At 70.5% G+C, this 114,103-nt stretch carries 96 protein-coding genes (2 of these 96 only partly in view); 59 read left to right on the top strand and 37 right to left on the bottom strand.

Annotation, left to right across the window (positions count from 1 at the left end; translation table 11 throughout):
- From KYK13_RS27600 to KYK13_RS27590, 3 genes are all read right to left on the bottom strand, one after another.
- Window positions 1-5,499, bottom strand: partial view of a MupA/Atu3671 family FMN-dependent luciferase-like monooxygenase gene (locus KYK13_RS27600; protein WP_223635446.1) — the 5' portion only. It extends 948 nt beyond the left edge of the window; only the first 5,499 of its 6,447 coding nucleotides appear in the window; its start codon is at window positions 5,497-5,499; its stop codon lies off the left edge, out of view.
- Between the two features lie 145 nt (window positions 5,500-5,644).
- Window positions 5,645-6,697 carry an LLM class flavin-dependent oxidoreductase gene (locus KYK13_RS27595; RefSeq protein ID WP_223635444.1) on the bottom strand — a complete coding sequence of 351 codons (1,053 nt, stop codon included), beginning with the start codon at window positions 6,695-6,697 and terminating at the stop codon, window positions 5,645-5,647.
- Between the two features lie 170 nt (window positions 6,698-6,867).
- A complete protein-coding gene (locus tag KYK13_RS27590) occupies window positions 6,868-8,337 on the bottom strand; it encodes a hypothetical protein (RefSeq protein WP_223635442.1) in 1,470 nt (489 codons plus the stop codon).
- A gap of 142 nt (window positions 8,338-8,479) precedes the next feature.
- On the opposite strand from KYK13_RS27590, the gene KYK13_RS27585 reads away from it, so the two are divergent.
- The 5 genes from KYK13_RS27585 to KYK13_RS27565 all read left to right on the top strand — a co-directional run bounded on the left by KYK13_RS27585 (window position 8,480) and on the right by KYK13_RS27565 (window position 13,557).
- Window positions 8,480-9,163 carry a glutathione S-transferase family protein gene (locus KYK13_RS27585; RefSeq protein WP_223635440.1) on the top strand — a complete coding sequence of 228 codons (684 nt, stop codon included), beginning with the start codon at window positions 8,480-8,482 and terminating at the stop codon, window positions 9,161-9,163.
- Window positions 9,164-9,198: 35 nt separating this feature from the next.
- Entirely contained in the window at window positions 9,199-10,251 is a 1,053-nt protein-coding gene (locus tag KYK13_RS27580) for a hypothetical protein (protein ID WP_223635438.1), read from the top strand.
- Window positions 10,252-10,347: 96 nt separating this feature from the next.
- Window positions 10,348-11,985, top strand: a complete 1,638-nt coding sequence (locus tag KYK13_RS27575) for a cyclic peptide export ABC transporter (RefSeq protein WP_223635436.1) — start codon at window positions 10,348-10,350, stop codon at window positions 11,983-11,985.
- A gap of 31 nt (window positions 11,986-12,016) precedes the next feature.
- The gene (locus KYK13_RS27570) at window positions 12,017-13,162 is read left to right on the top strand and encodes a CCA tRNA nucleotidyltransferase (protein WP_223635433.1); all 1,146 of its coding nucleotides are present in this window, start codon (window positions 12,017-12,019) and stop codon (window positions 13,160-13,162) included.
- Between the two features lie 86 nt (window positions 13,163-13,248).
- Window positions 13,249-13,557, top strand: a complete 309-nt coding sequence (locus KYK13_RS27565) for a hypothetical protein (RefSeq protein WP_223635430.1) — start codon at window positions 13,249-13,251, stop codon at window positions 13,555-13,557.
- Between the two features lie 18 nt (window positions 13,558-13,575).
- On the opposite strand, the gene KYK13_RS27560 is transcribed toward KYK13_RS27565, so the two are convergent.
- Window positions 13,576-13,950 (bottom strand): DUF423 domain-containing protein, encoded by a 375-nt coding sequence (locus KYK13_RS27560; RefSeq protein ID WP_223635427.1) that lies wholly within the window; start codon window positions 13,948-13,950, stop codon window positions 13,576-13,578.
- A 103-nt stretch (window positions 13,951-14,053) separates the two neighbouring features.
- Between KYK13_RS27560 and KYK13_RS27555 the strand changes: the two genes are divergently transcribed.
- A complete protein-coding gene (locus KYK13_RS27555) occupies window positions 14,054-14,737 on the top strand; it encodes an SET domain-containing protein (RefSeq protein WP_223635424.1) in 684 nt (227 codons plus the stop codon).
- Between the two features lie 52 nt (window positions 14,738-14,789).
- Window positions 14,790-15,725, top strand: coding sequence for an acyl-CoA dehydrogenase family protein (locus KYK13_RS27550; RefSeq protein WP_223635421.1), 936 nt, complete (start codon window positions 14,790-14,792; stop codon window positions 15,723-15,725).
- 126 nt (window positions 15,726-15,851) lie between these two features.
- Here the strand turns inward: KYK13_RS27550 and KYK13_RS27545 are convergent, their stop codons facing one another.
- On the bottom strand, window positions 15,852-16,559 hold the full coding sequence (locus tag KYK13_RS27545) for a hypothetical protein (protein ID WP_223635419.1): 708 nt from the start codon (window positions 16,557-16,559) through the stop codon (window positions 15,852-15,854).
- Window positions 16,560-16,666: 107 nt separating this feature from the next.
- On the opposite strand from KYK13_RS27545, the gene KYK13_RS27540 reads away from it, so the two are divergent.
- Entirely contained in the window at window positions 16,667-17,512 is an 846-nt protein-coding gene (locus tag KYK13_RS27540) for a hypothetical protein (RefSeq protein WP_223646798.1), read from the top strand.
- A 12-nt stretch (window positions 17,513-17,524) separates the two neighbouring features.
- Window positions 17,525-18,835: a M18 family aminopeptidase gene (locus KYK13_RS27535; RefSeq protein WP_223635417.1), complete on the top strand. Its 1,311-nt coding sequence runs from the start codon at window positions 17,525-17,527 to the stop codon at window positions 18,833-18,835.
- A gap of 89 nt (window positions 18,836-18,924) precedes the next feature.
- On the opposite strand, the gene KYK13_RS27530 is transcribed toward KYK13_RS27535, so the two are convergent.
- The gene (locus tag KYK13_RS27530) at window positions 18,925-21,057 is read right to left on the bottom strand and encodes a M4 family metallopeptidase (protein ID WP_223635415.1); all 2,133 of its coding nucleotides are present in this window, start codon (window positions 21,055-21,057) and stop codon (window positions 18,925-18,927) included.
- A gap of 371 nt (window positions 21,058-21,428) precedes the next feature.
- On the opposite strand from KYK13_RS27530, the gene KYK13_RS27525 reads away from it, so the two are divergent.
- Window positions 21,429-22,013 (top strand): DUF2378 family protein, encoded by a 585-nt coding sequence (locus KYK13_RS27525; protein ID WP_223635413.1) that lies wholly within the window; start codon window positions 21,429-21,431, stop codon window positions 22,011-22,013.
- A gap of 23 nt (window positions 22,014-22,036) precedes the next feature.
- Here the strand turns inward: KYK13_RS27525 and KYK13_RS27520 are convergent, their stop codons facing one another.
- Window positions 22,037-23,047 (bottom strand): serine protease, encoded by a 1,011-nt coding sequence (locus KYK13_RS27520; protein ID WP_223635411.1) that lies wholly within the window; start codon window positions 23,045-23,047, stop codon window positions 22,037-22,039.
- 169 nt (window positions 23,048-23,216) lie between these two features.
- On the opposite strand from KYK13_RS27520, the gene uvrA reads away from it, so the two are divergent.
- The 3 genes from uvrA to KYK13_RS27505 all read left to right on the top strand — a co-directional run bounded on the left by uvrA (window position 23,217) and on the right by KYK13_RS27505 (window position 30,389).
- Window positions 23,217-28,520, top strand: a complete 5,304-nt coding sequence (gene uvrA, locus KYK13_RS27515; protein ID WP_223635409.1) for an excinuclease ABC subunit UvrA — start codon at window positions 23,217-23,219, stop codon at window positions 28,518-28,520.
- A gap of 34 nt (window positions 28,521-28,554) precedes the next feature.
- Entirely contained in the window at window positions 28,555-29,115 is a 561-nt protein-coding gene (locus KYK13_RS27510) for a glutathione peroxidase (protein ID WP_223635407.1), read from the top strand.
- Between the two features lie 128 nt (window positions 29,116-29,243).
- Window positions 29,244-30,389 carry a chemotaxis protein gene (locus KYK13_RS27505; RefSeq protein ID WP_223635405.1) on the top strand — a complete coding sequence of 382 codons (1,146 nt, stop codon included), beginning with the start codon at window positions 29,244-29,246 and terminating at the stop codon, window positions 30,387-30,389.
- 7 nt (window positions 30,390-30,396) lie between these two features.
- On the opposite strand, the gene KYK13_RS27500 is transcribed toward KYK13_RS27505, so the two are convergent.
- The 5 genes from KYK13_RS27500 to KYK13_RS27480 form a co-directional block, all read right to left on the bottom strand.
- A complete protein-coding gene (locus KYK13_RS27500; RefSeq protein ID WP_370645174.1) occupies window positions 30,397-31,029 on the bottom strand; it encodes a DUF4136 domain-containing protein in 633 nt (210 codons plus the stop codon).
- 74 nt (window positions 31,030-31,103) lie between these two features.
- On the bottom strand, window positions 31,104-31,592 hold the full coding sequence (locus tag KYK13_RS27495; protein ID WP_223646794.1) for a hypothetical protein: 489 nt from the start codon (window positions 31,590-31,592) through the stop codon (window positions 31,104-31,106).
- A gap of 5 nt (window positions 31,593-31,597) precedes the next feature.
- Window positions 31,598-32,143, bottom strand: coding sequence for a zf-HC2 domain-containing protein (locus KYK13_RS27490; protein ID WP_223635402.1), 546 nt, complete (start codon window positions 32,141-32,143; stop codon window positions 31,598-31,600).
- Window positions 32,143-32,715 carry an RNA polymerase sigma factor gene (locus KYK13_RS27485; protein WP_223635399.1) on the bottom strand — a complete coding sequence of 191 codons (573 nt, stop codon included), beginning with the start codon at window positions 32,713-32,715 and terminating at the stop codon, window positions 32,143-32,145. Before KYK13_RS27485 ends, KYK13_RS27490 begins: the two co-directional genes overlap by 1 nt.
- 149 nt (window positions 32,716-32,864) lie before the next feature.
- Window positions 32,865-33,341 (bottom strand): peroxiredoxin, encoded by a 477-nt coding sequence (locus KYK13_RS27480; protein ID WP_223635397.1) that lies wholly within the window; start codon window positions 33,339-33,341, stop codon window positions 32,865-32,867.
- A gap of 121 nt (window positions 33,342-33,462) precedes the next feature.
- Here KYK13_RS27480 and KYK13_RS27475 point away from each other — a divergent pair, with 121 nt between their 5' ends.
- From KYK13_RS27475 to KYK13_RS27455, 5 genes are all read left to right on the top strand, one after another.
- Window positions 33,463-34,617 (top strand): YcaO-like family protein, encoded by a 1,155-nt coding sequence (locus tag KYK13_RS27475; protein ID WP_223646792.1) that lies wholly within the window; start codon window positions 33,463-33,465, stop codon window positions 34,615-34,617.
- On the top strand, window positions 34,614-35,771 hold the full coding sequence (locus KYK13_RS27470) for a TfuA-like protein (RefSeq protein ID WP_223635393.1): 1,158 nt from the start codon (window positions 34,614-34,616) through the stop codon (window positions 35,769-35,771). The genes KYK13_RS27475 and KYK13_RS27470 overlap by 4 nt, the downstream gene beginning before the upstream one ends.
- 434 nt (window positions 35,772-36,205) lie before the next feature.
- The gene (locus tag KYK13_RS27465) at window positions 36,206-38,077 is read left to right on the top strand and encodes a serine/threonine-protein kinase (RefSeq protein WP_223635390.1); all 1,872 of its coding nucleotides are present in this window, start codon (window positions 36,206-36,208) and stop codon (window positions 38,075-38,077) included.
- Window positions 38,078-38,153: 76 nt separating this feature from the next.
- Complete coding sequence (locus tag KYK13_RS27460; RefSeq protein ID WP_370645173.1) at window positions 38,154-39,110, top strand: DUF2381 family protein; 957 nt, start codon at window positions 38,154-38,156, stop codon at window positions 39,108-39,110.
- A gap of 78 nt (window positions 39,111-39,188) precedes the next feature.
- Window positions 39,189-39,962: a DNA methyltransferase gene (locus KYK13_RS27455; RefSeq protein ID WP_223635388.1), complete on the top strand. Its 774-nt coding sequence runs from the start codon at window positions 39,189-39,191 to the stop codon at window positions 39,960-39,962.
- Here KYK13_RS27455 and KYK13_RS27450 read toward each other — a convergent pair.
- On the bottom strand, window positions 39,941-40,579 hold the full coding sequence (locus tag KYK13_RS27450; RefSeq protein ID WP_223635386.1) for a hypothetical protein: 639 nt from the start codon (window positions 40,577-40,579) through the stop codon (window positions 39,941-39,943). The two genes, KYK13_RS27455 and KYK13_RS27450, sit on opposite strands and share 22 nt — an antisense overlap.
- Window positions 40,580-40,649: 70 nt before the next feature.
- Here KYK13_RS27450 and KYK13_RS27445 point away from each other — a divergent pair, with 70 nt between their 5' ends.
- The 3 genes from KYK13_RS27445 (at window position 40,650) to KYK13_RS27435 (ending at window position 44,449) form a co-directional block, all read left to right on the top strand.
- Entirely contained in the window at window positions 40,650-41,927 is a 1,278-nt protein-coding gene (locus tag KYK13_RS27445) for a dicarboxylate/amino acid:cation symporter (RefSeq protein ID WP_223635384.1), read from the top strand.
- Window positions 41,928-42,001: 74 nt separating this feature from the next.
- Window positions 42,002-42,484 carry a peptidylprolyl isomerase gene (locus KYK13_RS27440; RefSeq protein ID WP_223635381.1) on the top strand — a complete coding sequence of 161 codons (483 nt, stop codon included), beginning with the start codon at window positions 42,002-42,004 and terminating at the stop codon, window positions 42,482-42,484.
- A gap of 69 nt (window positions 42,485-42,553) precedes the next feature.
- The gene (locus KYK13_RS27435; RefSeq protein WP_223635378.1) at window positions 42,554-44,449 is read left to right on the top strand and encodes an OPT family oligopeptide transporter; all 1,896 of its coding nucleotides are present in this window, start codon (window positions 42,554-42,556) and stop codon (window positions 44,447-44,449) included.
- A 12-nt stretch (window positions 44,450-44,461) separates the two neighbouring features.
- Here the strand turns inward: KYK13_RS27435 and KYK13_RS27430 are convergent, their stop codons facing one another.
- The 3 genes from KYK13_RS27430 to fusA all read right to left on the bottom strand — a co-directional run bounded on the left by KYK13_RS27430 (window position 44,462) and on the right by fusA (window position 49,646).
- Window positions 44,462-45,376 carry a flagellar motor protein MotB gene (locus KYK13_RS27430; protein ID WP_223635375.1) on the bottom strand — a complete coding sequence of 305 codons (915 nt, stop codon included), beginning with the start codon at window positions 45,374-45,376 and terminating at the stop codon, window positions 44,462-44,464.
- Between the two features lie 111 nt (window positions 45,377-45,487).
- Entirely contained in the window at window positions 45,488-47,425 is a 1,938-nt protein-coding gene (locus KYK13_RS27425) for an ABC-F family ATP-binding cassette domain-containing protein (RefSeq protein WP_223635372.1), read from the bottom strand.
- 103 nt (window positions 47,426-47,528) lie between these two features.
- Entirely contained in the window at window positions 47,529-49,646 is a 2,118-nt protein-coding gene (fusA, locus tag KYK13_RS27420; RefSeq protein WP_223635369.1) for an elongation factor G, read from the bottom strand.
- Window positions 49,647-49,802: 156 nt separating this feature from the next.
- Between fusA and KYK13_RS27415 the strand changes: the two genes are divergently transcribed.
- Window positions 49,803-50,165, top strand: coding sequence for a nuclear transport factor 2 family protein (locus KYK13_RS27415; protein WP_223635366.1), 363 nt, complete (start codon window positions 49,803-49,805; stop codon window positions 50,163-50,165).
- A gap of 10 nt (window positions 50,166-50,175) precedes the next feature.
- Complete coding sequence (locus KYK13_RS27410) at window positions 50,176-50,514, top strand: hypothetical protein (RefSeq protein ID WP_223635363.1); 339 nt, start codon at window positions 50,176-50,178, stop codon at window positions 50,512-50,514.
- 18 nt (window positions 50,515-50,532) lie between these two features.
- Here the strand turns inward: KYK13_RS27410 and sthA are convergent, their stop codons facing one another.
- The 4 genes from sthA to KYK13_RS27390 form a co-directional block, all read right to left on the bottom strand.
- Window positions 50,533-51,936, bottom strand: a complete 1,404-nt coding sequence (gene sthA / locus KYK13_RS27405) for a Si-specific NAD(P)(+) transhydrogenase (RefSeq protein ID WP_223635360.1) — start codon at window positions 51,934-51,936, stop codon at window positions 50,533-50,535.
- Between the two features lie 45 nt (window positions 51,937-51,981).
- A complete protein-coding gene (locus KYK13_RS27400; protein ID WP_223635357.1) occupies window positions 51,982-52,776 on the bottom strand; it encodes a pseudouridine synthase in 795 nt (264 codons plus the stop codon).
- A 42-nt stretch (window positions 52,777-52,818) separates the two neighbouring features.
- Entirely contained in the window at window positions 52,819-53,046 is a 228-nt protein-coding gene (locus KYK13_RS27395) for a hypothetical protein (RefSeq protein WP_370645171.1), read from the bottom strand.
- Between the two features lie 98 nt (window positions 53,047-53,144).
- Window positions 53,145-53,891, bottom strand: coding sequence for an RNA methyltransferase (locus KYK13_RS27390; protein ID WP_223635354.1), 747 nt, complete (start codon window positions 53,889-53,891; stop codon window positions 53,145-53,147).
- Window positions 53,892-54,159: 268 nt separating this feature from the next.
- On the opposite strand from KYK13_RS27390, the gene KYK13_RS27385 reads away from it, so the two are divergent.
- Both KYK13_RS27385 and pbpC read left to right on the top strand, forming a co-directional pair.
- Window positions 54,160-59,865: an alpha-2-macroglobulin gene (locus KYK13_RS27385; protein WP_223635351.1), complete on the top strand. Its 5,706-nt coding sequence runs from the start codon at window positions 54,160-54,162 to the stop codon at window positions 59,863-59,865.
- 6 nt (window positions 59,866-59,871) lie between these two features.
- Window positions 59,872-62,229 carry a penicillin-binding protein 1C gene (pbpC, locus tag KYK13_RS27380; protein WP_223635348.1) on the top strand — a complete coding sequence of 786 codons (2,358 nt, stop codon included), beginning with the start codon at window positions 59,872-59,874 and terminating at the stop codon, window positions 62,227-62,229.
- A 40-nt stretch (window positions 62,230-62,269) separates the two neighbouring features.
- Here pbpC and KYK13_RS27375 read toward each other — a convergent pair whose 3' ends face one another.
- A complete protein-coding gene (locus tag KYK13_RS27375) occupies window positions 62,270-64,087 on the bottom strand; it encodes a CotH kinase family protein (RefSeq protein ID WP_223635346.1) in 1,818 nt (605 codons plus the stop codon).
- Window positions 64,088-64,450: 363 nt separating this feature from the next.
- Between KYK13_RS27375 and KYK13_RS27370 the strand changes: the two genes are divergently transcribed.
- Window positions 64,451-64,921, top strand: coding sequence for a hypothetical protein (locus KYK13_RS27370; RefSeq protein WP_370645445.1), 471 nt, complete (start codon window positions 64,451-64,453; stop codon window positions 64,919-64,921).
- A gap of 45 nt (window positions 64,922-64,966) precedes the next feature.
- Here KYK13_RS27370 and KYK13_RS27365 read toward each other — a convergent pair whose 3' ends face one another.
- Complete coding sequence (locus KYK13_RS27365) at window positions 64,967-68,581, bottom strand: tolB protein precursor protein (protein WP_223635342.1); 3,615 nt, start codon at window positions 68,579-68,581, stop codon at window positions 64,967-64,969.
- A 183-nt stretch (window positions 68,582-68,764) separates the two neighbouring features.
- Here KYK13_RS27365 and KYK13_RS27360 point away from each other — a divergent pair, with 183 nt between their 5' ends.
- Both KYK13_RS27360 and KYK13_RS27355 read left to right on the top strand, forming a co-directional pair.
- Window positions 68,765-70,216: an LVIVD repeat-containing protein gene (locus KYK13_RS27360; RefSeq protein WP_223635340.1), complete on the top strand. Its 1,452-nt coding sequence runs from the start codon at window positions 68,765-68,767 to the stop codon at window positions 70,214-70,216.
- Between the two features lie 15 nt (window positions 70,217-70,231).
- Window positions 70,232-71,320 carry an EAL domain-containing protein gene (locus KYK13_RS27355; protein ID WP_223635338.1) on the top strand — a complete coding sequence of 363 codons (1,089 nt, stop codon included), beginning with the start codon at window positions 70,232-70,234 and terminating at the stop codon, window positions 71,318-71,320.
- On the opposite strand, the gene KYK13_RS27350 is transcribed toward KYK13_RS27355, so the two are convergent.
- The 3 genes from KYK13_RS27350 to KYK13_RS27340 all read right to left on the bottom strand — a co-directional run bounded on the left by KYK13_RS27350 (window position 71,310) and on the right by KYK13_RS27340 (window position 74,705).
- The gene (locus KYK13_RS27350; protein ID WP_223635336.1) at window positions 71,310-72,536 is read right to left on the bottom strand and encodes a hypothetical protein; all 1,227 of its coding nucleotides are present in this window, start codon (window positions 72,534-72,536) and stop codon (window positions 71,310-71,312) included. The genes KYK13_RS27355 and KYK13_RS27350 overlap by 11 nt on opposite strands.
- Window positions 72,537-72,621: 85 nt before the next feature.
- Entirely contained in the window at window positions 72,622-73,947 is a 1,326-nt protein-coding gene (locus KYK13_RS27345) for an NAD(P)/FAD-dependent oxidoreductase (RefSeq protein WP_223635333.1), read from the bottom strand.
- A 134-nt stretch (window positions 73,948-74,081) separates the two neighbouring features.
- Complete coding sequence (locus KYK13_RS27340) at window positions 74,082-74,705, bottom strand: hypothetical protein (protein ID WP_223635330.1); 624 nt, start codon at window positions 74,703-74,705, stop codon at window positions 74,082-74,084.
- Between the two features lie 280 nt (window positions 74,706-74,985).
- Between KYK13_RS27340 and KYK13_RS27335 the strand changes: the two genes are divergently transcribed.
- The 24 genes from KYK13_RS27335 (at window position 74,986) to KYK13_RS27220 (ending at window position 93,630) form a co-directional block, all read left to right on the top strand.
- Window positions 74,986-75,270, top strand: a complete 285-nt coding sequence (locus KYK13_RS27335; RefSeq protein WP_223646786.1) for a hypothetical protein — start codon at window positions 74,986-74,988, stop codon at window positions 75,268-75,270.
- 141 nt (window positions 75,271-75,411) lie between these two features.
- Window positions 75,412-75,975, top strand: coding sequence for a hypothetical protein (locus tag KYK13_RS27330; RefSeq protein WP_223635328.1), 564 nt, complete (start codon window positions 75,412-75,414; stop codon window positions 75,973-75,975).
- Between the two features lie 95 nt (window positions 75,976-76,070).
- The gene (locus tag KYK13_RS27325; protein ID WP_223635326.1) at window positions 76,071-76,505 is read left to right on the top strand and encodes a lipopolysaccharide assembly protein LapB; all 435 of its coding nucleotides are present in this window, start codon (window positions 76,071-76,073) and stop codon (window positions 76,503-76,505) included.
- Between the two features lie 25 nt (window positions 76,506-76,530).
- Entirely contained in the window at window positions 76,531-76,926 is a 396-nt protein-coding gene (locus tag KYK13_RS27320; protein ID WP_014398430.1) for a hypothetical protein, read from the top strand.
- A 9-nt stretch (window positions 76,927-76,935) separates the two neighbouring features.
- The gene (locus tag KYK13_RS27315; protein ID WP_223635323.1) at window positions 76,936-77,772 is read left to right on the top strand and encodes a sigma-70 family RNA polymerase sigma factor; all 837 of its coding nucleotides are present in this window, start codon (window positions 76,936-76,938) and stop codon (window positions 77,770-77,772) included.
- Window positions 77,654-78,214, top strand: coding sequence for an ATP-dependent helicase HrpB (locus KYK13_RS27310; protein ID WP_223635319.1), 561 nt, complete (start codon window positions 77,654-77,656; stop codon window positions 78,212-78,214). Before KYK13_RS27315 ends, KYK13_RS27310 begins: the two co-directional genes overlap by 119 nt.
- Window positions 78,215-78,321: 107 nt before the next feature.
- Window positions 78,322-79,143, top strand: coding sequence for a type III secretion protein (locus tag KYK13_RS27305; RefSeq protein ID WP_223635316.1), 822 nt, complete (start codon window positions 78,322-78,324; stop codon window positions 79,141-79,143).
- A gap of 116 nt (window positions 79,144-79,259) precedes the next feature.
- Window positions 79,260-81,383, top strand: a complete 2,124-nt coding sequence (locus KYK13_RS27300) for a hypothetical protein (protein WP_223635313.1) — start codon at window positions 79,260-79,262, stop codon at window positions 81,381-81,383.
- Window positions 81,384-81,407: 24 nt separating this feature from the next.
- Window positions 81,408-82,085, top strand: coding sequence for a FliH/SctL family protein (locus tag KYK13_RS27295; RefSeq protein WP_223635310.1), 678 nt, complete (start codon window positions 81,408-81,410; stop codon window positions 82,083-82,085).
- A 46-nt stretch (window positions 82,086-82,131) separates the two neighbouring features.
- Window positions 82,132-83,445 (top strand): type III secretion system ATPase SctN, encoded by a 1,314-nt coding sequence (gene sctN / locus KYK13_RS27290; RefSeq protein ID WP_223635307.1) that lies wholly within the window; start codon window positions 82,132-82,134, stop codon window positions 83,443-83,445.
- Between the two features lie 59 nt (window positions 83,446-83,504).
- Window positions 83,505-83,993, top strand: a complete 489-nt coding sequence (locus KYK13_RS27285) for a flagellar assembly protein FliH (protein WP_223635304.1) — start codon at window positions 83,505-83,507, stop codon at window positions 83,991-83,993.
- A gap of 36 nt (window positions 83,994-84,029) precedes the next feature.
- Complete coding sequence (locus KYK13_RS27280) at window positions 84,030-84,947, top strand: flagellar hook-length control protein FliK (protein ID WP_223635301.1); 918 nt, start codon at window positions 84,030-84,032, stop codon at window positions 84,945-84,947.
- Window positions 84,944-86,329 (top strand): type III secretion system cytoplasmic ring protein SctQ, encoded by a 1,386-nt coding sequence (gene sctQ / locus KYK13_RS27275; protein ID WP_223635298.1) that lies wholly within the window; start codon window positions 84,944-84,946, stop codon window positions 86,327-86,329. Before KYK13_RS27280 ends, sctQ begins: the two co-directional genes overlap by 4 nt.
- Window positions 86,330-86,431: 102 nt before the next feature.
- A complete protein-coding gene (locus KYK13_RS27270; RefSeq protein WP_223635295.1) occupies window positions 86,432-87,079 on the top strand; it encodes a flagellar biosynthetic protein FliO in 648 nt (215 codons plus the stop codon).
- Window positions 87,048-87,917 (top strand): type III secretion system export apparatus subunit SctR, encoded by an 870-nt coding sequence (sctR, locus tag KYK13_RS27265; RefSeq protein WP_370645170.1) that lies wholly within the window; start codon window positions 87,048-87,050, stop codon window positions 87,915-87,917. The genes KYK13_RS27270 and sctR overlap by 32 nt, the downstream gene beginning before the upstream one ends.
- 16 nt (window positions 87,918-87,933) lie before the next feature.
- Window positions 87,934-88,200 carry a flagellar biosynthesis protein FliQ gene (gene fliQ, locus KYK13_RS27260; RefSeq protein ID WP_171420306.1) on the top strand — a complete coding sequence of 89 codons (267 nt, stop codon included), beginning with the start codon at window positions 87,934-87,936 and terminating at the stop codon, window positions 88,198-88,200.
- Window positions 88,197-89,015: a flagellar biosynthetic protein FliR gene (locus KYK13_RS27255; RefSeq protein WP_223635289.1), complete on the top strand. Its 819-nt coding sequence runs from the start codon at window positions 88,197-88,199 to the stop codon at window positions 89,013-89,015. Before fliQ ends, KYK13_RS27255 begins: the two co-directional genes overlap by 4 nt.
- A gap of 19 nt (window positions 89,016-89,034) precedes the next feature.
- Window positions 89,035-90,117, top strand: a complete 1,083-nt coding sequence (sctU, locus tag KYK13_RS27250) for a type III secretion system export apparatus subunit SctU (RefSeq protein WP_223635287.1) — start codon at window positions 89,035-89,037, stop codon at window positions 90,115-90,117.
- Window positions 90,118-90,127: 10 nt separating this feature from the next.
- Window positions 90,128-90,412 carry an EscU/YscU/HrcU family type III secretion system export apparatus switch protein gene (locus KYK13_RS27245; protein ID WP_223635285.1) on the top strand — a complete coding sequence of 95 codons (285 nt, stop codon included), beginning with the start codon at window positions 90,128-90,130 and terminating at the stop codon, window positions 90,410-90,412.
- Between the two features lie 46 nt (window positions 90,413-90,458).
- Window positions 90,459-90,938 (top strand): hypothetical protein, encoded by a 480-nt coding sequence (locus tag KYK13_RS27240; protein WP_223635283.1) that lies wholly within the window; start codon window positions 90,459-90,461, stop codon window positions 90,936-90,938.
- A gap of 3 nt (window positions 90,939-90,941) precedes the next feature.
- Window positions 90,942-91,418 (top strand): SycD/LcrH family type III secretion system chaperone, encoded by a 477-nt coding sequence (locus KYK13_RS27235; protein WP_223635281.1) that lies wholly within the window; start codon window positions 90,942-90,944, stop codon window positions 91,416-91,418.
- Window positions 91,419-91,540: 122 nt separating this feature from the next.
- Complete coding sequence (locus KYK13_RS27230; protein WP_223635279.1) at window positions 91,541-92,128, top strand: hypothetical protein; 588 nt, start codon at window positions 91,541-91,543, stop codon at window positions 92,126-92,128.
- A 121-nt stretch (window positions 92,129-92,249) separates the two neighbouring features.
- A complete protein-coding gene (locus KYK13_RS27225) occupies window positions 92,250-92,624 on the top strand; it encodes a hypothetical protein (RefSeq protein ID WP_223635277.1) in 375 nt (124 codons plus the stop codon).
- Window positions 92,625-92,838: 214 nt separating this feature from the next.
- Window positions 92,839-93,630 (top strand): carboxypeptidase-like regulatory domain-containing protein, encoded by a 792-nt coding sequence (locus KYK13_RS27220; protein ID WP_223635275.1) that lies wholly within the window; start codon window positions 92,839-92,841, stop codon window positions 93,628-93,630.
- A 141-nt stretch (window positions 93,631-93,771) separates the two neighbouring features.
- On the opposite strand, the gene KYK13_RS27215 is transcribed toward KYK13_RS27220, so the two are convergent.
- The 4 genes from KYK13_RS27215 to KYK13_RS27200 form a co-directional block, all read right to left on the bottom strand.
- Entirely contained in the window at window positions 93,772-93,996 is a 225-nt protein-coding gene (locus KYK13_RS27215) for a hypothetical protein (protein ID WP_223635269.1), read from the bottom strand.
- Window positions 93,997-94,212: 216 nt separating this feature from the next.
- On the bottom strand, window positions 94,213-94,437 hold the full coding sequence (locus tag KYK13_RS27210; protein WP_223635272.1) for a hypothetical protein: 225 nt from the start codon (window positions 94,435-94,437) through the stop codon (window positions 94,213-94,215).
- A 210-nt stretch (window positions 94,438-94,647) separates the two neighbouring features.
- Window positions 94,648-94,872 carry a hypothetical protein gene (locus tag KYK13_RS27205; protein WP_223635272.1) on the bottom strand — a complete coding sequence of 75 codons (225 nt, stop codon included), beginning with the start codon at window positions 94,870-94,872 and terminating at the stop codon, window positions 94,648-94,650.
- A gap of 216 nt (window positions 94,873-95,088) precedes the next feature.
- Complete coding sequence (locus tag KYK13_RS27200; protein WP_223635269.1) at window positions 95,089-95,313, bottom strand: hypothetical protein; 225 nt, start codon at window positions 95,311-95,313, stop codon at window positions 95,089-95,091.
- A gap of 265 nt (window positions 95,314-95,578) precedes the next feature.
- Here KYK13_RS27200 and KYK13_RS27195 point away from each other — a divergent pair, with 265 nt between their 5' ends.
- Together KYK13_RS27195 and sctV are read left to right on the top strand one after the other, a co-directional pair.
- Window positions 95,579-96,046 carry a tetratricopeptide repeat protein gene (locus tag KYK13_RS27195; RefSeq protein WP_223635266.1) on the top strand — a complete coding sequence of 156 codons (468 nt, stop codon included), beginning with the start codon at window positions 95,579-95,581 and terminating at the stop codon, window positions 96,044-96,046.
- 86 nt (window positions 96,047-96,132) lie between these two features.
- A complete protein-coding gene (sctV, locus tag KYK13_RS27190) occupies window positions 96,133-98,259 on the top strand; it encodes a type III secretion system export apparatus subunit SctV (RefSeq protein WP_223635262.1) in 2,127 nt (708 codons plus the stop codon).
- 107 nt (window positions 98,260-98,366) lie between these two features.
- Here sctV and KYK13_RS27185 read toward each other — a convergent pair whose 3' ends face one another.
- Both KYK13_RS27185 and KYK13_RS27180 read right to left on the bottom strand, forming a co-directional pair.
- A complete protein-coding gene (locus tag KYK13_RS27185; protein WP_223635259.1) occupies window positions 98,367-99,422 on the bottom strand; it encodes an FHA domain-containing protein in 1,056 nt (351 codons plus the stop codon).
- Window positions 99,423-99,449: 27 nt separating this feature from the next.
- Entirely contained in the window at window positions 99,450-100,511 is a 1,062-nt protein-coding gene (locus tag KYK13_RS27180) for a lipopolysaccharide assembly protein LapB (RefSeq protein WP_223635256.1), read from the bottom strand.
- A gap of 103 nt (window positions 100,512-100,614) precedes the next feature.
- Between KYK13_RS27180 and KYK13_RS27175 the strand changes: the two genes are divergently transcribed.
- A complete protein-coding gene (locus tag KYK13_RS27175) occupies window positions 100,615-101,133 on the top strand; it encodes an OmpW family outer membrane protein (RefSeq protein WP_223635253.1) in 519 nt (172 codons plus the stop codon).
- On the opposite strand, the gene KYK13_RS27170 is transcribed toward KYK13_RS27175, so the two are convergent.
- Window positions 101,075-101,923, bottom strand: coding sequence for an RDD family protein (locus KYK13_RS27170; protein ID WP_223635250.1), 849 nt, complete (start codon window positions 101,921-101,923; stop codon window positions 101,075-101,077). The genes KYK13_RS27175 and KYK13_RS27170 overlap by 59 nt on opposite strands.
- Before the next feature lie 205 nt (window positions 101,924-102,128).
- Between KYK13_RS27170 and KYK13_RS27165 the strand changes: the two genes are divergently transcribed.
- Entirely contained in the window at window positions 102,129-105,233 is a 3,105-nt protein-coding gene (locus tag KYK13_RS27165; protein ID WP_223635246.1) for a cyclic nucleotide-binding domain-containing protein, read from the top strand.
- A 1-nt stretch (window position 105,234) separates the two neighbouring features.
- On the opposite strand, the gene KYK13_RS27160 is transcribed toward KYK13_RS27165, so the two are convergent.
- Window positions 105,235-106,842 carry a hypothetical protein gene (locus KYK13_RS27160; RefSeq protein ID WP_223635243.1) on the bottom strand — a complete coding sequence of 536 codons (1,608 nt, stop codon included), beginning with the start codon at window positions 106,840-106,842 and terminating at the stop codon, window positions 105,235-105,237.
- Window positions 106,843-106,893: 51 nt separating this feature from the next.
- Here KYK13_RS27160 and KYK13_RS27155 point away from each other — a divergent pair, with 51 nt between their 5' ends.
- The 3 genes from KYK13_RS27155 (at window position 106,894) to KYK13_RS27145 (ending at window position 110,013) form a co-directional block, all read left to right on the top strand.
- Complete coding sequence (locus tag KYK13_RS27155; protein WP_223635240.1) at window positions 106,894-108,459, top strand: bifunctional UDP-sugar hydrolase/5'-nucleotidase; 1,566 nt, start codon at window positions 106,894-106,896, stop codon at window positions 108,457-108,459.
- A gap of 100 nt (window positions 108,460-108,559) precedes the next feature.
- Window positions 108,560-109,573 carry a stage II sporulation protein M gene (locus tag KYK13_RS27150; RefSeq protein ID WP_223635237.1) on the top strand — a complete coding sequence of 338 codons (1,014 nt, stop codon included), beginning with the start codon at window positions 108,560-108,562 and terminating at the stop codon, window positions 109,571-109,573.
- On the top strand, window positions 109,570-110,013 hold the full coding sequence (locus KYK13_RS27145) for an inorganic diphosphatase (RefSeq protein ID WP_223635235.1): 444 nt from the start codon (window positions 109,570-109,572) through the stop codon (window positions 110,011-110,013). The genes KYK13_RS27150 and KYK13_RS27145 overlap by 4 nt, the downstream gene beginning before the upstream one ends.
- On the opposite strand, the gene KYK13_RS27140 is transcribed toward KYK13_RS27145, so the two are convergent.
- The 4 genes in view from KYK13_RS27140 to KYK13_RS27125 are tightly spaced (at most 11 nt apart) and all read right to left on the bottom strand, a layout consistent with a single transcriptional unit that may run on beyond the window.
- A complete protein-coding gene (locus KYK13_RS27140) occupies window positions 110,010-110,531 on the bottom strand; it encodes an N-acetyltransferase (protein ID WP_223635233.1) in 522 nt (173 codons plus the stop codon). The genes KYK13_RS27145 and KYK13_RS27140 overlap by 4 nt on opposite strands.
- Window positions 110,532-110,542: 11 nt before the next feature.
- Entirely contained in the window at window positions 110,543-111,850 is a 1,308-nt protein-coding gene (locus KYK13_RS27135) for a DUF58 domain-containing protein (protein WP_223635231.1), read from the bottom strand.
- The gene (locus KYK13_RS27130) at window positions 111,847-112,848 is read right to left on the bottom strand and encodes a MoxR family ATPase (RefSeq protein WP_223635229.1); all 1,002 of its coding nucleotides are present in this window, start codon (window positions 112,846-112,848) and stop codon (window positions 111,847-111,849) included. Before KYK13_RS27130 ends, KYK13_RS27135 begins: the two co-directional genes overlap by 4 nt.
- A protein-coding gene (locus KYK13_RS27125) for a DUF4350 domain-containing protein (protein WP_223635227.1) crosses the window boundary here: on the bottom strand, window positions 112,845-114,103 show its 3' portion. 19 nt of this gene lie beyond the right edge of the window; only the last 1,259 of its 1,278 coding nucleotides appear in the window; the start codon falls outside the window, past its right edge — the gene reads right to left on this strand; it ends in the stop codon at window positions 112,845-112,847. The genes KYK13_RS27130 and KYK13_RS27125 overlap by 4 nt, the downstream gene beginning before the upstream one ends.

The raw sequence follows: 114,103 nt of genomic DNA, 5'->3' as shown, positions 1-114,103 counted from the left end.
GGACCAGACGGTGGTCTCCGTGGGGCCGTACATGTTGAGCAGCGCCGCGTCCGGGGACAGCGCCTGCTGGAGCGACGTGGCCAGCGCGACAGGCAGGGCCTCGCCGCCCACCATCATCCGGCGCACGCTGCCCAGGGCCTCCGAGGGGGCCGCGTCGGCGAGCAGGGTGCGCGCCAGCGACGGGGTGCACTGGAGGTGGGTGATGGCATGCTCCCGCAGCCGCTCGGCCAGGGGCCTTCCGGTGCCGGCGCGCCGGCCGTCGCGGTCGCTCCGCGTCTTCACCTCGTGGAGCCGGGGCAGGCTCGCGAGCACCGTGTCGGTGGGGATGCCGAAGTCAATGAGGCAGCCCACCTCGTCCACGCCGCCCGAGCGCAGCTGCTCCACGCGCTCGCGCACGCCGCGCGGCGTCCCGAAGAGGCCGCTCGTCTCGAAGTAGCGCTCGAAGGCGTGGCCGGCCAGCCGCTCCAGGTCCGCCTCCGTGGCCGCGTCCATGTCCACGCCCAGCGTGCGACCCAGGCCGCGCATCAGGTCCGCGGAGCTCTTGAGGTAGTCGCGGAAGGGGCGCTCCGCCGCCGCGCGCACCGCGCCCGGGTCCTCCCCGATGAAGGTGTGCAGCATCAGGGTGACGTGGCCGTCGCCCGGGTGGCCCGCGCCGCGCCACGCGTCCCGGTAGAGCGCCAGCTTCTGCTCCAGGTCCTCCCAGGACTGGCCCAGCAGGTGGGTGAGGACGCGGCAGCCCAGCCTGCCCGCGGTGATGAAGGTGTCCGGGTTGCCGGCCGCGGTGAGCCATACCGGCAGCTCCGCCTGCACGGGCCTGGGCCGCAGCGTCACGTCCACCTGCGCGCCCCCGCCGCCGGGCATGCGCAATGTCTCGCCGCGCCACAGCCTGCGCACGGTGTCGATGCCCTCCAGCATCTGCTCGCGCCGCCGCGCGTAGGCGTCCGGAGCGAAGACGAAGTCGTTCGCGTGCCAGCCCGACGCCACGGAGATGCCCGCGCGCCCCCGGGAGAAGTTGTCCACCAGGGCCCAGTCCTCCGCCACGCGCACCGGGTGGTGCAGCGGGAGCACCACGCTGCCCGCGCGGATGCCCACCCGCTCGGTGACGGCGGCGATGGCCGCGCCGGCCACGGCCGGGTTGGGGTACAGGCCACCGAAGGCGTGGAAGTGCCGCTCGGGCGTCCACACCGCCGCGAAGCCGTGGCGGTCCGCGAACTTCGCGCCCTCCATGAGCAGCCGGTAGCGGTCCGCGCCGGAGGCGCCGTCCGCGTCATCCGCGAAGTAGAAGAGGCTGAACTCCAGCGGCTTGCGGCGCGTGGCGGACGCGCGAGAGGGCGCCTTCATCACCGCGTCCTCGCCCTGCACCACGACCTTGAAGCCGCGCGTGAGCGTCCACAGCAGCTCCAGCACGGAGATGTCGAAGGAGATGCTGGTGACGGCCAGCCACGAGCCCGCGGGTGACGGCCCCACGCGCGCGTCCATGGCGGTGAAGAAGTTGTCCACCGCGCCGTGGGGCACCATCACGCCCTTGGGCCTGCCCGTGGAGCCCGACGTGTAGATGACGTAGGCGAGGTCGCCCGGTCCCACGCGCAGGGGAGGCGCGCCGCGCGCGTCCGCCGGGGACGGCGCGTCCGGACCGTCCAGGCACACCACCGGCAGTCCGGCCGTGGGCAGCAGCTCCGCCAGGTGCGTCTGCGTCAGCAGCAGCGCCGCGCCGGAGTCCTCCAGCACGTACGCCAGGCGCTCTCGCGGGTAGTCCGGATCCAAGGGCACGTAAGCCGCCCCGGCCTTGAGCACGCCGAGCATGGCCACCACCATGCCCGCGGAGCGCTCCACGCACAGCCCCACGCGCGACTCGGGGCCCACGCCGCGCTCCCTCAGGCGCCAGGCCCACGCGTCGCTGCGCGCGTCCAACTGCGCGTAGGTGAGCGCCTCGTCGTCGCCCACCACGGCCACCGCGTCCGGCGTGCGCGCGGCCTGCGCGCGGAGCTGGCCGGGGATGCTCACGTCCCGGGTGGCCTCCGGGGGCGGGGTGAAGTCGTTCCAGTCGCGCAGCACGGTGCGCGCCTCGTCCGGGGTGAGCAGGGGCAGGTCCGCCACGCTCACGCCGGGCGCGTCCACGGCCGCGCGCAACAGCCGCTCCAGGTGTCCGGCCAGCCGCGCCACGGTGGCGGGCTCGAAGAGGTCGGTGCGGTACTCCAGCGCGCCCTCCAGACCCTCGGGCGTCTCCGCGAGGGAGAGCTGGAGGTCGAACTTCGCCGTGCCCTCCACCGCGCCATCCGGCACGGGCAGCACGGGCCGCCACGTCATGCCGGGCACGTCCAGGCTCGTGGGGGGCAGCGCCTCCAGCAGGAGGTTCGTCTGGAAGAGCGGGTTGTCCACGCCGCGCACCGCGCGCGAGGCGCCCACCACCTCCTCGAAGGGCAGCTCCGCGTTCGCCAGCGCCTCGTGGAAGGTGCGCCGCGTGCGCGCGAGCAGCTCCCGGAATGAAGGCGCTCCGGACACGTCACAGCGCAGCACCAGGGTGTGGGCGAGGAAGCCCACCACGTCGCGCAGCTCCGAGCGCTCGCGCTGGGACACGACGGTACCCAGGCCGAAGTCCGCCTGTCCGCTGTAGCGCGCCATGAGGGCGGCCCACGCCGCCGCCAGCGTGACGAAGAGGGTACACCCCTCCTCGCGGCCCGCCGCCTTCACGCGCTCCACCAGGTCGCGGGGCAGGGTGAGCCGGTGGAGCGCGCCCTGGAAGCCGGGCGTCCGCGGCCGCGCGTGGTCCGTGGGCAGCTCCAGCCGGGGCATGCCCTGGAGCTTGCGCGACCAGAACTCGCGCTGAGCGTCCAGCAGCGGACCCCATGCGTGCTGCCACCGCGCGACGTCCGGGTACTGCAACGCGACGGGCTTCAGCGCGCTGGCCGTGCCCTCCACCCGGGCGCGGTAGAGCGAGGCCAGCTCGCGGGCCAGTACGCCCGTGGACCAGCCGTCCGTGATGATGTGGTGCTGCGTCATCAGGAGCACGTGCTCCCGCTCATCCTGCGCCACCAGCGCGGTGCGCATGAGCGGGCCGGACTCCAACTGGAAGGGCTCCCGCGCCTGGGCCAGCGCCAGCTCGCGAAGCCTCGCGTCCTGCTGCGAGACGGACAGCCCGCGCAGGTCGGCCCGGGCCAGCTCCACGCTCCCGGTGGGCTGGACCACCGCGTGCGGCTGGCCTCCGGCCTCCGGGAAGCGCGTGCGCAGCACCGCGTGCCGCGCGACGAGCGCCTCCAGCGCGTGGCGCAGCGCCGGCTCATCCAGCGGGCCAAAGAGCCGCAGCTGGAAGTGCACATGGTACAGCGGCGTGCCCGGCACCAGCCGGTCCAGGAACCACAGGCGCTGCTGGCCGGGGGACAGCGGCAGCGTTCCCTCCAGCGTCCCGGCCTGGAGCGGCGGCTGGCTCCGCGCGCGGGCTCCCGCCTCCAGCAGCTGTCCGGCGCAGTCCGCGAGCGTGGGGTGCTGCCACAGGAAGGCGACGGGCAGCGACGCGCCCAGCGAGGCCTCCAACTCGCCATGCAGCTCCAGCGCCATCAGCGAATCCAGCCCCAGGCTGGCCAGGGCCGCGTCGGACCTCACCTGCCCGGGCGCCACGCCCAGCTGCCGCGCCACGGCGCCGCGCAGGGCGTCCTCCACGCGCGCGCGGCGCTCCGGCCCGGACGTCGCCAGGGCCTCGCGCAGGGACACGGCGGGGACCTCGGGCGCGTCCACGCCGGTCGCGACGACGGAGGCGCCCACCACCTCCAGCTCCCCCGCGAGGTAGCCGTCGCGGCAGGCGCGGCGTTGAATCTTCCCGCTGGACGTCTTGGGGATGCTGCGCGCCTGGAGCAGCACCACGCCGTGAGCGTGCACCGCGTGCTCGTCGGCCAGCGCCCGGCGCACGGCGTCCACCACGGCCGCCGCGTCGAAGTCGTCGCGCGCGTCCACCTCTGCGGCCACCACCAACCGCTCCTCGCCCGCCTCCTCCACGCTGAAGGCGGCCACGCAGCCCGGACGCACCGCGCGGTGCGCCCGCTCCACGGACTGCTCCAGGTCCTGCGGGTAGAGGTTGCGGCCCCGGACGATGATGAGGTCCTTGAGCCGGCCGGTGACGAACAGCTCACCCTCCGCGTTCAGGAAGCCCAGGTCGCCCGTGCGCAGCCACGACTCCGCGCTCCCCACGAGCCGCGCGCCGAAGGCCCGCTCGGACTCCTCCGGCCGGTTCCAGTAGCCCTGCGCCACGCTGGGGCCCGTGGTCCAGATCTCCCCCACCGTCCCGGCGGAGCACGTGTCCAGCGTCTCCGGATGCACCACGCGCACCTGGTGCCCCGGCGCGGCGCGGCCCGAGGACACCAGCGTCAGCGCGCGGCCGTCCGCCGCCGCCTCCACCGGCCGCCCCCGCGCGACGGAGTCCGAGTCGAAGCGGCCGTGGTGATACGGCTCGCCCTTCGAGCCTCCGCTGACGATGAGGGTCGCTTCGGCGAGGCCATAACATGGGTAGAACGCCGTCTTGCGGAACCCACAGCGGGCGAAGGTGTCCGCGAAGCGCTCCAGCGTCTCGCGCCGCACCGGCTCCGCGCCGTTGAACGCCAGGTCCCAACTGCTCAGGTCCAGCCGCCCGCGGTCCGCGTCGGTGGCCTTCCGTACACACAGGTCATACGCGAAGTTGGGCCCGCCGCTGCACGTCGCGCGGAAGTGCGAGATGGCCTCCAGCCAGCGCAGGGGGCGCTGGAGGAACGCGATGGGCGACATCAGCGTGCACGGGAAGCCCAGGTAGAGCGGCTGGAGCACCTTCCCGATGAGGCCCATGTCATGGAACATGGGCAGCCAGCCCATGCCGGACGAGCGCGCCGCGTCCAGCCCGAAGCCCCGGGTGATGAGCGCCTCGTTGCTGAGGATGTTGTGGTGGCTCACCTTCACGCCCTTGGGCGTCCCGGTGGAGCCGGAGGTGTACTGGAGGAACGCGAGCGTGTCCGCGTCCACGTCGGGCCGCGCCCACTCCGCCGCGCGGCCTTCGGGCACCGCGTCGGTGGCCACCCAGCGCAGCTCCCCGAGCTCCGGCGCCTGCGGGGTGAAGAACTCCGCCATCTCCTGGATGGCCTGCGTCGTGAGCACGTAGCGCGCGCCGCAGTCCTTCGCGATGGCGCGCAGGCGCGGCAGCGTCCGCTCCAGCCGGGTGGGGTCCGGGGGGTAACAGGGCACGGCCACCACGCCGCCGTAGAGACAGCCCATGAAGCCGGCGACGAACTCCAGGCCCGGCGGGTACAGCAGCAGCGCTCGCTCACCCCAGCCCCCGTCCGCCGAAAGCAGCGCCCCCACCGCGCGCGCCCGCGCATCCAGGCGCGCGTAGCTCCACGTCTCCACGGGCCCATCGACGTCGCCCGTCTCCAGGAAGCGGTAGAGCAGGTCCTCGCCCTGGGTGGCCGCGCGCGAGCGCAGCAGGTCCACCAGCGTGGGGAAGGAGGGCGGGGCGGAGGGACTCCGGGCCGTGGAGTTCATGGGGAGCTCGACAAGGGCTGGGAACGCCCGGAGACACGAGGCCCGGGGTTCGTGGGAATGGAATGGCTGATGGGGGCGGAGCCCGCGGCTCACGCCCCCGTCGGGGAGGTCACGGTCCCGGGGCCCGTGCCCCGGGAATGGCGCTTCAGGCGCGGGGCTGGGGCTCGGTCCGGACGGCTCCGGGCGGCGCTCCCACCCGGTCCAGCCCGAAGGCCTCCGCCAGCAGCTCGTACGAGCGCATGCGGGCCCGGTGGTCGTGGCAGAGCGTGGTGAGAATCAGCTCGTCGGCCTGGAAGTCCTCGGCCATGGCCAGCAGCCGCGCCTTCACCTGGGACGGGTCGCCGCAGACGACGCGCTGGCGGTCGAACTCCAGCACCGCCAGGTCCTCGGGCGTGTAGGGGTAGGCCTCCGCCTCCTCGATGGAGGGGATGGGCTCCTCGTTGCGCCCCTTGCGGGTGTTCACCGTCAAGAGGTCGCTGCTTCGCGCTATTCGATGCGCCTCCGCTTCGGTCCTCCCACAGATGACGTACACGCTGAGCGCCGAGCGGGGCGCGGACTGCACGTGCGAGCCCTGGAACTTCGCACGGTAGCCACGCGTCACCGGGGCGCCGTTCACCGGGTTGAAGAAGTGCGCGAAGCAGAAGGAGATGCCCAGCCGGGCCGCGAGCAGGGAGCTCTGCTCACCCGACCCCAGCGCCCACAGCTGGGGCATGCCCGGCGCCATGGTCCGGAGCGACAGCCCCTTCAGCTCCGCCGTCGCGGGCGTCGCGCCGGACAGGAACGCGATGAGGTCCTCCAGCTTCTGGGGGAACGCCTCCGGGTTCACCGGCCCGCCGTACGCCAGCGCCTTCGCCACCAGGTCCGAGCTGCCCGACGCCCGCCCGATGCCCAGGTCGATGCGGCCCGGATACAGCGTCTCCAGCAGGCGGAAGACCTCCGCCACCTTGAAGGGGCTGTAGTTCGTCAGCAGCACGCCGCCGGTGCCCACCCGGATCCGCGACGTCGCCGACGCGACATGCGAGACCATGATCTCCGGCGCCACCCCCGCGAAGTGCCCCGAGCCGTGGTGCTCCGCGACCCAGAAACGGTGATACCCGAGCTGCTCGGCGGCACGGGCCAGCTCCAGGGTGTTCTGGAATGCCTCACGCGGACTTCCGCCACGAACGACGATGGAATGATCGAGCACACTGAGGTTCACGGTGGAGGTCCTTTGGGGCGGGGTCCCAGGGGCCAGGGCGCGAAGATACGCGCCCGGAGGCAATTATTCGCGTCAGCCTGAAAATAGATGATACGCGGCAAAACAAGCAATTCCAATGGGACTGGAATTGAGATTGAAAAGGGGGCTGCTGAAGACGACGCGGTGTGTCTTCAGCCCTTCGCGGCCTGCTGTGTTTCTTCCGCGATGACGAGCGCGCACATGGTGGCGCCCTGGCGTGTATTCACGATGCCCGTGCCGCGGCCCGCCGGGTTCATGCGCACCATGGTCCCACCGTAGAGGTCGCCAAAGACAAAGGGGCCCCAGATGAGGTTGTGGGGGCCCACGCCACCGTCCGCGCGCAGGTAGTGGTAGGGCTGGGATTCCACCCGCTCCTGGAGCACCCAGCCGCCTGAGTCGAGCGCGGCGCGGATGGCCTCGTCCCACTCCGCGGCGGGCGTGGCCCAGCCCATGCGCACGGAGCGGCCCGCGTAGTCGCGGCCCGCCTTGAGCACCAGCTCCTCGCGCCGCGCGGAGGCCAGGTCCGGCAGCCACACCCGCTCGCCGCCGCGAGTGGTGTGCGCGCGCTCCAGTTTGCGCGACCAGGGGATGTGCCGGCGGATGAGCTCGCGCTCGGCGTCGCTCAGCAGCGGGGACTCCGCGTGCTCCGACAGCAGCGTGATGTTTCGCTTGTCGTCGAGGAGCTCCTGCGCGGGGCCGTTGTAGAGGCAGAGGGTGCGCGCGCCGAGCGCGCTCCGGGCACGGGCGTCGAACTCCGGTCCCGCGAGCTTGAGCCGGTCCCGCGCGTCATGCTCCAGCACCCCGTGGAGCCGCTTGCCGCGAAGGGTGAGGCGCTGCCCGTCGGCGTCCAGCACCTCGCTGTAGGTGCCGATGAGCACCTCGCCCTTGACGCCCTCCGGCTCCCACACCTCCTTCAGGTGGTGGTTGAGCAGGATGGTGGCCATCTCGATGCCCACCGCGTCGGGCGTGTCGTTGTCTGGGAAGAGCACGCCCAGGTTGCACTCGCCCTCCCACGGGACGACGCTGCGGCGCATGTCCTCCAGCAGGTGCTTGAAGAGGACGTGCAGCGTGTCCTGCGCGTGGACCACCAGGCCCCGCTCCTTCGCGAAGCGCTGGAGCGCCGGCTGCTCCATCACCAGCTGGGCCTGGAGCGCCGTCTCCCAGCCACCCAGGCCGGCGGTGAGGTTGAACTCCAGGCACTTCATGCCCCCGGCGGAGTCGATGAAGTCCCCCCGGCTGATGGCGCCCCGCGCGTCATCCGTGAGCGCGAGCGCCTCCATCGCCACCTGGGCCCGCTCCAGGGGAAGGCCGTAGTACGCGGCCGCGCGCCCCGCGTCCCCGCCGAACAGGCGCCGGGGCGCGCGCTTGATGAGGCGGCAGACCCCGAGCGACATCTCTTCCAGGAGCTGGCTGCGACGCAAGTCGATGAGCGTGGGCCACCGATGCAGGTCGTAGTGCATCAGCGGGGACTCTTCGAACTTGTTGAATTTGTGCAGCGCGTAGACCTCCGGATCCCTCTCCGCGAAGTCCAGGAACGCCGCGAACGCGGCAGACAGCCCCGCATGCAGCGCTTTCAGCTCCGGACTGAATCGAGGAAGGGTGTTGGACTCGGGCGGCAGCATGGAAACAATCCCCCTTAAGCTTGTTGAGCTTGTAATCCAGTCCTAACATCATATCAATTGTGTTACGTTCCGAGCCTCTGTTTTGGGCGTTGTAGTTTGCAACAATCCCCCTTCATCACAACTTGAGAGTGATTCGCGACCGATGAGCGCCGAGACCCCCCTGCCACGCCTGACGTACTTCCACGCCCGCGGCCTGGCGGAGAAGATCCACCTGCTGCTCGCGGAGGCCGGGGTCGCGTATGAGTACCGCGACCTGGGCGTCTATGACGCGAAGGCGAAGGTGAAGACACCGGAGTTCGAGGCCCTCAAGGCCACGGGCATTCTTGCCTTTGACAAGGTTCCGTTGTGGGAGGAGCCAGACGGGTTCTGCGTGGTGCAGAGCCGCGCCATCCTGCGTCACGTGGCGCGCACGCGGGGGCTGTATGGCGCCAACGACCGCGAGGCGGCGGCGTGCGACATGATGATCGAGAGCGTGGAGGAGGTCTCCGCTCGCGCGCTGAGCCTGAGCAACATGTCGCCGGATGAGTTGGGAGAGATGCTGCCGGTGGTGCTGGGCGAGGAGCTGCCGGCGTGGCTGCGCCTGTTCGAGCGCTTCATCGCGCACAACCACGGCGGTGAGGGCTTCTTCGTGGGAGAGAGGGTGAGCGTGGCGGACACCTGCGTCTTCGGCATGCTGGAGATGCTGGTGGACAACGGGCTGATGGAGGTCATCGAGGGCTACCCCCGGCTGCGCGCCTTCTTCGAGCGCATGCGGGCGCGGCCCGGCATCGCGCGGTGGCTGGCGGATCCGAAGCGCTTCCCGCCGGTGCAGCTGCTCAACGGCTGACGCGCCCCTGCTCCGCGCGCCCGAGGACACCGCCAATGAACGTACGCCAGGCCATCCAACGCGCCCGAGACTGGGTCGCGGAGGAGTCCGCCCGCATCCCCGGCTTTCACGGTGCCTTCCTGGCCGGGAGCCTGACGCAGTTGCCGCACGACACGCCGCTGGAGCCCTGGCGGGACGTGGACGTGGTGATGGTGACCACGGACCGCGCCGCCGTGAAGGAGGACCGGCTGGAGCTGATCCACGAGGGCGTCATCCTGGAGTGCGGCCTGCTGGGGGACGAGGGCTTCCGCTCCGCGGAGACCATCCTGAGCGAGCCGGAGCACGCGGACAACCTGGCCGCGGGCGTCATCCTGGCGGACCCGACGGGCGCGCTGGGCCGGCTGCACAAGACGGTGGCGGAGGAGTACTTCCGGCGCCGCTGGGTGCAGGCGCGGGTCGACAGCAGCGCCCGGGTGGTGACCAAGCGGCTGGTGGCGGGGCGCAAGGCGCTGGAGGCCGGAGACCTGGCCGCGGTGCTGATGCACTTCTATGTCGGCACGGCGCAGCTGGTGAACCTCTCCTCGTTGGCGAACGCGACGCCCCTGACCCTGCGGCGTTGCTTCATGCGCACCGGGGAGATCCTGGAGGCCCAGGGCCGCGCGGATCTGCACGAGGAGGCGCTGGCGCTCATTGGCACCGCGAAGCTGACGCGCGCGGACACGGAGCGCTTCCTGTCGCACTTCGACGAGGCGTTCGAGCTGGCCACGCGGATCAAGCGCCAGCCGGTGCACTACGACTTCAAGTTCCGTGGCCACCTGCGGCCCTACTACGTGGACGGCACCCGGGAGATGATCGACGCGGGCCGGCACCGCGAGGCGATGTTCTGGATCATCGGCTATGCGTATCAGGCGTGGCTGGTGCTGCTGAGCGACGCGACGGATGAGCAGCAGCAGCCGCACCTGGAGCGGCTGGTGGAGCTCTTCCAGACGCTGGACCTGCTGCCCACGAGCGACTGGGCGGACCGCTTCGACCGCTACGAGTCCCTGCTCCAGAAGTTCACCGAGGCCGCGGCGGCGCGCGTGCGCACGCACCCCGGCCTGCGCGACTGAGTTCCCGGCGCCGGCCCGGGTCGCACCGGCCGTCCGCCAGCCCCCTTGCGGGAGGCCGCCCACCGCGCGCGGGAGGGCCTCCTTGGATGACGACGGATGACGGTCTTCACGCTGTTGCTGCGAACCTCGCGGGGGCTCTTCGCGCTCGCGGTCCTGTTGGGGCTCGTGTCCGGCGCGGCCAACGCCCGGCTCATCGCGCTCATCAACGACGCCGTTGGTGGACGCGCCCTGGAGGCCGGGGCTGGCGGCGCGTGGGTGTTCGCCGGGGTGGTGGCGCTGGCGCTGGGCTCACGGGTGGGCTCGCAGATGGTCCTGAGCCGGCTGAACTTCGGGACGCTGCACCGCCTGCGGGTGGAGCTGAGCCGGCAGGCCCTGGGCTCGCCCCTGCGCGGGCTGGAGCAGTTGGGCGAGCACCGGCTGATGGGCGTCTTGAAGGAGGACGCGTTCGTCATCTCCCAGGCGCTGGTGCAGGTGCCCACGATGTTCATCAACGTGGCGCTCATCTGCGGCTGCCTGCTGTACCTGGCGTGGCTGTCCGGGAGGACGTTCCTCGCGTTCTGCCTGGTGCTGGGCCTGGGGCTCGCGGGGCTGATGGTGCTCCAGTCCCGCTCGCGCGACAGCCTCCAGCAGGCGCGGGGCCGCATCGACGAGCTGTTCAAGCACTATCGCTCGCTGTGGACGGGCATGAAGGAGCTGCGGCTGCACCGGTCTCGGGGCCGGGCCTTCATCGAGGAGCAGCTGGGCCCCACGTCGGCCTTCATCCGCGACCGGCTCCTGCGCACCGCGGACGTCAACGCGCTGAGCGCGGCGCTGGCGTCGCTGCTCGTCTTCGCGCTCATCGGCATGCTGCTGTTCGCCTTCCCCGCGTTCGGCGCGCTCGAGCGCTCCACGGTGGTGGGCTACGTGCTGGTGGTGCTGTACCTGCAGCAGCCGCTCGACTCCATCATCAACCTGATGCAGTCCGTGATGCGCGCGGACGTGGCGGTGCGCAACGTGGAGCGCACGGGCATGGCGCTCACGCAAGGGGTGGAGCCCGCCAGCGCCGAGCGGCCGGAGCCCCGCGCCTTCCAGCGGCTGACGCTCGAGGGGGTCACCCACTCGTACCACCGCGAGGACGAGGACTCGCGCTTCACGCTGGGGCCCCTGCACCTGGAGATCGTGCCCGGGGAGGTGCTCTTCATCGTCGGGGGCAACGGCAGCGGGAAGACGACGTTGGCCAAGCTGCTCACCGGCCTGTACGCGCCGGAGTCGGGGCGGGTGCTGCTGGACGGCGTGTCCATCACCGACGCGGACCGCGCGCACTTCCGCCAGCTGTTCTCCACCGTGTTCGCGGAGTTCCACCTCTTCGACAGCATGCTGGGCCTGTCTTCCCCGGAGCTGGCCGAGCGGGCGCGGGCGCTGCTCGCGCGGCTGCGGCTGGAGCGTAAGGTGACGCTGACGGACGGGCGGCTGTCCACGACGCAGCTGTCCACGGGGCAGCGCAAGCGGCTGGCGCTGCTCACCGCGTACCTGGAGGACCGGCCCATCTACGTCTTCGACGAGTGGGCGGCGGACCAGGATCCGGTGTTCAAGGACGTCTTCTACCGGGAGCTGCTGCCGGAGCTGAAGGCGGCCGGCAAGGCGGTGGTGGTCATCTCCCACGACGACCGCTACTTCCAGGGCGCGGACCGGCTGGTGCGGCTGGAGGACGGCCGCATCGTGGTGCCGGAGGCCGGAATCCAGCGCGTCTCCTGATGTCCCTCCCTTCCTCCGACCTGGAGTCCCCATGACGCCCCCCTCGAACGCCCCGACCCTTCGGCCCGTGGATGCCTCGCGCATCGACCCGGACGCAGTGGCCGTCCTCCAGAAGCTGCACGCGCACGGTCACGTGGCGTACCTGTCGGGCGGGTGCGTGAGGGACCTGCTCGTGGGACGCAAGCCCAAGGACTTCGACCTGGTGTCGAGCGCCTCCGCGCTCCAGCTGCGCGAGCTGTTCCCGCACGGGGTGGCGTTCGGGGGCCGGCGGTTCCTGGTGGTCCAGCTGCGCCTGGGGGGAGGCAAGGTGCTGGAGATCTCCACCTTCCGGGCCCACCCCGCGCGGGAGCACCCGGGGCCGGACGCGATGATCATCCGGGACGAGGTGCTGGCGGACTACCTGCCGGAGCCGGGGACACCTGAACAGGATGCCCGGTCCCGCGACTTCACCGTCAATGGGCTCTTCTACGACGTGGTCCAGGGCCGCGTCCTGGATGCGACCGGCGGGCAGCGCGACCTCCAAGCGAACCTGCTGCGCATCAACGGGGCGCCCGCGGACGCGGAGGAACGGCTGCGCAACGACCCCGGCATCATGCTCCGGGGGGCCCGCTTCGTCACGCGGCTGGGGATGGAGCTGGAGCCCCACACCGGCGAGGCGATGTCCCGCTGTGGGGACGCGCTGGCTCGATGCTCGCGCTACCGCCTGCTGAGCGAGACCCTGCGAGGCGTGGGCGCCGGCACTGGCGTCCCGTTCCTCCAACTGCTGCGGAAGATGGGCTGGTTGTCCGTGCTGTTGCCTCCGGTGGCCCGCTGGCTGGAGGAGGGGGGAGCGTCGCGTGAGCGGCGCCTCCTCACGCACGTGGAGGCCGTGGACCGCCACATCCGCGCCACCGGGCAGCCCCTGTCCCAGCTGGCGCTCGCCACCGCGCTGCTCCTCCCCGTCGCCACGCCGGACGCGGGGGGACGTCCCGCCCCGGAGGTCCTCAAGGCGGTGCTGGGGGCGCTGGTGGAAGGGGAGCCGGAGCTTGCCCCCCTTCCCACGCACGCGCAGGCGTTGACCACTTTGCTCAACCAGGTGGCGGCGTCCCCGGACCTCGCGATACCGGGCCATCCGCTGATGGGGGACGCCCGGCGGCTGGCGGCGTTGACCGCCGAAGCGGCCGCGCCTGTGGCCTGACGCTCCGGAGCGCCTGTCTGCCTGCCCGCCTTGCCCCCGGGCCGCGTGCCGCTGCGAAGCGGGGCGCCTGGGGTTAGAGGAAGGGCATGGCCCAACCGGTGAACGTCAACGCCCTGTTGCCCATCGAAGCGGAGCTCATGAAGGAGCGCGCCTCCGGATTGCGCCGCTCCGGCGACAAGCTGGAGGAGGCCCTCGCCCGGGTGGCGCGGGCGGAGAAGGAGCTGGGCGCCCTGCATGGCCTGGCGCGCATGGAGCGCTATGCGGCGTACCGCGCGCTGTGGAAGGAGGCGGAGCGGCTGCGCTGGAACCTCACCGTGCAGCGCGAAGCCTGTGGCCTGCGCAACCACCGCGACCTGGACCTCGTCTACCCGTTGCCGCCCCTCCTCAGGGAGTGACGCGGGATGTTCACCGCCTCACGGTGCGGAGCGCCACGCGGCCACGGCGAGCAGCGCCCAGCCCGCGAGGAAGCCCAGCCCGCCCAGCGGCGTGATGGCGCCCAGCACGCGCACCCCGGACAGGGACAGCGCGTACAGACTGCCAGAGAACAGGACGATGCCCGCGAGCATGGCCCAGCCCGCGGACTCCAGGAGCGGGGAGGGGCGCACCGTGCCCAGCAGCCCCACCGCCACCAGCGCGAGCGCGTGGTACATGTGGTAGCGCGCCCCGGTTTCGAAGATGACCTGCAGGTCCTGCGGCAACCTGGATTTCAGCGCATGCGCCCCGAAGGCGCCCGCCGCCACGGACAGGAAACCGTTCACCGCGCCCACCACGATCCACCACCGCATCATCGAGTGCCTTTCTTCGCGCGCTTGTCTGCGGCACGCTACACCGCGCCTCAAGGCAGCGTCCTGGTTGAACACGCACCCCGCCCCAGCCGCGCCCCCATCCCCGATGACGACTTCCCCTTCCTTCCAGCCGACCCCGTCGATTCCCTTCGAGCTGCGCCAGTCCCCCATCCAGGGCACGGGCGCCTTCGCCACCCGCCGCATCCGCAAGGGCGCGCGCATCATCGAATACATCGGTGAGCGCATCACCCAGGCGGAGGCGGACAAGCGCTATGACGACGAGTCGATGGAGCGCCACCACACGTTCCTCTTCAACCTGGATGACGACACGGTGCTGGACGCGGGGACCCTCCACAACGAGTCGCGCTACATCAACCACTCGTGCGAGCCCAACTGCCAGTCGCTCATCGACAAGGGCCACATCCACATCTACGCGCTGCGCACCATCGAACCGGGGGAGGAGCTGACGTACGACTACGCGTACGAGCGCACCCCGGAGATGGACGAGGACGCCGAGGCGCTCTACGTCTGCCGCTGCGGCAAGCCCAGCTGCCGGGGCACCATCCTTGCCCCGGAGAAGAAGGCCCCCGCGCGCGCGAAGAAGGCCGCGTCGAAGCCCAGGTCGAACTCCAAGACGAAGCCCAAGTCGAAGCCCAAGTCGAGCTCCAAGTCGAGCTCCAAGACGAAGGCCGCCAAGAAGGCGAAGGCCGCGCCGCCCGCCGCCGCGAAGAAGAAGCGGGGCACCCAGCGCGCGAAGTCCCCGGGCCGCGGCCGCCGCGCCGCGAGCTGACGGCCTGCACGGAGGCGCGCACACCGCCGGGGGCGGGGATTAGACTGGAGGCGTGAAAGACGTCCTGCGCTTCCTGCTCACTGAAGCCCCTGACTCCCCTTCGCTCGACTCCGTGGAAGCCTGGTGGCGCCGGCACCTCGCGCTGGCGTCGCGCTTCCCGGTGCCCGCCGACCTGGCGCTCTCCGCCGGCTTCCGGATGGACCGGATGGGGTTCGCGTTCGCCTCGGGCTACCAGGCGGCGCTGCGCTCGCTCTTCCCCCAGCTTCCGCGAGACACGCGCGCCGCGCTCTGTGCCACGGAGACCGGCGGCGGACACCCGGGCGCCATGGAGACGAAGCTCACGCCGAGGGGCGCAGGCTGGACGCTCGACGGCGTGAAGACCTACGTCTCGCTGGGCACGCACGCGGAGGTCCTGCTGGTGGTGGCCTCCGAGGGCCGGGATGCCCAGGAGCGCAACCGCCTGCGCATGGTGCGGCTGGACGCGAAGGCGCCTGGGGTGACGGTGGAGCCGCTGCCGCCCCTGGGCTTCATCCCGGAGGTGCCGCACGCGGCGCTGCGCCTGGACGGCGTGGAGGTGGCGGCGGAGGACGTGCTGCCCGGCGATGGTTACACCCGCTACCTCAAGCCGTTCCGCACGGTGGAGGACTGCCACGTCAACCTGGCGGTGCTGGGCTGGCTGGTGAAGGTGGCCCGCAGGTGCGGCTGGCCGGTGGCGCTGCGCGAGGAGCTGGTCTCTGTCGCGGTGATGATCCGCACGCTGGCGCTGGAGGACCCCAGCGACCCGGCCGTGCACGTGGCGCTGGGCGGCGCGCTCACGCAGCTGCACCGCGCGCTGGAGCGCTGCGAGGCGGCCTGGGAGGGCGTGGATGTGGAGATGCGCGAGCGCTGGCAGCGCGACCGGCGCCTGTTGGACCTCGCGTCCAAGGTGCGCGCGAAGCGGCTGGAAGCGGCGCGGCAGCGGCTGGCCGGCGGCGCGGGCGACGACTGACGCCTCGCGGCCGCGCGCCAGGCTCATCCGCCGGAGGCGGCTCCTTCAATGCCCGCAATGCGAAGCCCGCGAGGGGAGGGGCGCCAAAGCCTCCTTCCCCGCGCGGGCCCGGTTGCCACGGAGGCTTCAGTACCGTCCGCCGCCCAGCGCGGAGACGATGGCGGACAGGACGCGGTTCTCCACGCCCCAGACGGCCTTGTTCACGCCCTTCACGCCCGCGCCGCGCATGTAGTCCGTGAAGTCGTGCAGGGCGGTGGAGCGCTGCATGCGCTCGGAGCTGGCGGCATAGAGCAGCGGCGTGTTCGGCGCGCCCGTGAGGCCCAGGTCCGGACAGGCCTCGGACAGCGCCGCGCGGTCGATGCCCGTCACCGCGGACATCATGGCCACGGTGAAGTGGTGCACGGGCAGCTCGCGCGCGTTGGGCACGCGCTCCAGCACCTTGGCGCGCGTCGCCGGGTCGGTGGCCAGCTGCGGCAGCGTCACCCGGGACATCTCCAGGATCTGCTCGTTGGTGATGTGCTTGTTGTCCAGGATGGCCCGGTCGAACAGGCTCTGCGGCGTGTCACCCTTGATGGTGATGTTCACGTCCGACATGCGCTGGCGCATGGTCTGGATGGCGCGCCCCACCTCCGTGTTGGGACCGCCGCGCCACGAGCCCGGCGTCGCCTGCACCGGCGCGGCCGTCGCGCGGATGCGCGCCAGCTCCGCGCGGTTGAGCACGTCCGCCCGTGACGCCTCCGTGACCTGATTGGCGCGGGCAGGCTGCGCGGCCGGGGCCTGCGTGCGAGCCGGAGCGACGGAGGGGGTGGTGGGACGGTTGCGGATCTGCGTCATGGAGGCACCTTCTACCCGGGAAATCGGAGTACCGGATTATCGCCGGGAGGGCAGGGGAGTTGCCTTGCCACATGCCCACCGCGCGTGCGTTCCGCGCCCGTCCCGGTATGGTGCGCGCCATGTCACAGCGCCTGCCCACCCAGTTCGCCGACCTCCTCACCCCGAAGGGCCGCCGCATTCTCGAAGGCCGAGACTCCGAGACGTGTGGCGCGCTGCTGGACCCCACGCGGCCCTTCATCGCGCTGCAGGGCGTCATCGACGTGAAGAAGGCGGCCGAGGCCCGCGACCTCCTGGACGCGGCGCTGCGTGACACGCTCGTCACCATGGAGGACCCCATCCCGGAGGACTCCATCTCCGGCATGGTGGAGAACTACACGGAGGCGCTGCCCAAGACGGTGCGCGTGCGCACGGCGCTGCTGGAGAGCCGGCGCTCGCGCTCGTGGCGCGCGGCGGAGGCGGTGGGGCTGACGGCGCTGCTGCGCTCGGACACGTTCGCGGCCTTCGCGGCGACGGTGAGCGGCCGGCCGCTCAAGCGGGGCTGGGGCATCCAGGTGCTCTGCTACGGCCCGGGGGACTACACGGGCCCTCACAACGACCACCACCCGGAGGAGGCGGACGCGCGTGACGGCTACGTGGACATGCACGTGAGCCTCACGATGCCGGCCGTGGATCACCAGTACCTTGTGTACGCGAAGGACGGGCACTTCTCCGAGCTGACCCGCGTCAGCACCGTGGGCGGCGTCACCGTGTACCGGCTGCCCTTCTGGCACTACACGACGCCGCTCGCCGCGAAGCCGGGCAAGGAGGACGCGGCGCGCCGCTGGGTGCTCCTGGGGACCTTCCTGGACGCTGCCCCCGGGACGCGCCCCTCCTCCTCCGTCCTGCCGGCGGGCGCCCCGCCGCCTGTCCGGACGGTGACAGTCGGACGTGGCACCGGGGCCGGACGGCGTTAGCGTGCCGGGCCCATGAGCCCGACCGACATCGACACGCAGGCCAACGACCTCCTCCAGTACATCGACGCGTCGCCCACGCCGTACCACGCCGTGCGCGAGACGGCGCGCCGCCTCACCGCCCGCGGCTTCCGCGAGCTCGATGAGCGCGAGTCCTGGTCCCTCAAGCCCGGGGACAAGGTCTTCGTCATCCGCGGCGACACGAGCATCGCCGCCTTCCAGTTGGGCACGAAGCCCGTGGACACCACGGGCTTCCGGCTGGTGGGCTCGCACACGGACTCGCCCAACCTGCGCCTCAAGCCGAACGCGCCCGTCAGCCGCCACGGCTACCAGCAGCTGGGCGTCGAAATCTATGGCGGGGTGCTGCTGCACACGTGGACGGACCGCGACCTGTCGCTCGCGGGCCGCGTGGTGACGCTGCGCAACGGCCGTCCCCAGCACCACCTGGTGGACTTCCGCCGGCCGCTGCTGCGCGTGCCCAACCTGGCCATCCACCTGAACCGCTCCGTCAACTCGGAGGGGCTGAAGCTCAACCCGCAGGAGCACATGGTGCCGGTGCTGGGTTTGGAGAGCGCGGGGCCCGCGGAGCTGCGCGCGTTGCTCGTGGAGGAGCTGGGCCGCTCGGGCGTGAAGGCCGCCGCGGATGACCTCCTGGGCTACGACCTGTGCCTCTATGATTTGCAGCCGTCCACGCGCTCCGGCCTGCACGGCGAGTTCCTCCACGCGCCCCGCCTGGACAACCTGGCCAGCTGCCACACCGGGCTCACCGCGCTGCTGTCGGACACCGGCCCGCGTGAGGCCACGGTTGGCGTGGTGCTCTATGACCACGAGGAGTGCGGCAGCCGCAGCGCGCAGGGCGCCGCGTCGCCGTTCCTCAAGGACCTGCTGGAGCGCATCGTCCAGGCTCACTCGGACGGGCGCGCGGACGCGTTCCACCGCGCCATCCGCCGTTCGTTCCTGGTGAGCGCGGACATGGCCCACGCGGTGCACCCCAACTACGCGTCCATGCACGAGCCCAAGCACCAGCCGCAGCTCGGCGGCGGCCCGGTCATCAAGACGAACGTCAACCAGTCCTACGCGACGGACGGCGAGTCGTGGGCGCACTTCGCGGCGCTGTGCAAGGAGGCGGGCGTCACGCCGCAGCACTTCGTCACGCGCACGGACCTGGGCTGCGGCAGCACCATTGGCCCCATCACCGCGGGGCAGCTGGGCATCCGCACGGTGGACGTGGGCAACCCCATGCTGTCCATGCACTCCATCCGCGAGCTGGCCGCCGCGTCCGACGTGGCCCGCATGGTGGCGGTGCTGACGCGCTTCTTCGCCTGAGGCGCGGCGCCTGACGGCGAAAAGGAAGAGGCGGGTCCGGTGGTGACCGGACCCGCCTCGGGTGCTTCAGGAAGCCTTCAGCGGGACGACTAGTTCACGCCCACCGCGGTCCAGGCGTCCTTCACCTTCTGCACCTGGTTGGAGTCCGCGCCGTACAGGTCGGTGGCGGCCTTGATGGTGGCCTCGCGGGCCTGCGCGAAGTTCGTCTTCGGCGTCATGTACGTGGTGAGGGCGCGGCCGAAGATCTTCAGGCCGTCCTCCATGCCGATGCCGCCCTTCACCTCCAGGCCGGAGGTGCGGTTCTTGCCGCCCTCCACCAGCAGGTAGAAGGCGTTGTTGGAGATGCCGCTGGAGCCGTGCACCTCCGTCTGCTTCGGGTAGTTCTTGTAGTTGTCGACCGAGTAGCCGTCCTTGGTCGGGTCGTTCATGTAGCGCAGGCCGTCGTCCGGATCGCCGTTGTTCGGGGTCCAGGCGGCCTCGCCCACGGTCCAGTTCCACTTGGCCTCGGGGTTCTTCTGCGCGGCGTACCACTCCACGCCCGTGCCCATGATGTCGGAGAAGGACTCGTTCAGGCCGCCGGACTCGCCGCTGTAGACGAGGCCCGCGGTGCGCTCGGTGAGGCCGTGGGTGATTTCGTGGCCCGCGATGTCCAGCGTGGTGAGCGGGCCGGACTGCTTCCCGTCGCCGTCGCCGTAGCTCATCTTCTCGCCGTCCCAGTACGCGTTCACGTAGTTGTTCTTCACGTGCACGTAGTTGACGAGCTTCTCACCCGCGCCGTCGATGGAGTCGCGGCCGAGGATGTTCTTGTAGAAGTCGTAGGTCATGGCCGCGCCGTAGTGCGCGTCGATGCCGGCCTTGGCGCGCTCCGGGTCCGTGGCCTCGCCCCACTTGTCGTTGTTGTCGTTGATCTTCGTCTGGCCGGACGCGGTGGACTTGTTCATCGCGTCGTAGGTCACGATGCCCTTGCCGCGCGTCTTGTCCTCCAGCGAGAACGTGCCGTCCGCGTTCTGCGTGGTCTGCAGGTCCACGTGGCCGCTGTACATGGACAGGTCGTCCGCCTTGCCCGTGGGCGGGTTCTGCGGATCCGTCGGCGGAGGCGTGGTCTCCTTCGCGGTGATGTTCAGGCTCCAGTTGTTCAGGGTGCCCGTGTCACGCGCCGCCTTGTCCTCGACGGTGATGGTCCACTCGCCCTTGGCGCTCTCGCCCTTGAAGGTCTCCGAGAGGTCGAACGAGCCGATGATGTCGTCCTTGGAGCCGCCCTTGCGGTCCTGCACCACGGCGGTCTTGCCGGACGGGCTGGTCACGGAGACCTTCAGGTCGCCGCTCCAGGTGTGCTTGATGGTCAGGTCCAGCGACAGCTTGTCGACCGTGACGCCGTCCGGGATGTTGATCTTCGACTGGACCTGGCCCTTGTCCGGGATGGCGACGTTGGGGCTCGCCGTGCCGTTGACCTGCAGCGCCGCGGGCGCGCTCTTCGTCCAGCCGCCGATCTTGTTGAAGGTCTCCAGCACCTTCCCCGTGTTGGCGTCGATGATGTAGTTCTGCTTCTTCGGCTTCTCCTGGCCGGCGATCTGCGTCACTTCCACCTGGTAGGCCGAGTGGTACTTGCCTTCCGTGTCCTGGTAGATGACGCGCTCGGAAGAGGGCTGCTTGTCGGCCTTGCCGCCCAGCTCCTTCTTCGCGATGTCGATGGCCTGCTGCGGGGCCAGCTTCGGCTTCTGCGTGCCCAGGCCCGCCGGGATGGGGTTCTGCTCGCCGGTGACGCTGGTCACCTTGCCGTCCGCGCCCAGGTGGCTGATCAGCTGCTCACCGAAGACCTTCACGCCCTCGTGCATGCGGTCCAGGCGAACGTGGGTCATGCCCAGCTCGTCCACCTCCACGCTCTTGGGGGCCAGCGTCGGGCCGGCCTTGTTCGCCGCCAGCAGCGACGAGGCCGTCATCGGCGGGGTGAGGTACTTCAGGGACGTCTGGATGGCCTGCTGCGCCTCCTTGCTGTCCAGCGGGATGCGGCCCGGCTGCGCGGACGTGGCCTGCGTGGAGGAGGACTGCGTCGTCGCCGCGGCGGCGGCCGTGGGCTGCGCGCCAGCGGCGGCGCCCGTGCGGGAGACGGACTCGAAGCCGTCCTTCACGCGAAGGACGTTCTTGGCCTTCGCCGGCGCGGAGGTGTCGGTGGTGGGACGGAGAGTTACGGGCGTCGAACCTTCGGTGCGGCGAATGGTCATTGATCACTCACACTGCAAGGGGGATGAACAATTCTCGCACGACGAACACCGGAGTTTCCGATGGCCTGAAGAAGATAACGCGCCATCCCAGAATTCACGGAATAACGATGGTGGACTTCCTGTGAATTCAGCGGTTGATACGAAATATTTACTTTCAGCGGGGGTCCATCACGACCCGAATTCCCGAAATCCCCGACGCGGAACGTCATGGATCAGCACGCGACGCCCGGGGAAATTCGGGGGAAATACTTGGAAAAAATACATCCGGGCGGCAACCGGGCAGGCGGGCCGGACGCGCGGAGGCTGATACACTGAGACACGGTTTCCCGGCCGGGATGGTGCGGGGGGCTGGACCCTGGGGGGGTTGAAACATGGAGCCGTGGATTCATCCTGAGAAGCGGGAGACGCCCGTTCTTCCGGTCTTGCCGGTGCGGGTGCCGCGCCGGAGCTTTGAGGGTCTGTTCGAGCACGCGCTGAGGCCGTCGGGCCTGTTCGCCCAGGCGCTGCGCGACGTGGGCTACGACCCGGACTCCGACGAGGAGCTGCTTCCGCTGGAGGTGTGGCGCGCGTCGCTGGCGGTGGCGCGGCGGCATGCGTGCCCGGGCCTTGCCAGCGAGGACGCCAACCGCGTGCTGGGGACGCACTACGTGGAGGGTTTCGCGCAGACGCTGGTGGGGCGCATCTTCGCCGCGGCGGCGCCGCTGTTGGGCGCGGAGCGGTGCCTGGCGCGGCTGCCCACGTACCTGCGCGCGGGCCGCGACGACATGAAGCTGATGCTGGAGCCGGTGCGGGCGCGCGAGTGGCGGGCGCGCGTGGTGGACGCGGATCCGCTGCCAGAGTTCGTGGCGGGGGTGATGGAGCAGGTGCTGCGCCGCACGCGGGTGCTGCCGCGCGTGGACGTGCTGGAGCGCGGTGACTACACCTATTCGCTGCGGATCCGCTGGGACGACGCCTGACGTCCTCGAGCGCCCTCCCGGCGCTAGTTGAGGTACGTCTTCGGGGGGCGCTTGAGGGGGGAGGCGGGCGAGGCCGGACGCGACTGTCGCCACCGGCCGATGACGTCCATCAACCCGTCGAACGTGTCGCGCAGGGCCCAGGCGCGGTCCTCCGCGTCCTTCAGGGCCTCGCAGCGCAGGAGGCCGTCGCGCAGGGCGCGCTGGACGCCGGGGCAGTCGTCGCGCTCGTCGATGAGCTGCTCGGCGGTGTGCATGTACAGCCGGTAGCACCCCTCCACGTCGCCCCGGTTGTAGGCGGGGGCGCCCACGTTGATGGCCTGCCCGAGCAGCGCGGCCACGGACTCCACGGCCGGCGTCGCGCAGCCATCCAGCAGGCCCACGGGGTGCTGCGGCACCTGGCGCACGCGGGTGGCGCGCTGCCGGGGCGCATCCAACGCGGACAGGGGCCGCGGCGGGCCGAGCGTCTTGAGGAGCGGCGCGATGTAGCGCGCCGGGATGACGAGCCCCAGCGCGCGGCCGTTGGCGAGCGCCGCGGTGGCCAGCCCCACCACCTGTCCCCGCGCGTCCACCACCGGCGACCCGGAGGCGTCCTCGGGCAGCGTGCGCGTCAGCTCCAGCAGGGTGAGCCATTCGCCAAGCACCTGCACCGCGCGGACCTCCAGGGGGCGCGACTCCGGCGGGCGGTCCGCGTGGGCCTGGACCACGTGCAGGGCCTCTCCCTCCGAGGGCAGCGTGGACGGGCCCAGCGGGAGGGCGGGGACCAGGTCCGGGACGGACAGGCACAGGACGGCCAGGTCGCGCCGTTCATCCACGGCCGCCACCTGCACCACCGGGGAGCGCAGGCCATCCGGCAGCACGGCGGTGATGGCGCGCGCGCTGGACACCGCGTGCAGGCTGGTGACGACGTGGCCTTCATCGGAGATGACGAAGCCCGTGGCGGTGCGGCCGCCCAGGTCCAGCAACACCAGGGAGGCACTCGTGCGTCGCAGGGCCTCTTCGGCTCGCGCACGGCGTGCCTGGACGTCGTCGGACATGGGCCACCCCCGTTCGGCCGGCATTCCCAGCGTAAGACATTTCCTCCGTCCGGCCGCAGTGCGTTGTATCAGCCTGCCCGCCCCCCACCCAACCCACCCGGGCGGGTCGATGTTGGCCGTCAGGTTGTGATTGGCGGCAGAGTGTCCGGTCGTTAAACCTCCGGCCGGCATGCACAAGACCCACCTCGTCGGCGCCCGCACCCACAACCTCAAGGATTTGTCCGTCGATCTCTCCGAAGGGGAGTTCGTCTGCGTCACCGGCGTGTCGGGAGGCGGCAAGTCGAGCCTCGCGCTGGACACGCTCTACGCGGAGGGCCAGCGCCGCTTCGTGGAGAGCTTCAGCCCGTATGCCCGGCAGTTCCTCGAGCGGCTGGAGCGGCCGCCCATGGATGCGCTGGAGCCTGTGGCCGCGGGCGTCGCGGTGGACCGGCGCGCGCCGGTGAAGAGTTCGCGCTCCACGGTGGCGACGCTGGCGGACGTGGAGCCGTACCTCTCCGCGCTCTTCACCCGCGAGGCGATGCCGGTGTGTCCGGACTGTGGCCTGGAGGCGGTGCGCACCGACGCGCGCGTGGCCGCGCAGGCCGCGCTGCGCGAGCACCCGGACGCGCCCGCTGTCTTCACGTATCCCGTGCGCATCCCCGACACGGCCGCGTTCCTCGACGTGCGCGCCCGCCTGCTGAAGGACGGCTACCACCGGCTGATGGTGCAGGGCGAGGTGAAGGAGCTGGAGACGCTCAAGCCGGGCGAGGCCACCGACCCCGCGGGCGTGGCGCAGGTGGTGGTGGACCGGGTGAAGCTGACGGACGCGAACCTGTCCCGCGTCACCCAGGCGCTGGAGGACGCGTGGGCGCGCGCGGAGGGCGAGGCGCTGCTCTTTCTTCCAGAGACCGCGCCGACGAAGCTGCGCCGGGGCCTGGTGTGTCCCAGGTGCGCGCGTGAGTTCGAGCCCGCGCGGCCGGGACTCTTCAGCTACCAGAGCCCGGTGGGCGCGTGCGCGCCGTGCCGGGGCTTCGGGCGCACCATCGGCATCGACTGGGGGAAGGTGATCCCCAACCCGGGCTTGAGCCTGGCGCAGGGGGCCATCCGTCCGTGGTCCGGCCCGTCCACCACCTGGGAGCGGGAGATGCTCCAGCGCTTCTGCCGGCAGAAGGGCATCCCCTTCGACAAGCCGTGGGAGAAGCTCACCGCCGCCCAGCGCGAGGCGGTGCTCCAGGGCGAGGGCGACTACGACGGCGGCCGCGTGTACCCGGGCGTGCGCGCGTGGTTCCGGTGGATGGAGAGCCGCACATACAAGATGCACGTGCGCGTGCTGCTGGCGCGCTACCGCGCGTACACCCTCTGCGAGGCCTGTCACGGCGCGCGCCTCAACGAGCAGGCGCGCGCGTGGCGCGTGGGCGGCCTGGACCTGCCGGGCTGGCACGGCCTGGAGCTGACGGACGCGCTGGCGCGGCTGGACGGGCTGAAGACACTCACGGGGCAGGGCGACCTGGCTCGGCGCGAACTGTCCGCGCGCCTGCGCTACCTGCAGCGCGTGGGCCTGGGCTACCTCACGCTGGACCGGCCCGCGCGCACGCTGTCGGGTGGCGAGGCGCAGCGCGTGTCGCTGACCGCGGCGCTGGGCACGTCGCTCACCGGCGCGCTCTTCGTGCTGGACGAGCCCACCGTGGGGCTGCACCCGGGGGACGTGCCGCCGCTCACGGAGGCCATCGCGGAGCTGGCGGACCGGGGCAACATCGCGCTGGTCATCGAGCATGATCCGCTGATCATCCGCTCCGCGCACCGCGTGCTGGAGCTGGGCCCTGGCGCGGGACGCCATGGCGGCAAGCTGTGCTTCGACGGCACCCCGGAGGCGCTGGCGAAGCGGCAGGACCTGCCCACCGGCCGCATGCTGTCCGGTGGCGCGGAGGAGGCGCGCACGCCGCGCGCCCGCACGGGCGAGCTGGTCATCCGCGAGGCGCGCGAGCACAACCTCAAGGACGTGTCCGTGCGCGTGCCGCTGGGCGTGCTGTGCGCCATCACCGGCCCCAGCGGCTCCGGCAAGAGCACGCTGATGGACGAGGTGCTCTACCGGCACCTGGCGCGCGGGCTGGGCGTGAAGGACGTGGAGGCCCCCGGCGACGTGGCGGCGGTGGAGGGCGGGGCGCAGGTGGAGGCCATCACCTTCGTGGATCAGTCCCCGCTGGGGCGCACGTCGCGCGGCAACGCGGCCACGTACACCAAGGCGTGGGACCGGCTGCGCGAGCGCTTCGCCTCGGAGCCTGACGCGGAGGCGCGGGGCCTGACGTCCGCGCACTTCTCCTTCAACGTGGACAAGGGCCGCTGCGAGGCCTGCGGCGGCGAGGGCTACGAGACGGTGGAGATGCAGTTCCTCGCGGACGTGGCCCTGCTGTGCGCGGTGTGCCGGGGCCGGCGCTTCAAGGAGGAGGTGCTCGCCGTCCGCCACCAGGGCTTCAGCGTGGCGCAGGTGCTGGAGATGACGGTGGACGAGGTGCTCCAGCACTTCGGTGACGACTCGGCGCTGAAGCGCACGCTGGGGCCGGCGCAGCGGCTGGGCCTGGGCTATCTGCCCCTGGGCCAGCCCCTGTCCACGCTGTCCGGCGGCGAGGCGCAACGCCTGAAGCTGGCGCGCGCGCTGGCGAGCGACGCGAAGGGCACGCTCTTCCTCATCGACGAGCCGAGCGCCGGCCTCCACGCGGAGGACGTGCGCCACGTGATGGCGTCCCTGCACGCGCTGGTGGACCGGGGCGCGAGCGTCATCGTCGTGGACCACGACGTGTCGGTGATGAAGGGCTCGGACTGGATCATCGACCTGGGGCCCAAGGGCGGCCGCGACGGTGGCCGGCTGGTGGCGGAGGGCACGCCCTCGGACGTGGCGAAGGCGCAGGGCAGCGCCACCGCCGCCGCGCTCCGGGGCGAGGGCAAGCCGCTGGCGAAGGCGGTGAAGCTGCGCCGCCCCGGGAAGGAGGCGCCGCCCGCCATCGAGGTGGAGCATGCGCGCGAGCACAACCTCAAGGACGTGTCCTGCCGCATCCCGCTGGGGAAGATGACGGTGGTGACGGGGCCGAGTGGCTCCGGCAAGAGCTCGCTGGTGTTCGACGTCGTCTTCGCGGAAGGGCAGCGCCGCTTCCTGGAGACGCTGACGCCGTACGCGCGGCAGTTCCTGCCCACGCTGCCGCGCCCGGACGTGGAGCGGATCAGCAGCATCCCGCCCACCGTGGCGTTGGAGCAGCGCACGTCGCGCGCGGGAGCCACGAGCACCGTGGCCACGGTCACGGAGGTGGCCCACTACCTGCGGCTCATGTACGCGAAGATCGGCGAGCCGCATTGCCCGCATGACGACACGCCCATCGGCGCCACCACGCCCGCGGCGCTCTACGCGCAGGTGCTGGCGACGAAGGGCGATGGGCAGGTGCTGGCGCCCGCGGTGCGCTCGCGCAAGGGCACGTACCTGGATGTCTTCACCGCGGCGGCCCGCGCGGGCATCACGCAAGCCATCGTCGACGGGGAGCTGGCGTCCACGGACAACCCGCCGCGCCTGGCGAAGACGAAGGAGCACGACATCGACCTCGTGATGTACGAGGGCAGGCTCGCGAAGCTGCCGCGCGAGCTGTTCGAGGCGTCGCTCAACTGGGGCAAGGGCGCGGTGAAGCTGCGCACGGGCAAGGCGGAGACACTCCTGTCCAGCGAGCGCACCTGCCCCAAGTGCGGCACCGCCGTGCCGGAGTTGGATCCGCGCTGGTTCTCCTTCAATACCAGGCAGGGCCGCTGCGAGTCGTGCGAGGGCACCGGCGTGCAGGGCGGCGCCTCCGCCATGGCCGAGGGCGAGACGGCCCCGTGCCGCACGTGCGGGGGCACCCGCCTGGCCCCGGTGCCGCGCGCGGTGCGGCTGGAGGGCGCGCGCTACCACGAGGTGGTCCAGGCGTCGGTGACGGCCACGCTCGCGCGGGTGCGCACCTGGAAGCTCAGGGGCGACCGGGCGCTGCTGGGCGAGACGGCGCGGCAGGAGATGCTGCGGCGGCTGGAGTTCCTGGAGCGCGTGGGCCTGGGCTACCTGTCCCTGGACCGCAACGCCGCCACGCTGTCCGGCGGCGAGATGCAGCGCCTGCGGCTGTCCGCGCAGCTGGGCGCGGGCCTCACCGGCGCGATGTACGTGCTGGACGAGCCCACCATCGGTCTGCACCCGCGCGACACGCACCGGTTGCTCGACAACCTGCGCGCGCTGGTGGAGACGGGCTCCACGGTGCTGGTGGTGGAGCATGACTCGGACACCATCCGCGCCGCGGATCACCTCCTGGACCTGGGTCCCACGGGCGGCCGGGGTGGCGGCCACATCCTGGCGGAGGGCACGCCGGACGTGGTGCTGGAGTCGGACTCGCCCACCGCGCAGGCGCTGCGGGCCGCGCAGGTGCGGCCTCCATCCGGCCGGGGTGAGCCCAAGGCCTGGGTGGAGCTGAAGGGCGCTCGCGCCAACAACCTCCAGCGCGTGGACCTGAAGCTGCCGGTGGGGCGGCTCAACGTCGTCTCCGGCGTGTCGGGCTCCGGCAAGAGCACGCTCATCCGGCAGGTGCTGTACCCGGCGCTGCGCGACAAGCTGGGACTCGTCACCGCGAAGCCCGGCGCGTTCGACGCGCTCAAGGGCACGGAGTCCATCAAGCGGGTGCTGTCGGTGGATCAGTCGCCCATCGGGCGCACGCCGCGCTCGGTGCCCGCCACGTTCCTGGGCATCTGGGATGAGCTGCGCCGCGTGTTCGCGGCCACCCCCGAGGCGAAGATCCGCGGCTTCGGGCCCGCTCGCTTCTCCTTCAACACGGCGAGCGGCGGCCGCTGCAAGGTGTGCGAAGGGCAGGGCGCCATCTCCCACGAGATGTCCTTCCTGCCGGACGTCGTCACGCCTTGCGAGGCCTGCAACGGGGCGCGCTTCGACGCCGCCACGCTGGAGGTGCGCTACCACGGCCTGACCGTGGGCGACGTGCTGCGCCTGTCCGCGGACGAGGCCAAGGACGTCTTCCGCGCGCTGCCCAAGGTCGCCGCGCCGCTGGAGTGCCTCGCGGACCTGGGCGTGGGCTACCTGCAACTGGGGCAGGGCTCCAACACGCTGTCCGGCGGTGAGGCGCAGCGGCTCAAGCTGGCCGCGGAGCTGACGGCGACGTCCCGCCATGAGCCCACGCTGTACGTGCTCGACGAGCCCACCACGGGCCTGCACCTGGGTGACGTGGAGAAGCTGATCACCTTCATGGGCCGGCTGGTGGACCGGGGCGACACGCTGGTCGTGATCGAGCACCACCCGTCGGTCATCGCCGCGGCGGACCACGTGGTGGAGCTGGGGCCGGAGGGCGGCGAGGGCGGTGGCCGCATCGTGGGCGAGGGCACGCCACGCGAGGTGGCGAAGCTCAAGACGCCCACGGGCCGGGTGCTCAAGTCGGTTTTTTCCGCTGAAGAACCCCGGGCGCGCGTCGCCTCACGCGGACGGTGAATCGATGCGCCTCTTCCGGCATCCTGCGGTCGCCATGAGAACCTCCCTGCTCCTCACCGCCGCAGCGGTGCTCTCCCTCTCCCCGGTGGCCTCCGCCGAGGACAAGACCGAGAAGAAAGCCATGTCCTTCCACCAGCTCTCCGCCAACCGGCTCGACGGCAAGCCCGAGAAGCTGTCGGACTTCCAGGGCAAGGTCGCCCTCGTCGTGAACACCGCGTCCGAGTGCGGCTACACGCCGCAGTACAAGGGCCTCCAGGCGCTCTACGACAGCTACAAGGATAAGGGCGTGGTCGTCCTGGGCTTCCCGTCCAACGACTTCGGCGGACAGGAGCCGGGCTCCTCCGAGCAGATCGCCCGGTTCTGCGAGCTGCGCTTCAAGGTCACCTTCCCCATGTTCGAGAAGGTCAAGACGAAGGGCGAGGGCCAGTCCCCCGTCTACGCGTTCCTCGCCAGGGAACACGGCGAGCCGAAGTGGAACTTCCACAAGTACGTGGTGGGCAAGGACGGCCAGGTGAAGGCCGCCTTCCCCAGCAGCGTCACGCCCGACAGCCCGGAGCTGAAGGCCGCCATCGAGAAGGCGCTCGCGGAGAAGTGACGGCGGTTCCCCCGGTGCAGGGCCCCTGCTGACAGGGGGCCCGCCGGGAGTCGGACGTCCGACGTTGGCTCCGTCCCGGAGGACTGCTCGGCGGCGGGGCAGGGCGTGCGCAGCTTGGGGCCCGGCCCATGTCCCCGGTTCTCCCTTCCGCGCGCGTCGTGACGGTGGTGCTGCTCGTGCTGCTGTGCGGTGGTTGCGCGTCGCTGGCGCCGCAGCGCTCGGAGCTGACCACGCGCGTGGGACGCTCCGACCTGTCCGTGGCGGTGATGCGCACGCGCGTGCGCGACCTGGCCCGGCGCTTCTCCGGATTGATTGAAGCCCTGGCGGACGACCTGGCCGCACGCTCCGGGTCACCGCACGTGGCCTCGGCCATGCTGCGCTTCAAGGCCAACGCGGTGCCCGCCGTGCAGAGCGCGCTCTTCCAGCCGGATCCGGTGGCCGCCCTCATCGACACCTGGGCGCTGCTGGCCCAGCTCGAGGACTCACTGCCGCGCACCGCCGTGGGGGCATCGCCGGAGCTGCTGGCGCACGCGCATGATTCGCTGGGGGCGTTGGAGTCCGAGCTGGAGGCCGAGTGGCGCGGGGTCACCGGCCGCGAGGACGCGACCCAGACCCGTGACAAGGTGCACGCCTGGGCCGCGGCGAATCCGCTGACCGGGCCGCTCGTCACCCGCGTCTCCACCACGGAGCTGCTGGCCTCCCTCACGAACGTGCCGGGCGGAGGACTGCGCTCCACGGCCGCCAGCCTCGTCGAGGACACGCGCGACCTCACCGCGCGCGTGGACCTCTATGCGACCAGCCTGCCCCGGCAGGCGCGCTGGCAGGCGGAGCTGGTCGCCGTGGATGCCCTGCGGGCCCCCACCGTCCAGTCCGCGCTGGCGGAGCTGGGGCGCACGGTGGACCTGCTGGACAGGGTGGGCGCGGTGGCCGCGAACTCGCCCGCGATCCTCGAACGCGAGCGCCGCGCGGCGCTGGACTCGGTGCACGCCGAACGCCTGGGCCTCCAGGCGTACCTCACCGGCGAGCGGCAGGGGGTGCTCGCGGACGTGGACCGGGAGCGCCAGGCGGTGGTGGACGCGCTGCACGCCGAGCGGATCGCCACGCTCCAGCAACTGGATGGCCTGGCGCGCGGCTGGGTGGACCACGCGTTCGACCGGCTGACCCCGCTGGTGGACCGCGTGTTCCTCTGGCTCGCGCTGCTGGCGGTGCTGCTGGGCGTGGGCGGGCTCCTGGGGGGCGTGCTGCTCACGCGGGCGTGGCGGCGCGCCCACTGAGAAGCGCCTACTTCTTCTCCTTCGGCGGCTTGGGCGGGAACTCCTTCAGCATCTTCTCCACGCCTTTTTGAAGCTTGCCGCTGTTGGTCTGGATGCTCGGGGTGTCGCCCAGGTCCGCCTGGGACGTTCCGCGCCAGACGAGCGTCTTCGCATGGGCGTCCACCACGTCGAGGATGAGCGTGCCCACGTCGTACTGGCGCACGTACGTCTGCGAGGGCCCGTAGTACGCGCCCCAGAAGGGATCCCACGGGTAGCCCCAATAGCTGTCCACCGTCTCCGCGGACAGCCTCGTGTTGATGGCGCCCTGCCAGCCGATGAGGAAGTCCGGGTTCGCGTCCGCATCCACCAACTGGTAGCCGCGGGCCTGGAGGTTGCTATTCACCGCCTCCCGGACCTGGGCGTCGGTGATGTCGTTGTTGATGCGCGAGTCCTTTGATTGCTGGGGATGCGACAGCCACGCATAGGTGCGGAAGTCACTGATGCGCTGGACGGCAGCGGGGTCGTAGTTGGTGCCGACCTTGACGTGCGCGCAGGACGCGAGCCCCAAGCCCAGGAGCAGGGGAAGTACACGGGACAGCAGGCGCATGGCGATCTCCAGGAGGACGGGCGCGTCCCTGGGGCGGGACACGGTGACAGCCATGACGGTGGGTATGGCCCCCAGGGATGCCCCGCCCGTGCCCGCCCGTCCGCCTCCGACCCGCGGGAGGGACGGCCTCAGTCGCCGCGCGCTTCCTTCGGCCCCCTGGCCTTCATCCACTTCGCGCCCTCGGAGCGGGCCATGACCATGGCCAGCCGCGCGCGCTTCTGCGGGGACAGGTCCTTGGCGAGCGTCTGGTACAGCTCCCGGTCCAGCGCGGCGATCCGCGCCCGCGCGTCGAAGACCTTCTGCGCCGCCGCGTCCACCTGACCCAGCGCCGCGCTGTCCCCGCGCGCCGCCAGGTGGAGGATGCGCGCCGAGTCCCGCACCTGTTCGCGCAGCGGGCGGCGCTGCTCCTCGAAGCGGCGCAGCGTCTCATCCACCTTCAGGGCCTGCGCGCTGTCCAGCTCCAGCACGTCCGCCAGCTCCAGCACCTGCCGCAGCCGCTGCCGCTGCTCGGCCCGGGCCATGCGGTCGGGGTCTCGGCCTCCCAGCTCCTTCGGCCCGGGCTGCGCCAGCGCCATCACCGGCAGCGCGAGCGCGAGCGCCCAGGTCATCCGCTTCATCGTCCTCACAGTGTCTCTCCCAGGTCGAAGTCCCCGTCCAGGTCGGCGTCGTCGCCATCCCACGTCAGGTCCTCGTCCATGCCGTATCCCGGGCCATCGTCGTCCAGCGGATCCAACCCGGCCCATGCCTCGAAGGCGGCCACCGTCCGCGCGTCCAACTCGTCGCGGGCGCTCACGGACTTCACGGCGGCCGGCGTCACCGCCGGATGGGGCGCCTTGAACCGCTCCAGCGCGGAGGGCCCCAGCATCAGCGCCACCACCGCCGCCACGGCCGCGAGCGAGCCCAGCGCCCGGCGGCTCATCCCCCGGCGCGTCTGCTCACGGCGCCAGGCCGCCAGGGTCCTGGAGCCCAGGCCTTCCTGCGCGCGCACCTCCACGGGCGTCTGGGGCGGCAGCGCCACCAGGCCCAGGACCTCACGCGCGGAGGCCACCTCCGCCTGGCAGGCCGCGCAGGACTCCAGGTGGGCCTGGAAGCGCGCGGCCTCCTCGCCCTCCAGCGCCTCCGCGGCGTGGAGGCTCGCCAGTTCCTCGTATTCCACGCACGCACCCATCACTGCGTCTCCCCGGCTACGTCGGCCTTCAAGCGTTTCACCGCGTGGTGGAACTGCACCTTCGCGTTGTTCTCCGTGATGCCCAGCGTCTCCGCGATGTCCTTGAACGGCAGCCCGCCGTCCACCCGCAGCGTCAGCACCTCGCGCTGACGGCGGGGCAGGGCCAGCACCGCCTGGCGCACCCGTTGGCCCTGCTGGGTGCGCTCCAGGGACGCGTCCGCGCCCTCGCCCGGATCCGCCGCCACGTCGTCCAGCACCGGCCCCACCAGCACCGGCCGCCACCGCAGCCCCTGGCGGGCGTGGTTCTTCGCCAGGTTGAGCGCCACCCGCACCAGCCACGACCGGAAGGGCGTGGGCGTGGTGGGCGTGAAGCGCGAGAACACCCGCCGCGACGCTTCCAGGGCCCGGAGGAACGCCTGCTGCGTCAGGTCCGCCGCGTCCTCCGCGCTCACGGTGTAGCGGCGCATCAGCGAGAAGACGAGCCCCCGGTGCCGTTCGAAGAGCTGGCCGAACGCCGTCGCGTCCCCCGCGAGGAAGGCCCCGCACAGGGCTTCATCCGAGAGAGCGCTCACGGCCCCATCGGGCCGCACCAGTCCTAGGACCCGTCCGCTCACAGGGGCTCCAACCCTCCAGGGGGCGGAAGGTTATTTTCCGGCCCGCATTTTCCGTGGGGGATGCGCGGGAAGACGTCTGCTACCGGGCAGGCGGGCGGGCCGGGGGCTCAGGCGGAGGCGGAGGGGGCGCCCGGGGCGGGGTGGGCCTGGAGGTACTTCAGCACGTCATCCAGGTGGCGGTAGACGCGCACCTCGTGGTGGATGACGTGTTCGACGACGCCGTCCGCGCCGATGATGAAGGTGACGCGCCGGTCGATGTTGAGGACCGGCCAGAGCACCCCCCAGGCGCGGCTGATCCGCCGCTCATCGTCTCCCAGGAGGGCGAAGTGGATGCCCTCCTGTTCGGCGAAGTCGCACTGGGTGGTGAGCGTGTCCACGGAGACGCCGACCAGCTCCGCGCCCAGCTCGCGGATCCGCTCGTGGTTGTCCCGGAACGCGCGGTTCTCGATGGTGCAGCCCACGGTGAAGGCGCGGGGGAAGAAGAAGAGCACGACGCGCCGGCCTCGCAGCTCCGACAGGCGCACGGTCTGGCCGTGGCAGTCGAGCGCGGCGAAGTCTGGAGCGAGGTCTCCGACGGCAATCATTCGATGCGTGCTCCATCCCCAACGGCGGGGTGTTGCCCTTCCCCTACCACGTTTTCCCCGCCATCCCATGCCGCGCCGCGCCGGGTGTCCGCTAAGGTGCCCCGCCGTGTCGCCTGACCTGATGGATTCTGTCTCCCCTTCTTTTCTGGATGCCCTGGCCCGGGGCCTGGGCGTGACCCGGGTCGCGCGGGTCACCGGCCTGGACCGCACTGGCGTGGAGGTTGCCTGCGCGGTGCGTCCGGGGGGGCACGTGCTCCAGGTATGTAACGGCAAGGGGCTCGGGTTCGAGGCCGCGGCCCGGGGCGCGCTCTTCGAGACGGCGGAGCTGTGGGCGGCGGAGACGGTGCGGCCGGAGCGGCTGCGCTGGGGAACCCGGGCGGAGCTGGAGCGGGCAGGAGACGGGGTCTGGGGCGTGGAGTCGCTCGGGTCGGCGGGGGCGGTGGTGGCGCCAAGGCTCGCGGGGCCGCAGGTGCGGCTGGCGTGGTGCGAGGCGCGCACGCTGGACGGGGAGGCGCGGGTCTGGGTGCCGGCGCAGGGCGTGTACTGCCCGCCGTCGGGGACGGTGGAACTGGGGCCGGTGTCGGTCGCGTGGACGACGAATGGCTCCGGCGCGCATCCGGAGCCGGAGCCGGCGCTGCTGCACGCGTTGCTGGAGGCCACGGAGCGGGACCAGCTGGCGCGGGCGCTGCCAGAGGGCTGGTCGGAGGAGGGCGTGGTGGGGCGGATGTTGCGGCCGGAGACGCTGGTGGACGGGGCGCCGCGCACGGCCGCGCTGAGTGCGGCGCTGCGGGAGCGCGGGTTTCGCGCCTACCTGTTCGACGTGACGCCCGCGCCCCGGACGCGGGGACGGGTGGGGCTGCCCGTGGCGGCGGCCGTGCTGGTGGACGCGGATGAGGGACCGGTGCCGCTCACGGCCGGCTACGCGTGCGCCATGGACCGGGACGAGGCGCTGCTGAAGGCCCTGCTCGAGGCCGCGCAGTCGCGGCTGACGGACATCCACGGTGCTCGCGAGGACGTGGCGGCGGCGGACCGTGAAGCGACGCTGGGGTTCGCGCAGGCGTTGGCGGAGGTGCGGCCCCGTCGCGCAGTGGACGCGATGCCGGACGGGGCGGACCGGCGCGCGAGGACCCCGGCGGCGAAGGCGCGCGCGGTGCTGTCGCTGCTGGAGAGCGCGGGCTTCAGCCGGGTGGCGGGCGTCGCGCTGGACGCGCCCGTGCCCGGGCTTCATGTGTGGAAGGTCGTGGTGCCGGGCATGCGCGTGTCGGAGCTCCTGTGAAGCGGCGGACGGACGACCTGGTGGTGTTCCTGGGCCCCTCGTTGCCGGCGGAGGAGGCACGGCGGATCGCGCCGTGCACGGTGCTGCCTCCCGCGCGGCAGGGGGACGTGTGGCGGGCGCTGGCGCTCAAGCCCCGGGCATTGGTGCTGGTGGACGGCGTCTTCGAGGCGCAGCCTTCCGTCTGGCACCACGAGCTGCTGGCGGCGCTGGAGGCAGGCGTGGCCGTGTTCGGCGGAGGCAGCATGGGCGCGCTGCGCGCCGCGGAGCTGTCCGCGCACGGCATGGTGGGCGTGGGCCGCATCTTCGGCTGGTATCGCGACGGCGTGGCGGTGGACGACTCGGAGGTGGCGCTGCTGCACGCGGACGCTGAACACGGCTGGCGTCCCCTCACCGTGCCCCTGGTGAACGTGCGGCACGCGGCGGAGCAGGCACGCAAGGCGCGCGTGCTGAGCCGCTCCGGTGCACAGGCCCTGGTGGACGCGGCGGCGGGCCTCTTCTACCAGGAGCGCACCTGGACGCGGATCCGCGAGGCCGTGGAGCCCGCGTGGACCCGGCCCGTGCGCGAAGCCTGGGACGCCTGGCTCGCGGGCGGAGTGGAGGACCTCAAGAAGCTGGACGCCATCGAGTGCGTGCGCGCGGGCGCGGAGTTCGTGAGCCGCGCGGTACCACCGCAGCCGGGGGCGCGGCGCAATCCCTCGTCGCTGGTGCGGCGCCGCCGCCTGATGGAGGACGTGACGCGCGTGGGTTCGCAGGTCGTGGACTCCGGGCGCGTGATGGAGGTGCTGCGCGGCGCACCGGACGCGGAGGCCTGGGCGGAGGCGGGACTGCGGCGCGCGTTGCTCGCGGGCTGGGTGCGGTCGCTGGGTCTCGAAGCGACAGAGGAGGAGATCGCCGAGGAGGAGGCCGCGTGGTGGGACGCGCGGAAGGTCCGTGCCTCCCGCCGGGACGCCTTCCTCGCCGCGAACGGGCTCGACGGACTGGAGCTGCGCCGGCTGTGTGAAGCGCGAGCGCTGGAACGCCTGGCCTTGCGGCACGCATCGCGGCTGCTGCCAGACGGTCCCTCCTGGGACGAGGCCCTGGCCTCCGAAGCCCGTCTGGGCGGCCAGTGGGAGCAGGCCGCCCGCGCGCTGGCCGAGGCGGACGACAGCGAATAGCCGTTCGCCGGTTTCGCTGAAGCGCCACGAGGACGTGTCCCCGCGACGCGGGCACGCACGTCCGCGCGCAATCCCAGTCAGGGCCCCCCGTCCCAGCGGCGCGGGCTGAAACCTGTTTCACGAACCTCCGCGAACCCAAGACGGCCTGGCGGGTTGGACGCCTGTTCAGGGGCGGCCCTCCTGCTGCGTCACGAAAAAACGTGACAGCCCCGCAGGGCTCGATAGGGTCAACCCCGGAGGTTGTCCGCATTGAACACCGCTCCCTGGGTGGTTCCGCCAAGTGGGTCCGCGCCGTCATCGGCCGGGCACGCCCGGGGATTGCGGGGAATCCGACCCCCGCGGTGGGAGATGGCCGGGAAGGCGCCCTCGCCGGTCCTGGGCGCGCCGGTTGACGTCACCACCTGCCAGGTTGTGTCTCGGATTGAGTCAGGGACATGACCACGCCGCTCCACCCGGACCAGCTTGAAGTCGGCCACTACGTCGGACCCTGGCGAGTCGTCGGGTCGCTCGGCGCGGGAGGCTTCGGCCGCGTGTTCAAGGTGGAGCGGGGCGGGAACGTCTACGCGTTGAAGCTCGCGTTGCGTCCGGCGAACCAGCACGCCAGCGACGAAGAGGACGTGAACGGGCGGCTCGCGCGGGAGGTGGCGGCGCTGCTCGCGTGCGCGCCGCATCCCAACCTGCCGCGAGTTCACGCCGTGGATCGCTGGCCGGAGCCGCCGGACGGCTACCTCTTCCACGTCACCGACTTCGTGGATGGCGAGACGTTCCACGAGTGGCGCTGGCGGGTGAAGCCCACGGCCGCGCACCTGCTGACCGTTTACACGGAGGTCGTGCGGGTGGTGGCGGATCTCCACCGCCGGGGCGTGCACCACCGCGACCTCAAGGCGGACAACCTGCTCATCCGGCGCCTGGATGAGCGGCCCATCCTCATCGACCTGGGCACGGCGCGGATTCCCGGCGCCTCCACGCTGACGGTGGGCGTGGCGCCCGCGTCACCGCACCTGCTACCCCCCGAGTGCGTGGCGTTCCTGCGCGAGGGCTCCTGGAAGACGGGGGCGAACTTCGACGCGGGCATCCCGGGGGATTTGTACGCGCTGGGCGCGCTGCTCTACGAGTCCCTGACGGACGGCTACGCGTTTGATCCGCGGCTGCCCTACGACCGGCTGCTGCCCGCCATCGAAACGGTGGTGCCGCGCGCGCCGAAGGACATCAACCCCAAGGTCCCCTCCAGCCTGTCGGACATCGCGATGCGGCTGCTCGCCAAGCGCCCCGAGGATCGCTACTCGGGGACGGAGACGCTGCTGCAGGCGCTCTGGGACGCGGCCAAGGACAAGCGTCACGCGGATTGGAAGGTGTCGCTGGACGTCCCGGCGGACGCGGAAGCGTCCGGTCAGGACCGGGGCGTGGTGTCGCTGTCGCAGTTCCCCGTGGGCTCCACGGAGTTGCCAGCCCGTGCCAGGGAGCCGGAGCCTCCGGTGCAGCCCGCCGTGCGGGACGCGCCGCTTGTTCCGCGCCGTCGCACCGGGGCCGTGCTCGGCCTGGGGGCACTCCTGCTGGGCTTTTTGATCTTCGGGCTGGCGCGACTGACGCCGGACCGGCCTCCTCCTGCCGTTGCGCCTGTGTCTGAGAAAGGAAGTTCGTCCGTGACTCCAACCCCGAGTCTTCCCGATGCCGCCGTGCTCGCGGTGGCGTCTTCCCCGGATGCGGGTGTGGCGGCCGCGGTGGAGCCGACTCCACCCGTCCCCCCCGAGGTTGCGACGCCGTCCGTGAAGCCCCTGCGAGCGGATGGCGGCGTCATGCGGAAGATCGCTGGAGCGGCCGTCGCTGCGTGCGTGGGCGTGTCCTGCGCGGGCGGCAATGCCAACTCCCGCAGGGATGAAGGCGAACCGTGCCCGCGCGGAGCCAAAGAAGCCATGGCGGCATTGAGGCTCGAGTGGGGAACCCCATGGGATGGCGTCTTCCTGAAGGAAAGCGACCGCAAGGAGATGGCGATCCGTGAAGGCCCCATCACGGGGCGGATCCACTATGCGGGGCGGACGCGCGGCCAACTGCCGGTGGGCTCGAAGGTCTCGGGTCGCGTCATCTTCGCGCCCGGCCTCACGCGGATCCTCTTCACGGAGGCCACCCTTCCCGATGGGCGAGCATTCCCTATTTGCATGGAGGTCTACGACAGGGCCGCACGTGACTTCGGCTGGCCGCAGAACATGGAGGGCTACTCGGAGGACACCCGCGAGCTCCGCTACGTGCCGATCCAGCTGTTTGACGTGATGATGGTCAAGCGGCTCAACGTACCCCGGGAGGAGTAGCCGCGCCGTCTCTCTCTCATCGGCGCCTACTCACCAAGGTGGGTCAGAATCAAGCGCCGGGCATGCATGAAGCTCCGTGGTAGAAGAGGGCGCTGCTGTCCCGGTTCGAGGAGCCCTCCCCACCGTGCCCTCCTGTCTGTTCGTCGCGCTTCCGATTCTGCTCTGGTCAGCCAGTGTCCTGGCGGCTCCTCCCGTGAAGAAGGATGCGGACGCGGGGACACTCCGGATCGAAGTGGGGGAGGTGGAGTCGGCGACGCGTCCCATCCGCATCGGGCCTGGGGTGAGCACGACGCTGCTTTTCGATGCCGATATCCAGCAGGACCAGGTCAGCCTGGAGGCGCGAGCGCAATTCGCCCGGGTGAGCACGGGCGGTTCGGTCCTGGTGCTCATTCCGTCCAATGAATTGCGGCAGGGGGAGACCCTGCGGCTGTCCATTCCCTTCAAGGATGCGAGCCCGACGCTCGCCGCACGGCTGGCATTGACCCTGGTGGTGGATTCGAGTGCCGTGGATCGGCAGGTGGAGATCTACCGGCGAGCCCGCTCCGTGGAGTCGTACCGCCTGGAGGTGCAGCAGCTGCGCGCGGAGCTGGAGCGCTTGCGAGAGGGGCTCGGCTCACCGGTGGGAGGCACACGAGAGCTCACGGGGTTTCGGGGGCTCTTGCTGGCCGCGACGGAGTTTCCTGGCGTTTCGGCTGAGCGCGCCGCCATGTCATTGCGCTGCAAGGCACCCTGCGCATTCCAGATTGAGAACAGCGCGTTGTTCACGTCTGGGAAACGGCGGGCGGTGAAGTTGTTTTTGAGGGCGGCCGACAAGAAGCCATGGAACATCGGTCGGGTGGTGCTGGTCGACCGCCATGGCAAGGAGTGGGACTCCCTGCCGCCCGCCCAGTCCGGGCCCATCACGGCGGAAGCTCCCGTGACCCTGGTCCTGGAGTTCGAGGTCAACAACCCGGAGCTGGATGGGTATCAGCTGAATGTCTCCGATGCGGAGGGGCGTCGGACCGTGCAGTGGAATGACATCACATTCCCCTGAGCCCGAAGCCCCGCTCGGTCGAGCGTGCCAGAATCCCGGCACCTCCACCCCCATGCCGGGTAGGGTGCGCTCCACACGATGACCACCGACCTGACGCCCGAATCCCTGCGCTGCGTCCGCGCCGACGCGCGCGAGCCCGAGGGCTACCGGGCCGCCCTCGGCGACACCCGCGCCTCCCTGCTTCACACCGACCCGCCCTATTGCCTGCTCACCCGGCGCCGCAAGGGCGGCGACCTTCGCGACCCCCGCGCGAACAAGAAGATCGACCGCAACCCCATCGTCCGCTTCGAGTCCGTGCGCGACTACCGCGCCTTCTCCGAGGCCTGGCTCACGCGCGCCACCGGGCACCTCACCCCCGACGCGCCCCTCATCATCTGGACCAACCTGCTGGGCAAGGAGCCCATTCTCGGCGCCGCCCGCGACCTGGGCTACACCCACCTGCGCGGCGAGTACGTCTGGGGCAAGCGCACCACCGACAAGAACGCCAACGAGCAGATGCTGCGCGTCTACGAGGTCGCCCTCGTCATCGCCCGCACGCCCGCGCCGCCGCTCGCCCCCGGGGACGCGCCCACCGTCTGGGCCGTCGTCGGCGGCTATGACGACGACGCCGAGGCCGCGCACTGGGGCGGCCACCCGCACCACAAGCCCTTCTCCGTGCTGGAGCCGCTCGTCCGCACCTGGAGCCGCCCCGGCGACACCGTGCTGGATCCGTTCGCCGGCAGCGGCTCCATGCCCGCCGCCGCCCTGCGCCTGGGCCGCCGCCCTGCCTGCATGGAGGTCGAACCGGAGTGGGCCGAGCGCGTCACCCACCGCCTGCGAGAGACCGCCCGTCAGCTCGCCAGCGCCCGGTAGAAGCGCGTCTCGCTCCACGCGGGCACGTCCGTGGGACGGTGGCCCCACCAGTTCATCACCAGCGTGCGCCGCTCGCGCGACGGCCCCGGCAGCTTGCCGTCCGGAACCTGGTTGTCCGCGTCCAACACCCCGTGCGTCAGCGTCCCGTCGAACACCACCAGCCGGTTGGGACGCGGCGCCACCAGCGTCAGGTCCTCCAGCCGGTCCGGCGCGAGCGACGGGTTGCGCTCCGACGGCAGCTCCCGCGTCACCGCCAGCGCGCCGCCCCGCACCCGGTTGAGGAACAACACGGACGAGCGCACCGGGTGCACCAGCTTCCCCGTCGCCAACGCCAGCCGCTCATCCCGGTCCTGGTGGAAGTCCACCCGCACGTCCGTCGCCCGCATCCGCGACAGCCACCACTCCACGCCCGCGATCTTCCAGCCCTTCGTCACCCGGGGCCGCAGCGCGTGGATGACCTCCTCCACCACGTTCTCCGGCGGCCCGAAGGCGTACCAGAACGTCGTCTGATACGTGTGCCGCAGGCGCTCCCCCTTCAGTGCCCCCACGCGCCGGGTCAGCCGGTCGAAGAGGGACGAGGGCAGGGCGGGCTCGGTCAGTTGGACGAGGGATTCCACGATGGATCCGCAGCTTTCCCCCGAACGTGAGGTGGGCGCCACCCCCTTTCGCCGGTAGGCTTCGCCCCGCATGAAGCCCCATCAGAAGATGCTCCTCGGCATTTCCGTCGGCGCGGTGGCCGGCCTCGCGTGCAACGCCGCCTCCGGGAGCGCGGACTGGCTCACCTGGACCGTCGAGCACGTCACCAACCCCGTGGGGCAGATCTTCATCCGCCTGCTCCTGATGCTCGTCGTGCCGCTCCTGTTCTCCGCGCTCGTCGTCGGCGTGGCGGAGCTGGACATGAGGCAGGTGGGCCGCCTGGGCGCCCGCACGCTCGGCTACACCGTCGTCTTCTCCGTCATCTCCGTGCTCATCGGCCTGCTGCTCGTGAACACGATGCGGCCCGGTGACGGCTTGAGCGACGAGGCCCGCGCCCTGGCCCGCACGGGCACGTCCATCAAGGCCGCGCCGCCCCCCGGTGACACGTCCGCGGGCGCCATCTTCATGTCCATGGTGCCCACCAACCCGCTGAAGGCCGCGGCGGACGGGGACATGATCGGCCTCATCGTCTTCTCGCTCATCTTCGGCCTGGGCCTGGCGCTCACGCCGGGCGAGCCCGCCCAGCGCCTCAAGGACGTCATCCAGGGCCTCTACGACGTGATGATGAAGCTCATCGACGGGGTGCTCCAGCTGGCCCCGGTGGGCGTGGGCGCGCTCCTGTTCTCCATGACGGCGCGCCTGGGCTTCCACATCCTGGGACAGCTGGCGTCGTACGTGGGCGTGGTGCTCCTGGCGCTGGGCATCCACATGTTCGTCATGTACTCGCTGTCCGTGCGCTTCCTCGGCGGACGCAACCCGGTGGAGTTCTTCCGCTCCTGCCGGCTGGCCATCGTCACCGCGTTCTCCACGTCCTCCTCCAGCGCCACGCTGCCCACCGCGCTCAAGGTCGCGGAGGAGAACCTCAAGCTGCCGCGCAACGTGTCGCGCTTCGTGCTCACCGCCGGCTCCGCGATGAACCAGAACGGCACCGCGCTCTTCGAGGGCGTCACCGTCCTCTTCCTCGCGCAGGTGTATGGCGTGCCGCTGGGCCTCACGCAGCAGGCGACCATCATGTTCATCTGCGTGCTGGCGGGCATCGGCACCGCGGGCGTGCCGGCGGGCTCCATCCCCGTCATCGCGATGATTTTGGGCATGTTCCACATCCCCGTGGAGGGGCTGGGCCTCATCCTCGGCGTGGACCGCTTCCTGGACATGTGCCGCACCGTGCTCAACGTCACCGGAGACCTGGCGGCCGCCGTATACGTGTCGCGCGGCGAGCCCCTCGACGGGCCGGTCGGGGAGGAGGCGGTGGAGTCCCCCACCGCCTGACGTGGCCTCGCCCCGGTTCCACCTTTGACCGAAGTCCCATCCGCTGTCTTCCGAAGCCAAGGAGCTTGCGCCGCATGAAAGTCGCCAACGGTCGCGTCGTCGCCCTCGATTACCGCCTCCACCTGGGAGACGGGCAGATCATCGACCAGAACGCCCCGGGCCAGCCGCTCGCCTATCTGCACGGGCACAAGCAGATCGTCCCCGGCCTGGAGGGCGCGCTGGACGGCCTGGCCACCGGGGAGAGCAAGCAGGTGGTGGTGACGCCGGAGCAGGGCTACGGCGCGCACAAGCCGGAGGGCGTGCGCAACGTCCCCCGCTCCATGCTGCCCTCCACCTACCTGCCCCAGGTGGGCGGGACGCTGATGGCCCAGACGGAGGACGGCGACGTCCCGCTGCGCATCATCGCCGTGAACCCGGACTCCGTGGTGGTGGACCTCAACCACCCGCTCGCCGGCAAGACGCTCCACTTCGACGTCACCGTGCGCGAGGTGCGTGACGCGACGCAGGAGGAGCTGGCGCACGGCCACGTGCACGGCCCGGGCGGCGCGCACGGGTAGTCGTTTTCGGCGGGGCCGGGCACGGAGCGTTTCGTGCCCCCGGGGGGCGTGCACTATCTTGCGCCCCCCATGGTTCCTCCCGTCCCGAACCCCACCCAGCTCCGCGTCCCCCCGCCCGACCCCGGCGCCGTCCCCGAGCCTCCCGGCGCCTCCGCGGCCGTGGATCCGGAGCTGTACTGGCGGGAGCACGTCTACCAGGGCGGCGCGCGGCAGCTCACCGTGCGCGCCGTCATCGCCGGGATGCTCATTGGCGCGGTGATGTGCCTGTCCAACCTCTACGTCGTCCTCAAGACGGGCTGGAGCCTGGGCGTCACCATCACCGCGTGCATCCTGGCCTTCGCGGTGTTCGGCACGCTGCGCTCGCTCAAGGTGCTGCGCACGGAGTTCACCGACCTGGAGAACAACGCCATGGGCTCCGTGGCGTCCGCCGCGGGCTACATGACGGGCGGCGGCAACATGGCCGCGGTGCCCGCGCTGCTGATGCTCACCGGCACGCTGCCGTCCTCCGGCTGGCTGATGCTGTGGTTCGCGGTCATCTCCGCGCTGGGCGTCTTCGCGGCCATCCCCATCAAGCGCCAGCTCATCAACATCGAAGCGCTCCCGTTCCCCACCGGCACCGCCACCGCGGAGACCATCCGCGCCCTGCATGGCCACGGCGAGGCGGCCCGCGGCAAGGCGCGGCTGTTGGGGCTCGCGGGGCTGGTGGGCGCGCTCCTGGTGCTGGTGCGCGACGCGCGCTTCACGTGGCTCAAGAACCTGCCGGACAAGGTGAGCCTGCCGTTAACCATCCTCGGCCGCGAGGCGGGCAAGTGGTCCCTGTCCATCGACTTCAGCCTGCTGCTCGTGGGCGCGGGCGCGCTGGTCAGCTTCCGCACCGGCTGGTCCATGCTCCTGGGCGCCATCCTCAACTACGGCTTCCTGGCGCCGGCCATGTTCACCCGGGGCGTCATCCCGGAGGTGACGTACAAGGCCATCAATGGCTGGTCCCTGTGGACGGGCTCCGCGGTGCTGGTGTCCTCCGGCCTGCTGTCCTTCGCCTTCCAGTGGAAGAGCGTGGTGCGCTCGTTCTCCGCGCTGGGCTCGCTGGTGGGCAAGAAGCCCCGGGAGGGCGCGGACGCGGATCCGCTGGCGGACATCGAGTGCCCGCCGGCGTGGTTCCCGCTGGGCTTCGCGCTGCTGGGGCCGGTGGCCGTCTTCCTCATGGCCTGGCTGTTCCAGATTCCCTGGTGGGCGGGCGTGCTCGCGCTGCCCCTGGCGGTGGTGATGGGTGTCGTCGCGTCGCGCGTGACGGGCGAGACGGACACCACGCCCACCAAGGCGCTGGGCCCCGTGACGCAGCTCCTGTTCGGCGGCCTGGCTCCGGGCAACATCCCCGCCAACGTGATGAGCGCCAACGCCACGGGCGGCGTGGGGCTGCACTCGGCGGACCTGCTCACGGACCTCAAGTCCGGGTGGCTGTTGGGCGCGTCCCCGCGTCAGCAGTTCTTCGCGCAGCTCTTCGGCGTCGTCGCGGGCGCCGTGGTGGTGGTGCCCATCTTCAACCTGCTGGTGCCCACCGCGGACGTGCTGGGCTCCGAGCAGTTCCCCGCGCCCTCGTCCATGGTGTGGGCCGGCGTGTCGAAGATGCTCGCCTCCGGCATGTCCGCGCTGCACCCCACCGCGCGCGTGGGCGCCCTGGGCGGGGCGCTGCTGGGCATCGTGCTGGTGCTGCTGGAGCGCTGGGCCCACCCGAAGGTGAAGGCCTTCATCCCCACCGCGTCCGGCCTGGGGCTGGCCATGGTCATCCCCGGCTCCAGCTCCATCAGCCTCTTCGTGGGCGCGGCGCTGGCGGCGCTGCTCAAGCGCGTGAAGCCGAAGCTCGCGGAGGCGGCGGTGCTGCCCGTCTCCTCCGGCTTCATCGCGGGCGAAAGCCTGCTGGGCATCGCCATCGCGATGTTGAAGGCCTTCGGCAAGATGCCGAAGTAGGCGACGGGCGCCTCAGTCCACCTTGCTGGTGGCGAAGGACGCGCCCGCGACGAAGCGGAAGGTGGGCGTGTCGAGCCCCGCGCCCACGCCCGGGCCGCCCATCACGTACAGGTCCAGGTGGGACAGGGCATGGCGGCGGATGGCGATGAGCAGCTCCGCGCCCACCCGGCCCCCGTCCAGCGGGATGCCGGCGAGCACGCTCACCTCGCCGCGCGTCGTCTCGCCGTGGAGCGACGTCACCGTGGCGCCCAGGCGCAGCTCGTTGCCCACGATGTCGCGCGGATCGTAGGACACGGGGCCCAGGTCCTCGCGCTTGCGCAGGAACACGCCGGCCTCGCCGCCCACCTGGAAGCCCTCGCCCACGTAGCCCACCTGCAGCCGCGGCTGCCACGCGTAGTCATCGTGCGCCAGCGCCGCGCGGCTGCCCACGGGCAGGCCCGCCGTCAGCGCCACCGCCAGGTTGATGGGGGCGCCCTTCGACTGGCGCAGCAGCGCCGCCCGGGCGTTCAGCCACGGCGTGGCGAGCCCCCCGGAGTTTGGCCCGTAGTACTCCAGCGTGGGCTTTCCTCCCTGGGTCAGGATGAAGGGCAGCTCGGCGCCCACGTCCAGCCAGGACAGCACGCCGAAGCCCACCGTCAGGTGGGCGGTCATCTTGTTCTCCACCAGGCCCGTGCCCTCGCCGGGCTCCCAGCGCGTCTGGAAGTGCAGGGGCAGCTGTTCGTATTGGTAGTTCAGCGACACCCGCAGCTGGCCCGGCGCCAGCGTTCGGCCCGTGCCCACCACCAGCGAGCCCAGCGCCGCCGTGTCCAGGCGCAGCCGCTGCAGGTCGAACACGGGCAGCGGGCGCTTGGGGCCGCTTTCCAGGGCGTGGGCGCAGAAGGGGAGGGACAGCAGGGCAGCGGCGAGGACCGAGGCCGGACGGAACACGTGAAGACTCCCGAGGCGGAAGGACGCGGACTCTAGCCAGAGTCCCCCGGCCCGAAAATCATGCACGGAGTGCAGCAGATTGTGGGTTGCCGCACGGAATAGCCTGACAACTCAGACGGTCCCGGCCGCCAGGTCCTGCAATTCCTGCCATCGCGCATAGAGCCGATCCACTTCCGCGGTGGTGGCCTCCAGCGCCTGGTTCACTTCCGCCACCTTGGAGCCGGTGCTGTAGACGGCGGGGTCGGCCAGCTGGGCCTCCAGCTCCGCCTTGCGCTTCTCCGCGGCCTCGATGGTGGCCTCCATGCCGTCCAGCTCGCGCTGGTCCTTGTAGGAGAGCTTCCCGGGCTTCTTCGGCGCGGGCTTCGCGGCGGGCTCGTCGCGGGGCTCGTCCCTGCGGGCTTCATCCTTCTTCGTCGGCGCGGCCTTGAGGGCGGCGGCCTGCGACTGTTCCTTCAGCCGCTTGTACATCTCGTAGTTGCCCTCGTAGCGGGTGACCCTGCCCTCGCCGTCGAAGGAGAGGATGGCGGTGGCCACCTTGTCGAGGAAGTACCGGTCGTGCGTCACCAGCAGCACGCTGCCGGCGAAGTCCAGGAGCAGCCGCTCCAGGATGTTGAGCGTGACGATGTCCAGGTCGTTGGTGGGCTCGTCCAGCACCAGCACGTTGGCGCCTTCCAGGAAGAGCCGCGCCAGCAGCAGCCGGTTGCGCTCGCCGCCGGACAGCGCGCCCACCTTCATGCGCTGCATGGGCACCGGGAAGAGCAGGTCGTCCAGGTAGTCGCGCAGGTGCACCTTGCGGTCGCCCAGCTCCACGTGGTCCTCGCCCTGCGAGGCCGCGTCGTACACCGTCTGCTCGGGGTCCAGCTGCGCGCGCTGCTGATCGTAGTAGGCGACCTTCGTGTTCTTCCCGATGACGAGCTTGCCGCCGTCCGCGGGCAGCTCTCCCAGCATCACGCGCAGGAACGTCGTCTTGCCCACGCCGTTGGGGCCGAGGAAGCCCACGCGCTCGCCGCGCTGGAGCCGGAAGTCCACGCCGTTCAACACCTTGCGGTCACCGAAGGACTTCGTCAGCCCTTCCGCTTCAATCACGGTGTGCCCCAGCCGGGGCGCCGCCGCGACGCGCAGGTCCGCCACCTTGGGGCGCTGGAAGCCCTTCTCCGCCAGCAGCTTCTGCGCCCGCTCGATGCGCGCCTTGCTCTTGGTGCGCCGCGCCTCCACGCCCTTGCGCAGCCACGCGACCTCCTGGGCAATCCAGCGCTCGCGCTTGTGCTCCGCGACCTCCGCGTTCTGCTGGGCGACGAGCTTCTGCTCCACGTAGGCCGCGTAGTTGCCGGGGTAGGAGACCAGGCCCCCGCCGGGCTGGATTTCGACGATGCGGTCCACCAGGCCGTCCAGGAAGTAGCGGTCGTGCGTGACGAGCAGCAGCGCCCCGGGCAGCTTGTCCAGCTCGTCCTCCAGCCAGTCCACGGTGTCCGCGTCCAGGTGGTTGGTGGGCTCGTCCAACAAGAGCAGGTCCGGGCGCGTGAGCAGCGCGCGGGCAATGGCCACGCGCTTGCGCAGGCCTCCGGACAGCTGCGCCACGGGCCGGTCCCAGTCCTTCACGCCCAGCCTGTCGAGCAGCGTCTTCGCGTGGTGCTCGGTGTCCCAGCCGCCGGCCTGTTCGATGCGGTCGCTCAGGGCGGACAGCTGCTCCAGCATCTTCGGGGTGGCGTTCGCGGGGTCCGCCTCCAGCCTGCGTGACAGCTCCGCGTGCGCGGCCAGCGCCTCCTTCAGCGGCGCCTGTGACACGGCGAGCTCGCTCGCCACGGTGGCGCCTTCGGGGAACTCCGGCTCCTGGGGCAGGTAGGTGACGCGCGCGCCCCGGCGCAGCTGCAGCTCACCCAGGTCCGGCTTCGCCGCGCCGGCGAGGATCTTCAGCAGCGACGACTTGCCGGAGCCGTTGACGCCGACCAGGCCCACGCGCTCGCCCTCCTCGATGGTGAAGGTGAGGCCCTCGAAGACGGTGCGGCTGCCGAAGGCGAGCTGGACGTTGGCGGCGCGAAGCAGCGTCACGGGAAGGAACCTTTCGAAAGGGGGACGGGGAAAAGCGAAAGGGCGCCCCCCACTTGAAGCGGGGAGCGCCCTTCCTACAGCCAGTGCGGCACGGGCACCCGGACTACTTGCGGGCAGCCTGCTCCGCAGCCTGCTTCTCCTTGTACTGCGCCATCAGGGCCTCCGCCTCGTTGCGCGGGACCGGCGAGTACTTGGAGAACTCCATGGAGAACTCGCCCTTGCCCTGGGTGGCGGAGCGCAGGTCCGTGGAGTAGCCGAACATCGTGTTGAGCGGCACCTCCGCGACGGCCGTCACGTAGCCCTCGGCGGTGCTCGTCTCCAGGATGGTGCCGCGGCGCTGGTTCAGCTGGCCGACGACGGAACCCTGGAAGTCCTCCGGCGCCTGGACCTCCACCTTCATCATGGGCTCCAGGATGATGGGCTTGGCGGCGGCGTAGCCCTCGCGGAAGCCCATGATGGCGGCCGTCTTGAACGCCTGCTCGGACGAGTCCACCGCGTGGAACGCGCCGTCGTTGATGACCACGCGCAGACCCACCACGGGGAAGCCGATGAGGCTGCCCTTCTTCACGGCCTCCTGGAAGCCCTTGTCGCACGCGGGGATGAACTCGCGCGGGATGGAGCCACCGACGATGTCGTCCACGAACTCGTACTGCTGCACCGCGTCCGCGGGCAGGGGCTCCACGTAGCCGCACACGCGCGCGAACTGACCCGAACCACCGGTCTGCTTCTTGTGCGTGTAGGCGAACTCGCCCTTCTGGGAGATGGTCTCGCGGTAGGCCACCTGCGGCTTGCCGGCCACCACCTCGCAGTTGTACTCGCGCTTCATGCGCTCGATGTAGATCTCCAGGTGGAGCTCACCCATGCCGGAGATGATCGTCTGGCCGGACTCCTCGTCGCGGCGCACGCGGAAGGTGGGGTCTTCCTTGTTGAAGCGGTTGAGCGCCTTGGAGAAGTTGGCCAGCGTGTCGCGGTTCTTCGGCGTCACCGCCAGCGAGATGACCGCGTCCGGCACGAACATGGACGTCATCGTGTACTGCACGGTGCCGTCGGTGAACGTGTCGCCGGAGGCGCACTCGATGCCGAAGAGCGCCACGATGTCGCCCGCGGTGGCCTCGTTCACGTCGTGCATTTCCGACGCGTGCATGCGGACGATGCGCGGAACCTTGACCTTCTTCTGGTTCACCTGGTTGATGATGAAGTCACCCTTGGCGACCTTGCCCTGGTAGACGCGCATGTACGTCAGCTGCCCGTAGCGGCCATCCTCCAGCTTGAACGCGAGACCCACGAAGGGCTTGGTCGGATCCGACTCCAGGATGACCTTGGCCTCGTTGTTCTTCTGGTCCAGCGCCTCGTTGGTGGCTTCCTTCGGGTTGGGCAGGTAGCTGCACACCGCGTTGAGCAGCAGCTGCACGCCCTTGTTCTTGTACGCGGAGCCGCACATCACCGGCGTCATCTTCAGCGCGATGGTGGCGCGGCGGATGGCGGCGCGCAGCTGCTCCTCGGTGATGCTGGCGGCGTCCATGAGGAACGCCTCGCCCAGCTCGTCGTCCACGTTGGCGACGCCCTCGAGCATCTCGTCACGGCGCAGCTTGGCCTCGTCCAGCATCTCCGCCGGAATGGCCTCCTCGCGCACGGTCTCGCCGCTCTCACCGTCGAAGTAGTACGCCTTCATCGAGATGAGGTCGATGAGGCCCTGGAAGCGGTCCTCCGCGCCGATGGGGTACTGGAGCTTCACGGGGTGGTGGCCCAGCTTCTCCTTCAGCTGGCCGGCGACGCGGTCGTAGTTCGCGCCAGAGCGGTCCATCTTGTTGACGAACGCGATGCGCGGAACGCGGTAGCGCTTCATCTGGCGGTCCACCGTGATGGACTGCGACTGCACGCCCGACACGGAGCAGAGCACCAGGATGGCGCCGTCGAGAACGCGGAGCGCGCGCTCCACCTCGATGGTGAAGTCCACGTGTCCCGGCGTGTCGATGAGGTTGATGTTGTAGTCGCCCCACATCGCGTACGTGGCGGCGGACTGGATCGTGATGCCCTTCTCACGCTCCAGGTCCATCGAGTCCATGACCGCGCCCACGCCGTCCTTGCCGCGGACCTCGTGGATCTCGTGGATCTTGCCCGTATAGAACAGGATGCGCTCGGACAGAGTGGTCTTGCCCGAGTCGATGTGGGCGGAGATACCGATGTTACGAATCTTCTCGATGGGTACGTTGGAGGCCACGATCCGGTCCTTCTTCGATTGAAAAAATTGCCTGAGGGAACAGAGCAGGCGGGGCCCTTACTTCCCACAGGACCCAGTTACCAGACAAATCCGCATGACGATGGGCGTACATCCGCCTACGTTGCACCGCCCTGTTCCGACTGAGGTCTCATAACAATGAGCGCGAGCGAAAACTTCTCCCTGGCCCGGGCCTGGCTGCAGGCCTTCAACGCCCACGACATCACCGCCCTCGTGGCGCTGTACGCGGAGGATGCAACACACACCTCGCCGAAGATTCGCGTCCTGCACCCGGAGACGGGCGGGCGCCTGGTGGGCCGGCCGGCCCTGGAGCGGTGGTGGAGGGACGCCATCGCCCGGCTGCCGGGCCTGCGCTACGAGGAGACGGCCCTCACGGCGGACGGGGACCGGGTGTTCATGGAGTACCTGCGGCACGCCCCCAACGAGGCCCCCATGCCCGTGGCGGAGGTGCTGGAGGTGAAGGGCGGGCGCATCGTCGCGTCGCGCGTCTACCACGGCTAAGGTGCCCGCCATGGCGACCTCCAATTTCGACCGGGACTTCGGATACCTGGTGCCCTTCATGGACAAGGTGGCGGCGGCCGCGTCGGATCTGCCGGATGCCTCCGCCCGCGAGGAGCTGGTGCGGCTGATGGCCGAGGAGAAGGTCCGCTGGGCGCGCATCCGGGAGCTGCTCCAGGGCGCTCCGGGGCAGAGCGGCGCCTCCAAGGGGGCTGCTCCCAAGGCTGTGGCCCCCAAGGCCCCGGCGCCCGCCGCCGCGCCCCCGCTGGCCCGCGTGTCCGCGGACGGGGTGAACCGGGCGGCCCCCCGCGAGTCGGGCCTCACGGTGGGCAGCCTCAAGGATTCGCGCTGACGGACGCGGGCCGGTGGATCAGGCGCTGCTCACGCGGACCTGATCCAACGCGTCGTAGGTGGCGGCCTTATAGGCCTCCGACAGCGTCGGGTAGTTGAAGCAGGTCTCCACGAAGAGCTGCGCGGTGGAGCCGGTGAGCATCGCGGTGAGCCCCACGTGCACCAGCTCCGAGGCCTGCTCGCCCAGCACGTGCACGCCCAACAGCTTCATGTCGTCGCGGTGGAAGAGCAGCTTCAGGAGGCCCTGCTTCTCCCCGATGATCTGCCCGCGCGGGTTGGTGTCGAAGTCGGCGCGGCCCACGACGTAGGGGATGCCGCGCGTGCGCAGGGACTCCTCCGTCTCGCCGGCCATGGACACCTCCGGGATGGTGTAGATGCCGTAGGGCAGGATGGGCGTGAGCGTGCGCTTGCCCGGGCCGAACGCGTGCTCCACCGCGATGCGGGCCTGCTCCATGGACGTGGAGGCCAGGGCGGGGAAGCCGATGACGTCCCCCACCGCGTAGATGTGCGGGACGGCCGTCTGGTACGCGAGGCCCACCTCGATCTGGCCGCGCTTGCCCTGCTTCACGCCCAGCGCCTCGAGGCCCAGGCCCGCGGTGTTCGAGGTGCGGCCGGAGGCGACCAGCACCTGATCCGTCTCCAGCACCTCGCCGGTGGACAGCTTCAGGCGGATGGGCTCGGAGGAGGACTCCGGCACGTGCACGGACTCCACCGTCTGCCCCAGGCGCAGCCGCACGCCCAGCGTGTCCATGCACTCGCGCAAGAGCTCGCCAATCTCCCGGTCCAGGAACGACAGGAGCTCGTTCTTCACCTCCACCAGCGTCACCGGGATGCCCATCGCGGCGAACATGCTCGCGTACTCGCAGCCGATGACGCCGCCGCCCACCACCACCAGCGTGCGGGGCAGGGTGGTGATGTCCAGGATTTCATCCGAGTCGTGCACGCGCGGATCCCCGAAGGGGTACATCGGCGGGCGGTACGGGCTGGAGCCGGTGGCGATGAGGACCGTGCCGGCGGTGAGCCGGGTGTACTCCGTGCCGTCGTGCTTCACCGCGACGGTGTGCGCGTCCACGAAGGAGCCGGTGCCCTGGAACACCGTCACGCCGTGGCGCTGGAGGTTCCTGTGGATGCGCTCGCGCTCCATCTGCTTCACGCGGCGCTCGCGGAAGAGGAAGTCGGAGACGGTGGCCTCATGGCGCAGCGTCGCGTCCACGCTGTAGAGGCCGCGCGCCCTGAAGCCGGAGAGGTGCAGCGCCGTCTCGCGCAGCGTCTTGGAGGGAAGGGTGCCGGTGTTGGCCGCGGTGCCTCCGAGCACCGGCTCCCGCTCCACCACCGCCACCCGCTTGCCCGCGAGCGAGGCCTGCACCGCGCCCCATTCCCCCGCGGGGCCTGATCCGATGACCACCAGGTCGAAGTCCGCCATGGACCGCACCCTAACCCCACCCCGGGGGGCGAGGGCACCCGGAAGTCAGTCCCGGCCCGTGTAGTGCAGCTTCTCGCGGACCTCCTCCTCGGTGAGCAGGCGGAAGCCGCCTTCGGGGATGTCATCCAGGGTGATGTCGCCCACCGCCTCCCGGTGGAGCGCCCGGGCGGGCAGTCCCACCGCGCCCAGCATGCGCTTCACCTGGTGGTGGCGTCCTTCCGTGAGGATGACCTCCACCGTGTGCTCGTCGCGCACGCGCACCGCGGCGGGGCGGGCGGGGCCGTCATCCAGCATCATCCCCTGTCGCAGCGGCTCCACCTTCGCGTCATCCGCGGTGCTGAAGACCGTGGCCACGTAGCGCTTGGGGAGGTTCGTCTCCGGGGACGTGCAGTGGGCCACCAGCTTGTCGTCGTTGGTGAAGAGCAGCAGGCCCGTGGTGTCCACGTCCAGCCGGCCCACGGCGTGCCAGGTGAAGCGGTTCAGCTCCAGGGGCAGCTGGGGCAGGAGCAGCTCGAACACCGTGCCCGTGCGGTGCTGGCGCGCGGTGGAGGTCAGCACGCCCGCGGGCTTGTGGAAGGCCAGCACGTGCGTGGGCGCCTCCTTGCGCACCGGCAGTCCGTCCACCTTGAGGACGGCGCCGGGCGGCACGGGCGTCAGGGGCGTGGTCGCCACGCGGCCGTTGACCGTCACGCGGCCCGCCTTGATGGCGGCCTCCGCCTCGTCCTGGGGCATGGCGCCCGCCCGCGCGAGCGCGCGAGAGAGCCAGTCCGGCTTCTCCTTGCCCTCCCAGCGGTTGGGGCGAGGCGGGGACTTGGGGGGCCGTTCGGACTTGCGAGCCATGGGCGCGGCACTGTAGCCGCGCTTGGGCGGCGGGGCCCTCAGTTAGTGGCGGGCCGGTTCGTCGGGGTCGTCACCCTCGGCGGAGCCTGGCGTCGGGCCCGGCTCGTCGCCGTTGGCCATCCGGTGGGATTCCTCCTCCAGCCCGCCGTCCTCCGCGGTGCCGGGCGTTCGGCCGGGCTCCTCCCAGGGTTCCTCGGAGAGGGGGGCCTGACGGCCAGGGCCGGGCTCGGTGCCTCCCACGATCATCGATTCGTAGGGCATGTGGTTCACGCGGTGCTCCTTTCCGTGAGGATTCGGTCGTCCAAGGAAAGGTAGCGACGCTCGGGGTTCCCGCCGCGCGTGGGGACGAAAGGTGTCCCCCTGCCTGCTCAGGTCTCGTCCGGGGGCGGTCCGCCGCCGCCGGGGATGTGCTTGCGCACGGTGTGCAGCGCGGCCAGCCAGAGCCGGGCCTCGTTGCGCGTGAGCCGGGAGCGGCGCAGCGGCGCCACCAGGTCCCGCACCGCCGTGCGCCCGGGCTTCTCATCCACGAGGAATCGGCCCGCGCTCAGGAGCGCCTCCAGCGTCGCCTCCACGCGGGCGAGCTCCGCGTCCGTGGCGGCCAGGGGCAGGGGGCCCGGCGGCGGCGCGGTGTCCGCGAGGTGGGCCATGCGAACCTCATAGGCGTAGAGCAGCACCGCCTGCGCCAGGTTGATGGAGGGCTGCTCCGGCGCGGTGGGCACCGCGGACAGGTCGTGGCAGCGCTCCACCTCCGCGTTGGTGAGGCCGCTGCGCTCGTCCCCGAAGACGAGCGCCACCGGCCCCTGCTTCGCCCGCGCCACCAATTCCTCCCCCACGGCGCGGGGAGACAGGCGGCGCTTTCCCTCCACCTTCCGGGAGCTGGTGCCCACCACCCAGACGCAGTCGGACACCGCCGCGTCCAGCGAGTCCGGGCGCTTCACCCCACCCAGCACATCCTCCGCGTGCACCGCGAGCCGGTGGGCCGGGCCCAGGTCCTCCACCTCCGGCGTCACCCATGCCCAGTCGGACAGGCCGCAGTTCTTCAGGGCGCGGGCGGCGGCGCCCAGGTTCTCCGCGTTGCGCGGGCGCATGAGGACGAATCGGACGGGCAGCACCATGGCGGCGCACCCTACCGCCCCGGTGCTTGGAGCGGGACCCCAGTTGACCGCCGCGGTGTCTCACCGCCAGTCTGCACCGCGAAATCCCGCGTCCCGCGCGTCCGCAAGCCACCCGCGAGTGTGGCTGCCCGGACACCCTGTGGGCCCGCGGACGCGCAAGGGGGAGCGCCGGCACGTGGTCGCCGGGCCGCACTTCCCGTGCGCCTCCGAGGACCCACGCGCGGCACGCGGCATGAAATCGGTTCCGCCGCCACCCCCTGGAGGAAACATGTCCCCGCAGTCCGCTGTCCCGCCGAAGGCCGCGCGCGCACCCCGTGCCCGCTGGCTGCTGTCGGCGTTGCTCGTGGGCGCGCTCGCCGCCGGCTGCCCGCAGCAGCCCGAAGCCCCGAAGCCGGTCGCGACGCCGCAGGCCCCGGATACGTCCACGCCGCCGTCCGAGCCCCAGACGTCCCAGGCCCCGGCGGTGATGCCCTTCATCCACGAAGTGGCCAGCGAGAACGCGCTGCCCACGGGCGTCACCATTGAATTCGCCCTGCCGGTGCGCCCCCGCTACGAGTCCCTGGAGGGCACGGTCGTCACCGTGTCGCCGGAGGTGCCCGGGAGCCTCCGGTGGACCGGGCCGGCCTCGCTGCTCTTCACGCCGACGTCCGGCTTCCAGGCGGGCGTCACGTACACGGTGTCGGTGGAGCAGGTGAACACCGCCGCAGGCGTGCTCAAGCCCCCTTCGCCGCGCGAGTGGCGCTACAACTTCACCACCTTCGCCTTCAAGTTCGCCCAGCTGTCCCCCACGCGCATGGACCTGGTGAAGGGGCAGGTGGAGCTGAACGTGGACTTCACCGGCCCGGTGGACCTGGCCGCCGTGCGCTCGCGCTCCACGTTCAAGCTGGGAGAGACCGTCCTCTCCGACGTGAAGTGGAGCACCCCCGCCAATCGCCGCAACTCGCTGGCGGTGGTCCTCACCCACCCGAAGCTCAAGGCCGGGGCGACCGTGCGCTACGCACTGGGCGCGGGCCTGACGCCAGCGGGCTCCAGCAACGCCCCCGCGGCCCCCGCGGCCACCGCCGACCTGCCGCTCGACAGCGGAAAGCGGATGGACATCACCTTCATGAAGCTGGACGAGGGGACCAACGGCTTCTACGTGGAGGTGAGCTGCCGCGACGTGGAGTCGGACGCGTCGCCCAGCCCCACCGACGAGGAGTGGGACTCCTACTACTACGACAACGACAACCGGGGCTGCTCGCTGAGCGACGCCATGGCCCAGGAGGCCATCCGCATCAAGCCGAAGGTGAAGTTCTCCGTGGCCCCGTCGCGCCGCGGCTTCCGCATCTTCGGTGACTTCAAGCGCGGGCCGTACACGCTCACCCTCGCGCAGGGCACGGTGTCCGAGGGCGGCGGCACGCTGATGGGCACCTGGTCGCGCGGCATCTCCGTGCCCGCCCGCCAGGCCCAGGTGCGCTTCAACGCCAACGGCCGCTACCTGCCGCGCAGCGCATGGCGCAACCTGCCCCTGCAACACCTCAACCTGAAGGAGGTCTCGCTCACGGTGCGCAACGTGCCGCCGGAGAACCTCGTCTATTGGATGAGCCAGGAGTACCAGGAGAACGCCGACGAGCGGACGAGCAACGTCCTGGTGGAGAAGACGCTCCCGCTGAAGGCGACGCCCGACACGCTGCTCACCACGTACGTCGACGTGGCCTCCCTGGTGCCCGCGAATACGCGCGGCCTGGTGGAGGTGAACGTGCGCAACGGCGACTACCGCGCCGCCGCGCGCATCCTGCTCACCGACCTGAGCCTCGTCGCCAAGCGCGGGGGGCCGGCGCCGGGCTCGCAGGACTCGGGCGAGGTCTGGGTCTGGGCGCTGGGCCTGGAGAGCACGGAGCCGCTGGGCGGCGTGGAGGTGACGCTGGTGAAGAAGAGCGGGCAGGTGGTGGCCCGCTGCACCACGCAGGGCGAGGCCGGCTGCCAGCTCAAGGTGCCCGCGCCGGGCGTGGACTCGAGCCAGCCGTTCGCGCTGGTGGCGCGCAGGGGCGAGGAGCTCACCTACCTCAAGTACGACGAACTCAAGACGGAGATCGCCAACTCGGACGTGCAGGGCGAGCCGTACCGCGCGGAGCAACCCTACCGCGCGTCCATCTGGTCCGACCGCGGCGTGTACCGCCCCGGTGACACCGCGCACGTGGCGGCGGTGCTGCGCGGCCAGGACTACCTGGCGCCGCCCGTGGGCATGCCGGTGGAGGTGCGCGTCATCGACTCGCGCGAGCGGGAGATCCGCAAGGAGACGCTGAAGACGAACGCGGCGGGCGTCATCGCGTTGGATCAGCCGTTCGCGGCGTTCCAGGACACGGGCCGCTACTCCGTGCGCCTGAAGGTGGCGGACCGCGACGTGGCCTCCTACGGCTTCAGCGTGGAGGAGTTCGTCCCGGAGCGCATGAAGGTGACGGCCTCCGCGAAGGAGCCGGGCTACCAGCAGGGCACGCCCATCCCGGTGGGCGTGGAGGCGGCGTACCTCTTCGGCGGCTCGGCGGAAGGCAGCGAGGTGGAGCTGACGTGCCGCCTGGACCCCGTCGTCTTCGCGCCGAAGCAGAACAGCCAGTACACCTACGGCCTCTGGCGGCAGGAGGGCGGCACGCCCCGCTCCATCACGCTGGGCCAGGTGAAGGGGACGCTGGACGCCAAGGGACAGGTGCTCCTTGAGTGCCCGGCGCAGCCGCAGTCCGGCCCCATCAAGAGCGCGGCGCGGCTGTCCGCCGTGGCCAGCGTCTTCGAGTCCGGCAGCGGCCGCTCCACCATCGGCGAGGCCACGGTGCCGGTGCACCCGGAGGCGTTCTACCTGGGCCTCCAGGCCAGCACGCAGAAGGCGAAGGCCAACACGCCCTTCACCGTGTCCGGCGTGGTGGTGGACTGGAACGGCGAGCTGCTCACCGGCGCCAGGGCGCCCAAGACGGTGGAGCTGGAGTACCTGCTGCTCGAGGAGAACTACGGCTACTACTACGACGAGGACTCCGGCTACGAGCGCTACCAGCGCTACCTGCGCCCGCAGCGCGAGGGCGTGGTGACGGCGAAGGTGGAGAGCGGCCGCTTCAGCGCCAACGTGCTGCCGGGCCGCGACGGCGCGGGCTACCTGGTGCGCGCCCGCGCGGGCAACACCCAGACGGACCTCACCGTGGAGGGCGACGGCCGCTACTACTGGTGGGGCGAGGGCTCGCGCGTGGACCAGACGCCGCGGCCCGCGAAGCCCACGGCGCTGGAGCTGTCCCTGCCCGCGAAGGGCCGGGTGGGCGAGGCCCTCACGGTGAAGACGAAGGCGCCCTACCGGGGCCGCGTCCTCTTCACGGTGGAGACGGACCGGGTCATCGCCACGGGCTGGAAGCAGGTGGAGCCGGGCGAGGTCACCTGGAGCTTCACGCCGAAGGAGTACGCGCCCAACGTTTACGTGAGCGCGTTCCTGGTGAAGGATCCGCACCTGGAATCCGCCCAGGCCTTCATGCCGGACCGCGCGTTCGGCGTGGGCAGCATCTCGCTGGAGCCGGTGGACTACACGCAGGCCGTCTCCCTCTCGGTGCCCAAGGAGGTCCGCTCCAACGACACGCTCACCGTGGACGTGACGGTGGAGGGCGTGGAGGGCCCCACCTTCGCCACCGTGGCGGTGGTGGACGAGGGCATCCTGTCCCTCACGCGCTTCCAGAGCCCGGATCCGCTCAAGGAGGTCTTCACCCGGCGCGCGCTGGGCGTGGACACCTACGAGACCGTGGGCTGGGCGCTCCTGGTGCCCCCGGGCGGCAACTCCAGCTCCACGGGCGGTGACGAGGGCGGCGCCGAGGGCCGCGTGCAGCCCGTGAAGCCGGTGGCCCTGTGGAGCGGCGTGGTGGAGGTGCCCGCGAGCGGCAAGCTGCGCGTGCCCTTCAAGCTGCCGCAGTACCGGGGCGCGGTGCGGGTGATGGTGGTGACGGCGGGCAACAAGCGCATCGGCCGGGCCAGCGCGCAGGTGCTGGTGCGCGACCCGCTGGTGCTCCAGACGACGCTGCCGCGCTTCCTCACCCAGAACGACGACATCCAGATCCCCGTCTTCGTCACCAACCTGTCCGGCAAGGCGCAGGACGTGAAGGTGACGCTGACCTCGGAGGCGCTGGCGGTGCCGGGGCTCGTGATGCCGGAGGGCCTCGGGTCGCCCCTGGAGCTCAAGGGCAAGAGCGAGGGCCGCGCGAAGCTGGAGGATGGCAAGTCGCGCACCTTCGTCTTCCAGGGCCGCGCGGTGCAGTCGGTGGGCGCGGCGCGGCTGACGGTGACGGTGGAGGGCGGTGGCTACACGTCGCGCGAACAGCTGGACGTGCCGCTGGCGCCCGCGGGCCCGCGCGAGCGCCGCATCCAGCAGGTGGAGCTGGCGCAGGGCACCACGGACGTGAAGGCCCTGCTCCAGGGCTGGGTGCCCACCACGGAGCGCACCACCGTGTGGGTGACGAACAATCCGTACGCGAAGTCGTTCCAGCACCTCTCGTACCTGGTGCGCTACCCCTACGGCTGCATCGAGCAGACGACGTCCTCCACGCGGCCCCTGCTCTTCGTGAGCGAGCTGGTGGAGCGCGTGGACCCCACGCTGGTGTCCACGTCGAAGGTGCCGGACATGGTGCAGTCGGGCATCAACCGGGTGCTGTCCATGCAGACGGCGTCGGGCGGCTTCGCGTACTGGCCGGGCAACACGGAGCCGGTGGCCTGGGGCACGGCCTACGCGACGCACATGCTGCTGGACGCGCGCAAGCTGAAGTACCCCGTGCCGGAGGACCGGCTGGACAGCGCCATCGCGTGGATGGGCGACGAGCTCACCCGCACGGAAGGGCGCGTGGCGCAGGACGGCCACTCCGACCAACACGCCGAGCCGTACATGCACTACGTGCTCGCGGTCGCGGGCAAGGGGCGCAAGGCGCGCGCGCTGGCCATGGTGAACGGCCTGGAGGCGGAGGCGAAGAAGCGGGCGCTCACCGGCGAAGAGAAGGAGGACCTCTACCTGCTCAAGGCCGCGCTGTGGCTGTCGGGTGACCGGCGCTACGAGAGCGACCTGCGCGACCCGGACGTGTCCAACGTCACCGACGAGCGGAAGAACAGCTGGTCGTTCTACTCGGACCGGCGCCGCCGCGGCCTGATGCTGAGCACGTTCCAGGACCTCTTCGGCGCCGCGCCGGAGGGCGAGCCCCTGGCGCGCATGGTGGCGACGGCGCTTCAGGCCCGCACGTCGGCGTACTACTCGACGCAGGAGCTGGTCTGGGGCATCACCGGCCTGGGCAAGCGGCTGCAGGACTCGGCCACCAGCTTCACGCCGCCCACGCTCACGGTGGCGGGCAAGACGGTGACGCCCGTCGCGGAGAAGGACGCGCGCGTGTCGGACCGCACGTGGGCGCTGGCCCGCGCCAGCGAGCGCGCCAGTGTGTCGCTGGACCTGAAGGAGAAGGGCGGAGGCAACGTGTACCTCATCCTCAACAGCGAGGGCGTGCGCACCACGCCGGAGGTGAAGGCGGGCGGGCATGGCCTGGCGCTCAAGCGCACCTGGCGCTCTCTGGACGGCACCTCGCTGGACCTGAAGGCCAGGCCGGTGAAGCTGGCGGACCTCATCTACGTGGAGCTGGCGGTGACCAACACCACGGGCGAGCGCGTGCAGAACATCGCGCTCGTGGACCGGCTGCCCGCGGGCTGGGAGATTGAAAACGCCCGCCTGGGGCGCGGTGGCAGCGTGGACTGGGTGGACGCGGATTCGCTCTGGGCGCCGGACTACGTGAACGTGCGCGATGACCGCATGGAAGCGTTCGGCGCGCTGGCCGCGGGCGAGACGAAGAAGCTCGTCTACGCGGTGCGCGCGGTGACGGCGGGTTCGTTCACGCTGCCGTCCGCGGACGCCGAGGCGATGTACGACTCCTCGCTCTGGGCCCGTGAAGCGGCGGGCACGGTGCAGGTGGTGGGCCCCTGGAAGGACGACCTGCTCTAGGGCTCCATGCTTCGCGTTCGCATCAAGAAGGGGTGGGTGGGGGTGGCGCTGGCGGGGCTCGTGCTCATGGGCACGGCCCTGCTGGCGGCCTGGTGGGTGCCGCTGCCGGAGCGGTTGGCGGCGCCCCCCTCGGTGGTGATGGCGTACCGGGACGGGGCGCCCGCGTATGTCTTCCTCGCGCCGGACGAGCGGTGGCGCATGCCCGCGCCGAAGGACCGCATCGACCGGGCCTACCTCCGGGCCCTGGTGGCGCTGGAGGACAAGCGGTACTTCCGGCACCCGGGCGTGGATCCGCTCGCGGCCCTGCGCGCCCTGGGGCTCAACCTGAGCCGGGGCCGCCGGGTGTCGGGGGCGTCCACGTTGACGATGCAGCTGGTGCGCGTGCTGGAGCCCCGTCCCCGCACGTTCTCCTCGAAGGTGATTGAGTCGTTCCGGGCCGCGCAGCTGGAGCTGCGGCTGTCGAAGCAGGAGCTGTTGGATGCGTACCTCCAGTTCGTGCCCTACGGGCGCAACGTGGAGGGCGTGGAGGCGGCGGCACTCGCGTACTTCGGGCACACGGCGCAGCACCTCAGCCCGGCGGAGATCTCCACGCTGCTGGCGGTGCCGCAGAACCCGAACCGGCGCTTCCCGTCGCCGGAGAACCGGGACCGCCTGCGCTCGGCCCGGGATGACATCGCCCGGCGCCTGCTGGAGTCCGGCGGCCTGAAGGTGGATGGGGTGTCGGACGAGACGGTGCTGGCGGAGGTGCGGGAGACGCTGGTGCCGGAGGTGTTGAAGCCTTTCCCCCGCGAGGCGCCGCACGCGGCGGTGTGGCTCAAGGCCAAGCGGCCGGGGACGACGTGGCTCGCGACGACGCTGGACGCGGGCACGCAGCGCTTCGTGGAGCGCACGCTGGGGGACGCGGCCCGGAGGCTGGAGCGGCAGGGCATCCACAACGGCGCGGTGGTGGTGCTGGACCGGGAGTCCGGCGACGTGCGCGCGCTGGTGGGCAACTTCGACTTCTTCGACGAGAAGAACGGCGGGCAGATCATCGGCTTCGCCACGCCGCGCTCGCCGGGGTCGGCGCTCAAGCCGCTGCTGTATGCGATGGGCATCGACCAGGGGCTGGTGGGGCCGGAGACGCTGGTGCCGGACATCCCGGTGGCGTACGGCGGCTACCAGCCGCGCAACTTCGACGGGCGCTTCCTGGGGCTCGTGCGGATGCAGTACGCGCTGTCGCAGTCCTTGAACCTGCCCTTCGTGCGGCTCCTGGAGCGGCTCGGCGTCGAGAGCTTCCTGGGGGCGCTGCGAGGCGCGGGCGTCACCAGCCTGGACCCCAGGGCGGGGCACTACGGCCTGTCCGCGGCGGTGGGAGGGCTGGAGGTCACGCCGCTGGAGCTCGCGGGCGTGTACCTGGCGCTGGCGGGGGACGGGAAGGCGAGGCCCCTGCGCGTGCTGCAGGAGGACGCGCCCCCGCGGAAGCCCTATTCGCTGATGTCCCCGGGAGCGGCGTGGCTGACGCGGCAGGCGCTGTCACTGAGGGACCGGCCGGACTTCCCGGAGCGGCGGCGGCTCACGGGGCTGCCTGCGCGGGTGCACTGGAAGACGGGCACGAGCTTCGGCAACCGGGACGCCTGGGCAGCGGGCTCCGGGCCGAAGCACACGGCGGTGGTGTGGCTGGGCAACTTCGACCATGCCTCCAGCGTGCACCTGGTGGGCGCGGAGAACGCGGCGCCGCTGCTCTTCGACATCCTGGAGGGCATCGGGCCGCGAGGCACGGCGTTGCAGGAGGAGGACGCGGCGCCGCCCAAGGACCTGGTGGGCGTGGAGGTGTGCGCGTACTCGGGGCACCTGCCCACGGACGCGTGCACGCAGCGCAAGAAGGTGGACGCGGTCCGCACGGCGGTGCCCACGGCGCCCTGTCCGTACCATCACCGCGTGGAGGTGGACGTGGCCTCGGGGCTGGCGGTGGGCCCGGGCTGCCGCGAGGGGCGCCGCACGGAGTGGCGCGTGTACCTGACCTGGCCGTCCAGCCTGCGCCGGTGGTTGGCGGAGCAGCAGCGCCAGTTGCCGGAGCCTCCGCCCATGGCGCCCGGCTGCGTCGTGGGCGGAGAGCGGGACACGCCCGTCATCCTCTCGCCCCCCGAGGGCCAGGTGGCGCTGCTCATCCCCGGCCTGGACGCGGAGGCGCAGAAGGTGCCGCTGGAGGCGGAGGCCGCGCACGACCGCGAGCTGACGTGGTTCGTGGACGGAGCCGTCCTGGGAACGGCGAGGGCCGCGGAGCGCCTGTGGTGGAAGCCGAGCGTGGGCACGCACGACATCCTCGTCACCGACGACCGCGGCCTCACCGCCCGCCGCACGCTGGTGGTGCGCGAGCGGCAGTAGGACTTCAGGGCCCGGCCAACCGCCGGGCCCGCGCGAAGGCTCAGCGGATCTCCCAGCCGTCCTTGCCGCGGGCGTAGTACTGGCCCGAGGGCAGCTCGCCGTAGAACAGCGCGTCCTTCATGCCCACGACGGAGCTGCCGTCGAACAGACCCACCTCGCCCTTGGAGGGGAAGGTGATGCCCAGCGCCGCGGCGGTGAGGCGCACCGTCTGGCCCGGCGCCACCGTCGTGTCGCCCAGCACCGCGCCCACGGGGGCCTTCACCCGCGCGGGCGCGTAGTCCCCACCCGCCAGGCTCACCCGCAGGTTCGTCGTCAGCGTCATGCCCTGGAGCGACACCGCCTGCGTGCCGTGGTTTCCCACCTCCACCCAGCCCTCGCGCGGGTCGAACGCCTCCAGCACCAGCGTGGACTGCTGCGCCTTCAGCCGCTTCACCTCCGCCATCACGAAATCGCGGCGCACACTCACGAAGCGCTTCATGTACGCCTTGCCCGCGGCGAACTTCGCGTAGTCCATGTACGGGTCTTCCCTCATGGAGTCGTTGATCAGCGCATGGAGCTGGTCGATGTACGGGTCCATCACCTGTGACGTGAAGAGCTCGTCCAGCGCCTTGTCCAGCCGCGCCTCCAGCCGGGCGCGCAGCACCGGGTTGAGCACCACGCGCGTGCCCAGGTTGGAGAACACCGGCAGGTAGCCCGGGTAGCTCTGCTGCTCCAGCTTGCGCTGCTGGTACATCTTCTCCACCCAGCCATCCAGCAGCGTGAAGTTGAACAGCGGGTGCTTCATGTTGCTCGTGGAGGCGGTCTGGTCCTCCACCGTGTTCGTGTACCACCAGCGCGAGTCCACGTTGTTCAGGTCCCACGGCACGTAGCGCCAGCGCCCGGTGATGTCGTCGTGCATGAAGTAGCTCTCGGAGTCCTCCACGTAGTTGTTGGACATCAGCGCGTCCAACACCATGGAGCGCACGTAGGATTCGATCTCCAGGTTCTTCTCCAGCGCGGCCACCAGCTGCGGCTCGGGCGTGTGGTTGATGACGTCCAGCACCTCCCACAGCGCGTCGTCGGGCTCCTTCTCGTTGGTCTTCTTCTGCCAGTCACCCTGGTAGGGCACCTTCCACGTCTTGAACTCCGTGTCCTTCCAGCCCGTGCGGTAGATGGTCGCGTCGTCGTCCGGGAACTGCCTCGCCTTGACGAAGGCCTTGTTGACCTGCTCCACCTCCAGGAACACGCCCTCGTACTGGCCATTCACGGAGAGCCGCACGAAGGTCGCCTTCGACGCCGGCACCCGCATCGCCGCCAGCAGGTCGAAGGCGATCTTCTCCGCGATCATCGACGCGTCGGCGTACTCGGCGATGATGTTGAGGGACGTGCGGCCCTCGAACTTGTCCCCGTCCGCGAAGCTGACGTTCCAGCTCTTCTTGTCGAAGTAGCGCGAGGAGGCTCCGCGCAGGCGCACCTTCACCGGGTACGTCTTGCCGTTCGCCTGGAACGTCGCGTCCTGCTCCCCCGTCAACGGCTCCGCCTTGAACCGCTCCAGCACCTCCGGAGGCATGATCAGCGCGTACTCCGGCAACGACGTCTGGACCTTCGGCAGCGTGTACGGCCGCTGTACCTCGGGCACGGGCTGCGGATCCGCGCTGCCGCCATCCCCGGAGCCAGGGGTGCCCGAGTCCACCGCGCCACCGTCGGGAGCCCCCGCATCCGGAGCGCCCGCGTCGGGAACACCGGGGTCCGGCGCGTTGGGGTCCGTGATGCCGGGATCGCTCACGGACGGCCGCGGGTCATCGGGAAGCGAGGTGCCGGCTCCGCCACAGGCGGCGAGCAACATCGTGAGGCTGAGCAGAAGTCGTAGGCGCATCATCGTCCGACCCCTGAGCAAGCCCCATGCCTTCCTACCAGGGGGGCAACGGGCGGCTTCCAGCGCGCGCGAGGAGCCCGCCGCGGCTGGCGCATGGACCCCGGAGCGCCTGACAGAGGGAAAACTCTTTCCCTCCCCGGAGCGCCGAGTTGCCCTCCGCGGATGCTCCTGACGGACTGCGTGAAGGGCGGGCGCGGGCCTGCACGCTTGCCCTGCGGAACAGGGGGGGCAGGCGTCATCGCGCCCCCGGGGCGGGCAGCCGGGCAACAGCCACGGAAACGCCGCGCTGTGCACGGACGCGACCGCCGGACCTAGCTTTCTTGAGAGCAGGCTGGAGGACGGCCCGAGTCCGTCAAGGGAGCGATGATGGAGTCCTGGAACCAGACGTCGACGGATGCCGTGCGCGCCCACGCGCCCTCCACGGTGAACCGGCGCATCGACGCCCATGTGGAGTCGTGTGTCCGGTACATGGCGGAGCAGGGGGACCGCGCGGAGATGAGCCGCTACCTCGACAAGCTGGAGCACGAGTGGGACGTGCACCGGACCCTGGTCGTGGGCGTCCCAGCCGTGGCCCTCGCAGGGCTGCTGCTCAGCCGCAAGGCCAACTCGGGCTGGCGCGTGTTCGGCGGCGTCGCCCTGGCCCTGCTCCTCCAGCACGGCCTTACCGGCTTCGGGCCCCTGTCCGCGCTGGTGCGCGCGATGGGAGTGCGCTCCCGCCGGGAGATTGACCTGGAGAAGTTCGCCATCAAGGCCCTGCGCGGAGACTTCGAGCGCATCCCCAGCGACGGGGGGCCGCTGGCTCGCGCCAACGCCGCCCTCGTCGCCGCGCAGTCCTGACGAACGCACGCCTCCCCGGCGACAGGGAGGCGCGCGTGCCGTGTCTCAGTGCACCAGGGGCGTCGTGTAGCCGCCGCCCAGCGCGGGCATCAGCGCCGGGCGCGGCGTGCTGGAGCCCGGCCGGCGGTCCCCCTTGGTGTCGAAGAAGCCGTTGAGGCCGGCGACGCCGATGGAGAAGTTCGTCACCCAGCCCTCGTCCGGCTTGCCCGCGGCGGCCTTGATGTCGAAGGGGTGCGCGAAGTGCAGGCGCAGCAGCAGGGGCCCCAGCGACAGGTTGAAGCCGACGACGGCGTCGAGCACGCGGTGGTCCCAGAGGTCGCTCGCGCTGTCACCCACGCCACCCGCGTCGATCGCCGCGATGGCCTCCAGGTCGCTCAGGAAGGCCACCCGGATGATGTCGTTGAGGGGCAGCTGCGCCTCCACCGTGCCGTAGACGAAGTGCTGGCCCAGGAGCCACCGCTCGTCGCCGAAGTTCACGCCGCGCAGGGTGTCGAAGCTGGACAGGTAGTAGGAGCGCGCGTAGCGGCCGCCCACCGTGGTGCCCGCGCCCAGGCGCGTGAAGAAGTTCGTGCGGCCGTAGATGGGGAAGTACCGCTCCGCGTCCAGGCGCAGGTTGCCGTACGCCTGACCGTCGAAGGGCTGCACGCCGGCGGTGGCCTCCAGCAGCACGGAGCTGCCCGACAGCGGCCCCGTCGCGTAGTGGTACTTGATGGTGTCGTAGCCGATGCGGCCGCTCAGCTCCGTCTGGAAGCGGATGTGCTGGTTGTCCGCGCGCCACGTGTCCAGGAGGTTCTGGTTCGCCTCGTTGCGCTCCGGGAACCTCAGGTAGAACTCGTTGAAGTCATCCAGGAAGTACTTCGTGCCGCCGATGCTCAGGTCGCCCTGGAGGTAGAAGAAGGTGCTGAGCGGGTAGCGCAGGCTGCCCAGCGCGCCGAAGTAGCGCTCCGACGACACGAAGAACGGGCGCTGATTCGACGGCAGGTAGTCGAACGTCTTGTCGATGCGGAAGCGCAGCGACTGGAACAGACCGCCGCCCCACGTCGTGCGGTTCGCGTCGTTGACGTAGAGCAGCAGGCCGTCCGTCAACTCGAAGGAGCCGTACACCGCCAGCGTGAGGACCACCTGGTGGTCGCGCAGCCGGTCGGACGCGGACGCGAACACCTGGCCCACGAAGCCGCCACCGCCCGCGCCCGCGAAGCCGAAGATGGGCCCCAGCTCGATGTTCTCCCGCTTGAAGGGTCGGTAGGCCTGCGCCTCCGCGAGCGACTTGAGCGCGACGGGGGAGGGTGGATCCGCAGGCGGCTCCTTCGGGGTCTCCAGCGACAGCATGCGCGGAGGGCGCAGCAGGGACGGCTTCCGCTCGCCGCTCATGTGGAAGAGCATCCACAGGCCGCCGTCGGGACCGGGGCCCGGCTCGAAGACGCCCGTCGTCAGGTCCGTGCGGCGCACGATGCGGCCGTCCGCCAGCCGCTCGTGCAAATCAGAGCTGCTCTTGTTGAAGGCCACGAAGAACAGGCGGCCGTCCGGCAGCGCCAGCGGATCCGCCTCGTCGCGGTCCTCGGTGGTGAGCCGCTCGGCCTGGCCCACCGGCGCGTCCGGCTTCACGCGGAAGAGGTTGTACTTGCGGTGCGACGTCGCGTCGGACGTGTAGATGATGCCGGACGGGCCCCAGGTGAGCTGGCGCTCGGCGAAGACGTCATCGGTGAGCTTGCGCACCTTCGCGTCCTCACCCTGCGTCAGGTCCAGCATGTAGACGTCGCGCAGGCCCTTGTCGTCGATGCCGATGAACGCGATGTAGCGGCCGTCCGGGGAGAAGGCCGGCGAGTAGATGGCCAGCACGCCCTGCCGGTCGACGCGGTACGAGCGCCGGTCCCCCGTCTCCAGCTTCACGTTGATGCCCACCTCCGTGCCGATGCCGGTGCGGATGGCGGACCGCCGCACCAGCACGTCCGTGGAGCGCTTCTCGGAGATGTGCACGTAGTCCTGCACGTAGAGCACGTCGCGCCCCGTGCGCTCCGCCACGAACGCGAGCTTGTCCTTGGTCAGCGCGAAGTTGCGGCCGGACACCGGGTGCAGCGACTCCACGCCCGGCACGCCGTCACCCGCCACCTTCACCGTCTTGCCCGGCGTGCGCGGATCCGTGAGGTACAGCCGGCTCTCGCCCGTCTCCGGCACGATGGTGCGCAGCGCCAGCACGTTGCCGTCCGGACCGCTGGCCATCGCGGTGACGATCCCCGGCGTCTCGCCCAGCGAGTCCAGCGCGGGCGCCGTCTGTGACGACTCCAGGTACGTCTTGAATGACCGGCGCTTGAGCCAGTTCTCGAACCGCGCGGAGATGCGCTTGGGGTCATCCCCCGTCAGCCGCTCCAGCAGCTCCTCGAACTTGAGCGACGGCGAATCGCGCGAGCCGCCCACCAGCCGGGGCGCCTCCTCCAGGAGCCGCTGGGTGATGCCCGCGCCGTACTCCTCCTCCAGGAACGCCACGCGCGCCTGGCCGACCTTGTAGATCCACAGGTAGCCGTACGGCCCGGGAGAGAAGAAGTCGAGGAACGCGTAGCCCTTCATCAGGTCCGGGTTCACCAGCAGGTCCCGCACCATCATCTCCGCCTCGGGGTCCAGGCCGCGCTTGGCGTAGAACTCCGCCAGACCTTCGATGAACCACAGCGGATAGCCGCCCAGCGGATCCCCGAAGGTCTTCGCCTGCTCGGCCACGGTGCGCACCTTCTGGATGGTGAACTGGTGCGCCATCTCGTGCGTGCTGATCTCCTCGAAGAGGTGGTGGTCGCCCAGGTACGGCAGGGACAGCTTCAGGTCCTCCGTGGAGGTGACGCCCAGCGTGCCCTCGGAGACCGCGAACACGTTCGTCTGCAGGAACTCCGCGTAGCTGCTGTAGAGGATGTACGGGAACGTCTCCGTGGGGACGTACTTGAACTGATCCACCAGGTACCGGTACGCCGCATCGATGATGGGCGCGGCCCGCTCGGCCACCTCGCGCTCGCGCTCGTAGAAGTAGAAGCGCACGCCGCCCGTCTTCGCGCCCAGGTCCTTCGCGTAGGTGTACTTGACGCCGCCGTCCGAGCTGCCCCCCAGCATCAGCGGCGCGCCGGAGAACAACGGACCGCCATCCGCCGAGGAGAACACCGGACCGCCATCCGCGGTGGTGAGGTCCGCGAGGGTGGTGGGGTCACCCGCCGTGCCGCCATCCGCCAGCGCCACCACGCCCGGGGGCGGGATGCCGCCGTCGCGAAGGCCCGGGACGGAGGGAGGGGTGCCCGCGTCGGAGGCGCTCATGTCGAGCGAGATGCCATCCTTCTTGGGCGTCGAGTCCCGCGGCGCGGGCGACGTCACGTTGCCCGAAGGGGTGACCTCCGCGCCTTCCGGCGGGGACTGGCTGTCGCCCGTCTCCGAGGACGTGGTGGGCGCCTGCGGGTTGGGTCCGCCCTGCGTGCCGGGCGGTTGATCATGCGCGGTATGCTCGGTGGGCTTGGCCAGGCCGGTCGCGGCGGGTCCCACGAGGATGTCGATGTGCCGCCACTCGAACTCGAAGCTGTTCACGGGGGTCTTCCCCGCGCGGCGGGGAACGACGAAGACCTGGGCCAGCGCGAGCTCCGGCAGGAGCAGGGCCAGCAGCACGGCGATGACGTGCGAACGGGGGTTCAAAAAGCACCTCGGTAAGGCGAGGAGACGGGCTGTCAGGGGCCTGGCGGAAGGCTCCCTCTCCCACCGGAAACGCACAAGCGGTCGTTTTGTTTCTTTGCGTTGCGGTGGACGTCCCGCCCCCGCTCCCTCTACGAACGCCGTGGGACTTGGCGTCGGTCGGGATCGCCCGGTATGGAGGAGGGAATGAATCGTTTCCCTCTCGTACTGGCCACCGCGTTCCTCGCCGCCGGTTGTGGCAAGGACAGTTCCGACAACAAAGCCGAGTGTCAGGTTGAAGCCATCGACCTGACCGGGTGTGACAGGTCGACGTTGAGTGCCGTCCAGGGCGAAGGCATCTGGAACACGAACATCAACTTCGATGACGGCTACTCAGGCCCCTCCTCCATCCGCTTCTCGCCCGGGGAGCCGCTGGCTGTCGGCCTCGCCATGACGGCGAAGCAAGTCACCCCGGACACCTTCTACCTGGCCAGCGATGTGACGGGCTCGGACGGCTCGGTGGTGCGCTACGCGTTCTCCGGCTGCAAGGCCTCCGGCCCGGGCGAGGTGCTGGGCGTGGCGCGCGTGTGCCGCAACGGCGCGACGGTGCGGCAGGGCACTTTCACCGCGAGGCGCGTGGCTCGCCGCGCGGGCGAGGCCGAGTCCGACCACGTGGAGCTCCTGGGCCAGGCCGCGCTGCCCCGAGGCTCCGCCAACGGCGTGTCGGTGGCGGGGGACTACGCCTACGTCATCGCGGGCAGTGAGGGCCTGTTCGTCTTCGACGTGAAGGACCCCGCGCACCCGGCGAAGGTGTCCGAGCTGAAGATCCCCACGGAGACGTACACCAGCACGCTCATCAGCGGCACGACGCTCTACCTGGGCACCTATGCGACGGGCATCCGCATCTGCGACCTGGCCGCGAACCCGTCGGTCCCCACGTGCGACAAGACGGTGCTGGCGGACCTGAAGGTGCGGGTGGACAGCATGACGAAGGACGGCAACCTGCTCTTCGTGGCGTCGCCCCTGCCCAAGTCGGACATCGTCATCCTGGACGTGAGCACGCCATCCGCGCCGACCCTCGTGGTGCGCTACACGGTGGAGGGCTCCTCTCCCGACCTGAGCGAGTACCCCTACGCGCTGGCGGTGCAGGACAACCGTCTGTACGTGAGCAACTGGAGCTACGGCATGACGGTGACGGACCTCTCGCCGCTGGCCACGACGTCGAAGCTGCCCAAGCTCCTGGGCCGCTTCGCCGGGCCCTCCACCAGCGCGCTGGCGGTGGGCAGGCTGGGGGACAGCACCGTCGTCTACCAGGGCTCGGACGGGTGGGGCTCCTCGCTCCTGGCGCTGGACGCCACGAACCCGGCGAACATCGTGCAGCGCGGCGAACTGGCCCTGCGGCCCGAGGCGACGCTGGGCGGCATGGCCCTGTCGGGCACCACGCTCTACGTGGCCAACTACCAGGACGGCCTGCGCGTGTACGACGTCTCCACGCTGGGCACGCCCACGCCCGCCGGGTACTTCAACACCTGGAGCGAGTCCGAGGAGGGCCGCGGCAAGAGCTACTTCGACGGCCTCCAGGGCGTTCACGTCGCCAACGGGCTGGTATATGGGTGGGACACGACGCGCGGACTGCTGATCTTCCGCCACACCCCGTGACGCCAAGGCTGTGTCATGACCCCGTTGAACGGATGTGGCCGCTGCCAGACCCTGCCCGAGGCGCCGGATGTACCGGGGCGCCTCTTCCTGTGGCCGCCCCTGGGCCACAGCCTGGGCAAGCTGGTGGCCCACCTGCGTGATTCGGGGGGCACGTACCAGGTGCGCACGGATGCGCAGTGCGTCGTGGTGGGGATGGGGGAGGGCGGCCTGCGCACGCTCTCCTCGCACCTGCGCAGCGTGCTGACGGCGGAGGAGGTGCGGGGCACGCGCGCACTCTTCGTCGAGGGCGACAGCGAGCCGGGCATGGCGGACTTCCCGCGCGTGGACTCACTCCAGCGGCTCACCACGCTGCATCAGTCCGGGTGGCTGGTGGACATGCTGGCGGAGTCGCGGCTCACCACGTTCTTCCAGCCCATCGTCCACGCGCAGGACACCTCCCGCGTCTTCGCGCACGAGGCGCTCCTGCGCGGGCGCGAACGGGACGGTTCGCTGGTGCCGCCGAACCGGCTGTTCGACACGGCGCGCGAGGCGGACCTGCTGTTCCAACTGGACCTGGCCGCGCGCACCACCGCCATCCGCGAGTCGGTGCGGCACCAGCTGCGCACGCACCTGTTCATCAACTTCACGCCCACGGCCATCTACGACCCGGCCTACTGCCTGCGCTCCACGGTGGCCGCCATCCGCGAGTCGGGCATCCCGGAGTCGCACGTCGTCTTCGAGATCATCGAATCCGACCGGGCCGCGAACGCGGCGCACCTGCGGGCCATCGTGGACTTCTACCGTCAGGCGGGCTTCCAGGTGGCGCTGGACGACCTGGGCGCGGGCTATTCGTCGCTGAACCTCATCCACCAGCTCCGGCCCGAGTTCATGAAGCTGGACATGGAGCTGGTGCGGGGCGTCCACGCGGACCCCTACAAGGCCTCCATCGTGCAGAAGCTGCTGGAGATCGCCCGGCAGCTCGGCATCCAGACGGTGGCCGAGGGCATCGAGACGCCCGAGGAGCTGTCCTGGGTGCGCCGGCACGGGGTGGACTTCGTGCAGGGCTACCTCATCGCGAGGCCCGCGGACGCGCCAGCCCGCGCCACTCCGCGCATCACGGATTGAGCAGGGTGTTGGACGTGCTCGAGCGCTCCAGGTTCGCGGCGCGCGCCAGTCGCAGCGCGTCACCGGCGTCCTGCAGGGCGATGCGCGCGGCGTAGATGTCGCGGCGGTTGGCGGCATCCCGGGCGAGCGCGATCTGCGCGCGGATGCGCTGGGCGTAGACCTCGACGTTGCCCTGGCCGAAGGACGAAGCGCTCTGGCCCACGACGGAGAAGTCCTCGTCGGCGATGCTCAGGGCGTTGTCCACGCCCAGCTCTCCCTGTTCCAGCGCCTGATCCGCCGCGAGCATCCACTGGCCCCCGGACTGGATTCGCGCCAGCCGCTGTTGCCGGGCGCGCTCGACCTCGTAGGCGCGCTGCTCATGCGTGTCCACCTGCGTCTGCACGGACTGGGTGCGCTCGGTGGCCTGCGCGTCGCGGGCTTCCACTTCCTGCTCCAGGTCCGCGATGCGCTGGTGCAGACGGTTCAGTTCCTCGTCGGTCGCGGCGGCATTCGCGGCGGTCTCTTGCGTCGGCTGGGCCTGCCCCTGTGCGCCCTGCGCGGGCTGCGCCGTCTGATTCGACGGTGTCTCGGCCGCGGTTCCACCCTGGGCGGGTGGGGGCGTGCCCTGCGCAGGAGCGGCCTCGGTTCCTGTCGTCCCGGCCGCGCCCGCGCCGCCCGTCGCGGTGCCCGGCTCCTGCACCGGCACCTGGGCTGTATTCAGCGGCTGTTCACCCGTTCCACCTGGAGCCACGGAGCCCTGAACCGTCGAGGAGGTCGCGCCCGTTTCGTAGGTGCCGCCGAAGCCCGGGGCTTCCTCGTTCGTGGGGCCCGACGTCGGCGACGTCCCGGCGGCACCCGCTCCCCCCGTGCCCGTCTGGGGCTGGGATTCTTCGGCTTCACCAGAAGCGGGCTGCTGCTCGAAGAACGTCGGCACCGGGGGCGGCACATAGGTCTGCGACTGCTGGACCGCGACCTCGCCGGAAGTCACCGGCGCGCTGCCATCGGGCAGCAAGGGCGTCACCCCGCGGTAGTTGCTCTGGGTCGGATCCGTCGGAGTCTGGATGGCGTAGCCCTCGGGAGGCCGTGCTCCGTCCAGGTCATCCGCGGCCTGCTCATAGGCGTCCTGCAGGGAGGAGGCGGCGGGGTCTCTCACGGAGGGATCCTCCGGAGGCAACGACTCCACGTCGAGCGACTGGCCCATGCTCAACCCCGCGATGATGGCGATCCAGAGGCGCATGCCATGAAGATGTCCACGCGCGAACGCTTCCACATCGCCACCAGCGCGCCTCCGCCCGCGAGCCCGCCAGGTGGGCGTCCAGCGCTCAGGCCTTCGAGCGCCGGGACAGCAGCTCGTCCGCCGCGCGCCGTCCCGTCTCGAGCGCGCCGTGCACGGTGCCCTCGTCGCCCCTCACGTGCGTGGCCTCGCCAGCGAAGAAAATCGTCCGGCCCACGGGCTCCGCGAGCGCCTCGACGGCATCCATCGCGCCCGAGGGGATGACCGCATAGCCACCGCGCGTGTACGGCTCGTCCTGCCAGTCCTGCACGTGCCACGCTTCCAGTCGCGCGTTCAGCTCCCGCGGGGAGAGGGGGAAGATCTGCGACAGTCCCCGGAGCGCGCGTTCCAGCACCGCCTTCTCGCTCAAGCGCGACAGCGACGCGGCGGCGGGGCCGCCACTCCAGCCCACCAGGTGTCGCGTGTGACGGTGGGGCGACAGCGTCCACCACGTGGGGAACGGAGAGGCGGGCGCGTGAAAGAAACCGAAGTGCGCGGTGGCCTCCAGCTCGCGCCAGAACGCCGCGCGGAAGCGCAGGAGGACCTTCACCAGGGAGCCCATGGCCAACCGGTTCCAGGCGCGCTCCTGTGTCCGCACGCGCGGCACGAAGCGCACGGCACCGGGGGCGGGCGGCTTCGCCTGCAACACGCCTACTGGCAGCGTCACCACCGCGTGCTCGCCCTGGAACGTCCCCAGTGGAGTGCCCTGGCGGGTCCGGGCTCGCACTCGGACCGAGCCCGGCCTCCAGCGCACCTCCTCGGCCACGGCATTGAGCAACAGCGTGCCGGGCTTCGCGAGCAGCTTCGCGGCCATCGCCAGGGGGACGCGGTCATACCCCTCCAGCACGCGAGACGGCGTCGTGCCGCCAGACGCATCCGCGGTCTGTTCCATCCTCGCGATGGCGAGCGTGCTCGCGACGTCCGGATCCGCGGCGTAGAAGCCCCGGACATACGACCGCGCCATCGCGCACACGAGCGGTGGCCACGCACGGAGGCGTGCCTGCTCCTCCACCCACGCCGCGATGGGACGGTCGGGTCCCTCCGCGGACATGAGAGGCTCCTGGAACGCGAAGGCGTCCTCTCTTTCCTCCAGCTTCCCTCGCCACAGGAGCGCATGCGTGTCGTTGCAGGGACTCACCGTCAACCCGGCCCGGCGGATCCGTTTCAGCAGCGAGGCCGGCTTGCCATGGACGAACTCGGCCCCCAGCTCCAGGGGCACGTCCGTCGTGGGATCCCGGAGCGTCACCATGCGGCCGCCCACGCGGTCGCGCGCCTCCAGGACGATGATCCGCAAGCCCTGATCCATCAGGCGTTCGGCCGCGGCGAGCCCCGCGGCGCCCGCCCCCAGGATGACGACATCCGCCTTGTGGTCCATGCCGCTCCAGCTCCGTCGCGAGGGCGGAGTTCCCTTCATGGAAGACGACGCCCGTGGCCCCGTTGATGAACGGGGCCACGAGCCGGGTCACCCTCCCATGCGGGAGAGGAACAGGGGGAGGGAAGAGGCAGCCGCTAGTAGGTCTTCGGCGAGCCGCTGGAGCCCGTGCTGGAACCCGTATCCGGATTCATCGTGGAGCTCTTGCCGCTGCCCTGCTCCTGGGTCTGGTCCTTCGTACCCTCGTTGATGGACTGGTCCGGCGACATCACGTCGGAGCCCGCGCCACCCGTTCCAGTGCTCGGCGAGATGCTGGTCGCCATGTTCCGCTCGTCCTTCACCTGGAAGCTGGCGCGGATCTCCTGGCCCTCCTTCAGGCTCTTGGCGCTCTTCAGGCTCGGATCGTTGAACTGCGTCTTGCTGTCGATGTCCAGCGGCACCACCGCGCCGCTCGCGCTGCTGATGTAGACCTTCTTGCCCTCGCTCTTGACGACCCGGCCCGTCAGCTCGTTCGAGCCCATGGTGCTCGAGGACGAGCCCATCGAGTGTGAAGAAGACGAGGACGAGCCCGAGCCGCCCGTGGCATCCGAGCTGCCCATGCTGCTGCCGGAGGAGCCCTGCATGCTGCCGGAGGAGCCCTGCGTGCTTTCAGAGGGTGTTGACGACTGCTGCTGCGAGTCCTGCGCCGTGCTGTCCTGCGCGAAGGCCACGCCCGAACCCAGCAGCGCCACGGACGCGAAAACCCCAATGAGCTTCTTCATGGAATCTCTCCCCGATGATGTGAGTGGGACGGGAGGCACCCTGGGGGGCCTCCCGCTGGGAAAAAGCTAGGGGCGGTAGGGGCAGGGGACAGGCCCGAGGGGGAAGACCGTGTGCATGCCCGTTCGCTTCTCGGCCCGTGGGGCGTGGTCTGGACGCGACAACCGGCACTCCGGGCGCAGGGTGGGGTGCTTGAAGCCCGTGCGGGATTCACCTAGCGTACCGGACAAAGCGCGGAGGCTGGCCGCAGGGTTGGCGCTCCGCCAGGAGACCGTGACCTCGATGCCCCCGCCCGCCAGGCCCTCCGCGCCGCAGCCCCAGCCCCAGGAACTGCCTGCCCCGTCCTATCCCGCCGTCGAGACCTTCATCGAGAAGGCCTCCGCCAACGACATCCAGGCGCTCTTCGCGCCCGTCAAGGCGGGGCTCACCGACCTCAAGGGGCCCCGTGCGGAGATCGGCAAGAAGGCCCAGGCTGCGATCGCGCGCTCCGAGGAACTGCTCACCCTGCTCGTGGACGTCCGCGAGAAGCTCGTCGCGGAATCGAAGCAGTCCAAGGGCCGGAAATAACAGGCTTTTCCGGGGGCTGGACGATTTCTTGTCACCAGCAGGCAACCGGCGGCCGGCTCTCCCGATAATCCATTGAAAGAGCCACGGGATGATCCCTGGCTCCCCTTTTGAATCAACGCTGGCACCAGCGCGGAGGCTGAAATGAGCGTCAAGATCGACAGCGGCATGATGGGTCCGAACCTGCGCATGAACACCCAGATGACCACGGCTCGGCAGACGCCGAACACGAGCTTTGGCGCGCGCGTGCAGAACGGCCTGAACAGCACCGTCGGCGCGGTGGGCGCTGGCGTGGGCGCGGTTGCGGGCTTCGTCCCCGGCGCGGGCATCGTCTCCGCCGCTGTCTCCTCCGCCCAGACCTTCTCCGGCGCCTCCGGCTCCGGCATGCAGGGCGGCCCGTACGTGGGCGTGATGAACACCGGCGCCGGCGCGGTGCCCACCACCAACCTGCCCGGCGTCGGCACGGGCATGCCCACGGGCGGCAGCTCCACCGCGCTGGGCACCAGCGTCGGCGGCACCAGCGCTGGCGGCAGCGTGGGTGACCAGCTCAACGCGAACAGCAGCCTCAAGACGATGATGGACGACAACGTCAAGCTGCTGAACATGCAGTCCGCGATGCAGCACGAGTCGCAGATCTTCACGGCTGTTTCCAACGTGATGAAGTCGCGGCACGATACGACCAAGAACTCCATCGGCAACATCCGCTAGTCTTCACGGACGGCGGAATCTGACCGGTGCAAGGAAGGCGGCCCTCGACGGCCGCCTTCCGTGCTTCCGGCGACAGGAAAGGAAGCGCGACGTCCATGGCGGAGACCCCTTCGGAGATTGCCAACAGCCTCGTGCCCCTGGCGCGTCAGCCGGCCATGGTCCTGCTGGAGTCCGGCTACCTGTGGCTGGACATGGGGCACTTCGACAAGGCCAAGGAGGTCTTCGTCGGCGCCGCCGCGCTCATGCCCAAGAGCGAGGTGCCCCAGATCGGTCTGGGCGCCGTGGAGTTCGCGCAGGGCAAGCACGACAAGGCCCTCGCGGCCTATCGCGTCGCCCAGCGGCTCGCGCCCCTGTCGTCGCTGCCGCGGGCGCACGCCGGTGAAGCCCTGCTGTTCATGGGCAAGGTGCCGGAGGCCCTCAAGGAACTGAAGGCCGCCATCGACCTGGAGCCGGACAGCGACGGCGCGAAGCTGGCCCAGGCGCTCATCCAGGCGAAGGAAGCGGGGGCCCTGCCTCCGCCGAAGAAGTAGTCGCTGAGAAGAAGGAGGTACGTCGATGGCTGTCGGTGGAGTCGGACGTGGGGGTGGGAAGGGCCGCGCGGGCGGTGTCAAGGGGGCGTCCGGTCCATCGGGCGCCTCTGGCGCGTCCTTTGGCGGCAAGGTGGACCGCACGGAGTCGCTCGTCGGGCCTTCGGGTCTGGTAGGCTCCAGCAACGTCCAGGGCCCCCAGGCCACGGATCCGATCGCGGCGCAGGCACTCGCCATCGCCAAGCGGCTCAAGAATGGGGGCTTCAAGAGCAAGGAGGAGGCGACGAAGGCGCTCGTCTCCGAAGTGCTCCAGGAGAAGTTGAACATGAAGTCCGCTGCCCTTACGGGCCGCATCGCCGGGGCGCTGCAGGACGATCCCCGGCTGAACCAGGTTCTCGAGCGGCTGTGGTCCAAGGCCGAGTGAGCGCGCCGCTTGCCTCTGGGTGAAGACAGGAAGGTCATCCTGGAGAAGTACGGCCCGTACGTGCGGTCGCTCGCGGCCACCGTGCGCAAGCAGTTCAATGCCCAGCTGGAGCTGGATGAACTGCTGGCCTATGGGCAGATTGGCCTCCTCGAAGCCGCCGAGCGCTTCGACCCCAAGGTGGGCGCCAACTTCCTTACCTTTGCCCACTATCGCATCAAGGGCGCCATCTTCGACGGTCTGAGGAAGATGGGGGTCCTGCGGGGCGCGGACGCCCGCACCGCCTACCAGGGCGAGCGCGCGACGGCGTATCTGGGAAATCTTGCCGACCGCGAGCAGGGCGCAAGCAACCGCGGGTCGTCATTCGACGATGATATTGGTGACATCTCGGATGCCGTGGCGGGCCTCGCGGCTGTTTTTGCAGCGGGGGCGGAAGGGGCGGAGGCGGCGGGCTACGTGGATGAGTCACTCCCGGCGGATCAGCGCCTGGAGATGGAGCAGTTGAAGAACCGGGTGCGCTCGGCCATCGAGAAGCTTCCGGAGAAAGAGCGCAAGCTCCTGCAGGGCTATTACTTCCAGGGACGCACGTTGGAAGAGGCAGGAGCGGAGATCGGGCAGTCGAAGAGCTGGGCGTCGCGGCTTCATGCGCGGGCCATTGATCGGCTCAAGGAACTCTTGAACGAGGAGGAGGAACTCCCTCCCGCCTCGACGGATGCAAGGAGGGTGTCACATGGCGGCTCCGATGAGCGGCATCTCCGCGGCGCAGGTGGCGCAGCAAAAGCTGCAGGACCAGGGCGCGCAGCAGACGCAGAAGACGGGCGCGTCGAAGTTCGACGGAGTTCTCGCTGACAAGGCGCAGGGCGCCGGCCAGGTGGACGCCGCCCAGAACGTGAACAAGGCCCAGGCCGCGCAGGCCGCCCAGAAGGTGGACTCCGTCCGTCAGGTGGAGACCGTCAACAAGGCGGAGAAGGCCAACCTGAACAAGGTGAGCAGCGCCGCCCAGCAGCCGGCCACCGCCAAGGGTGCCGAGCCCGTGGACGCGAAGGCGGAAGCCTCGAAGACGACCAAGTCGGGCGGCATGGTGTCCGACCTCGTCTCCGGCCTGGAGAAGGGCCAGGTCAGCATGGACAAGCTGATCAAGGAGGCCTCCTCCGGCAAGAACATGTCCAACGCGGAGCTGCTCGGCCTCCAGGCGTCCATGTACAAGTACTCGCAGGAGCTCGACCTCACGTCGAAGGTCGTCGAGAAGGCCACCAGCGGCCTGAAGGACGTCGTCAAGACGCAGGTCTGAAGTCCCACCCGCCGGGCCATGGCGGCATGTGAAGGGCGGTCCCTCCCGGTCTCGGGAGGGGGCGCCCTTCCGCGTTTTGCAAGGGCCCTGTTAAGCTACGCGCGCCCATGACTCGCCGAACGCCCGTCTTCGCCGCCCCGCTCCTCGCCCTGCTGTTCCTCACCGGCTGCTCCATCGAGCTGCAGCACGAGCTGACGGAGGCGGACGCCAACGAAATCTACGTCCTGCTCAGCAAGAACGGCATCAACGCCAAGAAGGAGAAGGCGGAGGGCGGCAACGAAGTGCGCTTCACCATCGTCGTCCCCAAGGGCGACGCCGCGCAGGCCGCGGAGCTCCTGAAGCGCAACTCGCTGCCGCGCCCGGTGGAGAAGGGCCTGTCCCACTTCGCCAAGGGCAGCATGGTGCCCACCGCCACGGAGGAGCGCGCCATGCTCCTCAAGGCCATGGCGGGTGAGGTCTCCAACGCGCTCAACCAGATTGACGGCGTGCTGGAGGCGCGGGCCATCGTGATGGTGCCGGAGAACAACGACCTGTCGCAGCCGGAGAACCGGCCGCTGCCGTCCGCCTCCGTGTTCATCAAGTACCGCACGGTCGAGGGCGGCAAGCCCCCCGTCACCGTGGACGCGGTGAAGCAGTTCGTCGCCAGCTCCGTGTCGGAGCTCAAGCCGGAGGCCGTCACGGTCCTGATGACGGAGGCCATGGCCCCCACGGCGGAGACCACGGAGACCAACCGCCTGCAGGACGTGCTCGGCGTGCGCATGACGGCGGCCAGCGCCAGCACGTTCAAGATGATCCTCGGCGGCGCGTTCGCGCTCATCCTCGCGATGATGGGCGTCACCGCGTGGACCTTCATGCGCGGGGGCTCGGGGGGCGCCGCCCCCGCCGCGGCGGCGCGTCCGGCGCGTGCGCGAGGAGGTCGCACGGAGTAGTCCCGCACGTCGCTTCCCGCGGCCCTCCTGGGGCGGACCGCGGGGCGCGTCCTTACAAGGCTGGGGACGCGTCTTCTCATCTTCAGCGGGCCACCTGGGGGCCCGCGAGGTGACCGTTGGATTCCTTCTTCACCTCGCTCAGCAAGCGCCAGACCATGATGCTGCTCACCGCGGTCACCTTCGGGGGCCAGGAGAGCACGGCGGCGCTGGAGCACCTGCCCGACGAAGAGAGCGCGCTCCTGCGCCACCGCGCGCAGGAGATCCTCCAGATTCCGCGCGAGAAGCGCCTGCCCGCGGTGGTGCAGGAGCTCAAGCGCCTGATGAAGGACCGGCGCGGTCAGCTGTGGACCGCGGATCCGGAGCGGCTGGCGGCGCTGCTCCAGCGCGAGCGCGCCGCGCTGGTGGAGGTCACGCTGCGCGCGCTGCCCGGCAACATGGCGGAGGCGGTGCGTGGCCACCTGCCGCCCTCGCGCGTGAAGCTCACCCGCGAGGTGCGGCCCCAGATCCTGGACATCATCCGCTGGAAGCTGGAGGAGGCGCTGGCGCGCGAGGTCGCCGGCCAGTCCGCGGGCTTCAAGTTCGCGGACGTGCTCAACCTCCAGACCCGTGAGCTGCTCACGGTGAGTGATCGCCTGGGCGCGCGCGTGCTCGGCCCCGCGCTGGCGGGACTGCCCGAGGAGGAACGGAACGGGCTCATGGAGTCGCTGCCGCCGGACCTGCTCCAACTGGCGAGCAAGTCCGTGGCGGCCAATGCGCCGCGCAAGCTCCCGGAAGAGGACGCGCGCGCGCAGCTCAACCTGCACGAGGGCTTCACCCGTCTGGCGGGGGCCATCCGCAGCGCGGGCGTGCAGCGATTGGCGCGTGCCTGCGTCGCGCAGTCCCCGGAGTTCGCCGCGCGCATGCTGGAGAAGCACCGCGGCGAGTTCGGCCACCTGGTGGCGAAGTGGGTGCGCGAGGAGCGCTCTCGGCCCACGGCCCGGGGCGACGGTGGACGCACCGACATCGTGATGGACCTGGAGCGGCTGGCCGTGCGCGGCCTCATCGAGCGGCCCGTTCGGCTGACCGCGCCGCCGCCGCGCCCCTCCGCCGTGCTGCCGCCGCCGCCGGGAGCGCGCAAGCCCGCGCCGGCGCCGGGTGCCCGTCCCGCGGCGCCAGGCGCGGGGCCCGCGTCGCCGGGTGCGCGTCCCGCGGCGCCGGGAGCCGCACGTCCGGGGGGCCTCGCGCCTCGCGAAGGCCTGCGCACCACCGCGCCGGATCCGTCGCGAGCGCCCGCGCTCCGGGCTCCCAAGTCGCTTCGCGGCGGCGCCGCCGCTGCCGACGCGGCGGGGGATTCCGGGGCCCGGCGAGACTTCATGGCCGAGCGCGCGGCCCGCCGCGCGGGTGCGGCCTCCAGCCGTGACGGGGCGCCGGGTGCGAGCCCGGCACCCGGCGGACGTCCGCGTCCGGCTCCTGGGGAGGAGCGGGGGGCGTCCGTGGGGCCCGCGCCCCGCGCGCCCGTGGTCTTGCCCGAAGGCGACGCGAACGGTTCGAAGATGCGCCGCATGCCGGTGGAGCGCGAGCGGGGGCCCGCGCCCCGCGCCCCCATGGCGGCCCCGGAAGCAGACGCGAACGGCTCCCAGATGCGCCGCATGCCGGTGGACCGGGGCTCGTCGGTGGGCCCCGCGCCCCGCGCGTCCATGGCGGCCCCGGAAACAGACGCGAACGGCTCCCAGATGCGCCGCATGCCGGTGGACCGGGGCTCGTCGGTGGGCCCCGCGCCCCGCGCCTCCCCCGGGGCCGCTCCAGGCCGCAGGGAGCAGGAGGGCAGCCCACGGCCCGCGCGTCCCGCCCGGCCGGATCCAGACGGGGCTCGCATCGGTCCGCCGCCCTCGCGGCTGGGCGCACGCGGTGCGTCACGCCCTCCAGAACCGGACGCGCCCGAGGGCCGCTCCGTCCGGGTCGAGCGCCCGGCTCGGCCTCCCGCCGACGCGGAGGCGCGAGCCCCCCGGCGCCCGGAGCCATCCGGAGAGCCTGCGGAAGGAGCCCGGGTGCTGCGCTCGCGCACCGGCGGCCGTCCCTCGGTGCGTCCCGAACCAGGGGGCGAGCCGGAGCGTCCTCCGCGCGTGCTCTCCAGCCAGGCTGGCTCCCGGTCCTCGGAGGGAACCCAGGTGGGCCGCCGTCGCCCCCCTCCCACCGACCGGCTGGGCCCGGACGACGCGGGCGGCCCCGGAGGGCGTGGACCGCGCGGCGGAACGCGCTAGCATCCGGTCTCCAAGGAGCAACACATGGCGATCGGCAAGGTCATCAAGGGGGACGGGCTGGCGGAGTCGGTGGTCGTCGCCACGTCCGAGCGACCGGCATTGCGTCCGCCCCGCGCGGGCGTGATGAATGCCGAGGTCTTCGAGGCGCGCCAGGGCGCCCAGGGCATCATCGAGGAGGCCCAGCGCGAGCGCGAGCGCATCCTCGCCGAGGCTCAGCGCGAGAAGGAGGAGCTCTTCGCCAAGGCGAAGGACCTGGGTCGTCAGGAAGGCATCGCCCAGGCCGCGGAGCTGATCCTGCGCGCGAAGATGCAGGCAGGGGAGATCCTCCACTCCCACGAGCAGGACGTCATCGCGCTCTCGCTGAAGATGGCGGAGAAGATCCTCGGCCGCGACCTGGAGCGCGAGCCGGAGCTGCTCGTGGACATGTGCGCGGCGGCCATCGACAACCTCCGCAACGCGCGCGCCATGGTGCTTCGCGTGCACCCGAAGACGGCCGCGGTGCTGCGCGCCAAGCGCCCGCAGTTGATGGAGCTCATCGGCCGCACGGTGGATCTGGCCATCAAGGAGGATCCGGAGGTCGCCGCCGTGGGCTGCATCGTGCAGACGGAGTTCGGCACCGTGGACGCGCAGCTGCCCACGCAGCTGGAGATGCTCCAGAACCTCCTGCAGCCGGACACCGCGCGCAAGAACGGCCCTCCCTGAGCTTCCGGGTCAACGCCGCGCCCCAGCGCCCCTTCCGCACTCCGCCATGGCCATCGACCTCTCGCGCTACTACGACCTCATCAAGGAAGCGTCCCTCGTCCGGGTGCGCGGCCGCGTCACCGAGCTGACGGGCCTCGTCATCAAGGCGAGCGTTCCCAACGTGCGCATCGGCGAGGTGGTGCTGATCAAGAACCGCCAGCGCGGCCTGATGAAGTCGGAGGTCGTGGGCTTCGTGGGCGATGAGGTGATGCTCATGCCCCTGGGCGAGCTGTACGGCATCGGTCCGGACAGCGAGTGCATCCCCACCGGCCGTCCGCTCACCATCAAGTGCGGCGACGCGCTCCTGGGCCGCGTGCTCACCGGCATCGGCGAGCCCATGGACGGCATGCCCCTGGAGGGGGAGGGCCTGGTCGACTGGCCCGTGGACCGCGACTGCCCGGACCCCTTCACGCGCCAGCGCATCGAGCGGCCGCTGCCCCTGGGCGTGCGCTGCATCGACGGGCTTCTCACCGTGGGCGAGGGGCAGCGCGTGGGCCTCTTCGCCGGCTCCGGCGTCGGCAAGTCCACGCTGATGGGCCAGATTGCCCGCAACACGCAAGCCGACCTCAGCGTCGTGGCGCTCATCGGCGAGCGTGGTCGCGAGGTTCGCGAGTTCATCGAGGACGCCATGGGCGAGGAGGGCATGAAGCGCGCCGTGCTGGTGTGCGCCACGTCCGACCAGCCCGCCCTCGTGCGTCTGCGCGCCGCCTACGTCGCCACGGCCATCGCGGAGTACTTCCGTGAGCGCGGCGGCAACGTGCTGTTCATGCTCGACACGGTGACGCGTCTGGCGCGCTCCCAGCGCGACATCGGCCTCGCCATCGGCGAGCCCCCGGCGCGTCAGGGCTACCCGCCCAGCGTCTTCTCCATGCTGCCGCGCATCCTTGAGCGCACGGGCAACTCGGCGAAGGGCAAGTGCACCGCCATCTACACCTGCCTCGTGGCCGGCGGTGACATGGAAGATCCCATCGCGGACGAGGTCCGCGGTATTCTGGATGGCCACTTCATCCTCAACCGTGAGCTGGGCGCGCGAAACCAGTGGCCGGCCATGGACGTGCTCCAGAGCCTCAGCCGCGTGATGAGCGGCATCGTCAGCAAGGAGCACAAGAAGGCCGCCGGCAAGCTGCGCGAAACGCTCTCCACCTACGAGAAGCAGCGCGACCTCATCCTGCTGGGCGCCTACCAGGCCGGCGCGGACCCCAGGACGGACTACGCCATCGAGAAGTACGACTCCATCATCGACTTCCTCAAGCAGGACACCCACTCCAACTCCCCGTACGAGGAGACCGTGGAGCAGCTCATCAACCTCTTCGCGGACTGAGCCGGGCCGCCCCCGGCACACAAACGGACCGGACGGTTTTTGGGTAGGATGCCCCCACCATGCCCCCGTACCGGTTGCAGTCACTGCTGGACATGCGTGAGAAGGCGAAGGAGGAGGCCGAGCGGGCCTTCTCCGACGCCGTCAAGGCGCTGGCGAAGGAAGAGCAGGAGCAGGCGCGCCTGGAGGCGGAGCTGGAGCGCCGCCGCAAGGAGCGCAAGGCCAAGGTCCAGGAGTACTTCCAGCAGATCATGGCCAAGGGCGCCGGCATCAACGGCATGAACATGATGGGCCGCTTCGAGGAGCGTCTGAAGGACGACGAGGCCCAGGTCGCCCTCCAGATTGAACACCAGAAGGAAGTCGTCCGGACGGCGGGCCGCCTGGTGGAACAGCGCCGCATGCTGATGGCCGAGGCCGCCAAGGAGCTCAAGGCCATCGAGAAGAACAAGGAGAAGTTCGTCAAGCAGGTGAAAAAGGAACGCCAGGATCGGGAGGAGTTGCAACAGGAGGAGATCGGCAGCGCCTTGTTCCTGGCCCGCCAGCGCAAGTAACCTCCCGCCGCCTTCCGCCGAGTCTGGAGAGACGCCATGAGCCGAGTTGATGACGATCGCGATGCCGCGCGCTTGGCGGAGCGGATGATCCAGGAGCGCAAGCTCGCGGAGGCGAAGACCCAGAAGCGCCTTCAGGGCGAGTCCGTCTTCTCCAAGCTGGTCCAGCAGGGACAGGCCGAGCAGACCCAGCCCAAGCAGGCGCAGGAGATGAAGCAGCCCCTGGGCAAGCAGGTGCTGGCGCGCCTCGCGCAGCAGGGGCAGGGGAAGACCTTCGACGAGAAGCTGGCCCAGAAGGAGACCCAGGCGTCCCCCTTCACCCGCCCCGGCGAGTCCTCCCAGGGCGCGCAGCAGTCCCAGCGCAACACGGAGACGCAGCACCTGTCGAAGCAGGCGGAGACCCACAAGTCGGAGGTCGTGGAGGAGAAGCGCTCCACGGACGTCCGCGACGGCGACCTGTCCAGCGCCGAAGGCAAGGCCGGCCGCCTGAGCCAGGAGAAGGGCGAGCTGAAGATCGACGTCAACGCCGGCGGTGGCAAGGGCGCGGGCGGCGGGGCCAGCAAGGACAAGGACGACAAGGGCGCGCAGATGGCGGGCGCGGGCTTCCGCTTCAACCCCGCGCTGATGGCGCCGGTGCCGGTGGCCAAGCCCAAGGACATGGCGGGTTCGGAGCGCCTGCGCGCCATGGCCAACGAAATCGCGCAGAAGATCGTGGAGCGCGTGCGCGTGGGCACCAACGCCGCGGGCAACGCGGAGTTCCAGATCGACCTGCGCGGGGACGTGCTCAACGGCCTGTCCATCAAGGTCAGCGCGAAGAACGGGAAGATCTCCGCCGTCTTCAGCGGCAACGACCGCGACACCTTGAAGATGCTGGAAGAGCAGAGCGAAGGCCTGCGCAGCGCCCTGGGCGGCCGCGGTCTGGCGCTTGAAAATCTGAGGTTCGAGGCCAAGACATGAGCCTGGAGCCGGACGACGAGCCCGGAGTCTTCGAGCGCACCATGTTGGTCGACACCCGGAAGCTGGGCCCGCCGCCCCCGAAGCCCGCACCGGCGCCGGCGCCGGCCCCCGCTCCGGTCGCGCCGTGGCGGCCGTTCGCGTTCACGAACCTGGAGAAGGTGTCGCGTTCGCAGGGCAAGCTGGCGGAGCAACTGCGGTGGCTGACGCCCAACGCGGGCACGCTGGACACCGTGTGCGCGCGCCTCAAGGCGCTCTTCGACGTGGACGTGCGTCTGTCCGTGGAGTCCGCCCAGGCGCGGCCCATGACGGAGCTGCGCCGCTTTTTGGGGGACCCGTCCTTCCTCGCGGTCCTGGCGCCCGGCGCGCTCAAGGGCCGGGTCATCCTCGAAATCGAGCTGTCGCTGGCGCACTCCGCGGTGGACCTGCTGCTGGGCGGCGCCGGTGAGACGGTGGGCCTGCGGCCCCTGACGGACATCGAGGAGGGCGTGATGGGCTACGTCGTCCTGGAGGCCCTGAAGGAACTGGTGCCCGGGCTTCAGCCCGGCGTTCCCCGGCCCCGGCTGGACGGCGTGGCGCGCGGCGTGGATGAGGTGTCCGCGCGCCTGGGCGAGGACGGCCCGATGCTGGCGGTGCACCTGAACGCGGTGCTGGGCTCGCACCGTGGCATCGTCCGCCTGGTGGTGCCGTCCGCGGTGCTGGAGGCGGCCGAGCCCGCCGTGGAGAGCGCCCAGCGGCGTGAGCACCGGCTCGCGGACATGCGGGCTCACGGGCGGCGCCTGTCGGCCATCCGCGACTGGCTGCGCGCGGAGATTGGCGTGGCGGAGCTGTCCGCCCAGGACCTGGCCTCGCTGCGCGTCAAGGACGTGCTGCTGTTGGACATGCTGTCGGCGCGGCCGGACCGGGGCGAGCCCGGCACGGCGCAGCTGCGGTTGGGGCTGGGGCGCACCGGGCACCTGGCCGCGGAGGTGTTCGTGGACGGGGGCCGCTACCGGGCCCGCATCACGGAGATCATCCCCGGAGAGCCGGGCAACCCCCAGGGTGGGGAGCCCGGCTCCAGCGGCGGTGGCCAGGAAGAGAACGAGGACTTCACCAACCCGGAGCTGGGCGTTCCTCCGGAACTGGAAGGGGCGGCATTGGACGACGCGAACAACCGGGAGGGAAGCGATCTGCTCAGCGACCTGCCCCTGCAGGTGGCCGTGGAACTGGCGCGCGTCCCCATCACGGCCGAACAGGTGGTGGGGCTGCGCACGGGGCAGGTCATCGACCTGCGCCGCGGCGCCGGAGAGCCGGTGGACCTGTCCGTCAACGGCAAGGTCGTGGCCCGGGGCGAACTGGTCGAACTGGACGGCCAGCTGGGTGTGCGCATCATCCACCTGAGCTGACCCCGACGAAGCCCGAGCGCCCGAGGCAGGCGGGCAGGGGGGCGTGCTCCCACCCGGGCCCGTGGCGGTCCCGGCCCGGGTGAACTAGGCTCGCGTCCATCCATGGCAGTCCTCCGCTTCTCCTCCTCACGCTCGATCCTCGGCGCCGTGCTGCTCTTCGCGTCGCCCGCCGCCGTCCTGGCACAGGCGCCCGCGGCGCCGCCGGCGAAGGCCGAAGCCGCTCCCGCCGGGGAGCCGGCCCCCGCGGCTCCGTCCGCGCCTTCCGAAGCCGCCGCGCCGACAGACAATGACAAGGCGGCCCGGGCCTCGCGGCACTCGGACGAACTGGACCGCGAGCTGGGCGCGACGCCGGAAGGGGCGGATGCCCAGGAGAGCCTGGGCTGGGTGGTGGTGCGCACGGTGGCGCTCCTGGGCGCGGTGCTCGCGTCCATCTACCTGACGCTCAACGTGGGCCTGCGCAAGCTGATGGGCCTGCAGGGCGTGGCGGTGGGCAAGGCGTCGGTGGTGTCGGTGATGGAGCGCATCCCGTTGGATCAACGGCGCACGCTCTTCGTCCTGAAGGCCGCGGACGAGTACCTGCTGATTGGTGGCGGCGACGGTGGCGTGCAACTGGTTTCAAAGCTGGACCGCGACGCCGTGGAGCGCATCCGCGCCGCACGGGAGCAGCCAGCGCCGGTGTCCCTGAGTCCTTTCCTCCAGAAGCTCCTCTCCCGCCGGAATGGTGGCACCCCGCCGCCGCCGGGCGTCTGAAGGCCGTCCCGTGAACCGTCAGTCCTCCGCCGCCCGTCCGCTGCTGTTCCGCGCTCCGCCCTGGCTCTTCGCGGCCCTCGTGTCGCTGCACCCCATCGTCGCGTCGGCCGCGAAGAAGGGCGCGGAGACGATTCCGGACTCCCTGGTGAAGGAGGCCGTGAACACCGACTCCTTCACCTCGCGCCCGCTCATCCTCATCCTCGCGCTCGCGGCCATGTCGCTGGTCCCGTTCGCGCTGATGATGGTGACCAGCTTCGTGAAGATCTCGGTGGTGCTCTCCATCGTCCGCTCGGCGCTGGGCACCCAGCAGATTCCCCCCACCCAGGTCATCACCGGCCTGGCCATCATCCTCACCGTCTACATCATGGCGCCCGTGGGCCAGGAGATGTACCGGGCGGGAGGCCTCGACATCTGGTCCCGGGGCACGTCGGTGTTCTCCTCGGAGACGGTGGGCACGATGCTGAGCGCCGCGGACAAGTCCAAGGAACCGCTGCGCGAGTTCCTGATGAAGAAGGTCACCAACAAGGACCGCACGCTCTTCTACAGCCTGGCGAAGAAGATGCGGAAGGAGGAGGACCGCAAGGACATTGGCCAGAACGACTTCATGGTCATCGTCCCGGCCTTCGTCGTGTCCGAACTGAAGGAGGCCTTCCAGATTGGCTTCCTCTTGTTCGTGCCCTTCATCGTCATCGACATGGTGGTCGCCAACATCCTGCTGGCGCTGGGCATGCACATGCTGTCGCCCACGACCATCTCCATGCCCTTCAAGCTCTTGTTGTTCGTGCTCGTGGACGGCTGGTACCTCATCGCCAAGGGCCTGGTCATCGGCTACCTGTAAGGAGCCCCGTACTGCCATGAATCAGCTCACGTTCATCACCCAGGAGGCCCTGTTCCTGGTGCTCGTGGTCTCCGCGCCGCCGGTGCTCATGAGCCTCTTGGTGGGCTTCATCATCGCCCTGTTCCAGGCCACCACGCAGATCCAGGAGCAGACGCTCACGTTCGCGCCCAAGGTGGTGCTCGTCTTCGGCGTGCTGGCCATGACGGGCCCATGGATTGGCGGGCAGCTCCTGCGCTTCACCTTCCACGTCTTCGACCGCTTCCCGGCGCTCATCGGCAGATGAACATCGGCGAAGCCATGGCCGAGCTGGGCGCTCGGTTCAACCTGTCGATCATCATCTTCACGATGGCGCTCATCATGTGCCGCGTGATGCCCATCCTCATCTTCAGCCCCTTCCTGGGCGGCGAGGTCGTGCCCTCGGAGATGAAGCTGGGCCTGGGCCTGATGGTGTCCGCGGTGTTGTTCCCGTCCGTCGCGGACCGGATGGACAAGATTCCCCTGAGCGCGCTCCCCTACATCGGGCTGCTGCTCAAGGAGATCTTCATCGGCCTGTCATTGTCATACATCATCAACATCATCTTCGACGCGGCCCGGGTCGCCGGCACCCTGATGGACACCATGGCGGGCAGCAACAACGCCCAGCTCTACGTGCCACAGCTGGGCCAGCAGGTGTCGCTCTTCTCCAGCCTCAAGGTGCAGCTGTGCGTGGTGCTGTTCCTGTCGCTGGACGGCCACCACGTCATCATCCGGGCGCTCGCGGACAGCCTGGCGGTGGTGCCGCTGGAGGGCTTCCCGCACTTCAGCCGGGGCGTGTGGCCCTTCTTCGATCTGCTCGTCCGCTGCTTCGCGGACATGTTGAAGATCAGCCTGGCGCTGGCGGGGCCCGGCATGGTGGCCGCGTTCGCCACCGACCTGGCCATGGGCGCCATCAACCGCGTGGCCCCGCAGATCCAGGTCTTCTTCATCGCGATGTCGCTCAAGCCGCTGATGAGCGTGCTCATCATCTTCGTCTCCATCCACGTCATCGTCGGCCGCATGCAGGGCGAGATGACCTCCATGCTGCGCATGGTGCGGCAGGCCATCCAGCTGCTGGGCTGAGGACTCCCGGGACCGCACCATGTCGGACGAGAGTGGCGACAAGACAGAGGAACCGTCGCAGAAGAAGCTCGACGACTCCCGCAAGAAGGGGCAGGTCTGGAAGAGCAAGGACCTGACGGGCGTCGCCGTGCTCGTCGCCGGCCTGGGCATCGCCCGCGGCACGTGGGACACGGTGGAGAGCGAAATCTCCGCGCTGTTCCTCTTCACCTTCGAGACCATCGCGCATCCAGAACGCCTGGACATGGCGATGTCGCAGATCCTCTACATGGCGCTGAAGTCGCTGGCCATCCTCACGGTTCCGGTGGCGGCCGGAGCGGCGGCGATGGGCGGATTGATGGACTTTCTTCAGGTCGGGTCGCTGTTCACCATCGACCCGGTCATGCCCAAGTTCGACAAGCTCAATCCCATCGCGGGCTTGAAGAACATGTTCACGAAGAAGGCCTTCGTCCAGCTGCTGCAGAACCTCATCAAGATCTCCGTCGCCGCCTACGTCGTCTACGGCGTGGTGCGCGACTCGATGCCCCTGGTCATCGAAACGGTCCGGCAGGACACGCACGGCATCATGGCCATCCTCGGGGAGATCATCTACCGGGTGGGCGCGCGCATCGTGCTGCTCTTCGTCATCTTCGGCGTGTTCGACGTGTGGTGGCAGCGCAAGTCATACATGAAGGACATGATGATGACGAAGGAGGAGGTCAAGAAGGAGTACAAGCAGAGCGAAGGTGACCCGCACCACAAGGCCAAGCGCAAGGAGCTCCACCACGAGATCATGGAGGGAGCCCAGATGGAGGCGGTGAAGGACGCGAGCGTCATCGTCACCAACCCGGACCACGTCGCGGTGGCCCTGATGTACGACCAGAGCAAGGACGGGGCGCCCCGGGTCATCCTCAAGGGCATCGACGCGAAGGCGGAGCGCATCAAGGCCATCGCGCGCGAGGCGGACGTGCCGCTGCTTCGCAACGTGCCCCTGGCGCACGCGTTGTTGCGCGTGGAGGTGGGGGAGGAAGTGCCCGAGGAGCTCTACGACGCGGTCGCCGAGGTCCTCAACTTCGTCTACGGATTGAAGCAGCAACAGGCGGCGGTGCCGCCCACGCGCGCCTGAGGAGGAGCCCATGGCCAGCGACGAAGAGGCGGACATCGCCATCGCCATCAAGTACGACAACAAGGCGGACGGGGCCCCGCGCGTGGTGGCGAAGGGGATGCGCCTGAAGGCGGAGAAGATCCGGGAGATCGCCAAGCAGTACGGCATCCCGGTGATGCGCAACGTGTCCCTCGCGCACGCCTTGTACCGGGTGGACGTGGGCCAGGAGGTCCCCGAGGAGCTCTACGACGCGGTCGCGGAGGTGTTGAATTTCGTCTACGCGCTCCAGCGGGAGCAGCAGGCGGGCGGACGCTGAAGGGGGCTGGACGCGGGCCCCCCTCCTGTATTGAAGTCGGTCCACCATGGCCAGAATCAATAATCAGCCCCCCAGTACCGCATGGCCCTGGGGCGGCCCCCGGAGTGTCCGTGAGCGGCTGGTGGATCCAGCGCAGCTCGAGCGGGCGAAGAAGGCGCGCAAGGCCGGCAACATCAAGAACCCGTCAATGCCCTCCGCGGCGTTGCTGGACTTCATCGGGCCGGCGCACTCCTCGGAGGAGCTCCGGCTGCCGCTGCCGCCGCACCCGGGCGGGCACGACGCGGACCTGGAGGGCTTCAGTGACCGGCCGCACCTGGCCAGCGTCGCCGGCCGCGGTGATGACGGACAGCGCCGCATGCTGGAGCGCGGGCTCTCCAAGGTGAACGCCCCGCCAGAGCGCCTGGAGCGCCTCAAGGCCCTGCTGCAGCGCGAGTCCGCCATGCTGGGGCTGGTGGACCAGGTGAGCGCGGAGTCGCAGGAGATCATCCGCCGCATGTGGGAAGAGCAGAAGGACGAGGGCTACTGACGCATGGCGGCGCTGGACCCGGAGGATCCGCAGGACGAGGCGAAACTCACCGCGCTCCTGCAGCGCTGGGCGGAGGGGAAGGCCACGCTCCGTGAGGTGCGTGGCTATTCCAACGACGAGCTCTACACCATCGCGAAGACGGCCTACTTCTTCTTCTACCAGGGCCGGCTGGCGGAGGCGCGTACGCTCTTCCAGGGGCTGTACGCCATCAACCCCACGGACGTGTACTTCGCCAAGGCGCTGGGCGTGGTGGAGATGGCCGCGGGCAACGGGCAGGGCGCGCTGGCCGCCTTCGACGTGGCGGCGAAGCTGGCGCCCCAGGATCCGGCGGTCTACGTGGGCCGCGCGGAGGTGAAGTTGGCCATCGGACAGAAGACGCAGGCGCTGGAGGACCTTCGCCGCGCCGCGGCGATGACCCCGGTGGATGATCCGGTGGTGCGCAAGGCCAGCGCGATGATCAGCGCGCTCACCCGGCGTTGAGTTCGCTGGGGCGAGGGAGCTGGGGTTTCCGGGGCTTGAGGAGCTTCAGGCGTTTCGTGGCGCCGTGGATCTTCTGCTAGGGTATTTCAGTCATCCTTTTCTCCCCACCCAAGGACAGCGCAATGTCGACCCCGAACCCTGATCCTCGAGTCCCCGCCACCCTGCCTCCGGCGGCCCCCGAAGCGGTGACCAAGAAGCGCGATGCCCTCGTCGCGGGTCTGGATGCGGCCGCGAAGACCGCCACCGGCACCCTGCAGGCGGTCCTGCGCAAGATGTCCGAGCTGCTCGCCAACACGCGGGAAGGCGCGCAGATGAACCTGAACCTCTACGAGGACGTGAAGACGGCCTTCAACCGCCACCTGAAGGAGGCGGAGAAGAACCCGCAGCTGGCGAAGGACATGCCGGCCGTGCTGCTCGAGTCCGTGGAGTGGATGCAGGAGTACCTCGCTTCGCGCGGCTTCGAGACCCCGGCCGCCGCTCCGGCCGCTGCCGCCGCCCCGGCTGCTCCGGCCGCCTCGGGCCAGCAGAAGGCGAAGGACGCCTTCGAGAGCTCCAGCGCCGCCAAGAAGCGCGCCACCCTCACCGGCGACGTGCCGCCGCCGCCCGCGGTCGCCAATGCCAAGCCTCCGGACGTGCAGGACGCGCAGAAGGACCTGGAGTCCTTCAAGGCTTGGATGAAGAACCCCGCCCTGGGCAAGCTCAAGGGCTAGTGGGTTCCCCGCGGCGGGGGCCCTCCTTCCGGGGACATCCCCCGCCCCCCGGCACGCAACTTCCCGTTCCGTCGGCGGATAATCCCTTCAAGATTCAACTTCATTCCCAAGGAGTTCCCCCATGGCTGGTGGAGTGAGTGGTGTCGGCGCGAGCAGCGGCGCCCAGCGCAAGCAGGCGACCAACACGGAAGCCGAGAAGCAGAAGGTCGTCCAGGACGTCATCAACCAGTCCGTGTCCAAGATGAACGAGGACCAGGGCAAGACGAGCTTCCTGGGCGAGGGCCGCGTCGACAAGGTGAAGGAGAAGACCTCCGAGGAGATGGCGCAGTTCCTCAAGGAGAACCCCAACGCCACCGTTGAAGAGGTCAAGGCGAAGGCGGAGGAGCTGTCCGCGAAGAACGAGTCCAACGCCGCCTTCGAGAAGATGCGCGACGACAACTTCTTCAAGAAGCTGATGTCCCGCCGCAAGGAGCTCATCCAGGACATGTGGGGCTGAGCCGTCCCGGAATGTGCTGGAGTTCGCGCTGCCGTCCGTCCACCCTGGGGTGGCGGGCGGCAGTCGTGCTTTGCGGGGCAGGCAGCCCGCCAAGCGCTGGCATCTGGCTTGAATGGTGGACGGATGCCCCGGATTCTCCGGTAGAACCGACCCGGGGCGACCGGCACTTCAGGGACTGACGCCGGAACGGTGCGGAAACCGAAGGAGGACGCGGATGCGCTGGACTCGAAACGCAGTGGCCTGGAGCCTGGTGGGGATGCTTGGCGTCGTCGGGGGCTGCAGCAGCAAGGAGAACGGCGGCAACGAGGACGGGGGCGGTACCCAACAGGGAGGCGCCCTGTCCGGCAAGGTGGTGGACACCCGGGGACAGCCGCTCGCGGGGGCGATCATCACCGCGGACAACACCCAGTTCTATGACTCCAATGTCCAGGCGACGTCGGGTTCCGATGGGACGTACCGCATGGACGTCAGCCGCCCGATTGGCACCTGGCACGCCAGCGCCGTCGTGAAGCGGCAGTACAACGGGAAGGACTACACCTTCGACCTGGATCCGAGCGACGACAACGTCTTCGCCGGAAACGAAGGCGCGGTGCGCAACTTCGCCTGGAAGCTCACGGGCAAGCGCCCGGATGACCAGGGCAACTACGGGGGCCTGGTGGTGGTGTACGTGGATCAGTTCACGGACCCAGCGGACCCGAGCTCGCCCATTACCAACGAGGACATCGAGCTGACGCTGACCCCCAGCGGGCCGCTGGTGGACGGCAGCACCGGCCAGCCCCTCACCCAGAAGCTGGTGCGCACCCCGGACGGGGATGCCGTGACGGACGTACCCGTGGGCCGCTACACCTTTTCCGCTCGCTACGTGCAGGCCGGGAAGGCGCCCCGTCCGATGCAGGTGCGCATCCGGGACACCGGCCAGTACGCCAACTCCGTGACCGCGGACTTCGAGTCCGTCCTCATCAGCCGGCACCAGATTGAACTGAACGCCCAGCTGCCGAGCCCCTGAGTCCACCCAGGGAGACGGCTGTCTGCGAGGGGCGGTACCCGCCGCCCCCGCCCGGAGACGCGGGCGGCGTCGCCGCAAAAGCGAAGAGCCGGCCTCCCGCATAGGGAGGGCCGGCTCTCGTACGCCCAGGACCGCGGCGAATTACTTCATGTTGCCGATGATCGACATGGCGATGTCGCTCAGCTTCTTCATGATGTTGGAGGCGAAGGCAGCGGCCTCCTGCTGCTTCTGGAGCATCAGCTGGGCGCGGGCGCGGACCAGGTCATCGCCCTTGAGGCCCTGAAGGGTGGCGGACTCGGTCTCGTTCAGACCCTGGCTGGTGTTGAAGGCGGAGCGGACTGCAGAGCCGGCGACGTCAGCGTTCATGGGGGACTCCGAAGGTTGGAAGCGGGTGGGTACCGCGAAGCTGCTTACAAAGGGATTATCCGGGGCAGGGCCTGGGAGTTTCCTCCGGCTTTTTCTTTCGGATTTCCCCGCCCGCGACGGAGGAGCCGTCCTCGGGCCGCCATGGCCACCAAAAAGCGAAGAGCCGGCCTCCCGCGAAGGAGGACCGGCTCTTGTACGCCCGGAAAAGCAGCGGAATTACTTGGTGTTGCCGATGATCGACATGGCGATGTCGCTCAGCTTCTTCATGATGTTGGAAGCGAAGGCAGCGGCCTCCTGCTGCTTCTGGAGCATCAGCTGGGCGCGGGCGCGGACCAGGTCATCGCCCTTGAGGCCCTTGAGGGTGGCGGACTCGGTCTCGTTCAGACCCTGGCTGGTGTTGAAAGCGGAGCGGACTGCAGAGCCGGCGACGTCAGCGTTCATGGGAGACTCCGAGGGTTGAAGCGGGTGAGTACCGCGAAGCTGCTTACAAAGAGGATTATCCGGGGCAGGGCCTGAGAGTTTCCTCCCCCCTATTTTCTCCCGAATTTTCTCTGGGGATCCAGAGGGGGACTTGCGAAGGCCGATCAAAAGCGAAGAGCCGGCCTCCCGCGAAGGAGGACCGGCTCTCGTACGCCCGGAAAAGCGGCGGAATTACTTGGTGTTGCCGATGATCGACATGGCGATGTCGCTCAGCTTCTTCATGATGTTGGAGGCGAAGGCAGCGGCCTCCTGCTGCTTCTGGAGCATCAGCTGGGCGCGGGCGCGGACCAGGTCATCGCCCTTGAGGCCCTTGAGGGTGGCGGACTCGGTCTCGTTCAGACCCTGGCTGGTGTTGAAAGCGGAGCGGACTGCAGAGCCGGCGACGTCAGCGTTCATGGGAGACTCCGAAGGTTGGAAGCGGGTGGGTACCGCGAAGCTGCTTACAAAGAGGATTATCCGAGGCAGGGCCTGGGAGTTTCCTCCGGCTTTTTCTTTCGGATTTTCCCCGCCCGCGACGGAGGAGCCGTCCTCGGGCCATCATGGCCGCCAAAAGCGAAGAGCCGGCCTCCCGTGAAGGAGGGCCGGCTCTCGTACGCCCAGGACTGCGGCGAATTACTTCATGTTGCCGATGATCGACATGGCGATGTCGCTCAGCTTCTTCATGATGTTGGAAGCGAAGGCAGCGGCCTCCTGCTGCTTCTGGAGCATCAGCTGGGCGCGGGCGCGGACCAGGTCATCGCCCTTGAGGCCCTGAAGGGTGGCGGACTCGGTCTCGTTCAGACCCTGGCTGGTGTTGAAAGCGGAGCGAACTGCAGAGCCGGCGACGTCAGCGTTCATGGGGGACTCCGAAGGTTGGAAGCGGGTGGGTACCGCGAAGCTGCTTACAAAGGGATTATGGTGGATCAGGGGCTCGAAGTTGCGTCCCCATTTTCCGATCATTTTTCCCGTTCGGAAAGCGGGACCGGGGGGCGAGGGCGGACGCACCCTCTTTGGAGGTTGTGCCGATAACAGATTAAAGTGCCCGCGCCCGGCATCCTCCAGTCCCTCGGGATGGGGCTTCGGGCGTACGACTTCATGTCCTCCCTCTGAGGGACCCGCGCTGATGACGACCGAATCCAAGGCTCCGGTGTCGAATGACAACTCCCGGCCGCTCTCTGGCCCGGAGATGCTCGAGCGGGCCACCGAGGGCTTCAACCTCTTCCAGGATGGCCGCTTCAACGAGTCGCTGGCCATCTTCGACACGCTGGCCTCGATGGATTCCTCCGAGGCCTACTTCCAGACCGCCCTTGGCGCCTGCCACCTGGCGCTGGAGGATCTGGACTCCGCGGTCGCGTGCTTCAACCGCGCCATCGAGCTGGACCCCTCCGACATCACCCCTTTCGTCAACCGCGGCGAGGCGTTCCTGCGCCAGGGCCGGACGACGGAAGCGGCTCGTGACTTCCAGCATGCCGTGTCGCTGGACCCCGACGACAAGGACCCCTTGAGCCGCCGTGCGCGCATGCTCGCCGCCGCGGCCCTGGAGAGCTCGGACGAGGCTTCGGAATCCGAAGCCCCCGAAGACGCTTCGTAGCCGGACCGCAGGCTCCCTCGCCGGACAGGTGAGGGATGGCCCCCCCTTGGGCTTGGGGGCGCGCACGGATTAGGATGGCGCCGCCGATGGCCAACGCCGATCCGAACAGCTTCCTGAACAAGTACTCCGACATCGTCCTGGCGGTGGTCGTGGTCGCGATCATCGGGATGATGATCGTCCCGCTGCCGACGCTCATCCTGGACGTGTTGCTGACGCTGAACATCAGCATCTCGGTGGTACTGCTCCTCATCTCCCTCTACGTGCCCAGCGCGCTGTACCTGTCGTCGTTCCCGACGATCCTGCTGATCACGACGATGTTCCGCCTGTCGCTGACCATCTCCACCACGCGACTCATCCTGCTCACCGGTGACCCGGGCGAAGTCGTGGTCGCGTTCGGTCAGTTCGTGGTCCAGGGCAACTTCGTCGTCGGTGCCATCCTCTTCCTCATCCTGGTGGTGGTGAACTTCATCGTCATCTCCAAGGGCTCGGAGCGCGTCGCGGAAGTGGCCGCGCGCTTCACCCTGGACGCGATGCCCGGCAAGCAGATGTCCATCGACGCGGACCTGCGCGCGGGCGTCATTGATCAGGATCAGATGAAGAAGAAGCGCCGCGACCTGGAGCGTGAGAGCCAGCTCTTCGGCGCCATGGACGGCGCCATGAAGTTCGTGAAGGGCGACGCCATCGCGTCCATCATCATCACGGTCATCAACATCGTGGGCGGCCTCATCATCGGCGTGACGCAGAAGGGCCTGTCCGCCGGTGACGCCGCGCAGAAGTACACGCTGCTCACCATCGGTGACGGTCTTGTCGGCATGATCCCCGCCATCCTCATCTCCACCTGCGCCGGCATCCTGGTGACGCGCGTGGGCGGCGAGGAGGAGGGCGCGCACCTGGGCAAGGACGTGGGCAGCCAGCTCACCGCCTTCCCGAAGGCCATCGCCATCGCGGCGGGCATGCTCATCGCCCTGGGCCTCATCCCCGGCCTCCCCAAGGTTCCCTTCTTCATCCTGGGCGCGGGTGCGGGCTTCGGCGCCTACTCGATGATGCGCAAGCGCGACGAGGCGCTGGCCGCCGAGGAGGCCGGTCCCGCGATGGAGTCCAGCTTCGGCACGCCCGTGTCCGCGGAGCCTCCGCCCAAGGAGCAGCTCAATCCGGACTCGGAGCTGTTCATCCCCGTCGTCACGCCCATCGTGCTGGAGGTGTCCGACGCGCTGGTGCCGTACGTGGACTCGCGGCAGGACGGCGGCAAGTTCCTCTTCGAGCTCATCCCGTTCATGCGCGACGGCCTCTTCGTGGAACTGGGCGTGCGCTTCCCCGGTGTGCGCGCGCGCGGCAATGGCGGCCTGCCGCCCGGGGCCTACCAGATCCAGATCAACGAGGTGCCCGTCGTCACCGGCCAGGCCACCCTGGGCCACATCCTGGTGAACGACACGGTGGATCGCCTCAAGCTGATGAACATCCCCGGCTTCGAGGCCATCAACCCCGCGACGCGCCAGCCCGCCGCGTGGGTGCCCGAGCAGTTCCGGGACACGCTCGAGTCCGCGGGCCTCACCACCTGGGACGTGCCCGGCTACATCATCCTGCACACCGCCGCCGTGCTGCGGAAGAACGCCCGCGAGTTCGTGGGCGTGCAGGAGACGCAGACGATGCTGGAGCAGCTGGAGAAGGCGTTCCCGGCCATCGTCAAGGAGGTCGTCCCGAAGATCGTCAACGTGCTGAAGCTGACGGACATCCTCGGGCGCCTGGTGGAGGAGGAGATCTCCATCCGCGATCTGCGCGGCATCCTCCAGGCCCTGTCGGAGTACGGACAGGTGGAGGCGGACAACGTCATGCTCACCGAGCATGTCCGCGCCTCGCTGCGCCGCTACATCTCCCACAAGTACGCGCGTGGTACCGGCACGCTGGTGGTGTACCTGCTCGACCCGAACATCGAGGAGGCCATCCGCAGCTCCATCAAGCGCACCTCCGCGGGCGCCCACCTGGCGCTGGAGCCGGAGATCGCCCAGGAGATCGTCGGCGCGGTGCGCTCGGAATGCGGCCACCTGCCGCCCAGCGCCCAGCGCCCCGTCATCCTCACGGCGATGGACATCCGCCGCTACGTGCGCAAGCTGCTGGAGTACGAGTTCAACCCGTCGTTCTCCATCCTCAGCTACCAGGAGCTGTCCCCGGACCTGAACATCCAGCCGGTGGCGCGCATCGCATCCGGCCGGTAGCGGCCGGGAGGGTGTGATGGACCAGGCCTCCGCTTCGGCGGGGGCCTGTTCGTTACCGGGGGGCAGGGAACGGACGCCGCGCGTGGACGCGCGAGGCGCGCCCGGCTTCAGGCGCCCGCGAGCACGGCGATCATCAGCACCAGGAAGCTCAGCCCCACCACGCCCATCACGATGAGCGGGACGAGCTTCTTCTTGTCCGCGAGCGGGGACATGGCCGGGACGGGCTCGGGTTCCGGCATGGGCATGTCCATGCCGGCGTCGGGCTGCGGCTCTTCGGAGGAGGCCTCGGACGGGGCCTCGGAGGCGGCCTGCTCCTCGGGCTGCGGTTCGGGCTCGGGCTGCGGCTGCGGTTCGGGCTCGGGCGGCGGTGGCTCCTCGCGGCGGGGCGGGGAGGGGCGCGGCGGCGAGGGGGCGGGGGCGCTGGCGACGCTCTCCGAGGAGAGGCTCACCGCCGGCTCGTCGGGGGGCTCGGCGGGGTCCACGTAGACGAAGCGGGTGGCGCCAATCTCCAGCTCGTCGCCGTCCTTGAGCGCCTTGCGGTTCACCCGCTTCTTGTTGACCTTGATGCCGTTGCGGCTGCCCAGGTCCTCCACGTGCGTGCCGGACCAGTCGCGGCGGACCTTGGCGTGCTTGCGGGAGACGAGGTCGTCCTTGAGGATGACGTCGGCTTCCTTCTCGTCGCGGCCGAAGATGTGCTCCTGGGCCTCGGAGATTTCGATGCGCTGGCCCTCTCGCGGGCCGTTCATGTAGCGCAGGAAGCGCTCCTCGCCGCCGGCGAGGCCGCGCATCGCGTCCTTCAAGATGCCGCGCGCGAGGAAGGACGTCTTGTCGCTGACGTCCGGGGCAATCTCCACGACCTTGTCGAAGCGGACGTCGTACTGCGCGATGGCGATGATGTCGCCGTTGCGCAGCAGTTCCTTCTCTCCCTTGGGGAGCGTCTTGCCGTTGATCTTCGTGCCGTAGGCGCTGCCCAGGTCTTCCAGGAAGTAGAGGGTGCCCTCCTGGCTGATGCGCGCGTGGTTGCGCGACACCGCCTGCTGCGGGAGCACCACCTGGCAGGTCTTGTCCCGCCCCAGGGTGATGACGGAGTCGTCGAGGACGACCTCTTTGCCCGAGGCGCCTCCGGCCTCGCTGCGCTGCGTGACGGTCAGACGGACGCTCATCGCGTGTGTCGCTACCCGAAGGGACGGCTAGAACGAGTCGTTGGCCAGGAATCTCTCACACGTCGTGTACTCGGTGGGGAATTCCTCGGAGGTTCCAAACTTCATGAAGTTCTTGCAGGCCGTCTCCGCGTGGGACTTCTTCTGGGCCGCGGAGAAGATCTGGAAGAGGCCGAAGTGGCAGGGCGCGAACTTGGCGTCCAGCTTCACGCACTTGCGGTAGGCGTTCTCCTCCTCCGTGAGCAGGCCCTTCTCCCGGTACTGGCGCGCGAGCAGGTACATGGCGGGGGCGCTGTTCTCCGCCGTCTGGGTGTCCTTGAGCTCCTTGAGGGCGGAGTCGGTGAGGGCCACCTTGCGCTGGGCGACGGCCAGGTTGTTGAGGCAGCTGGCGTTCTTCTCATCCAGGCGGGCGCAGTTGCCAAAGGCCTCGCGCGCCTCCGCGAAGCGGCTCTGATCCATCAGCACGGTGCCCAGGTCGTGCCACACCTCCGCGGCGTCCGGCGTGAGCTGGGCGGCCTGGGAGATGTGCTCGTAGGCGCCCTCCAGGTCCTTGTCCTCGTAGGCCATGATGCCGAGGTTGTGGTGGGCGTTGGCCACGTTGGGGTTGACCGCGAGCAGCGTGTTGAACTCCTTCGTGGCCTCCTTCTTCTTGCCCATCTTCATGAAGGTGAGGCCCAGGTTGTAGCGCGACTCCAGGTTGTCCGGGTTCACCTGCAGGGCGCGCTTGAAGTTGTCGTGGGCCTTTCCGTAGGCGCCTTCCTCCAGATAGAGGATGCCCAGGTTCTGGTAGGCCTGCAGGTGCTCCTGGTTGAAGCGCAGGGCCTTGATGAAGAACTCCTTCGCCTTGCCCTTGTTGCCCGAGTACATGGCGATGAGGCCCTTGTTGGCCCACAGGTCCGCGTACTGGGGGGAGAACTCCAGGCCCAGGTTGCAGTAGGTCTCCGCCTTCTGCAGGTCCCCGTTGGCCATCTCCTGTGCGCACAGCTCGTTGTTGATGAGCGCCCGCTCGTGTGGCGGCGGCGTGCTGAGACAGGCAGTGGTGGTGAGGGAGGCGGCGGCGGTCAGCGTGAGGACGAGGCGGCGAAGACGCATGGCCGACCGAGTGTAGGAGAGCGCCACCCCGAGAGGCAACGGCGGCCTTCCGCTGAATCAGCGCTGTTTTCCATGGGTTAGGGCGGCTGTAGAGTGCGCCGCCATGCGTACCTACCTTTGTGCTTTCGGCTTGCTCGCTGCCCTGCTGGGCGCGGCTCCTGCTCACGCGCAGTTCTCCAACCGGAGTCTGGGCCTCTCGCTGGGCTACATGGACTTCAAGAGCACCGCGGGACTCGCGGGCACGCCGTTCGTCGGCCTGGAGGGCAGCCTCTACATCGAGAACGGCTTCGAGGTCGTCTCGCTGTCGAAGGTGATGTTCCCGAAGGACACCTACGCCGCGCCCGAGAAGCGCGTGGTGGGGCTGGCGCCGTCGCTGGGCATCCGCTACCTGCTGCTGGAGGAGACCATCCGCCCGTACATCGGGACGGACGTGAGCTACCTCATCGTCTTCAAGGACAGCATCAGCAACTTCGTGGGCATCGGGCCCAACGCGGGCGTGGACTTCTTCCTCAGCGACTCGGTGAGCCTGGGCGTGCGCGTGCAGTACAACTTCTACCTCGCGCTCAACGAGGATACGCAGAAGTCGCTGACGGGCTCCCTGGGCCTGGCGACGTACTTCTAGGTCCGGACGTGGACCGCCCCGGGCGCTGTCCCGGGGGCGGCAGCAGGGCGGCGGCGACGAGCAGCGTCCACTTCTCATCCGAGAGGTGGGCGGGCTTCTCCATGGCCAGCGAGTCCTGCAGCCGGGCGCCCAGCGCGGAGAACAGCGTGAGCCGGGCCTCCAGCCGCAGCTCCTCGCGGCGCAGGGCCGAGGACAGCACCAGCTCCCGCTCCTCGGTGGACAGGCGCTTCACGCGCGAGGCGAACAGCGGATCCGCCAGCAGGCCCTCATTGCCGCGCGTCTCCAGGGCGGAGGGCGCCTTCAGGCGCCGCTCGCGCACGACGATGGTTCCCGCCAGGAGGTCCCCCAGCCGCTGGTGCGAGCGGGACACGAGCGCGACCGAACCGCCCACGAGGTAGAGCACCGGCAGCCGGTCCACCACGCGCGCCAGGTTGCGCAGGGCCGCGTGGTAGAAGCCGATGCGCACGCCGCTCTCCTGGATGACCCGGAGCGACATCACGCGCTTGCCCACCGTCTGGCCCGCCCACGCGGTCTCCAGGGTGATGGCGTAGCCCCAGTCCACCAGGAAGTAGACGACGATGCTCAGGGCGCTCGCGAACCCCGGGAACGCGGACATGCCCAGCTGGAGCGCCATCAGCACCACCGACGTGGCGAGGCCGACGATGAGTGCGTCCAGCAGCCACGCGAGGAAGCGCGCGTACACGCCCGCGAGCGTGAAGCGGAACTCCACGTACTCCGGGGTCAGCACCGTGTGGGTGCCGTCGAGCAGGGTGTCGGGGGTGGGCGTCACGGCGCCGGAGTGTACGCCACGCGGACCGCGTTCCGTGGGACTCCCAGGCATGTCCCTCCGTGGGAGCCGCAAGCACCCTACGTCCGGCCATGACGCCGGGCAGGCGGGCGGGCGGCTCGGACCGGAGGACGGATGAGGGAAGGACCCGAAGAGTGTTATTCGTGAATAGCGGGCTCCCGGTTATCCTGTCCGCATTCCCGCGCCCGTGGCCCCTTCTGAAACCTCATCCTGGAACCGCCGCGTCCTGCCGGCGGGTGCCTTCCAGTTCGCGCTCATCGCTGGGGTGACGCAGCTCAAGACGTCCGCGAACGCGCTGGTGCTGTCGCGCTTCGAGTCCCAGGCGCTGCCGTACCTCTACCTCCTGGGTGCGTTGATGACGGCGGCGCTGACGCTGCTGCCGCGCGGCCGGCCGGGGGCGCCCACCGAGTCCCCGGGCATCCTCACCGGGGTGGGTGGGGTGCTGGCGCTGGGGCTGGCGGCGGCGCTGTCCGCGGGGCAGCGCATGCCGGCGCTGGCGCTGTACCTCTTCGCGGACTGCTTCAGCACGTTCGTGTCGTTCCGCTTCTGGGGGCGCATGGCGGCCGCGTTCGACGCGCGCGAGGCGCGCCGGGCGTTCACGGTGCTCAACGGCTTTGGCATGGGCGGCGGCATCGCGGGGGGCCTGCTGGTGCAGGCGCTGGCGGAGCGGTTGGGCACGCCCGCGGTGGTGGTGAGCGGCGCGGTGAGCCTGCTGGCCGCGGGCGCCATCTTCCACCACCTGCACAAGGCGGAGCCGGCGCAGCCCGCGCGCCCGCGCTCGCTGCAGGCGTGGTTCCCCGCGTGGAGCTACCTGGGGGAGAGCCCGTACGCGCAGGTGCTGGCGGCGCTGGGCATCGCCTTCGCCGTGCTGTCGTCCTTCGTGGACTACCTCTTCCGCCTGCGCGTGGAGGGCACGCTCAGCGAGGACGGGCTGGCGGCGCTGTTCGGCTCGCTGCAGCTGTGGATTGGCCTGTTCTGCGTGGCCTTCCAGCTGCTCGTGGCGGAGCGGCTGCTCAAGCGCATGGGCCTGCTCATGTACCTGGCGCTGGTGCCCATGGTGCTCGCGCCGCTGGCGGGCGCCACGCTGGTGACGGGGCAGCTGTGGCCGGTGCACCTGCTGCGGCTGGTGGAGACGGCGGTGAGCTACTCCATCCTCCCGGTGGGCATCCAGCTGCTCTACGCGGCCGTGCCGGACGAGCAGCGCGAGGGGCTGCGCAGCGCGGTGGACGGGCTTCTGCGCAAGGGCGGCGTGGTGCTGGCGGGCGTCCTGCTCATCGGCGCGGGCCGGGGCGCCAACGGCCTCACCATGGCCGTCGCGGTGGTGGCGCTGTGCGCCGCGCTGGGCCTGCTGCTCGTGCGCCTCAAGCCCGCGTACCTCACGGCGCTGGGCGAACAGGTGGGCGCCCACGAAGAGGAAGAGGTGGAGCTGGGCGGCGAGGCGCAGAAGCTCCTGGTGGAGGCGCTGGGGGCGCCCACCCCGGAGCGGGTGCTGCGCGCGGTGGACATGCTGGAGCACGCGGAGGCGTCGCCCCTGCGGCAGCACCTGGCCGCGCTGCTCAGCCACCCCCACGAGCGCGTGCAGGAGCGCGGCGTGACGCTGGCCCTGTCCATGGAGGCGCGGGAGCTGGCGCCCATGCTGGAGCGGCTGGTGGAGGAGGGCCCCCGGCGCCCTCGCGACCAGGCCGTGTGGGCGCTGGCGCGCCTGTCCCCGGAGCGCGCGGAGCGGCTGTTGCCGCCGCTGCTCACCAGCTCCGACGTGGGCCTGCGCTGCGCGGCCATTGGCGCGCTGATGCGCACGCAGGGCAACTCCGCGGCGCTGGAGTCCCTGCGCGAGCTGCTGGCGAAGGGAGACCACGCGCCCGTGGCCGAGCGGCGCGAGGTGGCGCGGCTGTTGGGCCGGTTGAAGGACCCCCGGTTCGCGGCGCCGCTGTCGCTCTATCTGGAGGACATGGACATCTCCGTGCGGCGCGTGGCGCTGGTGGCGGTGGGGGAGGGCGGCTACGTGGAGCTGGCGCCGCGCCTCCTGCCGTTCCTGTCCTGGCGCGAGGAGCGCCCCGCCGCGCGCGAGTCGCTGGTGCAGCTGGGCGACGCGGTGACGCCGCTGTTGGAGCTGCAGCTCAACAACAAGGCCGCGCCGCTGGCCATGCGCATGCAACTGCCCCGCGTGCTTCGCGGCATCGGTTCGTCCGCGGCGCTCAACGCGCTGCTGTTCTCCAACGTGCGCGACGACGCGGCGCTGCACTTCCGCATCGGCGCGCAGCTGTCGCGCCTGCGCGAGGAGCAGCCGGACCACCCGGTGGACGTGGACCGCATCCACGAGGCGCTGGGCCGCCGCCGCGACACGTACCGCCAGCTGGTGGGGGCCTTCCGCGACGTGCAGGCGGCGCTGGGGCCCCAGTCGCTGCTCACCCGCGCGGTGGGCGACCGGTTGGATCAGGCGCTGGAGCTGTCGTTCTTCCTCCTGGGCCTGCTGCACCCGCCACAGGCCATGCGCCGCATCCACCAGCACCTGGTGGGCAATGACTCGCGCCGGCGCGCCTATGCGCTGGAGCTGCTGGAGAACCTGGTGGCGCAGGAGGAGCGCGAGCTGGTGATGGAGCAGGTGGAGGCCCACCACCGCGAGCTCCCGCCGGGCGCGCCGGGCCGGCTGTGGCGGCGGCTGGCGAACCTGGTGCAGAGCGAGGACGTGGTGCTGCGCGCTTGCGCCCGCCATGTAGCGCGGGTGAACGGGCTGGACGTGCTCCCGCAGGAGGGTGACATGAGCGATACCATCGTCCAACGGATGTTCGCCCTGGAGGGCGTGAGCGTCTTCTCCCAGAGCGACGTGGATGACATCGCGGCCATCGCGGAGGTGGCGCGCGAGGCGTCCTACAAGACGGGCCAGCGGCTCTACAGCCAGGGTGACCCGGGCGACGCGCTCTACGTCATCGTCGAGGGCGCGGTGGACGCGTTCCGCAACGGCGAGCACGTGCTGCGCTTCCAGGCGAAGGAGGCCATCGGCGAGGTGAGCCTGCTCGACGGCGCGCCCCGTCCCACGGACATGATCGCCGCGGTGGACACGCGCGTGCTCGTCATCGACCGGCGCGACTTCCTGGACCTGCTGGCGGACCGGCCGGAGCTGCTCACCGGCTTCTTCCGCTCCGTGAGCCAGCAGCTCCAGAGCGTCATCGACCTGCCCGCGCGCCGCGAGGAGGGCCAGCGGCTGGAGCTGGGAGCGCCCCAGCAGCCCCCCGCGGCGCTGGAGGGCATTGGCGGCCTGCCCCCCGAGGGCAACGCGCCCTCCGACGTGTGAGTCAGTCTCCCGCGTCGTGCGCGGGCGGCGGCTCGTTGCCCTGGACCGCGGGCGGCCGCAGCGGGTCCATGCCGATGAGGTGCGACGAGGCCACCGGGATGAATGGCCGCGTGAAGCAGCGGAAGGGCGGCATGCTGCCCACGAAGCGGGTGAGCGCGAGCCCCGCGAAGACCCACGGCTGACGCTCCACGGTGGCGATGGGCGCGGCGACGCCTTCCGCGCGATGCGCGAGGCTCTTCATCATCCAGCGGAAGGCCCCGTGGGCGGGCAGCTTGCTCCAGACGCGCACGAACCAGGGCGGGCGCGTGACGGGGGCCACCCAGGCGCGGTCGCTCTTGGCGGCGGTGAAGACGAGCACCCACCAGAAGCCCCAGAGGCTGCTGAGCACGGTGAATGAATTCGAGAACCAGCACAGCGGGATGCAGAGCAGCGCCAGGGCGGGCATGCCCGTCACGAACAGCAGGAAGGCCCTCCAGCGGCGCTGGAGCTTGGCGCGGAGCCAGGGGACGTTGAGGCGCACGCGCGGGGTGATTTCGGGGTCCTCGGGCGGCACGCCGGTGGCGAGGCTGGCCTCGCGGGAGATGACCGTGTGGTAGTCGCGCGAAAGGCCGATGACGATCCACTGCACCGCGCTCAGCGAGCCGAAGAAGAGCGCCCAGAACTCCCAGCTCCCCAGGAAGAAGATGCCGTTGCGCACCTCGGGCGCGTCGATGTTGAAGCCCTTCTTCTGGGGCTCCTTGCGGATGCGCGGGCCCCTTCCGTTCGCGTCCGGGGCGTCCCGGAGGGCCTCCTCCACCTCCGCGCGGATGGCGGCGGAGAGCTGGGCGCCCAGGGAGACCTCCTCGTCCGAGTCCGCGCCCTGCTGCCGGGGCGCGGCCTCCTGTCCCTCCGCGGACGCATGCTCCGGAGCGGGCGCCGCCGCGGGGCCCGGGGCCTCCTCCCTCGCGGCCTTGCGTGCTTCGCGCGCGGACGGCTCGGAGGCTCTCGCGGCGGCCCGGGCCTCCTCGGCCTCCTGACGGCGCTGCTCCGCGGCCTCTTCGGCCGCGTCCGTGGCCTCCTCCGCGCTCTCCGCGGCTTCATCCGGAGGGAGGTCGCCGTTCTTGCCCGCGAGGGTGGCCTCCTGGATGAGCGCGGCGAGCGCCTGCTTCACGGCGGCGGGCTCTCCCTGGCCCTCCCGGGCCTTCATCGCGGTCTCCAGCTCCTGGGCCCGCTGCTCGATGCGGGCCTGCGCCTTCTCACGCGCGGCCCGGGGCTCGGCCGTGTCCGGTCTCTTCCGGGGCGCTTCGTCGTTGAACTCGTGGAGCGCCCAGCCCGCGGCGATGGCCAGCAGGAACGCCGTCTGGAGCGCGGTCACCTTCACGTACGTCGCGCGGACCGTTGGGTTCGCGAGCGTGACGCGGGCGATGTGGAAGGGCAGCGTCACGCCATAGAAGAACTGGCGGATCCGCCCCTTCGGCAGCTGGCCCTTCGTGGACTGGAAGTGCTCGGCGCCGCTCCTCACCTCTCCCCACAGCTCGGAGGCGAAGTTGCGGCCCCGGACGCCCCCTCGTCCGCTGGGAGTCCCGCCGTCCTTTTCCTCCTGTAAAGGCTTGAAATCCTTGCCTTTCATGCCCGTCATTGCGTCACGCTACCACGTCGGGGATGTGCTAAAGGCCGGGCCGTGAACCCGAACCACTTCTCGCTGCGTCCGTTCCGTCGTTCTACTCGCCAGCTGCGGCTGTCGTCCGGCGCGCTGGTCCTCGCCCTGGGAGCCCTCGCGGGTTGTGAGAAGACTCCCCCGCCGGCCCCCGCGCCTGTCGCGGCGGAGCCCGCGAAGCCGCCTCCGCCCTCGGAGGTGACGGTGCTCGTCACCGGCAGCGCCCGGGGCCAGCTCCTGCCCGTCGATGGCAAGGGCGGCGCCGCGGAGCTGATGGGCCGCTGGGTGAATGATGAAAAGCACTGTGCCGGTCCGCTGAAGGACGGCCAGGCGACCTGTGCGGATGCCGGCACGCTCGCCCTGACGACGGGCGACCTGTGGACGGGCCCGGCCATCTCCTCCTTCTTCCTGGGCGTTCCGACGGCTGAAGTGATGGGACACATGGGCTATGCGGCCTCCGCGCTGGGCAACCACGAGCTGGCGTACGCCAAGGATTCCTTCCTGAAGAACCGCGCGGCCGGGGGCTTCCCGTTCCTGGCGGCGAACCTGAAGGTGTCGGATGCGTCGCTCGCCAAGGACCTGTCCATGCCCGCGTTCCAGGTCTACGAGCGGCGGGGCCTGAAGATTGCGGTGGTGGGCCTCACGTCGCAGAAGACGGTGCGCACGGCGATGTCCGGCCGCGCGGAAGGGTTGGAGGTCACGCCCAACGAGGACGCGCTGAGCACGGCCGTTCCGGAGGCGCGCAAGGCGGGCGCGGACGTCGTCGTCATCGTGGCGGACCAGTGCCCCATGGACCTGCAGCCGGTGCTGGCGAAGCACGCGGACTGGAAGGTGTCGCTGGTGGCGGGTGGCCGCTGCGGTACGGACGCCCCGGGCGTGAAGACCGAGGGTGAGACGACCTATGCGTCGCTGGGCCGCGGCTTCGACTCGTACCTGCGCGCGCAGCTGAAGTTCGACCCGTCGAAGGCGGCGGGCCAGAAGCTGACCGGCGTGGACACGAAGGTCGTCGAGGTGGCGGGCGGCACGCCGGACGCGGAAACGGCGAAGCGCATCGCGGAGTGGCAGGCGAAGGTGGACCAGGCGCTGGGCCGGAAGATCGGCTTCACCAAGGCGGGCATCCCGCAGGACTCGCCGCTGATGGCGAAGTGGGTGGCGGGCGCGGTGCGCGCGCAGCTCAACGCGGACGCGGTCATCCTCAACAAGGGCGGCATTCGCAATGGCCTGTCCAAGGGTGAGGTGACGCTGGGCAGCGTGTACTCGGCGCTGCCCTTCGAGAACTCGCTGCTCACCATGAAGATCAAGGGCGAGGACCTGGCCAAGCAGCTGGCGAACCCGGACGCGCTCGTGGCCGGCTTCACGCCGGCGGGCAAGGGCAAGTTCAAGGACGCCCAGGGCAAGCCGCTGGATCCGAAGAAGGAGTACACCGTGGCCACGGTGGAGTACCTGTACTTCGGCGGTGACGGCTTCGACTTCGAGAAGCTGGACACCGACCCTTCGGAGACGGGCATGGCGTGGCAGACGCCCGTCGTCGAGTGGACCGAGGCCCAGGCCTCCACCGAGGCCAAGCCGCTCGAGAAGCTCATCAAGTAGCGCGCTGGCTTCCTGAAGCACCGGGGCGCCGGAGTCCTCTGCCTGAATGGAGAGGGCGGCCGGCGCCTCGCCGTTTCCGCCGCTCGGCTAGAGTGGGCGCATGGAGATGGCGGAGTTCATCGAGACGCGGCGTCCGCGCTGGCAGCAGCTGGAGACGTTGCTGGACAAGTCCGAGGGCGAGGGGCTGCGCAACCTGAGTCTGGACGAGGCGCGGTCGCTGGGGAAGCTGTACCGCGCCGTCTCCAGCGACCTGTTGTGGGTGCGCGCGCGCAGCGGCTCCGCGGACGTGAGCGCGTACCTCAACGACCTGGTGGGCCGTGCGTACGCGCTGACGTACCCGGGCCGCCGGCCCCGGTTCGCGGAGGTGTGGGCCTTCGTCGCGCGCGGCTTCCCGGCGCTCCTGCACCGCGAGTGGCGCATGTACGTGGCGTCGGTGCTGCTGTTCCTGGCGGGCGCGGGCTTTGGCTACGTGGGCATGGTGGTGGATCCGGACGCCGCGCACTACCTGGTGCCCGAGCAGCACCTGAACCTGGACCCCGTGAAGCGCGCCGCGGACGAGGCCGCGGGCAAGGGCCACTCCGTGGAGGAGCAGGCCCAGTTCACGACGTTCCTCTTCACGCACAACATCCAGGTGGCCTTCCTGGCGTTCGCGCTGGGCATCACGCTGGGGCTGGGCACGGCGGTGATGCTGTTCACCAACGGCCTGTTCCTGGGGTCGCTCGCGCAGGTGTACGTGGCGAAGGGGATGGCCGGGTGGTTCTGGGCGTGGATCCTCCCGCACGGCATCCCGGAGATCTCGGCCATCTGCATCGCGGGCGCGGCGGGGCTCGTCATCGCGCGGGGCATGGTGGCGCCGGGCGGGCTGTCGCGCGGACAGGCGCTGCGCAAGGAGGCGGTGACGGCGGTGAAGATGCTGTTCGGAACGCTGGCGCTGTTCGTGCTCGCGGGCTTCATCGAAGGCACCGTGTCGCAGATCCATCCGCCGAAGCTGTCGGTGGCCTTCAAGGTCACCTTCGCGCTCACGGTGGGGGCGGGCGTCTACGCGTACCTGCTGTCGGGTTGGATGCGCGGCCGGCGGGAGGCCGCACGGGCGGCGGTGGAGCTGGCGGGATGAGCGGGCCGGAGCTGTCCGTGCCTCCGTTGCCGCGCGAGCCGGAGGTGCTGATTGAGTGCCCGCGCTTCTCGATGGTGAAGCGGCGCGCGGACGGCTCCGTGGACTTCGTGTCGCCGCTGCCGTGCCCGTACAACTACGGCTCCATTCCGGGCCTGTCGTCGGATGACGGGGATCCGCTGGACGCGGTGGTGCTGGGGCCACGCCTGTCGCAGGGGCAGCGCGTGCGCGTGCCGGTGGTGGCGGTGCTGGGCTTCATCGACGCGGGGAGGGGCGACCCGAAGGTGGTGTGCGGGACGCACCCGATGACGCCCTCCGAGCGCGCGGGCCTGGAGCGCTTCTTCCGCGTCTATGCCCTGTTCAAGCGGGGCCTGCACCGCGTGCGAGGTGACGTGCCCGACACGCGGTTCGTGGGCTGGCTGCGCGAGGGCGCCGAGCCCTAGCCGAGGGCCTTGGTCATCTTCAGGACCCGGTTCATCCGGAGGCCCTGCTGGATGGGACCCACCCATTGCTCCGGCTGGAAACCCACGCGCTCCCAGAAGCGGCGCCCGACCGTGTTGTGCTCCACCACCGCCACGCGCAGCAACCGGCCGCCGTTCGCGCGCACGTGGTCCTCGTAGGCGCTCAGCACGGCTTCGCCCCGGCCGCGCCCCCGGGCTTCTGGCGAGAGCAGCAGCAGGCCGATGTACCACTCCCCCTGCGCCGGAAAGTCGCGCAGGGCTTCGAGCATCCCCGCGAGGTTGCCCTGCGCGTCGCGGAGCGCGAGGAGGTGGCCCTGGCCCGGGGCGAGCCCCGGAGGCCTTTCGCTGGGGATGTTCCGGGCCTGATCCGGGAGCGCGGGACGGCCGTAGGCGATCTGGTGGTAGTCCTCGCAGCGCTCGAGGAGCGGCTGCACGACCGCGGTCTCCGCGTCGGGAACGACTTCCGCGACGAGGTCTCCTGCCTGGAACACGACGGACATGTGGCTCCCCCCTAGAGGACGCCGCGCGCCTTGATGTCGAGATACCGATTCACGGCCGCGAGGCTCAGCTCATCCGGTGCGACGTCCAACATCTGCACGCCCCCCCGGCTCACGCGGGCCTTGAGCACCTCGCGGTCCGTGAGCAGCTCCGACGCCACCGCGTGCTGGAAGGCCTCCTCCGGGCCGGCGGGCGGCGTGTGCAGCAGCTTCTGGAGCGCCGTGTCCTTCACGGACAAGCACAGCGGGACGTGGCGGCGCGCCAGGCGATGCAGCGGGGCCACCAGCGTCCCGGCCTGCTCCTCGTCGAGGAAGTCCGTGAAGACGCACAGCAGGCTGCGCCGGTGGAGGCGCACGTTCAGCTCCTTGAAGAGCGCCAGGTAGTCCACGTACGTGAGGCTGGGCGTCGCGGAGTAGAGCGTGTCCACCAGCTTGCGGTACTGGCCGCGGCCCGCCGCGGGCGGCAGGTAGGCCTTCACGCCGTCCGCGAAGAGGGCCAGGCCCACCCGGTCTCCATTGCGGATGGCCACGAACGCGAGGAACAGCGCCGCGTTCACCGCGTGGTCCAACTTGGTGAGGCCGTCCACCTGCGCCGCCATGGAGCGCCCCGCGTCCACGCAGATGAGCAGCGCCTGCGAGCGCTCCGACTCCAGCACCCGCGTCACCGGCCTGCCCCGGCGCGCGGTGGCCTTCCAGTCCACGTCGCGCACGCTGTCGCCCTGGGCGTAGTCGCGCAGGCGCGCGAACTCGCTGCCCTGGCCGTCGCGCCGCAGCTGCCGCAGGCCCAGGTTCACCAGGTCCAGCGCCGCGCCTGAGAGCAGCAGGCGCCGGGCTCCGCGCAGGTCCGGGTACACCGACACCGAGCGCTCCGCGGGGAAGGCGCGCTCGTGCGCGATGAGCCCCAGCGGGCCGCGCACGCGCACGTGCACGTCGCCGAAGCTGAACTTGCCGCGCTTCGAGGGCGTGGCCCGGTACACCCACTGCGTCTGGCTGTCCGGCGTGAGGCGCAGCGTGGCCTCCGAGGGCTCCGTGGTGAAGGACGGCGGCGCGTCGTCCTTCACGCGCACCTCCACCGTGCCGCGTCCCCGGTGCACCAGCTTCAGCTCGACGCGGTTCGCCACGCCCACGTTGAGGCGCTCCGGCAGCGCGCGCTCCACCTCCAGCCGCACGCGGCGGGCCTGGAGGAAGTCGAACGCGGCCAGGGCCAGCGCCAGCGCGTCCAGCGCCAGCACCGCGCCACCCAGGCCCGGAAAGAAGCCCGCCAGCGCCATGGGCAGCGCGAGCAGGGCGAGCAGCCCCCACAGGCGCTCGGAGGGAATCACCGGGGGACCTCGACGCCCTGGACCACCTCGCGCAGCACGTCCGCCGGCGTGGCGCCGTCCAGCTCCGCGTCCGGTGACAAGAGCAGGCGGTGGCGCAGCACCGGACCCACGAGGAAGCGCACGTCATCCGGGGTGACGAAGTCGCGGCCCCGCAGCGCCGCCAGCGCCTTCGACGCGAGCAGCAGGTGCACGCCCGCACGAGGCCCCGCGCCCAGGCGGATGTTGGGCGAGCCGCGCGTCGCCGCCACCAGCTTGCGGATGTAGCTGAGGACCGGCTGTTCCACGTTCACCAGGTTGAGCGCCTGGCGCGCCTGGAGCAGGCCGTCCTTCGTCACCGTCGCGTTCACGCCCGCGCGCGCCAGGTCCCCCGCGTCGAAGCCCCGGTGCACGGATTCGAGGATGGCGTCCTCCTCCTCCGGCGCGGGGTAGCCCACGTCGATCTTGAGCAGGAAGCGGTCGAGCTGCGCCTCGGGGAGCGGGTACGTGCCTTCCGACTCCACCGGGTTCTGCGTGGCGAACACCGTGAACATGGGCGACAGCTGGAGGTTCTTGCCCTCCAGCGACACGGCGCGCTCCTGCATGGCCTCCAGCAGCGCGGACTGCGTCTTGGCCGGGGCGCGGTTGATTTCGTCCGCCAGCAGCAGGTCCGTGAAGATGGGGCCTCGCACGAGCACGAAGGCCTGCGACTTCAGGTCGAAGATGCTGGTGCCCAGGATGTCCGCGGGCATCAGGTCCGGCGTGAACTGGATGCGCTTGAAGTCCGCGCCCACGCTGCGCGACAGCGCCTTGGCCATCAGCGTCTTGGCCACGCCGGGCACGCCCTCCAGGAGGATGTGCCCGCCGGCCACGAGCCCGCAGAGCATCAGCTCCAGCGGTGCGTCCTGCCCGACCACGGCCTTGCGCACCTCCGCGAGGACGCCCTCGCGGATGGCGTTCGCGGACCGCACGGCGTCGCCGGTGTCCGGGAGGGGAGGAGGGGAGAAGGGCGGGGCGTTCATGGCGTTCCAGGGCGGGGCCGGCCGGTGCCGGCGGGGTGGATGCGCTCGCGCACGTGCGCGGCGGAGGTGGCGAGGGCCTGAAGGTCGGCGTCCTTGTGGGCGGCCTCGGACTGGCGGACCACGTCGAGCAGGCCGTCCGCCAGGTCCTGTCGTCCGCGCAGGCGCAGCCCTTCCGCCACGGCGGCGGCGGTGGCGTGCGCAGGCAGGCCCGCGTGCGGCGCCAGTTGCTGCGTGAGGCCTCGCGAGATGAGCCCCGCGGCGAAGCCGTGGTGGAGGCCCTCGCGGTACAGGCGGCTCATGGCGAAGAGGGCGTCCGTGGCGCCCACGCGCATGGACTCGGCGGGAGGCAGCGGGCGGCCGAAGCGCTTCAGCGCGCCCGCCCACAGCACGACGCCCAGCAGCAGCTGCGCGATGGCGAAGTGCAGGCCGTAGCGGCGCGCGAAGTCCACGAGCGAGCGCTGGTTGGTGAAGCCGTGGTGGAACTCGTCGAAGGCGAAGGGGCCGGGGCCCAGGGCCTCCAGCGCGCTCAGCCAGAACTGCGCGTTGTCCGCCCGCGCGAGCGCCGGGTTCATCGCGAGCTCGGGGGCGCCCACCACCAGCACCCGGCCCCGGCCCACGTTGAGCACTGCCGCGACGGGGAAGCCCAGGCGCTCGTCCTCCAGCACCGGGATGGCGCCCTCCGGCAGCCGGAGGTAGGCCTGGACCTTCGCCTCCACGCGCTCCACGCCCAGCGTGTACGGCGTGGGCAGCGGAGGCACCAGCGTGCGCATGGGCAGCGTCACGTCCGCCTTGTCCAGCTTCACGCCCAGCTCATCCAGGAGCCCGTTCTCCCGCGAGCCCCACGGCACGTACACGAGCGAGGCGCCCGCGCGGACATGGGCCAGCACGCGGTCGACCTCGGTGTCGTCCAACTGCTGCGCCCGCAGCGCGTTGAAGCCCTGGTGCGGCGCCACCTCGTCGTTCACGCCCGCGTCCGGATCCGAGGCGAGCCGCGTCTGATCCGGATCCGCCTCGTGCGAGTCCTGGACCTCCACGGCGAGCAGCACCAGCGCGTCGTGGCCGGAGAGCATGCGCAGGTCCTCCATGCTGCGCGTCACCGGCAGGCCGCTCTCCTGCGCGAGCAGGTACAGGGCTCGCGCGCCGTCCGGCTCCGAGCGGAACGTGGACAGCGGATCCGCGAAGCCGCCGCGCTGGGCGCCGCGCACCAGGAACGCCCCGAGCACGCCCGCGAGCAGCAGGCACCCCAGCACGAGCA

The sequence above is a fragment of the Corallococcus sp. EGB genome, assembly GCF_019968905.1.
Taxonomy (GTDB): domain Bacteria; phylum Myxococcota; class Myxococcia; order Myxococcales; family Myxococcaceae; genus Corallococcus.
Note: the sequence above shows the minus strand (reverse complement) of the source record. Positions and strands in the feature narration are given on the sequence as shown.

Coding starts and splice junctions, on each gene's coding strand:
- KYK13_RS27590 (WP_223635442.1), bottom strand. CDS start 8,337: ATGCTGCCGCCCGAGTCCAACACCCTTCCTCGATTCAGTCCGGAGCTG.
- KYK13_RS27585 (WP_223635440.1), top strand. CDS start 8,480: ATGAGCGCCGAGACCCCCCTGCCACGCCTGACGTACTTCCACGCCCGC.
- KYK13_RS27580 (WP_223635438.1), top strand. CDS start 9,199: ATGAACGTACGCCAGGCCATCCAACGCGCCCGAGACTGGGTCGCGGAG.
- KYK13_RS27575 (WP_223635436.1), top strand. CDS start 10,348: ATGACGGTCTTCACGCTGTTGCTGCGAACCTCGCGGGGGCTCTTCGCG.
- KYK13_RS27570 (WP_223635433.1), top strand. CDS start 12,017: ATGACGCCCCCCTCGAACGCCCCGACCCTTCGGCCCGTGGATGCCTCG.
- KYK13_RS27565 (WP_223635430.1), top strand. CDS start 13,249: ATGGCCCAACCGGTGAACGTCAACGCCCTGTTGCCCATCGAAGCGGAG.
- KYK13_RS27560 (WP_223635427.1), bottom strand. CDS start 13,950: ATGATGCGGTGGTGGATCGTGGTGGGCGCGGTGAACGGTTTCCTGTCC.
- KYK13_RS27555 (WP_223635424.1), top strand. CDS start 14,054: ATGACGACTTCCCCTTCCTTCCAGCCGACCCCGTCGATTCCCTTCGAG.
- KYK13_RS27545 (WP_223635419.1), bottom strand. CDS start 16,559: ATGACGCAGATCCGCAACCGTCCCACCACCCCCTCCGTCGCTCCGGCT.
- KYK13_RS27540 (WP_223646798.1), top strand. CDS start 16,667: ATGGTGCGCGCCATGTCACAGCGCCTGCCCACCCAGTTCGCCGACCTC.
- KYK13_RS27535 (WP_223635417.1), top strand. CDS start 17,525: ATGAGCCCGACCGACATCGACACGCAGGCCAACGACCTCCTCCAGTAC.
- KYK13_RS27530 (WP_223635415.1), bottom strand. CDS start 21,057: ATGACCATTCGCCGCACCGAAGGTTCGACGCCCGTAACTCTCCGTCCC.
- KYK13_RS27525 (WP_223635413.1), top strand. CDS start 21,429: ATGGAGCCGTGGATTCATCCTGAGAAGCGGGAGACGCCCGTTCTTCCG.
- KYK13_RS27520 (WP_223635411.1), bottom strand. CDS start 23,047: ATGTCCGACGACGTCCAGGCACGCCGTGCGCGAGCCGAAGAGGCCCTG.
- uvrA (WP_223635409.1), top strand. CDS start 23,217: ATGCACAAGACCCACCTCGTCGGCGCCCGCACCCACAACCTCAAGGAT.
- KYK13_RS27510 (WP_223635407.1), top strand. CDS start 28,555: ATGAGAACCTCCCTGCTCCTCACCGCCGCAGCGGTGCTCTCCCTCTCC.
- KYK13_RS27505 (WP_223635405.1), top strand. CDS start 29,244: ATGTCCCCGGTTCTCCCTTCCGCGCGCGTCGTGACGGTGGTGCTGCTC.
- KYK13_RS27500 (WP_370645174.1), bottom strand. CDS start 31,029: ATGGCTGTCACCGTGTCCCGCCCCAGGGACGCGCCCGTCCTCCTGGAG.
- KYK13_RS27495 (WP_223646794.1), bottom strand. CDS start 31,592: ATGAAGCGGATGACCTGGGCGCTCGCGCTCGCGCTGCCGGTGATGGCG.
- KYK13_RS27490 (WP_223635402.1), bottom strand. CDS start 32,143: ATGGGTGCGTGCGTGGAATACGAGGAACTGGCGAGCCTCCACGCCGCG.
- KYK13_RS27480 (WP_223635397.1), bottom strand. CDS start 33,341: ATGATTGCCGTCGGAGACCTCGCTCCAGACTTCGCCGCGCTCGACTGC.
- KYK13_RS27475 (WP_223646792.1), top strand. CDS start 33,463: ATGGATTCTGTCTCCCCTTCTTTTCTGGATGCCCTGGCCCGGGGCCTG.
- KYK13_RS27465 (WP_223635390.1), top strand. CDS start 36,206: ATGACCACGCCGCTCCACCCGGACCAGCTTGAAGTCGGCCACTACGTC.
- KYK13_RS27455 (WP_223635388.1), top strand. CDS start 39,189: ATGACCACCGACCTGACGCCCGAATCCCTGCGCTGCGTCCGCGCCGAC.
- KYK13_RS27445 (WP_223635384.1), top strand. CDS start 40,650: ATGAAGCCCCATCAGAAGATGCTCCTCGGCATTTCCGTCGGCGCGGTG.
- KYK13_RS27440 (WP_223635381.1), top strand. CDS start 42,002: ATGAAAGTCGCCAACGGTCGCGTCGTCGCCCTCGATTACCGCCTCCAC.
- KYK13_RS27435 (WP_223635378.1), top strand. CDS start 42,554: ATGGTTCCTCCCGTCCCGAACCCCACCCAGCTCCGCGTCCCCCCGCCC.
- KYK13_RS27415 (WP_223635366.1), top strand. CDS start 49,803: ATGAGCGCGAGCGAAAACTTCTCCCTGGCCCGGGCCTGGCTGCAGGCC.
- KYK13_RS27410 (WP_223635363.1), top strand. CDS start 50,176: ATGGCGACCTCCAATTTCGACCGGGACTTCGGATACCTGGTGCCCTTC.
- sthA (WP_223635360.1), bottom strand. CDS start 51,936: ATGGCGGACTTCGACCTGGTGGTCATCGGATCAGGCCCCGCGGGGGAA.
- KYK13_RS27400 (WP_223635357.1), bottom strand. CDS start 52,776: ATGGCTCGCAAGTCCGAACGGCCCCCCAAGTCCCCGCCTCGCCCCAAC.
- KYK13_RS27390 (WP_223635354.1), bottom strand. CDS start 53,891: ATGGTGCTGCCCGTCCGATTCGTCCTCATGCGCCCGCGCAACGCGGAG.
- KYK13_RS27385 (WP_223635351.1), top strand. CDS start 54,160: ATGTCCCCGCAGTCCGCTGTCCCGCCGAAGGCCGCGCGCGCACCCCGT.
- pbpC (WP_223635348.1), top strand. CDS start 59,872: ATGCTTCGCGTTCGCATCAAGAAGGGGTGGGTGGGGGTGGCGCTGGCG.
- KYK13_RS27375 (WP_223635346.1), bottom strand. CDS start 64,087: ATGATGCGCCTACGACTTCTGCTCAGCCTCACGATGTTGCTCGCCGCC.
- KYK13_RS27370 (WP_370645445.1), top strand. CDS start 64,451: ATGGAGTCCTGGAACCAGACGTCGACGGATGCCGTGCGCGCCCACGCG.
- KYK13_RS27360 (WP_223635340.1), top strand. CDS start 68,765: ATGAATCGTTTCCCTCTCGTACTGGCCACCGCGTTCCTCGCCGCCGGT.
- KYK13_RS27355 (WP_223635338.1), top strand. CDS start 70,232: ATGACCCCGTTGAACGGATGTGGCCGCTGCCAGACCCTGCCCGAGGCG.
- KYK13_RS27350 (WP_223635336.1), bottom strand. CDS start 72,536: ATGCGCCTCTGGATCGCCATCATCGCGGGGTTGAGCATGGGCCAGTCG.
- KYK13_RS27345 (WP_223635333.1), bottom strand. CDS start 73,947: ATGGACCACAAGGCGGATGTCGTCATCCTGGGGGCGGGCGCCGCGGGG.
- KYK13_RS27340 (WP_223635330.1), bottom strand. CDS start 74,705: ATGAAGAAGCTCATTGGGGTTTTCGCGTCCGTGGCGCTGCTGGGTTCG.
- KYK13_RS27335 (WP_223646786.1), top strand. CDS start 74,986: ATGCCCCCGCCCGCCAGGCCCTCCGCGCCGCAGCCCCAGCCCCAGGAA.
- KYK13_RS27330 (WP_223635328.1), top strand. CDS start 75,412: ATGAGCGTCAAGATCGACAGCGGCATGATGGGTCCGAACCTGCGCATG.
- KYK13_RS27325 (WP_223635326.1), top strand. CDS start 76,071: ATGGCGGAGACCCCTTCGGAGATTGCCAACAGCCTCGTGCCCCTGGCG.
- KYK13_RS27320 (WP_014398430.1), top strand. CDS start 76,531: ATGGCTGTCGGTGGAGTCGGACGTGGGGGTGGGAAGGGCCGCGCGGGC.
- KYK13_RS27310 (WP_223635319.1), top strand. CDS start 77,654: ATGGCGGCTCCGATGAGCGGCATCTCCGCGGCGCAGGTGGCGCAGCAA.
- KYK13_RS27305 (WP_223635316.1), top strand. CDS start 78,322: ATGACTCGCCGAACGCCCGTCTTCGCCGCCCCGCTCCTCGCCCTGCTG.
- KYK13_RS27295 (WP_223635310.1), top strand. CDS start 81,408: ATGGCGATCGGCAAGGTCATCAAGGGGGACGGGCTGGCGGAGTCGGTG.
- sctN (WP_223635307.1), top strand. CDS start 82,132: ATGGCCATCGACCTCTCGCGCTACTACGACCTCATCAAGGAAGCGTCC.
- KYK13_RS27285 (WP_223635304.1), top strand. CDS start 83,505: ATGCCCCCGTACCGGTTGCAGTCACTGCTGGACATGCGTGAGAAGGCG.
- KYK13_RS27280 (WP_223635301.1), top strand. CDS start 84,030: ATGAGCCGAGTTGATGACGATCGCGATGCCGCGCGCTTGGCGGAGCGG.
- sctQ (WP_223635298.1), top strand. CDS start 84,944: ATGAGCCTGGAGCCGGACGACGAGCCCGGAGTCTTCGAGCGCACCATG.
- KYK13_RS27270 (WP_223635295.1), top strand. CDS start 86,432: ATGGCAGTCCTCCGCTTCTCCTCCTCACGCTCGATCCTCGGCGCCGTG.
- sctR (WP_370645170.1), top strand. CDS start 87,048: ATGGTGGCACCCCGCCGCCGCCGGGCGTCTGAAGGCCGTCCCGTGAAC.
- fliQ (WP_171420306.1), top strand. CDS start 87,934: ATGAATCAGCTCACGTTCATCACCCAGGAGGCCCTGTTCCTGGTGCTC.
- KYK13_RS27255 (WP_223635289.1), top strand. CDS start 88,197: ATGAACATCGGCGAAGCCATGGCCGAGCTGGGCGCTCGGTTCAACCTG.
- sctU (WP_223635287.1), top strand. CDS start 89,035: ATGTCGGACGAGAGTGGCGACAAGACAGAGGAACCGTCGCAGAAGAAG.
- KYK13_RS27245 (WP_223635285.1), top strand. CDS start 90,128: ATGGCCAGCGACGAAGAGGCGGACATCGCCATCGCCATCAAGTACGAC.
- KYK13_RS27240 (WP_223635283.1), top strand. CDS start 90,459: ATGGCCAGAATCAATAATCAGCCCCCCAGTACCGCATGGCCCTGGGGC.
- KYK13_RS27235 (WP_223635281.1), top strand. CDS start 90,942: ATGGCGGCGCTGGACCCGGAGGATCCGCAGGACGAGGCGAAACTCACC.
- KYK13_RS27230 (WP_223635279.1), top strand. CDS start 91,541: ATGTCGACCCCGAACCCTGATCCTCGAGTCCCCGCCACCCTGCCTCCG.
- KYK13_RS27225 (WP_223635277.1), top strand. CDS start 92,250: ATGGCTGGTGGAGTGAGTGGTGTCGGCGCGAGCAGCGGCGCCCAGCGC.
- KYK13_RS27220 (WP_223635275.1), top strand. CDS start 92,839: ATGCGCTGGACTCGAAACGCAGTGGCCTGGAGCCTGGTGGGGATGCTT.
- KYK13_RS27215 (WP_223635269.1), bottom strand. CDS start 93,996: ATGAACGCTGACGTCGCCGGCTCTGCAGTCCGCTCCGCCTTCAACACC.
- KYK13_RS27210 (WP_223635272.1), bottom strand. CDS start 94,437: ATGAACGCTGACGTCGCCGGCTCTGCAGTCCGCTCCGCTTTCAACACC.
- KYK13_RS27205 (WP_223635272.1), bottom strand. CDS start 94,872: ATGAACGCTGACGTCGCCGGCTCTGCAGTCCGCTCCGCTTTCAACACC.
- KYK13_RS27200 (WP_223635269.1), bottom strand. CDS start 95,313: ATGAACGCTGACGTCGCCGGCTCTGCAGTTCGCTCCGCTTTCAACACC.
- KYK13_RS27195 (WP_223635266.1), top strand. CDS start 95,579: ATGACGACCGAATCCAAGGCTCCGGTGTCGAATGACAACTCCCGGCCG.
- sctV (WP_223635262.1), top strand. CDS start 96,133: ATGGCCAACGCCGATCCGAACAGCTTCCTGAACAAGTACTCCGACATC.
- KYK13_RS27185 (WP_223635259.1), bottom strand. CDS start 99,422: ATGAGCGTCCGTCTGACCGTCACGCAGCGCAGCGAGGCCGGAGGCGCC.
- KYK13_RS27180 (WP_223635256.1), bottom strand. CDS start 100,511: ATGCGTCTTCGCCGCCTCGTCCTCACGCTGACCGCCGCCGCCTCCCTC.
- KYK13_RS27175 (WP_223635253.1), top strand. CDS start 100,615: ATGCGTACCTACCTTTGTGCTTTCGGCTTGCTCGCTGCCCTGCTGGGC.
- KYK13_RS27160 (WP_223635243.1), bottom strand. CDS start 106,842: ATGAAAGGCAAGGATTTCAAGCCTTTACAGGAGGAAAAGGACGGCGGG.
- KYK13_RS27150 (WP_223635237.1), top strand. CDS start 108,560: ATGGAGATGGCGGAGTTCATCGAGACGCGGCGTCCGCGCTGGCAGCAG.
- KYK13_RS27145 (WP_223635235.1), top strand. CDS start 109,570: ATGAGCGGGCCGGAGCTGTCCGTGCCTCCGTTGCCGCGCGAGCCGGAG.
- KYK13_RS27140 (WP_223635233.1), bottom strand. CDS start 110,531: ATGTCCGTCGTGTTCCAGGCAGGAGACCTCGTCGCGGAAGTCGTTCCC.
- KYK13_RS27130 (WP_223635229.1), bottom strand. CDS start 112,848: ATGAACGCCCCGCCCTTCTCCCCTCCTCCCCTCCCGGACACCGGCGAC.